Genomic DNA, 115,343 nt, shown 5'->3' on the forward strand with positions numbered 1-115,343 from the left:
TTTTAACACTTCTTCTCGATTATTATAAATAGCAAATGAAACTCTAACTGTAGTAGTAACATTAATAATATTTTTTAAAAATTTTGCGCAATGGTCACCAGATCTAACACAAATATTTTTATAACTTAAATAACTTGCAACATCTTGTGAAAATACTTTATCAACATTAAACAATACAATTGAACTACTAATATTTTTATTATAAATTTTAATGTTTTTAAGTTTTGAAAGTTTTAAAATAGCAAATTTCTGAAGAAATTTCTCATAATTTGAAATATTTTCAACACCAATATTATCAACAAATTTTATTGCTTGATGAAGTCCATATATTGCTTCAATATTTAATGTTCCGGATTCAAAATTTCAAGGGAATGGTTTTAATTTATAACTCACTTCATCATCACATCAAGAAATTGCTCCTCCTCCAAGTAAAATTGGATCAAAATTATATTTATTTAAAGTTTTATGATTAATATAGCCAACCCCAATTCCTGTAGGACCATAAATTTTATGACCAGAAAAAGCTAAAAAATCAATATCTAATTGTTTTAAATCAATTTTTGTATGAGAAACTGCTTGTGCTGCATCTAAGAGGATTAAAGGATTTTGTAATTTTTTTTTTAAAAAAGATTTTATTTTCAAGATATCTAATTCTTCGCCAGTATTATTATTGGTTAGCGCCAAAGAAATAACTTTTATATTATTTTTAGAAATAAGTTTTTCTAATTGTAAATAATCAACTGAGAAATCATTTTTATATGGAAGATAAAGAAACTTTAATTTTTTTTTATCTTTCATTTTTATTCATGGAAAAAAGTTTGATGAATGTTCGTAATATGATAATAAAATCTGATCACCTTCATTTAAAATTTTTTCCATGATTAGAACAAATTGATTTAAAATCAAAGTTGTTCCTGAAGAAAAAAATAATTCAAAATCATTACAATTTAAAAATTTTGCAATCGATTGTTTACAATTTTTATATTCATTTAAAGCATTAAGTGAAAGACTACAATCTGATGAATGAATGTTTGCACAGTCATTTAAATAATAATAATTTGACATTTCAATAACTTTAATATGTTTTTGAGTTGTGCCGGCATTATCAAAGTAAATTACATTGTTTTTATTAAAGAAAGGAAAAAATTTTTTTATTTTCAAAAATTTTTTTTCTAAATTATTTTCTATCATTATTAACCTGGAAAATGATTTAATGCAATAATAACTAACATTAAAGATATAATAATCATTAAAATTATAAAAATAAAAAAATAAACTAACTTTTTTAGCAATTTTTTGTCATTTCTAACTAGTCCAATAAACTTATCATTTTTTAAATTAGTTCGCAATAAAGAAATGCCTTTATTTTTAATTATATTTTCATTTTTTAATATTTTTTTTTCACTCTCTTTTAGGGAATAATAAAAAAAAATAAACAAAAAAGAAAGTATTAATAAAAAGACAAAAAACATATTATTTATTATTATTTTTTTTTAGTTAATTTTAAATATTATAGCAGATATTTTTTTTGAATTTTGATAAATTAATTTTTATAAAAATATGCTTTCTTTCTTTTATTTAATTGTTTTTTTTGATTTTTTAAATCTAAATTATTTAATTTAACAATTTTTTTCTTCTTTTCTTTCTCCAAAAAATTAAATTCTTTTGCTAATTGTTTATATGTAAGTAAATATATTTTATTGTTTCACTGCTCCACTAAGGTTATTTTTCTAATTTTCATCAATTGAATATATAAGTAAAAATTAAGCAATCCATAAAAAAAATAACTAAAAAATAAAAAAATAAAAGCTATGAAAAAAAAATTATATTTAATTTTTTCATCACGGTAATGATTTTTTACTTTTTTTCATTCATCAAAGTCGTTATTTAGATAATTTTTTGTTTCATCAAAAAATAAATTTAATGCCACTATTATTGAAATAATGGCAAAAAAACAAACTGAAACACCATTAAAAAAAATAATAACTCGATTACTTATTATATCTTTTTGTCGATAAAGAAAATAACAAGAAAAAATTGTAGATATTATAAAAAAAATATTTAAAAAAGAAAATAAAATCAGATTATTTTTATATTCATAAAAAGAAAAATTAGTTAAATAAAGTATCAAAATTAATAATATGCTTATAAATACTAAAAAAAATGAAAAAATTACAAAATATAAAATAAATTTTAGTCATTTTTTTGAAAGAATAATATATTTTTTAGTAAAATTTAATTTAATCATAAGTTTAAAAATTTAGTGATAAAAATTATAAATAAAAAATTAAAAGAATACAACTGCTTTTTATTCAACATTAAAATAGTTTTGTAGAATAAACTTTGAAATAATTTAAAATTTATTTTATAAAATTAGTTTTTTAAACTAATTTCATAATTTAAAATTTTTTTAATTAAAAAAATTGCATTTTCTAGTTTATCGTTACAAACAATATAATCAAATTTTTTTCTTTCTTCAATTTCTTTTAGCGACAAGTCAAATCTTTTTTTAATGTCTTCTTTACTATTAGTATTTCTATTTTCAAGTCTTTTTTTTAAATCTTCAATTTTTATCGGAACAATAAAAATTGAAACAATTTTTTGTTTATTATTTAAAAATTGTTTAAAAATATTGTTCGCACCAACTGTTTCAATCTCTAATAATACATTTTTATTTAAATTAATGATTCTTTCAATTTCTTTTTTACAGGTTCCATAATAGTTATCAACAAATTGAGCATATTCTAAAAATTCATTTTTTTTTATTTTTTCTAAAAACTCATTTTTATTAACAAAATAATAATCTTTACCATTAATTTCATTAAATCTTTTGTCTCTTGTAGTATAAGAAACAGATAAAGAAATATTTAATTTTTTATCTTTTTGTAATTCTTTAATAACTGAATTTTTTCCAATACCAGATGGACCAGAAATTAAAAATATCATAATAGTTTAAATAATAATTTTTTTTTTTTTTTAAATGTTTTTTATAAAAAAAATTAAAAAAAATACCATAGAATAATGGTATTTTACAAAAATTAATTTTTTTATTATTTTTAGTTATTATAAACCTTTACAAAAATTAATTATTTTTACTATTGTAACTAAATTAAAATAATTTTAAATTGTTTTTTTCACTAATCTCATAATTTTTAATTTATTACTTATTTAAAAACTAATTAAATGTTATTTATTTTAATTATTTAAATTTTTAAAATTGCATTTTTTATTTGGATTATTATTTTTTTTTTTTTTTAGTTTTCATAATAATTATTAATAAATCATTAAGTTTAAAAAAAACATAATGTTTTTATTTTAAAGATGTTGAAAATTAAAATGTCATAATTAATAAAAAAAATACCACAAAATATGTGGTATTTAAAAAAATAAAATTTTTTATTATCGTTATTTTTAAAAAAATGAGTTTTTTAAAGTTGGAAATTCAAGCATGAAATTATTATTTAAGTTTGCTATGCTACCACCATTTGTAAATTGAGAATATAAACTAGCTTGTGTAGTTAATGACATATTATTTTCCAGCAAGGAAAGAGATCATTTTCCAACTAAATTATCACAATTACTAAAATGAATTACAGATTTATCATCAATTTCTATAGTATTACTTTTTAGCGCGTCAAATAAAATAAAATTCCTCATTTGCTGCATTTTATCAGTGTCATCTCATTTCAACGGTTTTTCTTTACTTTCAAATTTTTTTTCAAAATTATCTTTATCTCCGTAGAAAAAATTATTTTTTTCACTAAGGCCTAAATTATATTCCTTAGCTAATAGTGAGTCTTTTCCTCCATCAATTTGTAGTTTATATCCTTCAGTAGATGGTGGAGTTAAAGCTAGATTGTCATCTCATTGTTTAAAAATTACATTTAAAGATTTTGGATCTTTTGTATCTTCTGTTAATTTAAAAAAAGCTGTTACATTAGTAAAAATTTTTTCTTTAGAAGCGTTTTTTGCAGTATCTTCAACATTTATGTCAAAATTTTCTGCAAAAAGAATGTTATCTAAACTAACTAATTTACCATCATCACCCATTTTTATAGTAATTTTATTATCATCTAAAATATTTATAAAACCATTATTAAGATCACTTAAGTGGTATAATTTATTTTTTTTATCTTCACTATTTAAATTAAAAAGACAAATATTATTTACATTTAAATTTTTGTCAGAAATTGAAAAATTTAAACTTTTATTATCTTTAAATTCGTTTTTCTTAAGTAAAGAAAAAGAAGAATTAGCAGAAACAAAATCTTTTAAGTCTAAGTTGTTAACTAAGTTGCTAAACTTCTTATAATTATCATCATCGCCATTATTATTAGTTCCACAGGCAACAACAGAAATTGATGAAGCAATTAAAGCTAATGCAGTGAAAAGTGAATTTTTTATTTTTTTATTTTTTATTAACATTAAAAAATAGTCCTTTATTTTAATTTTTTTAAATACTTTATTATTTTAACCCAAATTAAAAAAAATATTTATTTTTTTAAGATAAAAATAAAATTATATTTAATAATTTTTTTATTTTTAAGTTTTACTACTAAAACTTTAATTTTAATTATAAGAAAATAAAAAATTTAATTAATTATGATAAATTATGGTAGTGGTAACTTATTTATAAAGATAAAATAATTATTTTACATTTATTTAAATAAAAAAATAAATTTATTATTTTTATCAGCTGTTTTACCATTTCTAAATTAAGTAAATAATTCTGCAGCATCGTCAGATGGTAGGTCGGGGATAATTTGTAGTGTATTTTAAGTTTAAATTTTGCAACTAAATTTTATATTTATTAAAAGTAGCTTTATTTTTATCAAATTTCAAAATACTGCTATTTATTGCATTAAATAAAAAATAAAAAGAATTTATTAACAAATTGTCCTTCTTTTTTATTTTAATATTTTTGGGCATTTTTACAATTAAACTTTTCTTCAAAACTTTTTCATTTCCATAAAAAGCGTTAATATTATTATTTAGGCCAAAATTATATAACTTTGAATTAAGTGATTTATCACCTTTTTTCACTCATATCAAGACCATAACCTTTAGTTTGAAGGATAATTAAAGATTACACTTGCACAATCCAAATCTTAAAATTTTTATCAAAAAAGAAGAAGAAGAAGTATTTTGTGAAAATTTAAAAAACGCTATTACATTAGTAAAAATTTTTTCTTTAATAGTATTATTAAAATTTTTTTTGTAGTTTTTATAATAATTACTAATAAATTGTTAATAAATTATAAAAAAACATACTGTATTTATTTTTTCTAAAAATTTATTTTTTTTATTAAAAAAATAATAATTTTATTTTACTAAGTTATTTTTTGATTTGATTTCTGAAACTTAAAATAAAATATTAATTTTTTATTAGTTTTCAATGCTTTAATTAATAATTTTTTTATTTTAAAGATATAAAAATTAAAAAAATTAAAATATCATAATTAATAAAAAAAATACCACAATTTATGTGGTATTTTAAAAAAATAAATTTTTTAGTAGCATTTTTAACAAATAATTATATATAAAAACCTTATACTATTCGATGGCAATAGGGCACACAATAAATTTATTAGTTTTATTAGCTACTACTTTATCTTTTGTATACTGAGTATAAAGATAAAAAAAACCAGGGAAATTGACCCTATCAGAAGTGGTAAATGATGGATCAAATTTTGCAACCAAATTATCATATTTTTCAAAAATTATATTAGTAATTTTATTTTTTGAATCAAAATTAATTTCTTTAATCTTACTATTTAATGTGTCAAATAATAAAAAAGATTCTACAGTCGTGTTTTTATCATACATGCCCTTATTTTCTTCAAAAAATTTTTTATAACTTTCTACATTATTCTCACAAAAATAACTAATATTGTGATCAATTCCAAAATCATATTTGTCCGCTTCAAGCGAGTTTGCATTTCCTCCACCAATATCAAGCTTACATTCGTTAATATATTGCGTAGTTGGACTAGGTAATTTAACATTTGCTTTATCTCATTCTACAAAATTTAAACTAAAGGGATTAGAAATATCTTTTATATCTTGTGATAGTTTAAAAAAGGCTGTTACATTAGTAAAAAGATTTTCTTTAATATCTTTTGTTGTAATATCTTCAACATTTATGTCAAAATTTTCTGCAAAAAGAATGTTATCTAAAGTAACTTTTTTTTCACCCAATTTAAAATTTATTTTATTATCTATCAAACTTATAAAACCACTATTTAGTTTATTTAGTTTATAAGGAGTAAAATTATTATCTGCACTATTTATGTCAAAAAGATTTATATTATCTACATTTAATTTTTCATTAGAAATTGAAAAATTTATATCTGTGTCTATATCTACAAATTCGTTTTTAAATAATGAAAAAGAAGAATCATCAGAAACAAAATTTTTTAAACTTAAGCCATTAATTGCATCAGAAAAATGTTTATAATTAATATCTTCAGTATCAGATTTACTACTACTACAAGCTACAACAGAAATTGCTGAGGCAATCAAAGTCAACGAAGCAACTAATGATTTTTTAAGTTTTTTATTTTTTATTAGCATTTATAATTTTCTATCCTTGTTATTTAATTAAATATATTATAACAAATTACAACAAAGTTACAAAATCTTAAATTAAATTAAAAATATTTTTACCGTATTAATTTATTTACTAAAAATCTTTTAACTTTAAGAAAATCAATTTCTTATTCCTGAAAAAAAATCTTGAAAATAATCAAAACAGCCAAATGAACCCTCATCTAAATTTAGATTGTTGTTGCCAAGATTAAATTCATTTTCACTTTCCATAAAACTATTTCCACTATCAGAATTTAATGATCAACCATCATAATCTGACAAATTTGAAGAAACTTCGCTTTCCTCTAAACTTCCATATCCACTATCACCATCAAAATTACCCATAGCTTCTTCAAAATGAGCATCTCATCCCGCTTCCACTTCACCTTCTCCAACTAGTCCTTCGCCCTCAACTCCTAAAATAACGCCATCTTCTGCTCCAGCAGCACCAGCTCCAGCACCATCAGCGATAGCACCAGTAGTTACACCAAAGGCTCCAACCACTTCATACAAACCAAAAACTATCATTACAAGCGTTAAAATAGCAAAAACTATAATTCCAAAAATTTCCAACCACCCCAATTTTTTATGACTAAAATCAAAATAATCAACTTTAAAAATTATTAAATTTTTATCTTTTACAACCCCATTAAATTGTCTTTGAGAACTTTTGTCTTTTGAAACTACAGAACCATTAAATGCAAAAGAATTATCACTTTGATAAATAAAATTTTGAATATTTTCATCATAATTTTTAGTATCTTTTAGGTCTAAATTAGTGTTTAAAACATTAATTAAATATTTGTAATTATTTTCAATATTTTGATTTATTAAAAAATTATCATCTAAAAAATATAAAGAAAAAGATGATTTTGTGGTGTCATTAAAGACATTAACATAATTATTGTTTAAACTATTAAATAATAGATTTTCATTATTTTCACTTTTAAATAAGGCAACATTTTGTCATTTTGAAACATATTTATTTTTTTTTAAAAAATCAAAATACTTATTTAAAAATTTATTTTTATTATTAGAAAAATTAGTATTTAACTTTTTATCAACATTTTTACGAACAACGGCACTTGAATAATTATAATTATCAGTTTTATTGTTTTGAAAAAAATTTGTAAAAAAAATACTACCACCAAAAAACAATAGACTAAATAACTTTGATTTTTTCATTTAATAAACATAATTTATTTTTTATTTCTTAACTAAATAACTAAAAAATTTTATCTAAAAATTTATTTTACAAAAATAATGCCTTTTTTAGTTATATTTTAAAAATTTATTTAATACAAATTAATTTATAAAACAAGAAATCGACAAAAAAAATATTAAAATTATTTTAATTTTGTAACATTTTTTTTATTTTTTTTTTATTGTTTTATTTTATTAAAATTGGTAAATACAAAGATACTGCGATTAAATTTATGTTGATGAATATTGGATATAAAATATATAATAACGGAAAAAAAATATTTTTTTTAGGACTAATTAGTTTATCAACTTTTTTTGCTTTAACTAGTTGTAATAAAAATAAAAAAGAAAATAATTCAAGTTACACAACTTTTTTAACTTTAATTAAAAATATCAATAAAAATGACTTTTTTTTAAAGAATTATTTTACAAAAAAGGATATAGTTCACAATGAAAATTTAATTAATGTCGAACTATCAAATATTAATCCAACAAATGTTTTAATGTATGATGTATCAAATAATATTGAAGGTAATTCAATAGATATTAGTAGTTTTAATAACAATGATAATCTTATTACTTTTGATAACCAAAATAATAATATAAATTTTCACTTTAAAGAAAATAGTGTTGAAAAAAACTTAAATTTAAATGATGTAGTTTTTTCTTCTAATTTTAATTATTATATTAAAAGCAACAAAGATCAAACAATTGGTATTAATGACAATATAACAATAAATAATGTAACTGTCTTCTTTGCTTTATCATATCAAAACAACAAATTAAATGTAATTGAAAAAAGTGATTTATCTGCAAAATGTAAACAAATTAGTTATATGCCCGCCAAAGAATTTAAATTCAAAAAAGATGATTTTGATTTTTCTAATAAATTTTTTGGTTTCTCAAAAAATAGTACAAAAAAATTGTTAATTGGAAAAAATTTTAAAAATTTTTATAAGTGAGAAGAAGAGGATTATTTAGGTAATTTACAGATTGCTAATGTGATAGACAGACACTATAAGTTTGTTAATAATAGAAATTTAATTGTTAACTTTAATAAAGAGATTGAAAATGTTGAAATACATGGAAGAAGTACTAAAACTATTGATAAACTAGATTTAAATCTTGATATTTATGCTTGAATAAGTGTAAACCAAGATGAAATTAATAAAAATAATTCTGTTATAGCTGAATTTTTTTAGATCCTATCTTCTAATTTGATAAATAGTTATATTTATTTATTTTCAAAATTTTTATCGCTTTTTTTGATGTATATTAAATTTTTTAGATTATTAAGTAATATCTTGTTAATTACTTTTGATGATTTCTTTATTTTTTTATTAAATAATAATTACATTACAATAAAAAATTTTATTTTTTATTTATTTTTTTAAGTTTATCAAGCGTTTTTATCATTTCTAGCATATTTTACCATTATTTTTAGCCTATTCTACCCTAATTTTGTAACAAATTAATCAAGGTTTTTTTATTTTATATTTATTTTTATTTTTAATGGCTCAATTTCTGGTTATTAATTATTTTTTTAATGATATGTAAAACATACCGGAAAATAGTAAATATATTGGCATATAATTCAAATTTAAAAAATTATTCCCACTCATAAAAAAATGTTACTCTAGAAAAAGTAAAATAAAATAAAAAAACTATCAAAAAAACTTACAAAAGTCAAATATATTAAATAATTAGACAAAAAATTTTTTATTTAGAAAATGAAGTTAATAATTTAAAGTTAAAAGTTAGTAAAATTAAATTTTAGAAACATCAGTACCTAAAAAAACGGTAAATTTTTTGAAAAAAATAATATATGATCAAAAATAGTAAAAGTGGATCGTCTACAAAAACAGGTTTAATATTTGAAAATAGAACCGATTTTATAAAATCTTTAAAAAATATTTCTTGATTTACATTAATTAAAACTAATATTGGTAAAGAAATATATAAAATAATCAATAATAAAAACAATAAAAAAATAGGTTATATTTTTAAAAAGTATGAATTATATAGATTTATTAAATATTTAGATCTGAACGATAAGGAAAAGATTATCTAAAAAAATATTGCCCGATAACTGTATTTTTAAAAAACAATTTATTAAATATAGTAGAAGTTAAGTTTCAAAAAGTAGCAGATAGTGTTGATAAAAAATTGTAGACTTGCGGGTACAAGCTTTGATTATATAATAAACTTTTTCAAAGTTCAAACATCACTATTAGGTATATATATTATGTTGAATAATTGATTTAAAAATGAAAATTTCAAAGACACATTGGAATATGTTAAATTGGTGAATTGCTATTGTTTTTTTAATGAGATAACATTAGATTTTTTCGGAATAATAAGAGATGATAATTTAGAGTAATTTTTTTAATTAATTTTTATAGTATAATAATTTAGAACAAATTTAATATCCTTTTTATTTGTTCTACAATTAAATTATATAAAATAAACATCGATTTTACTATAATAATTGTTATTTTTTTATAAGTAATATAAAAAACTAATTATATTTTAACACAAAGTTAACATATAGTTAACTCATAAAAACACAACTAATAGTTGTGTTTTTTTTTATAAACAAAATATAATAATAATATAAATGGTTGAAATTTTAGAAAATTTACAAAATACAAAGAATTTAGAAAAATTAAATCAAAAAAAAACAAATAAAAATGATGTTAATTTTACATTAGAAAACTAATACCTTCTTTAATTATGTTAAATATTTATAAGGAAAGTTCTGTTCTAATAAATTTTTTTTAATAAAATAAGTGTTTAAATTAAAAAAAATTTGATCCTTTTTCATTAATTAATTTTAATTAATTAAAATTTTTATCAAAAAAAACTTTTAAATTATCAATTTTGTAAAAGAAATTTTTATTTTCTGCACATTCTTTTAAACTTTTATTATCAAAAAGGAAACTAAAATTTTTTTGATCATAAATTTTTAAATAATTAAATAGAAAATCGATAACTTCAGTTTTATTTTTTTCAATTCTTTTAATACAGTTAACCAAAAAAAATTTATAATAGTCCTCGTTTGAAAAAAATTTTTTTGGCAAAATTCCAGCAGTATCAATTAAATTTATTTTTTCATTAACTTTTATTAGTTGAATACTCTTAGTAATTGCAGGGCTTTTTCCAATATTAATTTTTTTTTGACTTAATCTCTTTATTAATGTAGATTTTCCGCAATTTGGGAAACCACAAACAAGAAAATGAGAAAAAAATATAAATTCAGAAAAAATGTGTTTTTCAAAAAAATTTTTTAAATTATGATAATTTTTAAAAGAAAAAAAATAAACTTTTTTAAAATTTCAAAACTTTTTTAAATGTTTTTTAATATATGTAATATCTTTTTCAGTTAACAAATCTTTTTTATTAATCAATAAATAAATAGGTTTGTCAAAAAAATTAAAAAAAGAATATTTTAAAGTAGTAAGGGCAATTCTTCCATCAACAATAAAAAAAACGGCTTGAATTTTCTTTTTTTCTTTTTGAAAAAAATTCAAGGTTTTTTTCATGTGCCCTGGAAATCAAGTAAAGTCATTTTTCATATTTAAATATTTAAAAAGAAAAAAATGATAAAAAATAAAACTTTAAGTTGTTTGAAGCATCATCTAAAAGAATTTTTTTTAATACTTCATAGTTTCATTCTTTTTTTAGTTGATATGAATTATTATTTTTGATTAACAATAATTCATTCATTAGAGGAAAAAGATATTTAATTTTGCGTCTTAAATTTAATTTTTTTGAAAATGGTTTGAATTTTTTAATACTTTTATAAGTTCCAAGTTCATTTATTAAAAATTTTTTTAATTTTTTATTTTCAAAAAGCAGTAATAATTTATCATTTAAACTAACAAATGGATATGAAAAATTAATAATATCATTTTTTATCAATTTAATACCTTTAGAAATTAAGGACATTTCTTTAATTTTTTCTGAAAAAATTATTAATTGATTATCAAAGTCTTTAAAAACTAAAAAATTTAAATTTTTATCTATACAACAATTAATTAAATAATCATCTAACTCTAATTTAATAATTTTTAAAAACTTAAAAGTTTTTAATTTTTCAAAATTTTCTTTCTTAATAATTACTTTTTTACAGAAACTATTTTTTGAAAATAAAACTAAATTTAAATCTTTAAATTCTAAAAGTTGAATTAAAGTAATAATTTTTAGGTTCTCGTTGACATTTTTTAAATAATTTTGTAAATTATTTAGTCCATCATTTTTTGTTTGATTTAAATTTTGAAAATAAAAATAAAATAACTCACCAGTATTTAATACAGCAACAAAAATATGATTATTTTTAAAATTACCTAAGGCAATTAGTTCATCTTTTTCTGATAAATTAATCGGAAATTCTAATAACTCACTTTCGTTTTTTTTAGTAATTTTTTGATAATAAAAAAATTTTGTCAATAAAAAGAAGTGCTCATTATCATTTAAATTTAAGCTTTCTTTTTTAATTTTTATATTTTGTACTATTGGTGGCTCAATATTTAAAATAACAGTTCTTCTCTGCTCATTTTCATATTTTTCTAATATTTTTCTAATATTTTTAATAATGTATGAAACAAGATTTTCTTGAGAAGACAAATAAAAACTAATTTCTTTCAACTCATTTTTTATTTTTTTTTTTTCAGCCTTTAATTCTAAAATATCTGTATTTGAAAGGCGATATAACTGCATTAATGCAATTGCTGAAGCCTGATTTTCTGTAAATTTAAAATGTTTTTGCAAATTTAAAATAACATCTTGTTTATTTTTAGATTTTTTAATTACAGCAATTACTTCATCCAAAATAGATATCATTTTTTCAAGACCAGAATAAATTTCTAATTTTTCATTTAATTTTTCTTGCTTTTTTGATAAAACTTGAAAAAAGAATTCTTTTTGAAAGTTTGTATAACAATTCAGGAAACGTAAAAAATTAAATAAAATAGGTTTTTTTTTGTAAATTGCTAAAAAATTACAGTTATAGTTATATCTTAAACTTGTATATTGAAACAAAATATTTCTTATTTCTTTAGCTTCTTTTGAATTTAAAGTATTTAGGTGTACTTCTATTAAAAGACCGTTTTTATCAGATAAATCTAATATTTCTTTAATTTCTAAATTGTATTTTACTCGAGCATCTTCAATTTCTTTAACAATATTTTGTTTTAATAAAGAATAAGGAATCTCTAAAATTTTTAAAACAAATTTATTATTAACAATTTCCCATTCAGTTTTAGCTTCAATAATAAATTTTCCAAAACCATTTTTATAAATGGTTGGGATGTCATTTTTATTAATAATAATTCCCCCAGTTGGAAAATCTGGACCTTGAAAAATTTCTAAAACATCATTTAACTCACAATCTGGATTGTTAAAATAATAAATAATAGCTTCAAATAACTCTTTAATATTATGAGAGGGAATTTCTGAGGCATAACCAGTTGCTATTCCACTACACCCATTTAAAAAAAGAATTGGATAAATTGAATAAATAAATAACGGTTCTTTTTCTGAATCATCAAAATTATTAACAAATGGATTAACTGATTTATCGAAATATGATAAAACATCATCTGCTAACGGAGTTAATCTAGTTTCTGTGTAACGCATAGCAGCAGCAACATCGCCATCAATTGAGCCATTATTTCCTTGTACAGAAACTAAAAGATATCTTTGCTTTCAAGGTTGAGAAAGTCTAATTAAAGCATCATAAATTGAAGTATCACCGTGAGGGTGATATTTTGATATTACTTCTCCAACAACTTTTGCACATTTTTTATACGAAGAAGTAGATTTTAAATTCAATTTATACATTGAATAAATAATTCTTCTTTGAACAGGTTTAAAACCATCAATAAATGAAGGGATTGCCCGATTTTGAATAATATATTTGGCATATTCTTTGTAATAATCAGAAATTAAATATTGAAATTTTTTTTCAATAATATTATCTACTTGAGCTAATATTTTATTTTTCATAAATTATTTTTTATTTTAACTAATAATTTAAATAATAACAAAATTTTATAACAAAAAATAATAGATATAAAAAAATATTTTATAAATTAAATCACGATACTTTTGCTTTAAATTTTTGATTTAACAATTACCAAAAAAAATTATAATTCATGGTTTTTAATTACTTAACAGTTTTTTAAATTTTGTACTGATACCTAATTTATTTAAAAACTTTGATTATGAATTAATTTTAGATGGTTTTTTTTGGTCTTTTAATTTAATGAAAAAAATGATGATTGCAATAAATGGTGCTTAAAATTGATGAAAATAATAAATATAAAATTGATCTTAGTACAATTTAATATTAGTAAAAATTATTTTGAAAAAAAAACATAAACTATAATATAAGCATTAAAAAACTATAAGAATTAAAAAACCAATATAGATTATTTATATTAAAAATGTTTATTAAAATTTTAAAATGAAAAAAGGTTGCCTTATGAAAATAGAAAAAAAAATTAAAACTTTTTTATTGGCTTCATTAACTATATTTGCTTCTACAATTTCTGTTGTAGGATGTGAAAAAGAAAAAAATGAGGAAAATCAAAATTACAGAAATTTTGTTTCTAAATTAAGTAATATTGATCCAAACTATGACAATCAATTTTTAAAATACACTAATTTAAAACTTTTTACAGGTGAAACCGAAATTGAAGATTCGGGTCTTAATTTTTCTGTTAATAGTTTTAATATTTCTAATATTAAATTAATTGGTCTTAAAAAAGACGAAGTTAATAAAGTAGTTCCTACTAGTTTAACTAATTTAAAAAATCAAAAAATTAAAATTGATAAAGATAATAAAAATATACTTTTTAAATTAGATTATGGTACTTTTGACTTAAATAATATAATTTTTATCTCAAATTTTAATCTAAAAATTTCTAAGAATGACAATGAATCTATGGTATTTAATAATATAACAGTTTTTTTTCAGCTTTCACCCAACTTTTCTTGTCCTAAAAAATCTGATTATAATCTAGATTTATACGATTGTTCTAATATTTCTAATTTAATTAATTATGGTATATCACCTGAGCAATCTCAAAAAATGACTTTTACATTCGATAATGAAGATGATATGAATAAACCTGATATTGGGTACAATCCTAAAGTTTCTAAAAATAGTATTTTAACTGGTGACCTAATTGATGAAGATTTATATTATGATATTAATTGACACCCCCATAAATTTAAAATTATTGAAATGCCTTTACTTTTTAACATGGATTTAAACAAACAAATTACAATTGATGGAACAAATCATGAATTTATTATTGAATGTAATAAAATTGTTAGACAAATTAATATAGAGGGTGTAGCTCTTGATAAAGAGTATTCAGAAAATGAAGAATTATATGCTTCATTTTTTTCAGAGTTTGATGTAAAAAACCCTGAACCAGCCAGTTTTAAAAAAGGTAACTTTATTATTGTATTTAAGCATGATTAAAAATTTAAAAAATATTATTTTTTCTTTAATTTAATTAAGTATCTAAGTTTTTTTCTTTATTAATTATTTCTTTATAATCGCAATCTTTACAACTAATATATTCACTTAAATAGTTTGAATTTCATTTTGTTACTAATGTTCCACCACATTTTGGACATTTTCTCTCTAAAGTTTTTGAAAAAAATATTTTATTTTCTAAAAAATTATATGAAGTTGTAAATTTACATTTAGGAAAATTACTACATCCAACAAAATCACTAAATTTTGAGGATTTTAGTAATAATTTACCGGTTTTACATTCTGGACAATCATGATTTAAAGGGATGTTTTTTTCAGTTGAGACACTTTTATAGTCTAATAAATTTTTATCAATTAGTAAAAAAATTTCGTTAACTACCTGAAAATATTCAATTTTTTTTTCACTAATTTCATCAAACTTTAATTCTAAGTTTGAGGTATATTTGTAATCAATAATAAAGGGAAAAAATTTATTTATTTTTTCAATTAGGTACTTCCCTCTTATTGTTGGAAAAAAAAGATTTTTTTGAAAAATAATGTATTGAGACTTTTTAACTTTGTTAATAATTTCAGAATAAGTAGAAGGTCTTCCAATTCCTAGATTTTCTAAGATACTAATAATTTTCCCTTCAGATAATCTACTTGGCGGCTTTGTTTCATATTCTTTAATTTCAGAATTAGCCACAAAATATTTTTTATTTTTCAAAAAATCGTAATTTGCCAACGGATCATTAATTTCTTGATTTAAGACAATATTTTGTCCAGGAAATAAATTTTTTGTAATTTTTACTTGAAAAAAGTAATTATTATTTTTAAAAGTTAAAGTTTTTATTAAATTTTTTGTTGGAGTTATAAAAGGAATAACTGTATGCTCAAAAATTAATCTATAAATATTTAATTGTTCTTTAGATAAAAAATTTGCAATTTTTTCTGGTTCTTTAGATAAATCAGTTGCCCTAATTGCTTCATGAGCACCCTGAACATTTTTTTTTATTTTTTTAACATTTTTATTATCTTTTCAAAAATAATTTTGTCCATATTTATTCTCAATGTATAATTTTATTTTTTGAGCAAATTCATCTGAAATTACATTTAAATCTGTTCTTGGGTAAGTTATTAAGCCAATTTGTTCATTTTCTAAACTTACTCCTTCAAATAATGACTGTAAAATAAAAGTAGTTTTTTTTGTGGGATAACCAAATTTTTGGAAGGATAAAATTAAAATTTTTGCTGTTGTTAGTGGTAAATATTTATTTGATGAAATAATATTTTCTTTTATGTCTTCTAAAGTTGCAAAATCACTTAAATTACTAGCAACTTCATTTATTTCATCTTTTGATGAAAAACTATCTTCTGTTTTTGAAGATTTATTTAAATAATTTAAAATTAAACCATTTTTTAAGTGCAAAAATAGCTTAAATGTAATTATTTTAACAAAAGACTCAATTTTTTCTTCGTTTTCACAAATTAATCTTAATATTACCGATTGTACTCTTCCAACACTTTTACAAGCAAATTTTTTTCAAAAAAAATTACTTAAGCGAAAACCAATAATTCTATCAATTGCTCTTCTGCAATTTTGAGCTTTAACTAAATATTCATTGACAGAAGTTGGTGCTTCAATTGCCTTTATAATTGATTTTTTATTAATTTCATGAAACACTACTCTTTTACACTTTTTTTCGCATTCTTCTTTATTTTTTACAATAAAATTTAGGATATGATATGATATTGCTTCACCTTCTCGATCAGGATCAGTTCCAAGAAAAATATCTGTTGAATCTTTTAAACTTTTTTTAATTAAACTAATTGTTTTTTTTTGCCCTTGAATAGGAACCCAATTTAAACTATAGTCATTTAAATTAATCCCTAGATTATACTTATTATTTTTAGCTAATTCAAAAAGATGACCTTTTGTACTTAAAACTAAAAAATCATTAGACAAAAATTTTGAAATTGTTTTTGCTTTAATCGGTGATTCACAAATTAGTAGTTTCATAATTATTTTAATAAATCCAATATATCAGTTGAAGATTCAATAAGAAAGGCGCCATTTTTTATTAAAGTATTGTTTGATTGATCATCAAAAATAGGAAAAGGTACAACACCAATATCAATATTTTGATCGATTGCGTGCATAACTGTGTTTAAAGTACCACTTTTTCTTTTGGATTCAATAACAATTAGAAGTTGTGAAAATCCAGAAATTAACCGATTTCTTTGTTTAAAATATTCTTTTTTTGAGGCAATATTTGGTTCAAACTCAGAAATCACTAGACCATTTTTAGCAATTTCTAAAAATAAATTTTTATTAATTTTTGGATAAATATGCTTGAAACCAAAAGCTGTAATTGCCACAGTTTTAATATTATTTTTCAGGCATTCTTGATGTACTAAGCTGTCAATCCCTAAAGCAAATCCAGAAATTACCACAATATTTTTATTTTTAAGCCCAGAAATTAACTTTTTAGTTGCATTAATCCCATATAATGATGGTTTTCTGGTACCAATAATCGAAACTATTTTATTTTTGGAATCCAAAAGGTTAATATCTCCAATTGAATATAAATTTTTTGGTGGTTTTTGAATATTTAAAATTTTACTAAAAATTTTATTTTCATTAACTTCAAATTTTTGAATTTTAAACATTTACTATATCCACTTAAAGGTGTAAGAAAAACCGATAAAAAAAACTGAAAAAAACCCTATTAGCATTATAAGGTAAAAAATTAAAGTAATTGAAAGATTGAAATTTGCTGTGTAATTTATTAAAAGTGCAGGATTATGAAATAAAATTAAAATTAAAATTTCTCCAATATAAAAGGCTGGTGATAAATAATAAAGCCCAAAAGGAACTGTAGAATGCCCTGGCGATGAATAAAAAATTCCACTTAAATACAACATTGAAAAATAACAAGATGTACCAATTCCTTGAACTGATCTAATTTCACGAAAAAAACCACCAATAAATCCTCCAATCGCAAAAACTGCTGGAGAAGTTACGAGAATAAACAAAATTCCCATAACAATATTTGTTCCATTAACATATAATCCTGTGGCTAATGGAAAAATAATACAGATAATTGTTCAAGTAATAATATTTATAAAAAGATATAAAAGTGATTGAATATATATAATTGTAAAAGGACTATAACCATTAATATAATATCTTAAATATATTTTTCGAACTCTATTTGTAGCAATTGCAATTGGAAGCCCAACAAAAGAAGCACTTAAAACAGGCAACAACATAATTCTTGAAAGAATTGATTGCCAATAATGAATTTTATCAATTCCGGGTTTAATCATGGCAGCCATTGATGAATATACTAAAAACATCATCAACGGCATGAATAAAGGAAATAAAAATGCCAACGGCTGGCGATAAAAAGTTTTTATTTCAATTTTCAATATTTTAAAAAAACGACTAATTGAAACCAAGAAAAACGGAAGGTTTTTTTTCTTTTTTTCAGTTAATTTTTTATTTGAAAACAAAAGATTTTTAACTAACTTTATTTTTTTATTCATTTTCTAAAAAACTTTTTTCAATTTCATTAAAAAGTTGCTTATTGGCAAAAAAATTAGTTCTTATTTCAATTTCATCTCGATAAATTATTTCATATAAAGTTTCTAAAGAAATATTTTTGTTTTGATGTTCTTTTGGAATAATTAAGTTGCGCAATTTATCTAATGTTCCGTCAAAAATTATTTTACCTTTTTTTAAAAAAATGTATCGATTACAAATTTTTTGGAGTTCTTCTAAGTAATGAGACACAACAATCATTGAATTTTTTTGAATTTTTCGATAAAAAGATAAAAACTCTAAAATATCCTGTCTAGATAATGGATCGACATTTGAAGTAATTTCATCTAAAACTAAAAGTTTTGGTTTGTTAATAAGAGCTAAAATTAAACCTAATTTTTGTCTTTCACCACCACTCAATTTACCAGCAATAAACCTAAGTCTCGAAGTTAATTTCATAAATCTTACAAGTTTTAAAACAAAATTAAAATCAACATCAAACCGATAAGAAAAAATTTTTAAAACATCAATTACTTTCATGTTTGGATTAAAAAAATTTTCTTGAAATTGCACCCCAACATCTTTGAAGATGTTTTTTTTGTCGATTGAATGAAAAATAACAGATTTTTTTGATTGTTTATAAATATTTAAAATTGAATAAATTAAAGTTGTTTTTCCACTTCCATTGGGACCAATAAGCCCCAAACAATCATTTTCATAAAGTTTGAAGGAAATATCGTTTAAAACAAAAGTTTTAAAACTTTTTGATAAATTATTAACTTCAAGAACAATTTTTTTTTCTTTGTTATCTTCCATCTTTTATCTTAACTAATAAGATTTAATCTTTTAAAAATTAGGTCAATATTTTTTGTATAATATTGTAAACTAAATGCTTCTTTTAACAAATTTTTATTTAATTTCAATTCTTTTTCTAAAAGTTTTTCAAAATCAATGTTTTCTTTAATTGCTTTTATGCTTAATTCTTCACAAACTTTATGAGCTTTTTCTCGAGATCAATTTAGTTTTTCAATTAATAATAACAGTACTCTTTGAGAAAATATTGTTTTGTTAGTCAAATAAATGTTACTTAACATTCTTTCTTTATTTACCGTAAAGTTTTCTAAAATATAGTTAATTCTTAACATCATAAAATGCAATAAAGTACAACAATCAGGAATAATTACTCTTTCAACTGATGAATGAGAAATATCTCTTTCATGTCAAAGACAATTATTTTCAAATGCAGGATTAATATAGCCCCGAATTGCTCTTGAAAGTCCACAAATATTTTCGGAAAGAATTGGATTTTTTTTATGAGGCATCGAACTTGAACCAATTTGATCTTTGTCAAATGGTTCTTGAACTTCTCCAATTTCTGTTTGTTGCAAAAGACGAATTTCAAGAGCAATTTGCTCAATTCCTGAGGCAATTAGGGCAAGGGTTGCGATGTATTCTGAGTGTCTATCTCGTTCTAAAATTTGGGTTGAAATTTGTGAGGAAGATAAAAGTAAATTATCACAAACAAAATCTTGAATGAAAGGATCTACATTACAATAATTTCCAACTGATCCAGAAATTATTCCAATTTCAATCCTCGATCTAGATGACAAAAAACGAATAAAATTTCTTTGCATGACATTATATCAAACCGCCACCTTATAGCCGAATGTGGTAACTTCTGCATGAATTCCGTGAGTTCTTCCCACAGTATAAGTCATTTTATGTTCCAGAGCTAATTTTTTTAAGTTATCTAAAATAACTAAAAATTCTTCTTGCAAAATATTGTTTGCTTGCATAATCATATAACTTCACCCAGTGTCTACCAAATCAGATGAAGTTAGTCCATAATGAAATCAGCGCCCTTCACTGCCCATATTTTTAGAAACTGCTCTAATAAAGGCAACCACATCATGTTTATAAATTTTTTCTAAATTTTTAATATCTTTAAGGTTGTATTTTGCAGTTTTTTTTGCCAAAATAAAATCTTTTTCTTTAATAGTTCCAATTTTTGTAAATGCCTCGTAAGTTAAAAGTTCAATTTTTAATCAAGTTTTATATTTAAACTCTTCAGATCAAACTTTTTCCATTTTTTTTGTTCTGTAACGTTCAATCATGTTATTTTCCTTTAAATAATTCTTTTGTTTTTAAGTAATTATGATATTTTATTGCAAATCTGTGCCCTTCTTCTTGAATGTTTTGAAAAAAGTAAAATTCACTTTTTTTAGGATCAAAAAGATATTCAGTATTTTCATCAATTATTAAAGAACTTGTTTTGTGAAAAAAGTTTTTTTTTAAAGCAATGGGTAAGACTGGTATAAAATGGTTGAAACTTTTAAAGGCACTTTTAATTGCGTTTAATTGAGCAATTGCTCCATCAACAATTAAAATAAAAGGATCTTGAATTTTTTTTTCAAAAAAATACTTATGGATTGCCATTGATAAGGCATCCAAGTCATTATTGACAGTAGTTTTGGTTAAATTTATTTTTCGGTAATTATTTTTAATAAATCCTTTTTGATAAGCATAATAAATAAAAGCAGCACAATAACTATCAGTGTGATGATGTGAGGCATCTAAAAAATAAATGTCTAGATTATTTTTTATTGACAAATATTTTTTTAAAAGATCATATCCTTTTTCTTCAACTCTTTTAAAAAAAAGTTTTTTTGAATAATTTATTTCAAAAGATTCTTTGGCATTTTGGTAAACTAATTGAAAAATTTCCTTTTTTTTACCAATTTTGGGAAATTTTAAAGTTGATTTATTAATAAGAAATCATTCATCAAAGTCAATTAACTCTTGAGGACAATAAATAATTTCTGGAAAAAGATTTTTTTGATAAATTTTTTCTAAATAATTAGATAATTCTTGCAAATAGTTCGTAAAAAATTGAAATATGTGATTATCTTTTCGCATTAAAATACCATTTCGATAAAAAAAGATTGTTAAAGAAATATAATTTTCAAAAATAAAGTAATTAATAAAATCAAAATTTAAATTATTTTTAAATTCAATAATTTGGGTTGTTTTAATGTTGTTGTTAATATCATCCAAAATTTCTTGATATTTTTTACATAATTCATAATTTTCTTCTTTAATAAATTGTTTAATTTTATCTTTAATAAACTTTTCTACCAAAAAAGTTTTACCTTTAAAAAAAGAAATAATTTTTTCTTTTATTTTTTCATATTCTTCTAAATTTACTTTATTGATACATGGTGCTAAACATTGTCCTAAAGAATAATAAAGGCAAGGTTTATTGGGAAGTTTATTGCATTTTCTTAAAGGAAATAAATAATTTAAAAAATCATATATTTTTCTTGGTGAATATGCATCAGGGAAGGGACCAAAGTAAATACCTTGATCTTTTTTAATATTCCTAACATATAAAAGTCTTGGAAACTTTTCATTTGTTAGCAAAATATATGGATATTTTTTATCATCTGCTAATAAAATATTGTATTTTGGTAAATATTTTTTGATTAGTGATTGTTCTAAAAGAAAGGCATCTTTTTCTGTAGAAACTAAAAGAAAATCAACATCAAAAATTTTATCAATAAATAAAATTGTTTTGTAAGCTCTTTTTTTATTTTGAAAATATTGATTTACTCTTTTATAAATATTTTTTGCTTTTCCAATATAAATAATTTTATTTTCATTATTCTTAAAAAGATAGCAACCAGGTTTTTTTGGAAGTTCTGATAATTTTTTAAAAATTATTTTTTCTTTTAACACTAATATTTTTGTTTATTTAATTACTTTTCTGGGTCTTGATCCTGTAGATTCTTCAACAATATTATCTTTTGCTAGTTGATCTAGGATACTTGCCGCTCTATTAAAGCCAATTCGATATTTTCTTTGAAGATATGAAGCAGAGATAAAGTCTTTTGTGAGCACAAATTCTTTAATTTCTTCGTATAAAGAATCTAATTTTCCATCAAAACTATTATTTGATGAAAAATCATTAATTGATTTTGTTTCTTTAAGTTCTAAAGTAAAAATTTTTTGTTTAATTTTTTTTGCTTTATTCAAAATTAACTCTAAATTAACATCGTTTACAAGTGGTCCTTGAATTCTATGAATTTCTGAGTTTATTAAAAATAACATGTCGCCATGACCTAATAATTCCTCAGCCCCACCTTGATCTAAAATAATTCTAGAATCAATTTGGGAACCAACTTTGAAAGAAATTCTAGAAACAATATTTGCTTTTATTGTGCCAGTAATAACATTAACTGAAGGTCTTTGAGTTGCAAGAATTAAATGAATTGCTGCAGCTCTTCCAAGTTGTGCTAATTTTTGAATTTTTTCTTCAACTTTTTTGGAAACATCTAACATAATATCTGCTAATTCATCAATAATTAAAACAATGGCTGATAATTTTTTGCTTTTTTCTAGGGTTTTTTTGTTGTATTGAGAAACATTTTTAAAACCTTTTTCTGAAAGAAAATGATATCTTTCATTCATAATTTCAATAAGATCATCCAAGACTGTAACTACTAATTCAGATTCTTTAATAATTGGAAATAAAAGATGAGGTACATGTTGAAAGAAAGTAAGTTCAACTTTTTTTGGATCTACCAAAATTAATTGAACTTCATTAGGACTATATCAATAAATAATATTGGTAATTAAAGAATTTAAAAAAACTGATTTTCCAGCACCAGTCGCCCCAGCAACTAAAAGATGAGGTAGTTCTTTTAAATTGTAAAGAGCAATACTTCCATCAGTTTTTTTACCATAAATTAATACTAATGGATGGTAATCTGTTACTTGATTTAAACAATTTTCTAAATGAACAACATCTTTAGTTTTTCTTTCAATTTCAATTCCAATCAAATTTTTGCCTGGAATTGGGGCTAAAATTCTTAAAGTTCTTGAAGCTAAGTTCAATTTTAAGTTATCTTTTAAAGATAATATTCTGTTAATTTTTACTGTTGAAGGAGTCTGAATTTCAAATAATAGAGTTGATGGTCCAGTAACTATTGTATCGCAAAACGCTTCAATGTTAAAATCTGCAAAAGTGCTAATAATTGTTTCTTTCTGAATGTTTGTGTAAGAAGATTCGGTTGGATTTGGTTTTTCAAACCACTTTAGTTTAATATTTTTCATGTTTTCATGATAGTTATCATCATCAAAACGATAAAAAACTAAATTTTTGCTAATATTTTGAACAGGTTCATCAACTTCATCAAAAGATTCAATTTTTTCTTCAAAAAAATTCTCTGGTAAGTTGTTGCTTTCTAAATCTTTATCATTAAAGTTGCTTTTAAGATCAAAATCTTCAGTTCTTGGATCTAATAGTTCGGCATTTTCATATTTTATTGAAGATAATGCTTTTACTTCAATCGTATTATCCTCTATTGAAGTATTTTTCTGTGAAAAATCTTTTATTTCTTGTTCTGTAAGAACTTTAAATGGAGTTACAAACCTATCTGCTTGAAAAGCAGTTTTTTTAATTTTTTGATTGTTTTCTTTAATTTCTTGAGGAATTTTAAAAAGTTTTTTTCTTTCGTTTGGATCAGAACTTACATTTTGAAAGTAGGAAAAAGTGCTTGTTTTATTTAAATTTTGTTCAACAGTTTTCGTTGCAAATTCGTCAATTTGATTGTTATCTATAGCAATACTAGCATTTTTTTTAAAAGCTTTTCGATAAATTTCTTCATCATCTTGAAGTTGTTTTAAAATTAATTTTTGTTTTTCAATTCTGTTTTTTCCATAGAAGTTTGAGTTATTATTATATTGAACTGGCAAATTTTGATAATCATTTTGATAATTTAGATCATCTGTTATTAATTCATCAATATTGTCATTTTCTTCCAAAATAGACTTTTTTACTTCTTTTTTTAACTGATTTTTTTTTGAGTAATACAATAATTTATTTCAAAGTCAATAATATAAGTATCAACTATGATTAGTAACAACAATTGAAAGAGAAACAAAAAATATAAATAATGCCACAATATAACCAAAAAATAACGTCACAATTAAATTTGAAAGTAAAGAAAAAATAGCAAAATAAAAAGCTCCGATAAAACCAATATTAATATTGTTAAAAAATTGAGAGGAACCATTGTTTTTATAACTATTGGTAAAATCACTTAAAATTTTTGAAAAACTTGGTAGCTGTGAATCTTTAAATGAAGCAAGACAAATTAAAAAAGAAAGTGAAAAAATAAAAAAAATTGATCCAAAAAATTTTCTTGTTATAAATGGATGAGGTCTTAAATTAAACATAATAACTAATAAAAAACCAAAAACAATTAAATAAAAAAAGTATTTAAGTTCTCCAAAAAAATAACCAAAAGTTCATTTATCAATATATTTAAAAAAACTTAGTTGAATCAATGAAAAAAATAAAATAACTAAAGAAACGCCGCAAAAAATTAAAAAAAGATAGTGTTTATTTTTCGTAGAAATTTTACCAAGATTATTTTGCATAACAATTTTCCTTGTTTTTTTTAATTATTAATATTATCTTTCTTAACTTTTAGGTGATCATATAAAAAAATTACAGATAATGGCCTTTTATTAAATTTTTTTACAAAATAATTATTTATTTTATTAGAAATTTGTTTTTTAATTCCAATCGAAAGATCTTTAAAATTATTTTTAACTTTATTTTCTTTTAAGAGTTCATTTCAATTATTTAAAATGTTTTTAATAATTGAAAATAATTGTTTTTTTTGTTCTGCTTCATCTTTTTCAGATACTACTCCAAACAAAATCAAATTCATTGATTTTAAATTAATTTCTGAATCAATTAAAAGATTGACTGTAATTAAACCATCATATAAAAGTTGTTTCCTAATTTCTAAAATTTTTTCAACATTTGATGTTTCAGATGATGAAAGGGTTAAGTATGATAGAGAAATATTTAATCTAGATGTTTTTGTTAATAGAGATTTATTTGCATTAAATTGCAAAATATCACCATTTACTCAAAAAAAAGTTTTAATCTTGTTGGCAAAATGCTCTTTCAAAATTTGTTCTAAAAATTTTTGATTTTGAAAATTCCCAGAAATTGATAAAACATAAATAGGTTTTATTACTGATAATAAATTAATTAAATCGTAATATAAAGGAGCAGTAAAAACTAAATCTGCAGGAATAAATTGACAATTAATTTCTAAAGAATAAAGACAGTTGATAACATTTGTTGCCATAATTTCAAAACCAGGAACTGGTTTTGTTAAAGAAACAAAGGTATCTGATGGCAAAAATTTTAAAAAATTATCGTTTTCAGTCAATATTTTTTCAATTTTTAGAAATATTTCTTCATTATCATCAGTTAAAACAATAACAGCATTGCTATCATTTTGCAAGTTTTTAAAATTACCTAAAATCACATTTTTACTATCAATAATATTAGAACTTGCAGCATATTTAAAAACTTCAAAAAAATTTTTACCATGAATATAAAGTTTTTTTTTATATTTTAAAACAAGATCAATAATTTCTGAGAAACGGTAAAAATCACTGTTGTAAAGCGAAAAGATAATTCTTCCTTTGGCATTTTTAATAATATTTTCTGCAAATCCTTTAATTGAAATTAACTGGTTTGCATAATATTTCTTATCAATATTGTCAGTATTAATTAAAAGAATTGTCTTTTCATTTTTCAAATTTGAAAGAAAAAACAAAGTATTTACAGTATCAGTGTTGTAAAATTTGGATTCTAAAAAATTAATAAAAATATCGCACAATATTAAGACGTTAATATTGTTGTTAAAAATTAACATAAATTGATAATTTTCAGGAAATATTGAACAAAAAATAAAAGAAACGACACTAAATGTGGCAAATTTAAAACTTTTTTGATTTTCTAAAATAATAAAATTATTAAAATTTTTAGAAACTAAATTGTATTTATCTAAAATTGTTTTCGTAAACGAGGAACAATAAACAGGGCATTTTAGGGTTTCAACAACAGTGTTTATTCCCCCACAATTTCTAAATTCCCCGTTACTTATAAATAAACCTTTGACTTTTTTGCTATTATTTGCCAAATAATTAATATCAAAAGATTCAATTTTCAAACCAATATTATTTTCTGGTTGAATTTTTATTCCACAATTAAAAATAACAATTTCGGTGGTTGTTTCAATAAAGAAAATTCTTTTATCGTTTTCTTTTAAACCAGAAAGGCAACAAAACTTTAACATTTTTTTGTTTGCGATAAATTAAATTAATTTTGATTTATAAATAAATTTTTCAAAAAATTATTTTTCAATGTTTATTAATTTAAACACATAACCTTTTTCGTTTTTGCCAATAATTTGAACATTTACAAAATTATTTAGTTTTAAGTATTCATGATCTGCTTCATTCAATGAATCTTTAGATAATAAACCAGTTCAGTTTTTTTCTTCTAGGCGAACAATAATATTATCAATATCTTTAATAATTTTTCCGCGATAGTTTTTTACTGTGAAAGTACCATTTTTTTCATCTGTAGCAATTTTTTTAATTCTTTCGATCACATCTTCAATGACATTTTCTTTTGTGTGATAAACAAAAATTGATCCATCATCTTTAATGTTTATTTTTGCATCATCATTTTGTCTTATAATTTCTTTAATTGTTTTTCCACTAGTTCCAATAATAAGACCCAGCTTTGATTTATCAACATTGATTTTTTTAAACTTTAAATTTTTCATTTCTTTTTTATTTTCAATCATATCAGCTTTAAATTTTGTAAAATTTGACTCCATTAAGTTAATTATTTTTAAATTAGTATTAAATCCTAGGTTTAAGGATTCAATAATTTGTTTTCTAGAAAGACCGTTTGTCTTTGTATCTAGTTGAATAGCATAAAAACCAGTTTTTGATGAAGATATCTTAAAATCCATGTCACCAAAATGATCCTCCACTCCTTCAATATCTACTAGCAATTGATAGTTATCATTTTCAGATATCAAACCAATTGAAATTCCAGAAATTATTTCTAAAACTGGAACATCTGCGCATAAAAGCGCAAGACAGCTAGCACATATTGAAGCTTGTGAAGTGCTTCCATTACTTGAAAGAACATCAGTTACCACCCTTATTGTAAATGGATAATCCAAAACATCAGGAATAATTCATTTTAAAGCTTTTTCTGCTAAATTTCCATGTCCGATTTCTCTTCTTGAAATAAAATTACTTTTTCGAACTTCATTTACAGAAAATGGCAAGAAATTATAATGGTGAAAAAAATATTTTTCTCCAATTGCAAAAAAATCATCAACAATTTTAAAATTTTCCATATCATTTAAGGTTACAACAGAAATAACTTGTGTCTCACCTCTTTCAAAAACACAACTACCATAAGAATTAAAATATGGAAGAATTTCAATGTTTATATTACGAGTTTCATAAACATTTCTGTTACTAAACCTGATTTTTTTTTCAATAATATATTTTCTTGCGTAATGTTTAATATCTAAGGCAATTAGTTCATGTAAATGAGTTAAATGATGCTCTTCTGGTTCTTTGTTAAAATGATTTTGATATAAATTTGACAAATGTTTAATTGTGTTGTTTGTTCAATTTTTTTTTTCTTCTTTTGTAGTTAAAACAAAAAAATCTTTGACGTTTAAAGGAAATTTTTGATAAAACTTTTTAGTTTCTGGATCGATTTCTCGATAATTTCATTCAAAAAATGAAAGTTTTTTAATAAAATCAAAATTTTTATAAAAAAAAGCATTTAATTCATGAGATTTTTGATAAAAAATATCAAGGCTTTTTTCAATTTCTTTTATAGAAATTTTTGGTCCATCAAATTCAATCATATTTATTTTATTTTCGGGACCTGAAAATAAAATTGACGAAGTATTATCAAAGGTAAAATTAATGTCTTTTTGATCATTTTTTGCTTCAATTAGTAAATTACCTGAAAAATGATTAAAAAACAGTTCAAAAGCAAAAATTAAAGGAAAATCCTTTGAGACTGATAATTTCAAAACAATTGAAGAAAAAAAAATTAAAAGTCATTTTAAATAACTTTTTTCTCCAATTGCAAAAACAATAATATTGATTTGAATTTCATGATTGAAATTATCTTTAAATAAAGGTCGAATCGTTCTATCAATAAGTCTTGCAAACAAAACTGCATTATCTGAAGGTTTTAATTCTCTTCTAGAAAAATTTCCAGGGATCCGATCTGAAGAATACATTCTTTCAATTACATTAACTTGAAGTGGTAAAAAATCAACTTTAGAGGGTTCTTTGTTGATTGTTACCGTAATAAGAAAAGCATTTTTTTCATATTCTACAAATAAAGAAGCGTCAGTTAAGAAGGCTAAAGAGTTAATCTTTATTGTAATTGGTTTATTAAATAAATTGTCTTTAATTAAAATTTTATTTTTAACAGCTTCACTAACCACGAATTTTTAGCTCTTTTTTAACTTTTAAAAACAATTCCTGATTGGTTCTTTTTAAATAAGCTAAATGGTGATTTCTTTTTGAAATAAGTTTTAATAATCCTCTTTTACATTGAAAGTCTTTTTTATTGTCTTTCAAATGTAAAGTTAAATTCATAATTCTTTGGGTAAATAAAGCAACTTGTATGGCACTACTACCACAATCTTTTGCAGAAATTCCAAAAGTTTTAATTAAATCTTGTTTTTTTTGGTTAATAATATTTTCCAAAACTACCTCTTTTTTTTATAAAAATTTATATTTTTTAATAAAATAAAAACATTTAAGTTTACATATCTATTTTACTTAAATTTCATTTTTTTTCTAATAAATTAAAGTTTTTTATTATACTGTTTTTTTTTAAAATTTCTTGAAGATTATATTTTAAAACACATCTAAAACCCAATGTTAAATCTTTTTCAACAATTTTTCTAAAAATTTTTTTTTCAAAAAATTGTCTGTCATCTGATAATTTGTCAGCACAATATAAAATCATATCTAGTTTTGACATTTTAACTGATGCTGTTGTGTGTTTTCAAATGGCGTTTAAAACATTTAGATTGTTATATTTTAGTTGATAATATAAGTAAAAACAGGCAACTCTTGAATGTTTTACAGAAAATGGTTCTTTTAACAAATGTTTTCCGTACTTTCTTAAATAATCATCCATTAGTGAAACTTTAAAAGACTTACAAATATCATGCAACATACAAGCAGCATAAGTGTCGCTTTCAGATACTTGATGTATTTTTGCCAGCTTTAATCCGTATTTAGTAACATTTTTAGTATGAGTAATTTTATATTCTGATAATAAAAAATTAATTTTATCTTCAATGTATAAATTATTTTTATTAATATAATTTAAAACTTCATTGCTTAATCAGTTAATTTTTTTACCAATTCTAATTTGTGAAGAGCTAATATTAAATTGATAATTATTTAAAAAAATAAAATTTTTTAATAAACCGTTTTTTTCTTCATTTCTTAGAGATTTATGATTAATATTTCTTAAAAGAACATAAAAATTTTTAATTTTATTTTGAATGTTTTGGTAATTTTTTCATTGAAAAAAATTTAAATAATTATCATATCCGATTGCTAAATCAAACTCATGTAGAGGAAAATTTTCAGTCAATTTATCAATTAAATCAGAAAAAAAATCATATTCACAATAATTTAAATTCTCGATTATTTTAACTTTTTTAAAATTTAAAAAAAGTAACTTTAGCATTTGAATTCTTTTTTTAATGCTTACGATGGAAATTGGTTTTAATGGATTGTTTTTTTGACAAATAATCCACATTTCGTCAAAAAAGACACATTCTTTTAAGTATTTTGCTAAAAGAAGGTGTCCTAAATGACAAGGATTAAAGGTACCAGAAAAAATCAAAATTGATTTTTTAGTATTCATTAATTTTTACTTTTTATTAAAGAAAAATTTTAAATTATGAGCAAATTTAATGTTTTTATCTTTTAAAAGAATAAAACTTGTAATTCCAGAAACTGCCATTAAAATAAAGAAGAATTTATATCAGTGAACTTTAAAATCATTTCATTGCATAACAAGATCATGATTTCAATTTGAATAAATATATAAAAATAATGGGTTTAAGATAACACCTGCTAAAATTAAAAATTGGGTGTAAATACCTTTGATAAAAAAAGTTCCAAAATAAAGTCCAAAACGAACTAAATAAAGAACAAGAGAAGCAATTGCTACATTTATAATAAATAATTTTTTTCTAAAAACATTGATTTTAAGTAATAATATCCTAAATCATAGTTTGTACTTGAAGAAACATCTAATAATGGAATAACTAATAGTGCTGTTAGAACCGAAGTAGTAAATTTAATATTTAATGCTACTGGTTGTGAAACAGGTTTAATTTTACCTGCTCCTTTTCTGTAAACAAAATCTAAAATAGTTACCTCTAAACCTCAAAAAAAACAGTTTAAAAATCCAAAAATTACTCCAATAAGAATTTTGTCAGTATTTATATTTAAAGAATTTGCATCAAAAAGATCAAAACAACTATACCCAACAACTCCTGCTAAAGTCAAAAAAATTGAAAATCATGCCATTGTAGTAATACGATCTTTTAAAAAAATTCGATTAAAAATTGTTGTTGCTAGAGCTGGCAATAAAGAAAAAAGAATTCCTATGATTGGACCTGCATAAAATACACAAAGAAGGTTGCAAGCAGCACCAAGTGGACCTCCAATTATGCCACAACAAAAAAGAAAAAAGCCATCGTATGTGAACATAGTTTTAATTGAATCTAAAAATTTGGTACCACCAAAAGCAAAAATATTGAAAACCAAATTAAAAAATTCAATCACGATAAAAAGACAAAAGGGAAAAATAAACTTTGAATCTCCATTATTTGAAACAATTGCTGCAGAGAGAACCAATACTTTTAAAACAAAAAAATATTGAGAATTTGCAACAGCACCAATTAAAGAACACGAATACCCTTTAAGGGCGTTTGATTTTTTTTGCGTCATTTTTTATTAAAAATTTTTATAAATTTTTTTAATTAAGACTGGTCTTTCTTGAGATTTTTCTTCAATAATAAAAGAATTATACAAAATATTCAAAATATTTTGAGAAATTTCTTTATTTGAATAAAGTTCAAAAATTGGTTCTTCAAAATTAACAAAATTACCGTTTTTTTTTAAAATAATAATTCCAGCATTCATATCAATAACATCGTTTTTTTTAATTCTTCCAGCACCAAGGTAGCATGAGGCTCAGCCAATATTTTCACAATTTACAACCCTAAAATAACCTTTTTTTGGAGCCTTGATGGTAAAATGATATTTTGTGTCTCAATTTTTTTGATTACTTAATAATTTTTTGCAATAATCAACATCACCCTCTTGATTTTTCACAAATAAATAAAAATTATTTAAACATTCTTTATTAGAAATTTTTTTTTGAAGCATTTTTTCAACTTCATTTTTATTTGAAGCTAATTTTAAAGTAATTAAAAGCTCTGAAATTGTTGAAAGAATTAATTGATATAAATCGGTTGATCAGTTCCCATTTAAGCAATTCAAGACTTCTTTAATTTCTAAAGCATTACCAATGTAATTGCCAAGAGGTTGATTCATATCAGTGACCTCAATAATTACTTTTCTGTTAAAGTGATTAGCAATTTTTAACATTTTTTTGGCAAGATCTTTGGCTGTTTCTAGTTCTTTGCAAAAACTTCCAGATCCACATTTTACATCCAAAACAATAATATCGTTATTAAAAGCTAATTTTTTGCTCATAATTGAAGCTGCAATCAAATCAATTGAATCAACGGTAGCTGTTACATCTCTTAAAGCATAAATGACTTTATCCCCAGGAACTAAATTTAAGGTTGCACTAGATATGGCAAATTTATCAACTTCAACAATTTCTTTAAGTTTTTCTAGTGATAAATCGGTCTTTAGGTTTGGAATACTTTCCATTTTATCAATTGTTCCGCCAGTTTGAGCTAATCCTCTACCACTCATTTTAGCAACATAAAAACCAAAACTTGCAAGAATAGGACCAATTATTAAAGAAACTTTATCACCAACGCCTCCAGATGAATGTTTATCAACTGAAGTTCCTGGAAATTTAAAGTTAACTGTATCCCCGCTTTCAACCAAACATTTTGTGTAATCTAAAAGTTCTGATTCTTGAAGTTTATTAAATCAGATTGCCATTAACATAGCGCTTATTTGATAGTCTGGTAATTCTTTACTAACAGATTTATCAACAAAATATTTTAATTCTTGATAACTTAAAGCTTTACAATGTTTTTTCTTTTCAATTAATTCAATGATATTCATTTTTTTCTTCTTTCAAAAATAAAAATTATTGTCAATTTTTTTATTTCAATTTATTATAAATAAAAAAAACTTATCGTTTAAATTGTTTAATAAATTTAAATAATAGATGTATACTTTAATAGACAAGATTTTATTTGATAAGGTAATAAATTACCTAAAATTGTAAAATTTTTTAGCTTTTATAAAAATTTATCAAAAAAATAAAAGGATAAAAGATGGTTACACTTCAAACGCTTTTTTGATTAATTATTGTTGCAGGATTGGTTACTTTTCTAATTTTTTTAACAATACTTTTTAAAAAAGTAAATAAATTGAAAGAAAAATTTTAAAAAATTGAAGATAAAATGAGGGAAAAAAACCATGACTAATAAATGTTAAAGTCACCCTTATTTTAAAAGTAATTTTACATAATTAATATAATAATGAAAACAAAAGTTAATCAATGAAATAAAATTTATGAAACTTTAGATCAAGAAAAAAGTTTCAAAATAAAAGAAGAGCTTTTAAAATCTCTGATTGATACAAAGATTATTGAAGAAAAAAGAGAAACTAGTGATTTTGCTTTTGAACCATTGCAAAAAGATAAAAAAATAAAAACCTATTATGTTGTTTATTCTTTTTGTAAAAAAGATACCGATTTTCTAAAAATTTTAGAAATTATTTGAAAAAACGGATAATAAAATTAAAAAAGTCTTTCATAAAAAAACTGAAATGACACTTGCTCTTTGTTATTGTTAATATAATTTAAAATTGTTTTAAAATCAATTAATAAAAAAATATCAAAATTAATATTTGCCTCATTACAAATTAAGATTCAAATAAAGATTACTAATAAGTAAACCTGAAAATAAAAAATATCTGAGATTTCTTTAAAAATTATAAAAAAATTATCTCTTTTTAAAATTTTTTTTCAAAACTCAGTCACAAGTTCAATATTTTTATTATTAAAATTTTTGTAATAAGATTGAAAATTTTTAATTGCGGAATTACAGAAAAATGAAAAACTTTTAAAATTTTTTGAAAAATCATCAAAGTGTACAATTAAATTACGAATACTTTTTGATCAAAAATATCAAATTATTAAATTTTCTTTAAAGTTTGAAGTTATAGAGATTTCTGATAAAAAACTTTTAAAAAGAAAAAAAGCCTTATTTTCAATGTTAAATTTAGCATTGTTAATCAACTCGTATTTTATTTTTAATTTAGTTCAATAATAAAGATAAAAAAATGCAATTAAGGTGGTGCTTCTTCTAAAATATTTTTTGCTATTTTTTAACAAAAAAGAATTGATCAAATCAATTTCTGAAAATGTTGACATTGATTTAAAATTTACTAAATAATTTGATAGATTAATAAAATTTTTTTCAAAGTCTTTTTGGTTAAAATAAAAATTTTTATTTTCAATATTTTTTTTGAATAAAATAAAATTTCAAAGAGAAATAAAAAAATTTTCCACTTCCTTGTCACTTAAATAATAGATATATCCTTTTTTTGTGCTTGATGTAAAAAAATTTTTTAATTTAATTTTATTGTAAAAAATTAGGTTATAAATAATAAAAATATTTTCTAAAAAATTAAAAAAATCGCAAGATCTTTGAACAAAATAATACTCTTTAAAATTAGTATTGAAAAAAGCAAAAGATAAAGTATTTTTATTAATTTTGTGAAAAAATGAATAAATATTTACATTCTTAAAAAAATATATTGAATTTTTTATATTTAAATCTGAATTAAAACTACAATAAAAATTATCAATACCTAAGTGATAATAAAAAAAATAAAACTTTGTTTTTTGAAAATTTTCGATAGTATTAAAAAATAATTCTTTTTTTTCTTTGTTTAAAAATCTTATGCATGACAAATCTACAGCTTCATAACAAAAAACTAAATTAGATTCAATTTTTTCTGGAAGATCAATTAAATTATTACTAAAAATATAATCTGAAGAAAAAATTTTTAAAACTCAAAAGAGATCTGTTGATTGGGGAATTTTTTTTTTTTTCAATAAATTAAGAAAAAATGTCTCTTTTTCAAAAAGTTCAAAGGGTGCAAAAAAAATATCGCTAGATAAATTAATTTTAAAAATATTATCTGAAAAAAAACTCAATTTCGCTTCAATAAAGAGTTTGTTTGTTTTCTTACAAAAATAAAAATTTTGGTTATTTCATGTAAATTTTAAATATTCATCGATATTTTCAATTTTTCATAAAATATTGTGTATTTTTTCCATTTAAATTATATTTTTTTTGCTATTTTTAATAAAAAAATATAAATTTCTACCATTGCCAAGGTATCAAGTTCACAATATTTTAATAAGTCATTTTTGTGCTTTACTCAATCTTCACTTGTAAGTGATTTTTTAACATCATTATAATATGGTAAAAATTTTCGATAAGTATTCATAGCTTCCATGCCATTTTGAATATTTAAATTTTTATAAGAAAAATTTTTATTAACTGAAGGCAAAACATATTTTATTGAAGTTTTACCATAAAAATCCCTAGCAAAATAGCCAATTTTGGTTTTTTTTTGAATATTTGGATGAAAAAAGTCAATCAAATCAAAAAACTTATCAATAATATTTTTTAAAATATTTATTTCTTTTTCATATTTATTTTTAGATTTTGATTTTAAATATTTAAGCATAAAATTACAAATACCTTGTTCAAAACTTTTTCAATAGGCAACATAAGTATTGTCATTTGAAAATTCAAGAGAATCAACAAATTTTTTAATAAAATTTGTTAAAGAAAAGTTTTTTGGATCTTCAATGTGTGTTTTATGAACAATAATATTACCATTTTTATCAATTACATGAATACTATACAAAAATGGAACTTGTTCGTGGGGCTTTGTTGATTTAAATTGGGGAACAACTAAATTAATAGTTTCAAAATCAATCATAAAAATTTTGTTTTGATACTGATTTAAAATGTTTTCTAAAACATTTAAGTCAATATATTCTTTTATATTATCAACAATTAGTTTGTATTGTAGAAAAGCAATATTTACCCTTTTGTCAATTTTATTAATAGTCTTTTCAGTTTTTTTTTGATTATTTTTTTCAAATATTTTTTCTGGTACATCTTTTATATATCTATAACCAGAATTAAATCATAATAATTTATCTTTAATTTTAAATTTTGATAACTTGAAAATATTCTCTTTATCATCATTTAAATATCTTTTTTGACAAAAAGAAAAAAAATTACAATTGCTACAATGATTACAAAAATATGGTTTATTTAAATCTAGATTTTGAGGTTTAAAATCATCAAAAAGATACAATTTTTCATTAATTTTTTTTTCTGAAGATTTATTCAAAAAAATTCCATCATTATTTAAATAACCATTGAACAAAGAAATAAATTCATTATTTTTGCCTTTTAATGGAATTTTATCTATCAAGGAAACTAAATTTTTTGATAATTTATTTTTAAAAATATATTCTTTATTTGGAAGATAAAAACCAAAGTAAATAACTTTGTATTTAGTTGCATTTTCTAAAACAAATTTTTGAAATAATAAATCTATTTGATATTTTCAAATATTATTTTTCTTGCTTTTTCCATCATATTCATCAAAAGAAAAAGATTTTATTTCAAAAATTTTAATAGTTTTGTTTTGGTGTGATACTTCAATATAATCTGGTTCTGTAATAAAGTTTTTATACTTAAAAACCGGATTGATAAAGTTGTTTTTTTGTGATTTAAAATAAAAATTTGTTAAAAGAATTTTTTCTTGGTAATTTTTTGTTTTGAATTTTCGAAAATCAATAATATTTTTTTTATTTGATAATAAAAAATCTTTTACAAAACTATCAAAACAAATCCCCTCATCTGCAAGAATACTATCATTAGACTTATCAACATTGATATCATCTTTTAAAAGCTCTTGATGCTTTATAAGGTTATTTTTGATTAATTTTAATAAAAGTTTTAATTCACAATGAAAAAAATCAGCAAAATAGCTCTTTGTAAAAAAGTTATTTTCTAACAATTTTTCAGACATTTTTTTTTGTTAAAAAATATTTATTAATTGACTTTTTTTTAATAAAAACATATTTGTTTGCCTTTTTTGAGTAAAAAACCCCAAAATAATCCATTTTTACACACAAAATATCATTTTGTTCACGCAAAAGGTAATTTAAACACATAGAAATACTAACCCTGTAATTTTATTTTATATATTATAAAATATTTTTTTTAATAAAAAAATTAATAAAAAAATAAAGAAAAATATTATCGAAAATGAAAAAAGTAATTCAACATATCGGGAATTAAAGCAACCTGAATTCTGTTGTAATCGTCGCCAGAATGTGGTCAGCCAAGAATGATGATGTTTAATAAAGTTGAAAAAACAAATAAACAAGTTAGGGGAATAGAAATGATTCTAATTCTTAACGGAATAATCAAGTTAATAACTCCATAAATAATAATAACAAATCCAAGCATATAGTTAACAAAAACTAAAATGTTTTCTCATTTCTCACCACTTGCCAAGAGATTACTTAAAAAAAGATGCATACTACTCCAATTATGTTTTTATAAACATTATTATTATAAAAAAAAATATAAAATTTTTAAATAAACTTTTTTTTAAGAAATGAATTAAAAAAACTAAAAAAAAATTATAATGTTTTGATGAAAAAAAAATATTTAAAAAAAAAACATTTAATAAAAAGTCGTAAAAAACAAATAATAAATAAAAGTTTAAAAAACGAATTAAAAACTTTAACAAAAAAATTTTTTAAGAATCTTTCTAATGTTAATATTGTTGAGACTGATTTAATTAAAGAAAAAAATTATTTAACTAAAAAAATTGATAAAGCTGTAAGCAAAAATTTATTCCACAAAAATAAAGGATCAAATATTAAATCAAAAATTGATTTAGCTCTTAATAAATATAAAAATAAAGATAATAAATAAAAAAAAACCAAAGCGTAAGTCTTTGGTTTTTTTTAAATCTAAAAGTAAGTTTTTTTATAATTAAAGTTTAAATTTTGATTCTTGGTTGTCGCTGTTCTTATTTTGAATATTTTCAAGTTTTTCTCTAACTTTTTGAACATCAACAGTTGGATTGTTAAAAATACCAATTACTGCAAGAATAAATATTGCAATGTGTAAAAGAGAAATTAAAGTAATTATTGTAATAACTAAATATCTAAGTGATGGCAAAAGATTAGAAAAATTTTGATCATTGCTTATTAATGGTTTTAAAAATAAGCCAAAAAAATTGGTAAAATTTAAAAATAAAACAATAAAAAATAAGATTGTGGACCATACTGGAAAACGATATTTTAATACTTCTCTATTTGGCAAAAGTAAAAAGTTATAAAGACCTCGAAATAAAATTATTCCGGTAAAAAAAATAAAACTTCCCGTAATTGTTTGAATAAATTCATTGTAATTGGCAAAACTTTTAATAGTTTTGATAAAGTAATAAGAATCTTTACCATAATCAGAAATAATTAAAATACCTAGAAATATTAAAGTTAAAACGGTTAAAGCAATTGATAGGATTCCAATTCATTGTTTCATTTTAACAACTATTTTTGGTTTTGTTGTAAATGGATAAAAGTTTTCTAATTCTTTTGATCTTTGATTATAAATTGGTCCAAAAGGTGATGTTGTAGGTTTTGGATTTGAAAGATCATTTCCACTACTTTCTTTTTTAACAATTGATTTATGTGGTGGAAATTCATTGGATCTTTCAGATTTTTGTTCATTTTCTAAATTTTCTTTGATACTTAAATTAGAAATTTTATTACTTACTAAATTTAATGCAGTATCTAAAGATACTTTTGACTTTTCCAATAAAATTTTTCTTTCAACTTCTAAAACATTGATGCAATAATTTATTAATGACTTTGTAGTTAAATTTACAAAATAATCTTTTAAAGTACCAATTTGATATTTTTGTAATTTAATGTCTGTTCCAAAAAATTTTTCCAAATATGGTTCAATTTGCAAAAAATATTTTTTTTCAGAAAAATTACAATTATCTTCAAAATATTTTAAAATCGAAACTAATTGAAAAAAATAATTGCAAAATTTTTTATCTTTTCTACCAGTTTCTAAAATTTTGCTATTAGAAAAAAAAATCGATAGCAAGTCAATTACTTTATCGTAACTTGTTTTATTCAAAAACAATTCATTATTAATCATATACTTTTATTTTAGCATAAAATTTTATTTTAGGACAAAAAATAAAATTCCATTGCCCTCAATTGTTAAACTATTAAGATCATCATGGCAAATAACTCCAGAATCAGTTTCACTAACATCATTTTCATTTATTTTTAATTTTCCTTTTGAACAGAAAAAATAAATAAAATTTTTTTCAAATGACAAATTAATATAGGCGTTGTCTTTTAAAACAATTTTTTTAATATCAAAAAAATCATTTTTTAAAAGGGTGTGCATTTCAATGTTTTTAGTTAGAGGAAAAAAACTATTTTTTTCTTTTTCTAGATGATTTTGAGGATAATAAATAGCTTCAAGAGCTTTTTCGGTATGTAATGCTCTGGGCTTTTTATTTTTAGGGTCCACTCTGTTGTAATCAAAGATTCGATAAGTTATATCACAATTATTTTGAATTTCAAAGACAAATGAATCTTTTAAAATAGCGTGAACTGTTCCTGCAGGAATAAAAACAAAATCATCTTTGTTAATAATAATTTTTCTAAATAATTGATAATATTTCTTGTTTTCAAATAATGATAAAAAATCATCTTTATTGCGGGCATAGTGACCTAAAACCAGTGAATGATCCTTTGGACAATCTAGAAAATATCAACACTCATTTTTAATACATTGACAGTCATTTGATAAATTTGAAGGGTGAACTTGAACACTTAGGTCGTCGTTTGCATCAATTAATTTGATTAAAAGAGGAAAATTTGCTGAAGGATAGTTATTAAAAAATTCTTTATGGTAATTTCAAATTCAACTTAAAGTTTTACCTTTAAACTTACCTTTTTTAATTAAAGAATCAAAATTTTTACTATCTGATGCAATATATGCTTCACCTATTTTTTGATTAGCTAAATCATTTTTTGAAAAAAATTGAGATAGCCTATTGCCACCTCAAATTTTTTTAACAAATATTGGGTAAAAAAATAACATATGTTATTTTAATTTATTTTTATGTTTTTAGATATTTTCTCTGTTTTCTAAAGATATTTGCAAAATAGTTTGGAAGACTTTATTTTTTTTGATCTTTTTTTAATTTACTATATATTTTTTTTCCTCCAAATAATAATAAAGAAGTTAATCCAATGGCACCAACACCATAAAGATATGGTAAATATTTAAATAAAGAATTATTACCACTACTTGTACTTGGAGTTTTTGTGGCTTCATCCACTTTAAAGGCAAAAGTAGTTGTGTCAAAATCAAGTCTTTTATTATTTTTTAAGTTGTTAAATAAAACTATAATATCATTTTCATTTAAAGATAAGAAAGAAACGTTACGAGATACTTCATCATCGTTTGTTTTTTGATAATAAATTGACAGTACTTCATGATAATTATTATTATTTAATGGTATTTCAATTTTATTAGAATTTTTAGCAACATCATGTTGAACATCTTTACCATCTAATTTAAAAATAATTTTTACATAATTATCATTTTCTGTTAAATAAAAACTTGATAGATTTGAATAGTCAATATTTTTAGTTTCTTTTATTGTAGAAAAATTATAAGAAATTTCTGATAAATTTTTACTATCATTAGGAACATCATTTTTAATAATGACTCTTTTTTGTTCAATAATATTATCTTTTTCGGTAATTTCATCTAAATCAATTGTTATTTTAGAATTATTGGATAATTCATAAGTCTTATCGTTTGCTAAGTCAACAACTTTAATATCTAAAAATTTAATTGTATTATCGAATATGTTTTTATTTAAATCTTTGGTTTTCAAAATTGTTAAAATTCCATAATCTGCTCCAATAATGAAAATTTTTTCATTATTTTTGTTAATAAATGAATGTAGAAAGTTGTTTTCTTTTTTAATTGATTTATTTGGCATTTTATCAGACTTAAGAGCGCGAATATTATTAAAATTTTCAAAAATTATCTTTTCGAAGTTCTTTTTAATTTCTTCTTGCTCTGCTACAATTTGTTTTAGATTTTTAGCGAATCGTTTGAAAATGTCAAAAAAATCAAAATTTTCTTTTTCTATGAATAAGGCAGTTTTTTTGTAATCAATTGGAAAATTTTCAATTGATTTAAAATTGCTTTTATGTCAGTATCCATAAAAAATTGAACTATGAACTGCTGCAATTGTGTCCAAATCTCTATGTGCAAAATTATTTTTTATAAAATTTCTATATCTTGTAATTTGATCTGAAACTAAAAAAGTATTTTTAAAAATTTCTGAAACATTTCTGTCGTTTTCAAATTTAAATCCTAAAATTTCATCAATAATTGAAGGGCATATTAAAGAGGTAAGTTTTACTCCAAAATTGTACCCATAATAATTAAAGTTTTCGTTTAAAATTTTTATTTTATAACTATTTAAATTTGTTTCTTGTCCTTTTAAGAATGAAGCAAAATATTTGCCCTCTTGGCTTAAATGATATAAGTTGAAAAAAAGAGAAAATCTTAAATTTTTGTCTGTTGTTAAATTGCTTTTCAATCAATTTTTTATTTCTGAGTAGTTAAAATTTGAGGGTATAAAATTATTTGAAGATGTAAAATTTTGATCAAAAAAATAACCTTTAAAGTTAGTATTTTGCAAATCATCTAGATAAAATAAAGAAATTTCATCAAGTTTTTGTTCAATAATTAAATTTTCCTTTGAAAGATATAAGTTTTCAAGTTCTAATAATTTTTTATTTAAGTCATCTAAAGAATATGATTCAAAATCTTGATTGATAGGATTAATATTAAATAAAATTTTACCAACATTTTTAATATTTGTAAGACTTTTTAAATCATTTAACTCAAAATGTAATTTAGAAAAATCAAGATTGTTTAAAGGTTTGATTTCTTGATATCCTAAATTAAAAAATCAAGAATTGTTGTAAATAATTGACTTATTTTTAAGATCGTTTAAAAATGTAATAACATGATTTTTTATGTAGTTTTCTAGAGCTAAATTTTTACTTTCTAAATAAAAATTAAAAAAATTAAAGATTTCTTGAATATTTTTGTCTTCAAGCTCTTTTTCAATTGATGCTAAAAATTCAACAAAATTGTTATTTTGTTTATAAGTATCGCAAAAATTAAAAAAGTTTTCGACAATTTCTTTTGATTCACTTTGAAATAATAGGTTGTTTTTTTCAAAAAAACCAGGAAAATTATTTTCAATTAATTTTGATTGGTCATAATACAACAAAATGATTTTTGAAAAAATCTGTTCTAAAAAATATTTATTAATTTTAGTTTCAAAATCATTACTAGATAAATCAATGTTCCCGCCTAAATTAATTGTGTATTGAATGCTTAAAGTGTTATTATTTTTAATTTTTTGAAAAATTTTAGTGATTTCTTGATCTAATTTTGAAACTATTGTTTTATTGTTGTTGTCAACTAAAAAAATATCTGGATAATAAATTGAACTAGTTTTTTTGATTAAATAAGTCAAATGTCTTAATAATTTACCCTCATCACTAGGAGAATTTTGATAAATTGTTTCAATTTGTTCTAATATTTTATCAACTTTATCATCTGAAAATGGATTTTCTGATCCTGGATAATTTTGACTAAATTGTTGGTAATTTCACTCTATTTCTGTTGGAGAAAAATTATCTTTTAAAAATAAATCTACAATTTCTTGTTCTTTGTTGGTTAATTTATTTTTTAATGCAAAAATTTCGTTTAAAAAATTTTGATCTTTAGTTAATAGAAAAATTATTTTTGATCTAAGTTTTAGATTTTCATTAGTAATATTTTTTTCTGAATTCACAAAAAATCTTTCTAATTCTTCTTTAAATTTTTCTTTATAATCATCAAAACTTTTATATTGGGTTAGTAAATCTTCAATTAGGGTAACATATTCGCCGTAATCTTTAAATACGTATTCAGATTCATGTGAATTTTTATATTTTTCATACAATTCTGAATGATTTAAATTTAAATCAACTTCTGATAAAAAATATAACTTAAAAATTGCTGGCAAAAAAGATTTAAGTTCTTTTAACTGCTTTTTATTTATTTTTTTTAAAAAATTAAAGTTTTTATCATTATCTAGGTCTTTTTTTAGATTTAAAATAACTTGTTTTTGGAAATTAGCAATATACATGACAGTATCGCTAAGATTGTAACCATCCGTTGCGATACTTTCAACTTCATTTAAAAAATTTTTAATATCTAAATTTTCAAAATTAAAACTTTGAAAAATATTTTCAGTTAAAAAAATATTTTTTGCAATAAAATATTTTTTTTTATTTTCAAAATTATAAGCATCTAAGAGCTTTAAGTTACTGTTACTTTTATAAAATTTAATTGTAGAGTTTTTGTAGTATTCTAAATAATTTTGTTTAAATATTTTATTGTATTTATCTAATTGATTAATAAAGTTGTCAGAGTTAACTTTATTTGAAAATACAAAAAATTTTTTTCCTTTGTCAAAAAAAGTTGATAAATTATCTTTAATGGCAAATAAATCTTTAAATAAATTTTTTAGTTCTTTAATGTTTCAAGATGAATTTATACCATTCAAATAGATATCATAATCTTCTTCAGTAAAATCAAAATATACTTCTTCTAATTTTTCATTTATTAATAAATTATTTAAAGGATCTTGCTCGTTTACAAACTGAACAACACTTTTATTTTGTTTAATAATATTATTGTTTAGGTAAAGATAAGCTTTTGCAGAAGTTAAAAAATATTTTTCAATATCTGAGGAAATTTTAAATAATGTTAATATTTCTTCATTTGTTGTTTTAATTTTATCTTTTGAATAAATTTTTCAGTAAGAGTATTTTATATAATTTGTATAAAATAAAAGATTGTTAATAATTTTTAAATTATCATAATTTAAGTTACTATTTTTTTTAAAAAAATTAAATAAAAGTTTATAATCTTCATTTTTACTTGATGTTAAAATAATATTTATAAAATTATTTTCATCAATTTTATTCAAATTTGTTTGAAAAATTTTAATAAAATTATTCATAATTTTATTTGTTAGCAGAAGATCATTTTGATATATGTCCTTAAATATAATACTTAGAAGTATTTTGAATTCTTCTAAAGTTTCAAAACTTTTAAGACTGTCTTTATCTGTTTTTAAAATTTTTTTCAAAACATCCAAATCATTGTTAAGGATGGCTTTTTTAAGTTCATTTCTAAATTCTTTTATAAACAAAAAATCACCAAGTTCAATATTTGTTAAAAGTTCTTCATTATATGAATAAAGATCATCTACAGAAAAATGAAAAAATTTATGATTAATATCTTCTAGTGATTCATCAAGAAACTGATCTATTGTTATTTTTTTAAAATTATTTAATAAATTATCTTTAATATTAAATAAATTTTTTAAGTTATTGTCATCATCAATTACATTAAAAGTTTTTTCATCATCTATGCTAGCTAATAATTTTTGAAATTCTGGACTTTCTTTAATAATTTTATCCCAAACAAGTGAATAAAATATATTATGATTTTTTTTTGTAAATTGTAAAAAATAGTTTAAAAAAGAAGAAATAAAAAATTTATTAATAGTATCTTTTAAATTATCTAACTTCTCTAAAAAAGCATCTTTAGATTCATTTAAAGAAATATTTATATCAATTAATTTTTCATTAATTTTTAGATTTAATCTAACGGTACTGTTTTCTAATAGTTCAAGAAGAACATAAAAAATTTGAAAAAATTTTTCTCGATCATCACTGTTAAGCAAAATTTTTTCGCAAAAAAAATCAAATTTTTCTAAAAATGTATCTCTTAATGTATAAACCAAATCTCTATTATCAGTATTATTTTTAGTTATTTTATTAACAATAATTTTTTCATCATATTTTTTAAATTCTTCTAAAATATCTAATTTTTTTTGATAAAAAAAATTTTTTTTATCCAATTTTTTTTGTTCATTATTTAATTTATTATGAAAATCAACTTTTCCAATTTCTTTTTTTAAATTTAATAAATCAGATAAAAAATTATTAATATCTAAAAAATTGTTGTAATAATCTAAAAAAGTTTTTTTTTCATTAATAATTTTTTCAAAAAAGTCTTTTACTTTGTTTGTAATTAAAAAATTATTGACATCGTTTTCAACTTCTTTTAAAATCGAAAAATTATATATATCTGGAATAAAAGAGTTTATTTCCACAACTGAATTAATATTTAATATTTTTTCAAATTCGTCTGATGCATTAAAAGGATTTTTGGTTTGTTTTTTAATATTTTCAAAAAAATCTTGATACGCTTTTATAGTTAAATTTTCTGAAAAATAACCATTTTTTAACATATTTTTTGTCTTTATTAAATTGAAATATGAAAAATCTGGATGATCTTTGTAAAAATATAAATCATGACTAGAAGATTCGGTTGTAGATATCATTTTTTCAATATCATCAAAATTTTTCATATTGTTAGAAAAAAATGGCGTTAAAAATAGGGGTGAAAAAAAATTACTATTTTTAAAATATAATATTTTTGCTTTTTCTTTTTGATGTAAAATACGTATTTCTTTTAAAATTTTGTCAATATTTTGTTTTTTCTGAAACAAGAGATCGTATTCATATTTGTCTCAATCATAAAATATATCTTGATAATTTTCAAATAAATTGTCAATATATGAAATTGCGTCAAAATAAGAATCATTACACATTGATATAAAGTAATCTATTTTTGCAATAAAATTTTTATCATTTTCATCAGCTAAGTTAATATTATTTTTAAATATTATGTCAAAATTATTTTTTCACTTAATAAAAATTTCTCTTGCGATTTCAATAAAAAAATTATTTATTTTAAATTGGTTTTCTTCATAATTTCTGACATTAAAAAAAATACCTTGAATATAATTTGTAAAAATGTGAAGATCTTTAATTTCAGAATTAAAATGATTAAAAATATTTTTCAAGTTTTCTATAATAATAATTGGAAAATTTAAAAAATTGTCAATATCATCCATTTTAATCATTGGATAACTTGATAAATCAAATTTTGCTTTAAATAGGTCTTTTAAATGCTTTAAGTTTGCGTATTTTGTTATTTCTGATGAAAAATAATTTTCTAATTCAGAAGTTTCTTGTGAAATTGAAGAAAAAAATAATTTATTTAATTGGTTTTTAATTTCTAGATAATTTTTGCTAAGTAAAAAACTATCAAAATTAATACGATCTTGACTTTCTTTATTTTTTTCTAAAATATAAAGTTTCGTAAAATTTAAAATTTGTTTATTATCTACTTCATAAATTAAGTTATTTAAGACACTGTAAAGATTTTTTAAACTATTTTTTAAAATAACATTAGAACTGAATTCAAAAGAATTGTTTGTATGTTTTACTTGTTCTATAAAAAAATTCAATTTTTCATGTTCTTCGTCAAAATAAAATTTTATAATTGTGTTATTGCTTAGATAATAATTTATTTGATCTAAATATTTTTGAATTTTTCATGGAGAAAAAATTTTATTAATTTCATTTTTTGATAGAGTTATTTTTATTGAAAAATCTTGATAATTAACCTGTCCTTTAATAAAATTACTTATTAAGTCATTTGGTAAATTTTCAATGTCATTTGCCAAAGTTTCTAAAATTGAAAAATCATCAATATTTTCTTTTAACTTGTCATAAGTACTATTTAATTTAAAAAAATCTACTATGTTGGTAGGTGGTAAGTCCTCAATAATATTTTTTTGAGTTTCAGAAAAATTTTTTGCAAAATTAAAATTTAATCCTAGGTAAATTAAAGCAAAAGATTTAATTTCATTGGTTAGTTTTTCAAAATATAAGTCAAATTGATCTTTAATTGCAGTAAAATTTTCTGAAAAATTGAAAGTTACTAAGTTTTTTTCTGAATTTTCAAAAAATCAAAAACTTCTTGAAAAATTTATTTCTTTTAAAAGATCTTTTTCAATGTTATTTTTTAAAATATCATGATAGAAAACTTTAAAGCTTAATAAGTTTTTATTATTATCAATATTTATAACTTTTGCAATCTCAAATAATAAAAATATTTCTTCTTCTTTAGTATTTAAATAATCCTTAAATTCACGGTAATTATTTAAATTATTAGCAAAATTTTCTGCAACTAAGTCCGTTTCATTTTCCTCATCATTTAATATTTCTTGAGGATTGTTGTTTGTTACATTTTTAAAGGCTAAATAATCATCTAATGAAAAATAATTTTTATTTATTTTTTTTAATTTTTCTGATAATTGTGAATTATTAGCAGACAATTCCAAAATTTCTTTGTACAAATTATTTGCTATTTTTTTTTCAATTTTATTGAATTCTTTAACTTTACTAAAAAAAGACGAAAAACTTAGTTCGATATCATTATTAAAAAAGTTTAGTTCTTCAATAATTTTTTCAACATCACTTATTTTTTGATGTCCCAATCAAATAATTGCTGGAGTTTTTAACTTTTGATTTTCTAAAAAATTAATAACTTCATCAATTATTTGATTATTTATAATTTTTTTTTCATTAGAATCTAATTTATTTAGATTTTCTAAAAAATGTTTTTTTTTTATAAATGAAAAATTATTAAAGTATTTAATATTTTCGCTAAATTTTAAAGGTATTTCAGAGTTATTTGTAATTTTCCTAATTCTTAAACTTTTATAGTATTCTTCAAACTTTGAAATTAATTTTTCATTAACTTGATAAATATTTTTAAATTTTGTTTCTGCTATTATTTTATTGTTATTTAAGTTTTTAACAAGTTCTATAATATTTGTTTCTAATTTGTCTATATCAAACATATTTTTTTCCAGCTTTTTTGTAATTTAAATAATTTGTATATTTTAATTATTTTTTTTTTGAAAAAAAATATTAATAATTTTTACTTTAATTTTTTAGCTTTTTAATTATTTTGGTAATTAAAACTACTGTTTTTTTTAATATATTTGCAAAAAAATAAAAAAAAAGAGATAGTTAATACTATCTCAAATTTTTCAAAAAAAATGTTATGGAAAAATTTATTAATTCATTTTTGATTTTTTAAAAATTTTTGTAAAAAAAGGTACTGTAACAACACTTTTTGTTTTTTTAATTTCAAAATGTCTAAAACCAATGTTTATTCCAGCAGTTATAAGGGAAGCAACCAGGATTATTGCTAAATGAAAGGCGCCTCATGCATAATTTGATACAGGTTTTGAATTTGAATCAACTTTTCCAATTGCACCAAGAATATAAACAATAACTCCTCCATGGCCTGCGGCATCAGAAATTTGAAATACACCACTAAGGGAAGCAGCAATCATTCCTCCAATAACATTTGAAATAATAAATTTTGGATATTTTACTGCAAATGGAATTGCACCTTCAGTAATTCCCATAATTCCTAGTGGTAGGGCATTTTTACCAGCAGCAGCATCCTCTTCATCAAAATATTTTCTTCCAAGAAATCAAGCAAAGAAGGCACCAAGTGGTGGAACAGAAATCGCTGATGCATCCATACCCATTATGGCACCATCTTTAGTGATGCTTTGAACCCCAAAAAAGAAGGCAATTTTATTTAATGGACCACCCATATCAATAGCAATTAAGAAACCAAGTAAAATTCCTAAAATAAAGACTAAATTATGAGCTTGTAAATAACTAATTGAATTATTAATTCCCTCTTGTAAGTAAAAAATTGGGGCAGAAACAATAAATGCTAATAAAATTCACCCTACTGTTGTTACCAAAATTGGTACAATCATAATTGGGATAAGAGGAAGAATAAATTCAGGTCAATGAACTTTTTTTAATTGTAAACATACATAACCTACTGCTAAACCAATAAAAATTGCACCTAAATAACCTAATTGTCCACGATTAAGTCCAAAATTTAAACTACTTCAGTCAAACAACAAAGTGTTTGTACTATTTTTGGAACTAGGATCTGCATAATTTGCAATAAAAGCTAAAATCATTGCTGGTGCGATAGCAATTCTATCAGCAATTGCTGCAGCAATAAACCCAGCAAGAACTGGAATCATAATCGTAAATGCAAGACCACCAATTGTTGAAAGTGAATTTAAAATTTGATATAAAACATAAGCGTTATCAATAAGTCATTGTTTGTTAGTATTAAGAAATGGTGCAGAAATTGCAATTAAAAGTCCCCCAACAATAACAATTGGTAACATATAACTAACACCATTCATAAGATAACCCATGATTCCAGTTTTTGTTTTTTGTTTTCTTTTAACAAAAACGTTATCAGATTTATCATCTTCTGTTAAACGATAAATTTTACCGTCTTCAAATGATTTCTGAATTTGTAAAACTGGGTCTTGAAGCACTTCATTCATTGAAACTTCATAAACTTTTTTACCAACAAATTTTTTTTTATCAACAAATTTTGTTGCAGAAATAATAACAACATCGGCGTTTTGAATATCTTCAAAAGATAACTCGTTAATTGTACCTTCTGCAGCCTGTTTTTCAACTTTAATTTGATAGTTTAATTTTTTGGCAGCATTTTCTAAGGTTTTTGCAACCATATGGGTATGTGCAATTCCAGCAATACAACTAGTAACAGCAACAATCTTTAAGTCTTTATTTTTTTTTGTTTCTTTAAAAGTTTTTGGTGCTGAATTGCCTTGTAACTCAGGTTTATCATCAAAAATACCATTAATTTTTTTTAAAAGAAAGTTGTAATTTTTTTCTTTTAAATTTTTAATGAATTTTTCTTCCAATAAAAATTCTGCGACTTTAGAAATTAAAGAAAGATGAGAACTTTCCTCTTTTGTTGGAACCAAAAGACAAAAAATATATGAAACTTTGTTTTCTGTATCATCATATTTTATTGGCTCATTTAAATAAACAATAATAACTTTTGATTCTAAAATTTTATCATTTCTACAATGGGGAATTGCAACTCCATTTCCCATGTTTGTAGACGCTTCTTGTTCTCTTTTTATTAATTCATCAGCTAAGATATTATCTTTAATAATCTTATTTTTAAAAGCACAATTTTCAATTTCTTTAAAAACATCCAATAAATTATTTTTACTACTAGTAAAAATTAATTCAGACGAAATGAGATAATTTTTTTTCATAATTGATTTTATGAAAAAATTTGTAGTTAGGATTTTATACTATTAATTTTTAGGAAAATGAATGTTACGTTCTTTAATTAACTTTGCCAATTTCTCCATTTTTGTAAAAGAAATTGGATTTTTAAAAGAATTATTTTCTCTTACTGCTTTTCCAAGATGTGCAATTTTAAAATTATTTTTTAAAATTATTTTTATGTTTTCTAGGTCAACTCCCCCGCCAATGATAAGGTTTGGAAAAATTTTTCTAATAGTTAAGAGATTTTTTAGATTTTTTTCTAAAAATTTTTCATTACTATCACAAACTGTAAGACAATAATTGATATTTAAATTTTTAAGAATATTAATGCTTTTTTGATAATCTTTAACATGATCAAAAGCCTTGTGAAAAGTTACTTCTAAAGGGTGTGATATTTTTTTTATTTTTTCTATATTTAATTGATCAATTGTTAAATCTTTAGTAATAAGCCCAATTACAACTCCATAAATATTTAAAGATTTACAATATTCAATGTCTTTAATCATTGAAAAATAGGAATTTTCATCAAAAAAATAACTTTCACTTCTTCTTATGAGAGCAAAAATTTTTAAATTTGTTTGATATTTTGAAATTTCTTCAATTGTTTCATAATTTGCTGTAAAACCATTTTTTTCTAAATCTTTGCAAAGCTCTACTCTGGTAAAAATATCGGGGTATTTTTGATTAAAAAAATTTACAATTTTTAAATCATCTAATGAAGTGACAATAATTTCGATTTCCATTTTATTCTTCAAACAATTGGTAAAGATGTTTGATAATACTTTCGTTATTTGTTTTATCGATAATAATTTTTGCATTATTTTTGGCGATATCTGCAGCACTCTTTAACGTTGCAGAAAGACCAGTTACTTGAAACATTGAAATATCATTACCATTATCTCCAATAGATATTGTGTGTTCTAGAGGAATATTTAATTTATCGCAAATAAATTTAACTCCATAACCTTTGTTAATTCCTTTATTTGTAATTTCTAAAACTGCATCTGAAGATAAAGAAATATCTACATTATTATTAGATAAAAGATATAAATCGTTAATAATTTTTTGGTGATTATTTAAATAATTAATGATGTGTATTTTATTTAAAAGATAATGGTTGCTTTTAAAATCATTTGAAGAAACTACTTTTGGAATGCATAAAAATTCTTCACAATGGTAAAGAACATGTTTGGCAGTATCTTGAAAAAATTTTTCAAAAGTATTTATCAAAAAAAAATTTTTTTTATGATTGAAAAAAGCAAAAATAAAAAGTTGTTTAGCTTCGCAATATTTCCATATTTTAGCAACAAGATTTAATGGAATAACACTTTCATTCAAAATTTTATTTTGCGAATAATCAAATATTTCTGCCCCGTTACTTGCAACAATAAAAATATTTTTTTCATTTTTTTCAAAAATAATTGTTTCACATTTATCAATAACGTTATTTAATGGTCTTCCAGTGCAAATGACAATAAAAATATTTTTTTCTCTAAATTTTTTTAAGTATTTAATGTTCTCATCAGAAATACAACTTTTATCATTCAATAAAGTTCCATCTAAATCGATAAACAAAATTTTATAATCATTAAAAGAAGGTTTTAATTGCATGAGCTACCCCACTATTATTATTTGATAATGTGACAAATGAAGCAATTTTTTTAACTTCTTTTGATGCATTTTTGGTAACAATCGAAGTGCCAGCATATTTTAGCATTTCAAGATCATTTTTTCCATTACCGCAAGCAAATACATGTTTTTTTTCAATTTTATAAAAATCACAATATATTGATAGTGGAACCTTTTTATTAACATTTAAATTATTAATTTCACAAGAAAAATAATTATTAAAAATAAAAGTTAAATTATTATTTTTTGAAAATTCTTTTAAAATATTTTTTTTTTTCTTTGACAAATGTGGTGAAAGAATTAAAATTTTCATTAAATTAGAAAAATTTTTTTGATTTTTTAATTTTTTAAATGAAAAAAAAAGATTATTTGTTTTTCAAGATAAAAATTTTTTTAAAAAAAAATTATTGCTAGAAAAAAATGCTTTATCTTCAAAATATAAGATTAAATAGAAATTTTTTTTTAACTTGTTTATTTGATCTCAAAAATTATTTAAATTTATATAACTTTTATATGATGCTTGAAAATTATTATAATCTAAAAGCTTTGCACCATTAAAGCAAATTAATCCGCCCAAAAACTTTTTCAAGCAAAGCAAATCAACATATTTTTGAGCTGATAATTCACTTTTACCAGTACAAATTAAAACTTTAGTGCCGTTTTGTTGAACTGTTATTAAAGCATTTAAATCTTTTTTTGAAATTTTTTTTCTTCAAGATAAAAGTGTTCCATCCAAATCAACACAAAAAATTTTACACATTTAAATGTTCTTTAATAAGATCAAAAATTTCAGATTTTGGTCTAAAACCGACAAAATGAAAGACAATTTCTTGATTTTTTAAGAAAAATACATCAGGAATTGAAGCAACATTGTATTGTTTTGCTAAATCTCTAAAGTCGTCAACATTTACTTTTACAAAACAAATTTCAGGTTTTTCTTTAGAAACTTCTTCTAATACAGGCAATAACATTTTACAAGGTCCACATCAATCGGCATAGAAATCAACTATAACCAATTTATTTTCATTTAAAATATTTTTAAATTCATCAATTGAATGAGCTATTTTCATATATTGTTTTCCCGTTTTTAACTTTTTTTATTTTAAATTATTTTAAAAATAATTAAAAAATATTATACGTTTATAAAAATAAAGTTGTTTTTAAAAAAAATTTAAAAATTTTTAATTAATTAAAAAGAACGTTAAAACATAAAAAATTTTAAAGATTAAATTGATTTTTTAATTTTTAAAATGGTGTGGGTAAAGGGACTCGAACCCTTACGAAAAAATTCGCTAGTTTCTAAGTCTAGTGCGTCTACCATTCCGCCATACCCACAAATACTTAGTGTTTTTATTTTATTATATATTTACAAAATTTTACTGTTTTAAAAAAAAATAAATAGATTTTTTAATTTTGTAAAATTTTTTTTTTGTTTATTCTGTTTATATAATAATGTAGTTTTAATTGTTAAGATTTTATTTTTAAAACTTATTTTTATTTTTATTATTTTTCATTGTAGTGGGAAAACATAAGATTGAATGAAAAATTAGTTTTATTAAATACATTTTAGCCTTTTTTTCTGTTCTAAAAACAAAAATTGTTATTTTTTTATTTAATTTTTTTCTATTTTTTTGTTAAAATATAAGATATAAGAGTAGCTTAAAGCTTTGCATGGGTTTTTTTTATTCTTTGTTTGAGGTTTGGTTGTGTAAATGTTATTTTTATGTAAAAATATTTTAAAAATTGCTTTAAAAAAGATTTTTATAACAGGTTTCTTTGCTGTTATTGGTTGTGAACTTACTGTTGCATTTATTTATAATAGTAAAAGTAAAGGCACAGTTCCTTGAACTGAAATTCAAAGATTTCCAGATGAAAATGAAATAAATGTATTAAAGCAAGATATTGTTAATAAATTAAATACTCAATACCAAATTTTATTTAATTTACAACCTAAATTACGTGTTGATAATTTTATTCATTTATCTTTTCCGGTAGGTGCTAGATTTGGTGGTGCATATATAGATTTTCTTGATCGTTTTGTTAATCCTGCATTAGAATGAAGTCGTTTTTATCATGTACATTTTCTTCCATGGCAACAAGGATATGAACCATTAGCTTGTTATCCTGGCGGTGTGTATTGTGATACAATAGATACTAAATTTGTTATTGATGGTGATTTTTGATCAATTCATGATTTAATTGATTTTGTGACAAAATTAAAAACGGACATCGATGGTCATATTTTTTATTTCTATTATTATAAAATAAATGTGTGAAATGATTTTATAAAAGGTGCTTTAACAAATTTTCTTAATAATACGATTGTTTCTTTACCAATTTCAGATTCATTAAAAAAAGCTTTGAAGGACAAGGTTGAATACTATTCTAATCCTGATCATTTAATTGATCTTTTAAAAAATTTTGATCCTGATAGCTTATATAATTTTTCAGTTAAAGATTGAAATACTTTTGCCAATAAAGGTAAAAATATTTCTACAAATGATATCCAAAATATAAAATATCGATCTATTGGTAATAATAACTATCTTTTAACTTTTAATTTAAACTTAATTCCTCAAGGATTTTTAAGTTTAAATAATAAAGATATAGCAAATTTTGACAATCAAGTTACCTATTCTTTTGAATATAAAAACAATAAATTTATTTTAAAAGATGGGATGGTTGCAAAAAACTTTTTTTACAATATTTTTTTGCAAGCACTAAACTTCGTTTAATTTATCAAAAAATATTAGTTTGTAAATTTTTTTATTAATTTTTTCAATTTAATGATCTTTTAACAGATTTTTTTCAGTTTTGATAACATTTTTTTTTAATAATTAAATTTTGCTTTGTAGGTAAAAATATTTTGTCAACTTTAATATTATTTTTTAATTCATTTAAATTATTTCAAAATTTTACATAAAGTCCGGAAAGAAAGGCACACCCAAGCCCAGACAATTCAATATTTTGCATTTTTTTTACAATAATATTTGATATTTCTGCCTGAAATTTTAATAGATAATCAGTTTTTGCAATTCCGCCATTAGCAATAATTTCTTTTATTTCAAAGTTTACATCACTTTTAATGGCATTAATAATATCCAAACACTGAAAAGCAATTGAGTTGTATCCTGCAAGCAAAAAATCTTCTTTTCTTGTGGTTAATGATAAATTAAAAATTGTTGCTGTAGCTAAATCATCCCAGTGTGGTGCTCCAATTCCATTAAAACCGGGAACTAAATAAATAAAATTATTAATATTTTTCCAATTGATGTCTTTAGAACTTATTTCATAATTTTCTAAAAGTTTTAATTTGTCAACAATTCATTCAAGAGTTAATCCAGCAAAAAAAATGCTTCCTTCCAAAACATAATTTATTTCATCGTTAAATTTTGCAGCAACTGAGGTTAATAAATTGTGTTTTGAATAAATTAAATTATGTTTTAAATTTACAAGAATAAAAGCTCCGGTTCCATAGGTTATTTTTACTTCCCCCATTTCAAAACAACAAGCACCAAATAATGCAGCTTGTTGATCACCAACCATAGCTGTAATCGGAATTTCTCTTTCTTGTTTTGAAAATAACAAACTGTTGCAAGTTCCAAAAAAATCACTAGAATTTAAAACTTTTGGAAAAGAAATGTTTTTAATTGAAAAAATTTCCATTAATTTATCATCTCAACTCAATTTTTTAATGTCAAATAACATGGTTCTTGAAGCATTTGTAACATCGGTAAAATAACTTTTTTTGTTCGTTAAATTGTAAAGAATTCATGTGTCAATGGTGCCAAACAAAAAAGTTTTGTTGGAGTTTTTTTCTTTTGAAATAACATTGTCTAAAAGTCATTTAACTTTTGTAGCAGAAAAATAAGAGTTTAATATTAACCCGGTTTTGTTTTGAATTAATTTGATAAGTCTTTGATTTTTTTTTAAGATTTGGCAATATTTATTGGTTCTTTGATCTTGTCAAAGAATGACATTGTAAATTGGGTAACCAGTGTTTTTATCTCAAATAACGACGCTTTCGCGCTGATTTGTGATACCAATTGATAAAATATTTTCAACATCAATATTGTTTTTATTAACAATGTTTAAAAGTAAGGTTTTTATCGTGTTTCAAATTTCAATTGGATCTTGTTCAACTCAATTATTATTTAAATAATATTGATTTATTTTTAATTTTTCTTCAAAAACAAGCTCTTTTTGATGATTAAAAATAATTGCCTTGCAATATGTTGTGCCGCAATCAATGACTAAAATAAATTTTTTTTGCTTCATTAAATTTATTTATTTTATAAAATTTTTAAAAGTTTAATGAATCTTTTAAGTTAGTTAATAAAAAATTTTTAAATTTAAAATTTATTGTAATAATAAAAATACCATATTTATGGAAATTTACTAAATATTTGGAGATTTTATATTTACTCTAACTTTGTAATTAAACAAGCATTTAAATAACTGTAAAAAAATTTAAAAATATAATAGTATGATTGACATTTTAGAAAAAAAGACTTAAAATTTTGTTGAAGCTGAATAAAAATAAAAAAAGGATTGAAATATTTTTATGCTTCTATACTTACAAAAACTTGGTAAATCTTTGATTTATCCAATTGCAATTCTGCCACTTGCAGCGATTATTAATCGTGTTGGTGCGTTAGGTGTAGGTTTTACTGATGATGGTACTACTTGGCACCACATTTGAACTTTAATTCAAATGCCAGGGCTTGCAGTATTTAATAACTTAGGTATTATCTTTGCTATTGGTGTTGCATTTGGATTGTCAAAAGATTATCGTGGTGAGATTGCCCTTGTTGGTGGTCTTGCTTATATGATTTTAACACTTATAACATCAGAGAGCGGCCTTCCTTTATGATTATTTGGAAGTTATATGCCGTGAACTAATGCTGATTTAAAAGACTTTGTTAATGAAGGTTACAATGTTAGTGGAATTTTAGGTCATTCTAAATTATTTTATGTTGGTACTCCAGATACAGTAAATCATGTTTTAAACCCAACATATATTTTAGATGTTGGAGTTTTTGGTGGTGTTTTTCTTGGTATTTTTTGTTCTTGATTGTACAATAGATATTCAAATATTCAAATTCACCCTTATCTTTCATTCTTTGGTGGAAGAAGATTTATGCCTATTTTAATACTTTCAACTGCTATTCCTATAGGTATTTTGTTTTCTGTTTCTTGACCTTGAATTCAATATGGTATGCTTTCTGCTGGTGAATGAATTGGTAAAGGTGCTACAGGTGGAAAAGGTTCTACATTTGCTGATTCCTTAAAAGCTGGTGGGTTTGCAGGAATTTATGGAGTTATAAATCGTATTTTGCAACCCTTTGGATTGCACCATATTATTAATACATTTCTTTGATTTCAATTACCAATTCAGGGAGATGAGGTAATTGGTACAAAAACTCAAAACGCAGTTGTTTTTGGAGATATTACTGCTTTTAACAAAGGAGTTACTGGTAGTGGTATATTTCAAAGTGGCTTTTTCCCTATGTTTCTTGGAGGGTTGCCAGCAACTGGACTTGCAATGTATTATGCTTCCGAAAAAAATAATAGAAAACAAGTGTTTTCACTGTTGTTTGGTGTGGCAGCAATTGCATTTCTTACAGGAATAGATGAACCGCTTGCCTTTTCATTTATTTTTGTTTCTCCCCTTCTTTGAGTTATTCATGCATTATTTACAGGGATACTTGCATTTATAACTGTATCTTTAAAAATTAGACTTGGCTTTGGTTTTTCTGCTGGATTTATCGATTATTGTATTTCTCAACCTGTTTCTTGAATTTTTTCTGGAAATTACTCTGGAATTTGAAAAGTACTTGGTAATCCATTAATGGTTATTCCATTGTCAATGTTAGCATTTGCAATTTACTACCCAACTTTCTACTTTACTATCATGAAAATGAATGTTATGACTCCTGGAAGAGGTGATGACGTCCAACTAACTCATTTATCTGGTGGTGGTGATAAGAGTGATTCTTCTACTTCTTCTGTTTCAACAGCAGATGCAAAATATGAAAGATTGGCTAATGCAATTATTGAAGGTGTTGGTAAAGATAATATTTTAAATTTTGATAACTGTGCTACAAGACTTAGAATTGAAGTTAAAGATAATACAAAAATTAATGAATCTTTAATTAAATCTGCTGGAGCGTACACTGTCGTTAAAATGTCAACAAATGCCTTACAAATAGTAATTGGGACAGATGTTGAAAATGTAACCAACGCTTTAAACAAAAAACTTAAGAAATAATTTTTTTATGAAAAAAGTCATTAAGAACATCAATATTGTTTTATTAGATAAAATAATATTTGGGTGAATCTTATTTGACGAAAAAATTATTAATATTTGTGAAGGAACCTTTGATGAAAAAACGCTAATAGATAAAAATATTAGCGTTTTTGAGGGTTCTGATTGTTATTTATATCCTGGTTTCATAGATATCCACATAAATGGTTGTAATGGTATTGACTTTAATGATTTATCTAATAGTGATATTGATAATGCATTAAATTTTTTACCATCTACTGGTGTTACTTCATTTTTAGCAACTTTAATTACAGATGCTGAAAAAATGATTGAAGAAAAAGTTTCTTCGTATAAAAAGTATCAAAATAATTCAAGTTTTCTTGGGGTTTATCTAGAGGGTCCTTTTATATCAAAAGAAAAAAAAGGAGCTCATAACGAAAAATACATCAAAAAGTTTGATGAAAATTTAATTAATTCGTTAAATAAAAACAAATTAATAAAAATTGTTGCGTATGCTATAGAAAACGCAACAATTAATAATCAATTATTTTTAGAAAAAAATAATATTATTGGCGCTATTGGACATAGCAATGGAACTTTTGAAGAAGTTACAAATTTTGTTAAAGATACCAAAATAAATTTGGCAACACATTTATACAATGCAATGAGTTCTTTTGATCATAGAAAACCAGGAATAGTCCCGGCGCTTCTCTATTACGATAACTTTTATTGTGAATTAATAACTGATTTGTATCATGTGGATGAAAATATCTTGAAATTAACCTATAAGATTAAGGGAAAAGAAAAAATTATTATTATCACTGATGGCACTAAAGGCATTGGTTTAAATGACGGAGATTACAATTTAGCTTCACTAAAGACAGTAAAAAAAGGTTATGCAATGTATCTAAAAAATAATTTACAAATGTTGGCTGGTAGTGCTAGCCCATTTATTAGAAATTTTAAAATTGCTAAAAAGGTCTTTAATTGTACTCTTTCAGATTTAGTTTATATGACTAGTTTTAATGCTGCGAAACTATTAAAAATTAATCATTTAAAGGGTGAAATTAAGACTAAAAAAGAAGCTAGTTTTTTAGTATTGAAAAAAGAAACTCTAGATATAAAAATGGTTTTTTGTTGTGGAAAATTAGTATATAAAAACGTTAATTAATTTTTTTTAGAGTTTTTAAATTTTTTTTTAATTTTTTGATTTTTTATAAATTTTTTTATAAGAATAACAAAAGCAGAAAATATTCCTAAGGTAGCAACACTTATAACAATGTATGGTGTAATTTTTGCAGTTTTTTTTAAATTTTCACTAAGTTCTTTTTCGAGATATTCGATGTTATGATTATTAAAAAACTTTATTGCTTCTTCTGGATATCAAATAGATTTATCTAGTTCAATTTTATAAATAAATTCTTTTTCTTTTTTGCTTGAATTAGCATCAAAATTGTTAAATAATATTACCAAAACATTGTTTTTGTTGTATACATCATACAAAACAAAGTTTTTTACAGGCCATATATTGTCTTCTCTGTAATAAAAATTCTGGATTTTTCATAAAAGATTTTTTGAATCAGAGTCAAAGTCTAAAGTAGAATAAAAAGTTTCTTTTATTTTGTTTGGATAAAGATTGTTTTCGATAATAATTTTTTGATTTTTTAAAGTTTTGTAAAAATTTTGAATATTTTCAAAGTCATTTGCTTCAAAATTTAAAAGATCTTCTTTAATATTTTCAATTAAATCTTCATATTCAATTGATACAAGAACTTTTTGGTTTTTTTTATCTTCTAAAACAATTTTTTTATCACTAATAAAAATATTTGCATCATTTAAACTTGTTTTTTTTAAACGATGTAAGTCAAAAACAGTTTTTTCAGTAAAAATACAATCTTTTAATTTATTTTGAAAATCAGTTGTTTTTAAGACAATTAAGAAGCCATAATTTATTCCAATAATAAAGTATTTTTCTTTTTTGTTTTCAATTGAATAGACATTTTCTTGTTCTTTTTTTAATAAGGCACCACTAGCAGTTTTTTCAACATTTTGAACTTTAATAATTTGATTGCTGTGTTTAAAGACAAGGCTTTTTTTCTCAAGTTCTTGATATTTATTAAAAATTGTTACCTGCTCCTTTTGCATTTCTTTAATTTGATTAAAAAATTGTTTTGCAATTTTATAAAAATTAAAAGAATAATTTTCTAATAAGTACTCGGTTTTCTCCAAATTGATAGAAAAATTTTCAATAACTTTATTTTGATCTTGATATCAAAAATTCAAAAAAATTTTTTCTTGTTCTTTAAATAAATTTTTTAAGTCTTTTAATACAATATTGTTTTTTATTAGTTGTTTTAAATCAGAAATTATACTTTGATTTAAAAATTTGTCTTTTAATATTTGTGACGCATTATGTCCTAATTTAATTTTTTCTTCTAAGACTTCATCAATATATGCTGGTTTTTTTGAATACCATCATTCGTTTGCCTGATCTAAATCAAAATTATAACCATAAAAATTTTGTTCTTTTACTTCTTTTATGATTGATAATTTTTCACTTAGTAATTTATCGCTTTGCTCTTTTAAAAAATTTTGATATTCTGTTCCATTTTCACTAAAATTAAAAAGATAATAAATTTTTTCTTCTTTTTTAAAATTTTTAAAAATGTCTAAAATTTTTTGTTCATTTAAGTTAAATTTATCACTTGAAAGATAATGAAATCCTTTGTAATTTTGGTTTAATTTGTCATATAAAGACACAATATTTAAAATTTTCTTTTGAATAATTTTGTTTTCAGAAGATAAATATAAATTTTCTAAATTTTTCAATGTAGCTTTTAAAGTACTAAAATTATAATTTATGTTATCAACCTCTGTGTGATTTTTTAATAATAAGTTATAGATATTTTTTAAGTTTATATAACTATCAAAATCGCCTATATCAAAATTTAACTCATCTAAATTAATGTTTTTTAGAGACTTAATATTAATATTTTCTAAATCAAAAAAATTATTAGTGTTTGCAGTAATAGCATCATCAAAAACAATTGAATTTTTTTTAATGTTTTCTAAAAAATTAACAATGTATTCTTTAAATGAAAATCTAGATTTTTTTTCAATTTTTGTTAAATAATTATCAAAAATATTAAATTTATTTTCAATGTTTCTATTTTCAACATTGGTCAAAATTCAGTTTAATTTATCATCTTCTGATAATTCAGAAAAATTTGCAGAAAAATAATCAAAAAATAATTTAATTGTTTTTTCGTCATCATCATTTTCATTAAAATCTGCAAATTCTTCGTAATATTGAAAAAAATTTTGATATTTATTAAAGTAGTTTAAAATTATTTCTTTAAAAATTAAACTTTTTTGTTTGTTAAAAAATATTGCTGCAATATTTTGAAAATCTCGTGGATTAACTGAAGACAGTAAATGTTCTGTTCCATCTAAAACAATTTTATAAGTTTGTTTTAAATTAGGATCAATGGCAATTTTTTGATATAAATTGTTAATATCGTCAGATAAAGATTTAAAAATATTTGGTTGTTTTAAAAAATTTGTATATAAATCTGTGTAGTAGGACTGTTTGGTAATTTTTTGAACTTCTGTGTCTAAATACTCTAGGCTTGTCAAAATATTGTTCTTTGTACCAAAATTAATATAATCAGATATTTTTTTGTAAATATTTGTTTTAGAAAATGGATTAGATGAGGCTAAATTCTTGTTTTCTTGGTATTTTGTAATTAACAAATCAATATTTTCATCAAAAAAAATTATTTTAATTGATTTATCATCTTCAGTAGCTGAAAAATTTTGATCAATTTTTTTTAAAAAGTTTAAATCATTTTTAAAAAACTTAATGGGTTGTAATTTATTTTTTATTAAATCAGAAAATAATTTTAAAAAAAGTTTTTGATCAACTTTTTCATTAATGTATTCGATTAAAACTTTTTTTTCATTAGCGCCAATTGTTTGATCGTTTGTGTATTTTTCTAAAAGTTTTGCTTCATAATCAAGAACAAAGTCAAAATCAGAAAAATTATCACTTACAATTTTACTTCAATCAATATAGTAATCAATATAAATTTTAGGTCTATGAAAAATAATATTTCTGAATTCGCTAAAAGAGAGATATTTTTTAAAATTTTCAAAAAATTTTTGTTTTTTAGAAAAATCATTAAATATAAATTTTGACGGGGAAGTTGATGAATATTTTTGTTTTAGTTCTTCTTCTGTTAAATACAAGTCATTAATATCTAAAATACATATGTTTAGTTCAAAATCTGATGGTAATCTGTTTCTTAAATGATAAAAATTTAAATAATTTTCGTTTGACTTTTCAGAGTAGAGATTTTTAATTTCTTTATCCAGTAATAATTTTTGTTTTAAATTAATAACTGATTTATTTAATAATTCATTTTTCTCTTTGTCTTCTGATAATGATAACTCTCCTATTTTTATACTAATTTTATCAATAAATTCTTGCCTATTTAAATTAGAAAAATTTTCAATTTTTAGTTCGTTTTTTATTTTATTAAATTTTTCATCTTTTAAACTATTTAATACATTATTGTAATTAAATACCGGATATTCATTAAAAAATTTATCAAAAAAGTCATTTCAAGTTTTATTTAATTCATCAACTTCATTTTTTAAAAAATTTATTTTAAAAATTAAGTTGTTTTCTTCAAGTTTTTCAGAAAAATTTAAAGAAGTGTCATCATTTGATAATTTTGTTATTATTTTTAAATTATTGTAAAATTTTTGAAAGTTATCGGTTTGCAAAAATAATTCATCATGAATATTTATTATTGATTTTAGATTTCACTTTGTATCAACATTATCTAAATGATTTTTGTATAAAGGATCATCGAAATCAAAATAATTGTTTTTATATTCGTCTTTGATCTCATAATTATTTTTATTACTTTGTAAAAAATTATTGAATTTGTTTTGATCAATTAGTTCACTATTAAAAAATAAGTAACCTTTGGCACAAATTAAAAAATATTTTTCAAGATCTAAGGAGTTGTCAAATAATGCCAAAATATTATTTTTATTATTAAAAATTTCATCTTCATTAAAATTGTCAAAATAACTTTTATATAAAGAAATATTGTTAATAATTTCTAAGTTTTTATATTCCAAATTGGAATTTTTTTTAAAATAATTAAATATCTGTTCTAGTCTGTTTTTTTCATGACTAGTTAAAAAATAATTTACAAAATTAAAGTTTTTTGAAATACTTAAAAATTTTTCATAATCTTTAATTGCATTATTAAAAATATTTTTTGCTAACAAAATATTTTTTTCTAATAATCAAGAAAAAACTTCTTTTATTTTATCTTTTAAAGTCTCAAAGTTGTTTGTATTTTCAATACTAAAGTTGTTGTATTTTTTTAAAGAATCAAAATTCTTAAGGTTAAAAGAATTTTGAAAGTCTTTTTGAAAATTCTCAAAGAAAAAATAATCATTTAATTTAATGTTGTCAAGTAATTTTGAATTTACTTTTATTTCATTTTTTGATAAATAAAAAAATAAATTTTTTTTATCTTTAATTAATTCTTCAAAAAGAATATTAAAGTTAGTATTTTTTTTATATTCTGCTTCTAAAGTTCTTAAAATACTTGAAAAGTTTACAAAATTTTGAGTGTTAAAGTCATCAAAATTATTTTTTTGTAAAAAATCTTTTGTAAAATTGTCACTTTTTCAAGTTGCATAAAATTGTTTCAAGTAATTATTTTCTTGAATAACTTTATCTCAAATAATTGCATCAAAAGAATTAATATTTACTTTAGTAAATTCAACAATTTTTTCTGCAAATAAATAGTCAAAATAATTTTTTACAATTTTTTTTAAAACTTTTAGATCATTATTTTCAAAATCAATTTCGCTTTTATTAAAATTAATTTTTTGGGAAGTATTTGTGTATTTTGTGACAAAATTTAAATCATATTCATTTTCTTGTATGTTAATAATTTCATTAAAAAGATCTGAAAGATTATTAAATTCTGGATCATCTAAATTAAGTTCATTTGACACAAAAAAGCTGCTAGAAAACATGTTATTAAAAAATTCATATTTTTCTAAAAATAAATTTTTAAATTGTAAAATATTTTTTTTATTCCCAGCTAAATTTTTTATAATATTTTCAAGATCTGATTTTTTACTTAATAAAAAATCAAGTGAGTCTACTTCGTCGTTGGTATAATTAAATCTATCTTGAAATGTTTTCTTAGATATTCCGTTTTTTTCATAGATTAGATTAAGTTGATATTTTTTTAAAGATAAAATAATTTTTTCTTTTTGGTGAAAAAAATCATCATTTTTATCAAGATTAAAATTTATTAAATCTTCATTATAGACATTTGTATCAATGTTTTCTTTAATTTTTGTTATTTTATTAACAAATTCATTGACATTTATATAATTTTTTTTATAATCAGAATAGTCTTTGATGTTTTTTGTTTTTAATAAATCAAAAATTTTATTTGCTAGATTTAATTTTTTAAGATCATTATTTTCAAAAACATTACTTGCAACAAGATCTTCTAAAATATCTAAATTATAAATTTCTGAAAAAACTTCATAAAGATCTTCAATTGCAGAAAATTTATTAATGTTATTTTCATTAAAATAATTAGTAAAGTTTTCTTTTTGAATTTTTTCTAATAATTTTTCAAAAAAAATTTTTTTAAAATTGTTTTTTGTTTCAGTAACAATTTCTTCTATATTGCTTGAGGTATTCTCTAAAAAAATTAAAAAATTATTATCTGATTCCAGTTTTTTTGAGTATGTTTTTAAATCATCATTAGGAAATTCGCTTAACAATAAATCAATTTCATTGATTTTTTGAAAAACATCGTCTTTTATTTTATCTGTGAAAAGTGACATAGCAAAACTGTTTTGTTTTAAATCATTAATAATGTTTTTTACTAAGTCGTAAGATTCTTTAAGATTATTAATTTCTTTATCTATTGTTTCTTTTTGAGAAATAGAAATAGTTTTTGATAAAAAATCACTAATATCAAAAAATTTGTCTTCGTATTTTGATAATAAAATGTTTATTTTATCAATTTCTTTATCATCATAATCATAACTATTTAAATTATTTGTGGATAGCAAAACATTTTTTATTTCATCAACCATTTGAATCTGATTATTCTTAGTTGTGACATCAACGGTTAATGTAATTTTTTTTTCAAAATTTTCAATAAAAATACTAAGAAATAGTTTTGCAACGTGGGAATATGAAAATACTGAAGTAGTTGAATCAGATTATTTGTTGCCCTGCGAAAAAAATCAGTGCGGGCTGGACGAAATTCTGAAGAAAAAGTTGTAAAACTTAATGCAGTAAAATTATTTAAAATATGATCTAATTTTTCTTTAGTAAAAAAGTAGATTTTAATAAACCAAAAATATTTACTGCACCATAAGGTAAACTATTATAGTCTTTCATAATTTTAGACAAATTTTTGTTAGTTCTAATTTCTTCTTCAATTTCTGAATCTGCAAAAAAATTTTTAATTTTATTAAAGTATTTGTATTTATTTTCAGTTAAATTTGCATAATAGTCTTTGAATCAATTAAAAATTTTAACTATTTTTTGATTATTTAGATTAATAATAAGATCTTTAATTTCTTGAAAAGATTTTTTTTCTAAAAATTCTTTTGCAATTTCTTTGTCAAATTTGTTATTATTAAAAATTAAACTAAAAAAATTTATAAAACTTTTGCCATCTCATTCAAAGAAACTATTTTTTGATTCTTGGACTGATTTTTTAATAATATCTAAAAAATGTTTCCCAGGTTCAACTTTATTAAAATTTTTTTTAGATCCTTCGCTATAAGTATTTTTAAGTGAACTATTTATAAGCTCTAATTTTTCAAATGAATCGGAAGGAAGACTTTTTATTTCTGTTTTTTCAAAAAGTCTTGCTCTTAAAAGATTAAAATTTTTTCTAAATTCTTCGGAATCAAAAAAAGTATTATTGTCTAATCCATTTTGAACTAAAAATGTCTCAATACCTGAATCAAATCAAACATTATCATACAGTTTTACACCCTGTAAATTTTTTAGGTATTCCAACTTTAAAAAGTCTTTGTCTGAAGTTTTCTTAAAATTAATTAGATTTGATTTAGCAAGATTGGAAAATTTATTATTAACTTCAATAAATTTAGTAGTAAAAATATAAACATCTCTTAAATTTTTTAAAGCATATCTTCTGACATAGTTTGTCATTTTATTAAAATAAAGATGAAATTTATCTTCAATTGATTGTCAATTATCTGAAAAATTAAAAATAATTTTTTCATGTTCATCTGATTCTGAGTTTTTAAAAAAGATTATTTCAAAAGTTTCGTTAGATTTTAAAATTTCTCTTATATTAATATTTTTTAATGCATCTAATAGATCAGAAAAATTAACAAGGTTTTTGTCATCGTAAATTTCTGAAGCTTCAGCAAGTTGGTTTAATTCATTTTTTAAATTTTCCATTTCTAATTTGATCTTTGGAAAATTATTAAATAATTCAACTTCTTTTATGTTAACCGCAGAATCAGCACTATTAGCATCACTTTGTATGTTTTCATCTAATCTAAAGTCTATTTCTTTTTTTAAAGATAAGTATTCGTCGTGGAAAAAAAATTTTTTATTAATTTTTTTTAACTTTTCTTGAACAAAGTTATTTTTAGAAGAATTTTTAGAGATTTCTGTGTAAAAATTTATAGAATTATTTTTTTCTAAGTTATTAAAGTTTTGAATATTTTTATTAAATATTTCAAAATTACTTTCAATATTTTCATTTAAAAAATCTATTTCATCAACTAATTTATCAACTTTTTCAATTTTTTGATATCCTAAGTAAATAATTGCATTAATTTCATACTTTTTTTGATTAAAATATAAAATTATTTCATCTAAAAATTGGTTATTTAATTTTTTTTTCTTCTCAATTGATAAATTATTAAGAACAATTAAATTAATTTTTTTTTGAATAAAAGAAAAATTTTTAAAATATTTTAAATTTTCATTAAATTTTATTTTTACTTCATCTAAATTTTTTATTTTTCGAAATTTTAAACTATCTAAAAAATAATTAAAATTTGAACTAATTTTTTCATTAATTTGATATATATTTTTAAATTTTTCCTGTTTTAATAGTTCATTATCACTTAGTATGTTTATTATTTCAAAGACATTTGTTTCTAGTTTTTCTAAATCAATCATTTTTTTTCCCTATTTTTTTTTATCTTTTTTATCTTTTACCGTAACTTCTTTTTGTAACTTTTTATAGTTCATGTATTTTTTTAAAACAAAAAATACAATAAATGATAATCCAAGAGTAATAACCCCGCCAATTATGTACGGAAGTGCTTTTGCAGTTTTTTTTAAACCAACATTATCAAATTCTTTGGCGACATAATCAATATTTTTGTTGATTAAATATTGAGTAATATCTCATGTTTTAGGTTTACTCATTTCTTTTAAATTAATGGTGTAGATAAATTCTTTTTGCAAAGAAGATTCAGTGTTAACATTATTAAAAATTATTAACAAATTATTATCTTTATTGTAAAGATCAAACGCAACAACATTTTTAGTCAATTTATTGGAAGGAATATTTTTTTTATCTTTGTAAAAAAAAGTTTGAATTTTTCATAGAGGTGAATTGAAATTAGAAGGTAAAATTCAATTTGAATAAAATGTTTCTTTAACTACCCTTCTAAGTAAAAATTGTGTTCAATTTCAACTTTTTTATTTTTTGGAAACTGATAAAAGTTTTTAATTACTTTTAAATCTTCTGGTTCGATATCTGAAATATCTTTGATGTCATCAAAGAAGTTGTTATATGTAATATTTAAAAATTTTCCAGTTTTAGTATCTGAAAAAACAATTTTGTTGTCTAAAAATTGAATTTCTGTATTATCTAATGAAGTGCTTCTGTTATTGTTTAAATCATAAAAAACTTTTTTAGAAAAGGTACAATTTTCTAAATCTTTTGTTAAATCATTTGTTTTTAAAACTAATAAAAAGCCATAGTCAATTCCAATAATAAAATATTTTTCTAATAATGTACTATTAGTAATTGAATAAATATTTTCTTTTTCTCTTACCAATAACAAAGAATTTCTAGTTTTTTCAACATTTTCAACATTAATAATGCTATTACTTTTATGAAAACCAAGACTTTTGTTGACAATTAATTTATATTTTTTAAAACTTTCATTTTGTTCTGCTTCCAATTTATTAATTTTGTCATAAAAATTTTTAGCAATTGCGTAAAAATTAAAATAATGATTATTAATTAATTCAATCGTTTTATCTTCATCAATTGGAGGGTTATCAATAACTTTATTAAAGTCTTGATATCAATAATTAAAAAAATATTTGCTTTGTTCTTTTACTAATTTATTTAAATCTACAAGGACAATATTAGTTTTTACTAGTTCTTTTAAATCAGAAATCCTAACTGGATCTAAAAATTTTTTATTTAAAATATCTGATGCATTAGCACCCCTTTGAATTTTTTCATCCATAATTTCATTAATGTATGCGGGTTTTTTTGAATATCATCATTCCCCTGCCTGATTTTTTTCAAAATCATAACCATAAAAATTTTCACTGATTATTTTTTTAGCAATGCTTGATTTTTGATCTAGTAATTGCTTGTCTTGGTCATCAATAAATTCCCTAAAGGCACTTCCCTTTTCTGAGTAAGATGTAAGAAAATAAATTTTTTCTTTTTTGTTTGACAAATTATTAAATTCATCTTCAAATTTTTGATAATTTAAATTAAATTTTTCTTTTGTAGGATAATGATATCCTTTGTAATGTTGATCTAATGTATCATAAAATGCAACAATATCTTTCAATATAATTTCAATAATTTCTTTTTCATAGTCAAAATAAGTGTTTTTTAAATCATTTAACTCATTTGTAAAATGTGTGTAAGAATAAGCGGATCTGTTAACTATTAGATGGTTTGTAAGTAAAAGATCGTAAACTTTTTTTAAATTTACATAACTTTCATTACTTCACAATTCAAAATTTAGTGATAATGGAATATTTAACTTAAATCACTTTAATGATTTTATGGTGTAATTTTTAATATTAAAATTACTACCTAAATCAAAAATAATTGAATTTTCTTTAATTTCTTTTAAAAGATTATAAATTGAACCTTTAATAACATTTATAATTTTAATTTCAATGCTTTTTAAATAATTTTCAAAAATAGAAAGGTTTTCTTCAAGATTTTTGTTTTCAATAATTTGTAAAATGGTTTTTTTATCAAAAGTTGATCTACCATAATTATTATCAAAATATTCAAACAATATTTTTACATTTTTGTGATTATCATTTTCTTCAATGTTTATATCAAAGCCTTGATAATCACGAATAATTTTTTGATATTTTTTGTAAAAATGATCAGCGATTTCATAAAAAACAGTAACTTTTTTTTCAGACAAAAAAGTTTCTGTTTCCTCTTTTAATTTTTTATGTTCAATTGACAACAAGTCAATTGCTTTATTATCAAAAAAAATTTTGTAATTATTTCCTAGAGAATTTGCTGCTTGATTTTTTTGATATAAATCGTCTAGATCATTAATTATTTTTGAAAATAAATTTGTTTTATTTAATTGAGCTAAATAAATGTCTTTATAGTATTGTTTTTTAATGAAATTGTTAATTTCATCTCTTAAATAGTCTAAATTTGATATTAATACAGTTTTTTTTCCAATTTCTTTGTATTCTTCAATTTTTTTAAAAATATTGTCTTTTGAAAAAGGATTATCTTTTAGATTTTGATTTTCTTTATATTTTTCAATTAATAAATCAGATTTTTTGTTCAAAAAAATGTCTTTAATAATTTTTTCTTCTGCAGATATTGCAAGATTATTATCAATTTCTGTAATAAGGGATGGATTTTTGTTGAAAATATAAAAAGAAGAAGTTTTTTGTTCGATTAATAATTTTAAATTATCAATAAATAATTCATCTTTACCATTATCTTCAATAATTTTTTTGATAATTTCTTCTTCATCTAAAGGAATATTATTAGTTATGTACTTTTTCTTTAAGGTATTTTTATATTCTATTACTTCGTTAAAATCTAAAAAATTTCCTTCTAATACTTTTTTTGAATATTCTTTAAGATCTTTAAGGATTAATAATTTATAATAAAAATTTTTTTTATAAGTATCAAAATTTGCATAAATTTTTAAATTTTCATAAAATTGATTTCTATTTTTTTCATTATTAAAAACATAATTTGACCCATCTTTAGCTAAATATTTAGTTTGTAATTCATGATCTGTTAATTTTAAATCTTCAATATCTAAAAAATAAAGTTTAAAGTAGTCCTCAAGTTCTAATTTAATTTCTTTTAATATCGAATCGGGAATTTTGTTAATTAGTTGCGTAATTTTTTGATCATTTTTTAAATTAGCATGTAGTTCATTGATAAAAATAAAAAGTCACTTGTCTTTTTCTTGTTGACTATTTAAAGCTAGTTTTTGCTCTTTTTCTTGAATTTCTTTAAGAAAAGTATCTGGAGCTAAATTACGAGAAATGCTATTTAGTTTGTCAGATATTTCTAATTGTTTTTTAGTTTTTTCTGAATTTACTTTGTCTAAATAATTAAATATTGGATAATCTTTAATTATTTCTTCAAAAAATTTATTTCAGTCGCTTTCTAATTTATTTATCGCTGCTGTAATAAGATTATTTTTAAAGTTATTGTTATTTAAATTAAGATTGTCAGTAAAACTTGAAGAACTATTGTCATTTTTAATTTTTATTAAATTCTTCATTTTGTCATAAAATAGTAAAAAATCATCGGATTGTAAAAATAGCTCGGTGTGCATTTTTTCAATTGATCAAACATTTCATTCTTTAATAACATTATTCAATAAATGTTTGGGGTATGAAGGATCATTAAAATCAAAATAATTATTTTTATATTCATCTTTTGTATCAAAATCATTTCCATTATTTTGTAAAAAATTATTAAATTTATTTTGATCAATTAATTCACTATTAAAAAATAAATAACCTTTCCCGCAAATTAAAAAATATGCTTCAAAGTCTGGAAAAATATTAATTAATGTGGTAATATTTTTTTTATTATCTAAATTTTTTGCTTTATTTGTATTGTCTAATGGGTATGTCTCTAATTCTTCTTGGTAATGAGTAGTGTTTTGAAGAATTTTTAAGTTATCATATGATAACTTAGAATTAAGATTGAAAACATTAAATAATTCTTTTAATTTATCCTTATTTGCACTTGTTAAAAAATTATTTATAAAATCTACTTTAGGATTAATTGAATTAAATTCAAGAAATTTGTCATTAACAATATTAAAGATATTTTTTGTTAATAAAATATTGTTATCTAATAAAAAATTGATGACGTCATTAATTTTATTTTTTAATTCATCAAAACTATTAAGATTATTAAGATCAAAGTTGTTGTATTTTTTTAATTTATTAAAATCTTTACTTTCAATGGCATCTTTTAAATCTTTTTTAAATTCATCAAGAAAAAAATAATTATCAAGATCAATATTTTCTAATAAAGTTTTATCAATTGTTAAATTTTCTTTTGCTAAATAAAAAAACTTTTCTTCTTCCTCTTTAAATTCATCAAAAACAGAAGTTAATTTTTTTGTTTCATTAAATTCTGATTTTATTTTATTTATTTCATCATAAAAAGATAGTTTGTTGGTTTGGGGATTTATTTGAGTAAAAAAGTCAATATTATTTTTTGAAACAAATGATTTTTCAAAATTATTATTTTTTCAGTCTTCATAATATGTTTCAAAAAAAGAACTATCTTCAATGGTTTTGTCTCAAATAATTAAAGAAAAATTGTCAGTTTTTTCTTTAGTAATGTTAATAAAAACTTTTGAAAATAAAAAATTAAAGAAGTTTTTAATAATACTTCTTGTTTTTAACATTTCATTTATGTTAAATTCATTTTCATCTTTAGTAAAATCAATTTTAAAAGAACTATTTGCATAAGTTGTTTTTATTGAAAAATTATGTGAAAGATCAAAAGTAACTGAAGAAGTTGCTTTGTCAATATTTGATTTTAAGTTGTTAAAGTGGGTGTCTAATTCATTTATAAAAGCGGTGTCTTTTGGAAAATCAATTTTAATTTGTTCGTATTTATCGCTTAATTCGCTACTAAGATTGATAAAATTTAATTTGTTGTTATTAAATTGTGATTTAATACGTTTAACTTCATCCTCGTTTTTTAATAAGAAATCTAAAGTAATGTCATTCTCATTTGTTAATTTAAAATACTTTTTTAAGATTTTTGGATTTAAACTATGTGTTTTATAAATACTTTGAATTTGATATTTTTTTAATAAATCTATAACTTCTTCTTTTTCTTGAGAGAAAGGATCATTATTTAATAAAGTAATATCTTCTAAACTTTTACTAAATATATTTTGTTCAATATCTTTTTTAGCAATTAATACTTCTCGCAAAAATTCATTTATAATCGAAAAATTATAATTATAATTATCAAAATCTGAAAAATTTTTTGATTTAAAGATATTAATTAATTTATTTGCAAGTCCTAGTCTATTGGAATCTATATTTCCAATTTTAAAAGGATTGTTGACTTTTAGGTCTTTTAAAATGTCTAAATTATAAATTTCTCCAAAAATTTTATTAATATCTGCAATCTGAGCAAAATTTTCAACATTAAAATTGGTAAAATTATTGGCGGAATATAAATTTTTAGATGTTAACTTTTGATCAAATTTTTCAAAAAATTTTTCATATATTTTTTCGTTTGTTTTTTTAATTGTGTTTTTTAATTTAGAATTTGTATTTGATAAAAAACTAGAAAAATTTGAATAAGTATTTAAATATTTTAAATATGTATTTTTATCAGTACTTGGTAGTTCTTTTATTAAAGACTCAACTTCAGAAATAGAAATAAAAATTTGTTTTTTTTCAGAATCTGAAAAAAATGATCCAATAAAATCATTTTCTTCTCATTTAAAAATATCATTTTTTAAAGTTTCATATGAAAGTTTAATTTTACTAATTTTTGCATCAATTTCTTTTTTTTGTGAAAGAAAAAATGAATCAACAGTTCCATCAAGATCGTAAATATGCTTTTTAAATTTATCAAATAATTTGTTTCCTTTTTCAATAATTTTTCATGAGGTAAATTATTTTTTGGAATGTTTAAAAAATTCACAATTTCATTACGAATATTTATTTCATTAGAAATTACTCCAAAAAATGTTTTATTTATTTCAATCGTAAAAACAGATGCAATTAATTTTTGAAATTTAATATAAGCCATATCAAAATTTCAGTCCTTAATTAATTTATATTTTGTTAATATTAAAAAAAGAGTGTCTAATTTATTTTTAAAATCAACTGGTGGCAATAATTGTTTTTGATCTAAATAATTATTAATAAAAATTTTGTTAATTTTTTCAATTTCTTTTAAATCTTTTCAAATTTGAAATTGAAACCTGTTAAGCTTATTTCATTCATAAGGATCTTTATTGTTATTAACAAAATTATTAATCCGATCTTGATTTTTTTGATCATTTCAAAATTTTTCAATATTATCTAAGTGCCTGTATTTATTAATTTCAAAATTTGAATAATTTAATACTTCTGTGAAAATATTATTGATTTTTTTAGCAATTAATTTATCAATTGCAGTACTTATACTTAAAAAGGTAAAATTATTATTTAAAGTATTAAAATCATCTTCTTCAACACCATTATTAGAAAATAGTCTAAAAAAATTTAAAATATCTTCATTATTTAAATTTTTATAAACTAAATCACTTGAGGTGTTTTTTAAATGTTCGACAGGCTTTTTTAAATTATCATCAATATTTTCACTAAAATTATCTCTTACTTGAGTGTTTATTTCATATATTAAACTAGAAAATTTTTCTTTTTGTTCATTATTGTAATATTTAATAATTGTGTTATGGTTTAAATGGTCATTTATACCAGAAATAATTGTTCTAAAAGTTTCTGCAGTAAAAAAATTATCAAAATCAATATTATTATTATAATTTTCAAAAATTTCGCTGTAAATATCCTCTTTTTTATCAGTACTGTTATAATTAAATGATTCTAATAAATGATAATATGGTGTTTTTTCTAAAAGTTTCTGAATCGTTGCATTTTCTTTTAGGAACTCTTTAATATTGTCTACATCTTTTAATGTTCCAAAGTCATTAATATTTTTTTGTAAGGTTGTAAATTGTTTTGAAAAATTAAAAAAATTGGCCATTTTTTCTAATGCCGTTATTTTTATATTTGTTTCTGCTTTGTTAAAATATTGGTTAATTTTCTTGATGGTATCTTCAATATCATCTGTGATATAAAAAGAAAAATCTTCAAAATTCTTGGTTGATTTTGAATCTGGATAATAATGTAAAATAATTTTTTCATTAATATTATTATTAGTTTCTTTTATAAATTTATTTGTAAAAATTGTTAATTGTTTTAAATTTTCATCAGGTAAAATTTCTGAAACAGACGCAAGTTCTTCTAAATTAATTTTTTTTACAATTAATTCTTCTACTAAATCTTTTATTGCGATTGAATTATTTATTAAAGTTAATTCAGTTTCATTAGATGATTGATCACTTAACATTGATTCATCAAAATTATCATCAAGATTGTCTTTAAATAATAAATATTCATCGAAAGAAAAAAAATTTTTATTAATTTTTAATAATTTATTTTTAATTAAATCGTTATCAGAAAATTTATTTAAAGTTTTTTGATAAAAATTTATAGCATTAGTTTTTTCAATATTATTAAATTTTTGAATTTTATTAAAAAATATTTCAAAATTATTTTCAATATTATTACTAAAAAAATCTATTTCTTGAACTAAATTATTGCACTTTTTCTCATCTTGGTAACCTAATCAAATAACTGAAGGAATTTCATACTTTTTTTTGTTAAAATATGAAATTAATTCTTTTAAAATTTTATTATTTAATTTTTTTTGTTCTTCAAAAGATAATTCAAATATTTCGTTTAAATTGTATTTTTCTTTTATAAAAGAAAAATTTTTAAAATAATTTAAGTTTAAATTAATTTTTACTTTTACTTCGGATAAATTTTTTATTTTTCTAAGATTTAGTCCAGACAAAAAATTATTTAGGTTATTATTAATTTTCTTGTTAATTTGATAAATATTTTTAAATTTATCTAGTTTTAATAATTCTCTGTCATTTAAAATTTCAACTAAATCTACGATATTATTTTCTAATTTTTCAATTTCAAACATTTTTACATTTTCTTTACTTATATTTTTTATATATAAAACCTATGGAAAATTTTAAATTATTTTGTTTTTTATAAAAATATTAAAAAAATTATGTAAAAATTTAAAAGTTTTTTTATCTTTTTTATTATTTATTTTTATTTGCAAAAATAAAAAAAATTTATTTGACTTGTTAAAACAAAATTGTTAAAAAATACAAATAAAATATAAAAAAATTTTATAATAATAAAAATTAAGGAAGTCTTAAAAAATGGAAAGCAAAGATATTAATATTGAGGCTGCAAAAAAAATTTCATTAGAAGGTAATGATAATAAACATTATCGTCTAAATGACTTTAAGGGAAAAAAAATTGTTTTGTATTTTTATCCAAAAGATGATACTCCGGGTTGTACCATTCAATCAAAGGATTATAGCAACTTATATGATCAATTTTTAGAAAATAATGCGATTGTTATTGGTTGTTCTAAGGGAGATGCTAATGAAAAAGAAAAATTTAAAAATAAATACAGTTTAAAACAATTATTATTAGCAGATACAAATTTAGAATTATGCAAAGCAATGAATGTTTTAAAAGAAAAAAAATTTTTTGGCAAAAACATTGTTTCAATCAGTAGATCTTCTTTTATTTTTAATGAAAATGGTGATTTATGTTGTAGCCAATACAATGTAAAACATTCAGAAGATGCATCTAATAATCTTGAAATAATTAAAAATATGTAAGTATTTTTGGGTTTTTAAGTTGAATATTTTTCATAATATTTATTTTTGCTACACTTTTTTAATTATATTATTTTTATTAATAGGTTACTTATTAGGGTCGCTAAATTTTTCAATAATATTATCTAAATTTTTTTTCAAAAATGATATAAGAAAATTTGGAAGTTATAACGCGGGTGCTACCAACGCAAATAGAGTCTATGGAAAATATTTTTCCCTACTGGTTGGTTTGTGTGATGTTACTAAAACATTTTTTGCTCTTTCAATTGCTGTTTTTATTGAACACATTATTGCAAATTATGGCGCTGATAATACTTTTACAATTCCTTCATTATTTTTGGTAGCTGGTCTAGGATCTGGCTTGGGACATTGTTTCCCTTTATATTACAATTTTAAAGGTGGAAAAGGAGTTGTAACTTTCTTTACAACAATTGGTTTTTTTAATATTTATTTTTGTATTTTTTTATTATTATTTCTTATATTATTTTACTTTTTAACAAAATATATGGGGATAAGTAGCGTTCTTGGCTGCTCTTGTGCAATTTATAACATTGCTTTTAATTTAAAAAACAATGAATTTTTTCCAGAGTATAGTTTTTTTGGTAGTGATAGCCCAATAGTTGAAAATTTAATTGTCTTTTTATTTATTTTTTTAATTATTATAAGACATCAAAAAAATATAAGATTTTATTTTTCTTGATTAATGTCAAATGAATTTAGTTTTTTTTATAAACCAATTAAATTCAAAAAATTGTATTTATCTACTGATAAATTAATAGACACTTTAAAGAAAAAAATAAATGCTCCAATAAAAAAAAATGAATATATTGACCCCTTTGTAAATGTAAATCAAAATATTGAAAAAAATATAATAAACAAAGAAAAATATATTACTAAGTTTACTTTTAAAATTAAGAAAGCAATTAATTATATTTTTAAATTAATAAATACTTTTTTAATAGTCGCCTTTTATAAAGTAAAAAAAAGCGTATTTTGACTAAAAAAAAGAAACTTTTTTAAAAATATTTTAATAAAAAAAGAAAAGAAAAATATTAAAAAAGTTTCTGAAACTAACAATGAATTTGACAAAAAAGAAGTTGAAGATATTGAAAAAAAAGCTGAATTAAATGAATCAGAGTCAACAAAAGTTGATGAGTCTTTAGAAATAAATCCAGAAAAAGAAGTTGAAGATATTGAAAAAGTAAGTGAAGGTAAAGTTGATGATGAACAAAAACAAGTTGTAGAAACTAAAAAAGTTGCTGAAGTTGATGAAAAAATTAAAACTTATAATGAAGTTGATGATTTAAAAGATAAAAAATTGAATGAAGGAGGAACAGAAACTGAGAATTATCAAAAAGGTTTTCAAAGAGAACAAGAGTTTTTTACACCATGGGAGAAATTTAAAAAAACAATAAAAGAAATTTTTAATAATTAAAATAAGTTAGAGGTAATTTACTTGTGGGAAAAAAAATTAATATTGAGTTAGCTAAAAATATAAAACTTGAGGGTGATGATAATAATATATATTCTTTAAATGATTTTAAAGCCCAAAAATTAATTTTATACTTTTATACTATAGATGAAGCGCCGGGATGTGCAATTATCTGTCAAGATTTTAGTAGTATGTATGAAAGATTTAAAGAATATAATACTGTTGTTATTGCATGCTCTACAAGCCATGTAGGTTCAAAACAAAACTTTAAAAAAGAATACAATTTTAAACAACTTTTTTTATCAGATATAAAATTAGAACTTTCAAAAGCATTAAATGTATATGAAGAAAAAGTAAATGAGGATGGAACTAAAAAAACATATATTGTTCCATCAACATTTATATTTGAAGAATCTGGTAAACTTCTTTTTTCTAGATATGATATTAATTATCAAGATGAAGCATTAACTTGTTTTAACATCATAAAAGAACAATCAAAAAAAGAAACAAACTAAAAAGCAACTAATTTAATTGTCATAATAATTGTTGAAATAAGTTAAATACTTTGAAATATTTAATTCATTTATTGATAAAATTTTTGTTAGAGTTTTGTTTTCAGTAGTTTTTGAACTTTTTTTCAAGTAAAAAAATATGTATGATAGTGCAAAGTTTTTTATTTCATTTTCATTAATAACGTTTGGATAAAAATCATATAAAAAAACTAAGTATTGATTTTTTAAGAAAATATATTTTTTTTTGTCAATATTGTAAAAACAATCATAAAATGTTTCTTTTCCCTTTAAATAAATTAAGGAATTTTTAATAATTTTTATTTCTTGGGGATTAATCAAGTATTTTTTTTTATAATTTTTTACAATAAAAAAATAATTGACCTTTTGTTGTTTTAAAATTTCTAGAATAAAATATTTATTTTTAAAATTTATTTTTTCGTCCAAAAAAAATTTTATTAAAAATTTTTTATATTTATAAAGTTTAATATTACTAAAAAAGCAATTATATTTATAAAAATTAATCAATTCATTAAAATTTTTACGAGCAATAAAATTTAAAAATTTTTTGTCAAAATCTGAATAGTAATTTTTTTTTGCAAAATAATACTTATTAAATGAGGCAAAAGTTTTTGATAAAATTTCTTTTTCCTGAATTTTTAAATTTGTATTATTTATTTCCTTAAATAACATTGAATATGCATCAAAAAAATTATTATTTTTGACTTTTTTTAAAAACTGATTAAAAAATGAAACAATATTTTTATTCACTGTTCAAAATTTTAATCAACAATAAAGAAAATAAAAAAATTAAAAAAATTGTGTTTTTAAAGTAACAATTTTAAAGATTTTTGTTAAAAAACTAATTGTCTACAAGAAGTTTTTTTAAATATGATTTGTAAAGTTCTACTCCTGGTTGATCAAAGGGATTAACATCCATAATAATACAAGAATAAACACATGATCAAAAGAAAAATTGAATTAATTCTCCAAAAGATTTTAAAGAATAATCATTTAATAAAATTTTTGTATTAAAAATTCCCCTATCTTCGTGGCTTTGTAAAACTGATTGGTATAACTTTTTATTAATAATAAATAAATTTTTATTATCAATATTCTTTAAATTATTTGCAATTAAATCCATATCTTCTACTTTAATATCGTTTATTTCTTTTGAAAAAAAAATAAATGTCTCAAAAAAATTTAATTTTCCTTGTTGAATAAATTGTCCAAAAGAATGTAAATCTTTTGAGAATATTAAAGAAGCTGGAAATATTCCTAGATTATTTTTCCCCTGAGACTCAGAAAATAACTGAATTCATCATTGATTAAAAGAATCTAAGGAATTATGAAAATTTATAAGGATTTCGATATCTAACCCATTATTAAATAAGTGATTTCGATATATTGCATATCTTAGGGCATCATTGCATTTTTCATTTGTTAGATTACTTTTAATTAAATCATTAAACTCTTTTGCACTATCAACTAATTCTTTAACATCTAAATTTAAAAAAAACATTGGCAAAACATTTGCAGCAGAAAATATTGAATATCTGCCACCAATTGTTTTTTCAAGTTCAAAAAAATTACAATTGTTGTTTTTATAAAAATTATATAAAAAACCTTCATTTTTTTCTGAAACAATTGTAATATTTTTTTGTAAGTCTAAGTTTCTTTTTTTTAAAATTGTTAATATTTTGCTAAAGCCAATTAATGTTTCGAGTGTTGTCCCACTCTTAGAAATACAAAGACAATGAAAATTTTTATCTTTAATTTTTTCAATATTATTTTGAAAATCAATTTCTGATAAGGTGTTTGCAAATCAAATAATGGTTTTTTTGTTTGATTTGTGAAAAAATGCTTCACATATTGATTTAGCACCTAAAAAACTTCCTCCAATACCAATAACTATCAAAATATCTTCAGAAATTTTTTCAGCCCAATTTTGATAATTTTTTAGATTATTATTAAATCCAATAAATACTTCACTGTTTCATCCTAAAAAATTTTTAGTTCAATTTTGAGAAAAAAAATTGTTAATTTTATTTTTTTCAATATTAAAATTTTTATTTTTAAATATATCTTTAGAAAAAGTTAATTTCATAATTTTTATTATAAATTAATTATCAATTTAAATTTTTATTCTTTGTGTATTTTTATCAAATAAAAATTTTAATTAATTAAAATTAATTAATGAAAAACAACCAAAATGTTTTTGATTTAAGCACTTATTTTATTGATAAATTAAATTTAAATAATTTATCAATTGAAGAATTACAATACAAAAGAAAATTTTGCTTAAACGCTTTGTATTTATCATATTTAGATGAACTTTTAAAATCTAATGTTTTTGGATTTCAAAAAAATGATTGTAAAAATGTCTATTGAAAAGAATATTACTTTTGAAAAAATTTTTTTTTTCCAACTTTTGACTATACATTGGTTTATGCTAGAGACATTTTTAAATATAAAAAAGGCAATATTTCCTTTACTGCAAAAGAAAGTTGAAAAAGAAACAAACGCGAAGATAAAAAAGAATGAAAAAATAAGTATCTTTTAAAAAGTTGATGGTCGAAAAATGACGATAAATTATATATTGAAGAAAATGACAAATTTTCTTATCTTCCAGATGATGTTATTAAAAATAAATTTGTTAAAGACAATTATGATGATTTTGTATTTACAGATACATTGCCTTTTGGCAAAATAAGTTTTTTAAAAACTAATGATATTTATGTATATGAGGGAATATTTATTTTTAAAAACAATAAAAAAGTTTGTTTAAATTTGTTTTTTTATTACTTTTTTAAAGGTAATTCGTACTTATTTGAAAATAATGTTCGAAATGCGTTAGGATCTGCTGGTTTTACAAAATGAGGATTTAATGCCAGTTGAATGATTATACCTACCAACTTATATCAACAAGCAAATTACATAAAAATGTTTTATGAACTTGAAAAACAAATTAGTTTGTTAATAAAAATTAGAAGAAAATCAAGAAATATTTTACATTTTTTGGGAAAAAATTGCCTTGATGATAAAATGTATAAATTAAGCGATTTAGTAGAGAAAAGACGTCCTTTAACAATAACTACCACTGATTTTTTTGATTGATTAAAATATCCAAGAGCCGATTATTTAAGACATACAGTTTATCCTTGAAGGACAATAACTGCTGGCTATCAATGAACAAAAATTAATAAAATTTTGTATTCTGATCTTGCAGAAGAAATAATTTTAAAAAGATCGTGTTATAAAGAAAAAATTGGAGATATTATTATTTCAAAATTTTACGGAAAAACTTACAATCCTTATTTAGTTGATAGAATCAACTTGTACGCTTTTTCATCTGTTAATCCACCTTATTTTTCAAAATTACCAAAAATTTCAACTCATGTAATTTTATGATCTATGCTTGGACAAAACTTTTATCAAAGATATGGAAATAAATGAAAAAAAGGCTCTGTAATAAATAGAATTCATCAAAAAAGATTTTTTAATGAAAATTTGCAACTAATAAAATCTAAATATTATCACCTAACAGAACATTTATCAAATGTTTATAACTTTTGTGCCAAAAATATTTCAAAATATACTAAATTACGTGAAGAGATTTCTAGATTATTGCAAGTTCCTGCAGTAATTGAGGATGAAACTTATGAAAAACATTTGCAAGATATGTTTTTATTAAGCCAAGAAGCTAAAGAAACAAATATTTCTTTATTAAATCAAAAAGTTAAACACGAAAACATGTCTTTTTTAGCACAAGAAAACAAAGAAAATATAGTAAATAATCAGCAAGAAATTATTGAAAAGTCTGAAAAAGATAAATCATCTAAAAAAAGGTGATGAAAATTTTGAAAATAAATTAAATTTTAAAAAATATTATTAGAAAAATTATGAAAGAAAATATAAATTTTGGCCAATCATTTGACTTAAATATTGAAAAAATATTAGAAAACTGAGAGACTTTTCATGCAATCAGAGAAATTATTGCAAATGCAATTGATGAAAAAATTTTAACAAATACTAAAGATATAGAAATTAATAAATTAGATGTAGATACTTGAATAATTAAAGATTATGGCAGAGGCATAGAATATAAGCACTTAACTCAAAAAGAAAATAATGAAAAATTAACAAATCCAAATTTAATTGGTAAATTTGGAATAGGTTTAAAAGATGCTCTTGCAACATTTGATCGAAAAAATATCAAAATTTTAATAAAATCTAAACATGGAAATATTGAGGTTAAAACTCAAAAAAAGCATGGATTTGATGATATTAAAACACTACATGCAGTAATTAACAGTCCAACAGAAAAAGAATTGATTGGCACAGAATTTATTTTAAGTGGTATCACTTTGGAGGATATGAATCTTGCCAAAAAGCAATTTATAGTTTTTTCTAATGCAAAAATTTTGGAAAAAACATTGTATGGAGAAATTGTAGAAAAACAAGAGGATAAAGCCTTTATCTATTTAAATGGGATTAAAGTTGCTGAAGAAGAAAATTTTTTATTCAGTTATAACATAACTTCACTTGATAGTAAAATAAAAAAATCTCTTAATAGAGAGCGAACAAATGTTGGTAGAAATGCGTATTCTGAAAGAGTTAAAAAAATTTTAAAATCAACAGTTAAAGAAGACATTATTAAGGCAATTGGTCATGATTTAATTAATATAAGCCAAGGAACTCATCATGATGAACTCTCTTGAATTGATATCCAAGAACACGCAATTAAAAATTTAAATGCTACTGGCAAATTTGTATTTTTTACTCCAGAAGAAGCAAGTATTTATCCAGATATTGTTGATGAGGTGATGTCACAAGGAAAAGAAATTATATATATTACCAGCTCATTAAAACAAAAAATTAGAAATTTAATTGATATTTCTGGGAATAAAATTTTAGAATTTGATACTTTTATTGATGAATATAATAATAGTTTTGAATATAAAATCATTGATTATTCACAACTATCTTCAAAAGAGAAAGAAATTTTTGATCAAACAAACGAAATAATTAATTTAATTGGTGGTTTGCCAAGAATTGTAAAACAAGTTGTTATTTCTGAAACAATTCAAAAAAATTTATTGTCTTCTAGAGAAGAAATTGGCCATTGAGATAGTGTAAATAGAAGGATTATTGTTAAAAGAAATCAATTAAAAAATTTATCTAGTTATGCAGGAACTTTAATCCATGAAGTTATACATGCAAAAACTGGAGCTTTTGATTGTACTAGAGAATTTGAAAGCGAATTAACATATGTAATTGGAAAATTAACAGAAAGGCAATTAAAAAGTAAAGATAATTCAAAAAAATCATGATTTTTTTGAAAATAAACTTTTATGGTCGCTATTTAATCAAAAAAAATAATTTAAAAAATGTTTTTTTATCGATATTCTCTTCTACTATAAATTAATTTTTATTTGTGAAAATAATTTAAAATTTTTCTTTTAGTTTATTTACTAATCAAACAAGAATTGAGTATATTTGTTCATATTCCATTCTATTTGGACCAATTACAATAATATCACCTTTTGTACTTTTAATGTCATATGATGACATTATTAAGGCTAAATTTTTTAATTCTTTCTGATTAACAAAAGAATAAGAAAGATTTTTTTTAGAGATGTGTGATATATCTTCAATAATTTTTAAAATCGAATTTTCTTCAATAATTTTTAAAAAATTATCAATTTGTTTTTTGTTATCTTTAAATTCATCATAATAAAATAAGTTATGAAGGCCATATGAAAGAGTTTTTGTAACATTAATTTCAAAAAATTTTTTAATTACTTTAGTAATAAAGTCATTTATTTCTAAAAATTTTTTTTTAATTAAAGGAATAATAAAGTTTAATTGTTTATCAATGTCTTTAATATAACATCCATAAAGTCGTTCAGAAATAGTCTTTAAGCAATAAATAAAATCTTTTTTGCTTACATTTTTGGGAATTTCAATAATTTTATGAATAATTTTTGAATGATTTGAAACAATAATTCCCATAATTTTATCAGAATCAATTTCAAAAAACTCAATTTTTTTTATATATTCATCAATAAAATCGTGTTTTAGATGGGTGATATATAATCTACTAACCTCACCTAGTGTTTTACAACAATTATCAATAATTTCTTCTAAAGTAAACTTTTTATTTTCTAAAATTTTTGAAAGCTTTTTTTTTCATTCAATATTAGTTTTTTCTTGCATTAAATTATTAATGTAATATTCATAACCTAATGTTGTAGGAGTACTTCCAGAGGTTTGAAAATCTTTTTTAATAAAATTTTTTTTCTCTAGATTATTCATTTCGTTTCTAACAGTTGCGCTACTTCAAGGAAGAGAATAATTTTTTATTAATTTATTGCTAGAAACAGGTTCCGAAACATTAATAAAATAATTAACAATATAGTAAAAAATTTTACTTTCTCTATCAGTTAGCTTAGAAAAATCTTTTTTTTTAATTTCTTTTTTTACTAATTTTTCTTTTTTTACTAAATTATTTTTCATTTCTTAAAACAGAAAAAAGTATCAAAAAAAATTAGTCTTTTAATGAGATGTTATTAAAAGAACAACCACAAATTCCCAAATATTTTTTTTCTTGATTTTGATAATATATTTTTAAAAGGCGATTGTATTTTGCAACTCGATCGCTTCGAGCACAAGATCCAGTTTTAATTTGTTTTGCTGAAGTTCCAACAGCTAGATCTGCAATGAAGGTATCTTCAGTTTCTCCAGATCTATGACTAATTATTGTTGCTCATTTATTAGATTTTGCAAGATCAATAACTTTTAAAGTTTCTGTAACAGTACCAATTTGATTTAATTTAATTAAAATTGCATTTGCTGAATGATTAATAATACCTTTTTCTAAATATTCAATATTTGTAACAAAAAGATCATCTCCAACAATTTGAACTTTTTTACCAATTTCTTTAGTTATTTTTGCAAAACCATTTCAATCATTTTCATCTAAGGGATCTTCAATTGAAATAATTGGATAATTTTTAATTAAAGTTTCATAATATTTAATTAGTTCATCAGTGGTAAATGAAATATCTTTATTTAAAAAATTACCTAATTTTTTAAAGTAATACTTTTGATCATCTTTGTTATATAATTCGCTTGCTGCAACATCTAATGCAATAGCTACGGCATTTTTACCAGTTTTTGATGGATAATAACCAGCAGTTTTTATTGCTTCAACCAAATAATCTAAAACTGTTTCAATTTTTTCAATATTTGGTGCAAAACCACCTTCATCACCAACATTTGTAGAAAAGTTATTTTTTTTTAATAAATCTTTTAAACAATAGTAAACTTCACAAGCACATCTCATTGCTTCTTTAAAGTCTGAAAATCCAATTGGTACAATCATAAATTCTTGAAAATCAATGCAATTTAAAGCATGTGCTCCACCATTGATAATATTTAACATTGGAACAGGTAAAATACTTTTATTTACTCCCCCAATATATTGATATAAGGGGACTTTTAATTCTTTTGCTGCGGCTTTACAAACAGCCATTGAAACTGCCAAAATTGCATTGGCGCCAAGATTCATTTTTGTTTTGGAACCATCTAATTCAATCATAAAATTATCAATTGCTTCTTGTTCAAAAACAGAAAAATTATTAATAATTTTTGGAGCAATTATTTTATTTATATTGTTAATTGCCTTTAAAACACCTTTGCCGTGAAAATAATTTTTATCATTGTCACGTAACTCAATTGCTTCTTTTTCACCAGTTGAAGCCCCAGATGGAACCATTGCACAAGCACAAACATTATTTTCGGTAATAACTTCAACCTCAACAGTTGGAATTCCTCTAGAGTCTAATACTTCATACCCTTTTATACTTATTATTTTTGCCATTTTTTCTTTCTAAATTAATTTTTTTATTAATTATTTTTTTAATTATAATAAAAATTTCCTTAATTTAACAAAAAAATAAATTAAATTTTTAAAAAAAACGGTACTTTTTAAAAAGTACCATTATTTAAATATTAAAAAAAGGAAAAAAGAAAATTATTCTATCTCTACAACTTTATGTTCTAATTTTACTTCAGTATCTAAAAATTCTTCTTCAGTAATTTCAGCTTTTGCCTTGTCTTTTCAATTAGCTTTTTTTGAGTAAAAGTAAAAGAAATTTGCAGCAGCAAAAACAAAGCAGTAAAAACAAAACGCTAAAATATTTAAGCTATCTGAATTAACAATTAATATTCTTATTGAATCAATTAAAAAGAAAAAAGTTAAAAATAATAAAAATCCAGCCATAATAAGAAAAGTAATTTTTCAAAATTTATTTAAAATAATTTCTTTTTTTTTTGCTAGTTTAACTGCAGCAAGTAAAGTAAGAATGTATTGGGTAAATGCAGTTAAAGTGTAAACCTGTAGTGTTCTATCCAAATAATCAGCATATGATGGTGTGTGTTGATTATTAGGATCATTGTCCTTGTAGGGTATGGAAAAATATAATAAAACACAGTAAGCCAAAACCGCAATAAATGAAATTACAAAATCTAAGTACAAAGCATTTCTAAATTGCCCATGTTTATCTCTTTTTGCAAAATGATGAGGAATTATTCCATCAAATGCAAGAGGTGAAATTAATCTTGTATTAACTCAAGCAGACTGAACTCTTCCACTTAATTTATTTGCCATTTGTGATAAAACAGCAGTTATAATAATACCTGTAACAACACCACCGGCAAGTTTAAAGTGATCTTTAAATACTTTGTTAATTAAATTATTAATAATATTAGCGTTTCCTTCACTATTAATTGTATAATCATGATTCCCACTACCAAGTGCTCCAACCATGCAGACAAAATATATTAAATAAAATACTGTAGCAAATAAAATTAGTCCAGCAATTATTTTTGGCATAACCTTAGATGGATTTTTAACATCGTGAGATATTGCTGCTAAATTTTCAAAGCCTCCAAAGGCAAAGAAAAATAAAATAATACTGCTGATAACATCAGAAATACCTAAGCTGTGAAAGGGCTTGTAAGTTTTATTAGAAGGATCTAATTGACTAGTATCTGAAAAATTTTGACCGAATTTAGAAATTAAAGTCAAAGAAATAACTAAAGAAAATAATAACACAGCTCATTTTAAAATTCATAAAATTAGAACTGTATATTTTGTCATTTTTAATCCAAAAAATAAAATAGATGAAAAAATAACAAATAAAATAAATGCTCCAAGAACTAATCAATTTTTATTATCTACGTAAAAATCTTCATTTATAGCTTTAAAAGATCATAAAATTCCAGAAATTATTCCAATGCAAATTGCTGGAACTTGTGCATACTGAAAAAAGCCTGTAATTGTTGCAGCATACCTTCCAAATGCTTTTTTTACATATAAGTAACTACCCCCATATCCTTCAATTTGTAGGGTAAGTTTAGAAAAACAAATTCCAACAACAAAAGAAATTAATCCACATAATGGTAAAAAAAATAAAAATCAATTACCAACAGAATTATAAAATGAACTTATACCAATAATAAAAGCGTATCCGACACATGTATTTATTCCAAAAAGAATAGCGATAGTGGCGGACTGCTTCCGAGAATTACCCATATTTTTACCATACTTTCCAATAAAATTTTTAATATAAAAGTATTATAAATAATTTTTAAAATTTTTTTGAAAAATTTTTTGACAAATATGAAAAAAAATAAATAATGTTTGCAATAATAAAAACTGTAAAAAGACTTCCAAGTTGAAAAACGAAGTCATAATTAGCAGAAAAAATATCAATAAAATTGGAAATAAGTCAAAAAAGTGATAAAAATATTAAAATAATCAATACAAAAGAAAATCAAATATTTTCAAAAATTGACAACTTTATTAAATTAAATTTTTTTGATTGAAATTTTAAAATTGCTAAAAAAGTAAAAATATATTGAAAAAAAACCACTAAAGTATAAATACTGAAAGTCGCATCTAATTCTTTTTTGTAATGTGAATTTAAAAAAATAGCAACTCAATAAAAAATTAACACAATAATGGTAATTATAGAATCTAAATAAATTGCATTCGAAAATTGATCGTGCTTGTTCTTTTTTGCAAAAACAACAGGTAAAAAACCATCAAGTGCTAATGGTGCGATTAGTTTTGCATTTACTCAACCATTTTGAAGTTTTGCATTAAGTTTTGTTGCAACTTGAGAAACAATGGAAAAAAAATATAAAACAGTAGCAAATACTCCACTTCCAAGCACTGAACTAATGGTAATATTTATAGAATTTGTTGTATTAGAAGTGTTTAAGTTTTTACCATTGGCACCAACAATCAAAAGATAATAAATAATATAAAATAAAGTGCTAAAAATAACAATCATCATTAAAATAAAATTAATTTTCTTTTTTGATGATGCATCTTCAGAAATTGCAGTAATTCCCTCTATTCCACCGTATGCAAAGAAAAAAGTAATGACAACATTTACAATATCTTTAAAAGAAGGATTGATCTTTTCAGAATTAATAAAATTGCTTGAAAAATTTTTTAGATTAAATAGTGCTAAAATCATGACAAAAAAAATAATTAGTCATTTAAAAAATCATAATAAATTCATAAAAATATATGAAAGTTTAATGCCAAAATTTAAAATAATGATAATAGCAAAAAAAGCTAAAAATGAACCAATTATGATATATGTTTGATGCTCTTCAAAAAAATTATTGCTTCCAAATATACTAACATTCTGAAAGGTTCATACAATTCCTGCAACTGCTGCAGTGGCTGCCAACGGGGCTTGTATATATTGAAGTCAACCAGTTAAAAATCCTAAGTAATTTCCAAAGGCTTTTCTAACATATAAGTAACTACCCCCATATCCTTCAATTTTTTGTGATAATTTGCCAAAAACAACACCAACAGTAAATGCAAGAAAAGCACAAAATAAAATTAAAACAATAAAATAATTACCAATATCCTTATATGCATTAGATATTGCCATAATAAAGGCATAACCTACAAGAAAGTTAACCCCAAAAAGAAAAAATTGAATGTTTGAAAATTTTTTTATGATAAAAAATTATATTTTTTTTATTAAAATTATATTTTTTTTAAATATCTTCAGTAAAAAATTGGGTTTCTGCAACTTCTAAATCTAGATGTTCTAAGCTATTTTCTAAATCTGCATCTTTTATTGTAGCAACATCTTTTCTTCAATTTCTTTTATTGCCAACATAAAATAAAATTAATCCAACAATAATTGAACTAAAATATAAAATAAATGGAATTAATTCATAAAAATTTTTAGAAATGTTAGAAACATTACCATCGTAGCCAACATTGTCAAAAATAATGTTTGCAACATAACCAATTTGAATTATAGCAATTGATACAAGACCAACATAGTAAAAAAGTACTTCAATTTTTTTAATATTTAAAACTTTTTTTTTGGCAAGAACAATAGCACTCAAACAAGTCATAAAGTACTGAAAAAACATTATTAAAGAATACATATCCATTGGTTTATCAAGATTATCTTGTAAAGATTTAAAAGTAAAAACAAAAATTGTATAAATTAATATAATCGAGATAGAAATTGCAGAGTCTAAATATAAAGCATATTTAAATTGATTGTGTTTGTTTCTTTTTGCAAATAAAACTGGCAAAAAACCATCTGCAGCTAATGGTGCAATTAATCTTGTATTTACTCAACCATTTTGCAATCTGCTTGTCAATTTATTAGCAACTTGACTAGAAATTGCAAGATATAAAAAGATACTTCCTAAAACTACTCCCAAAAATGTATTACTAATAAGCCAATTAACAGGATTTGGATTATCTACACCGGAAAGTGTTTTACTTTCAACAGCTCCAGTAATTAAAAGATAAAAAATAATGTAAAAAATTGTTGTAAATACCAAAGTTCATAAAATAATTCTTGGCATATTTTTTTTACTATTTTCAACATCTTTAGAGATTGCAGCAATTCCTTCAACTCCACCATAAGCAAAAAAGAAAAGAACAAGTGCTTGAAATATTGATAAAATGCTATTGGGCTTATTTGTAAAAATATTTTTATTTCAATTCACTTTAAAATCATTTAGATGATAAATACACATTCCAAGTGCCAAAATAATAATAAATCATTTCAAAGTTCAAAATATTCTTAAAGAATTATGAGTTGACACAAAACCAAAATTTAAAATAATAATGATAAGACAAAAAATAATTACAGCAGCTAAATAAATTCATCCTTTATAATTATCAAAGTCAAAATATTTAAAATTATACGTGTCGCTTGAAGCTAGTTTAAAAGATCAAGCAATTCCAGTTATTGTAGAGACAGCAACAAATGGTGCTTGAATGTATTGAGCTCATCCTGTTAAAAAATACAAAAATCTTTTCTTTGGGAAGGCTCTTTTAGCGTATAAGTAACTTCCTCCAAAACCATCAACGATTGAAGAAAGTCTTGCAAATGCAAGTCCAGCAGAAAAAGCAATAGTTCCACAAATCAAAACTACTAAAAAAAATAAGTAGCCAGAATCCTTTACTACAGAACCAAGTCCGACAAGAAAGGCATAACCAACAATAAAGTTCAACCCAAAAAACATCATTTGAATTTTTGTATATTTTTTGTTCATTTTTGTAAAAGAGCTAAAATTTTTCTAAAAAATTAAAGTATTTTAACAAATAAAAAAAAATTTTTTAAAAATTTTATTTTTTAGTAGCCTCTTTTGAGGCTTTTTCTTCAAGTTTAAAAGAAAGCGCAAAAGCCTTTTCAAAATTTTGAGAAATTTTTTCTAAATCTTTGTTGCTTTTTTCAAGATTTGTAAGGCTTTTTTGAAACATATCAAGACATTTTTTTTGAGAATCTTTGTATGAAAGAAATATTTTTTCTAAGTTTTTTAAAGAATTAATAATTTCTTTAGCATTTTTTTTTAAAAGAATGTCTTTTGTATACTCTTTTACATAAATTAGCGTGATAAATAAAAGTGATGGAGAAACAATAACAACATTTTTTTGAAATCCTCGTTTAAGAATTGTTTTAGAATTTGAAAGAATGCTGTAAATTGAATCTGATGGAACAAACATTAAAACATATTTGACTTTAAAATTATCAACTTTTTTGTAGGTTGCGGAAATATTATCAATTGTTTTAATAATATTGTTTAAATATTTTTTATTAAATTCTGGATCATCATCCAAATTTTCTTGATAATAAAAATTTTCACTTAAATTTTCTGTTGGTAATTTTGAATCAATAACAATAATATTTTTATCATCTAAAAAAATTACGGCATCAGCAATTATTTTTGAATTTTCTTTTGAATTTAAAGTGTATTGCGTTTTTCAAAAAGAAATATCTTCATTTTCACCAAAATAATTTTTTAAAATTTCTTCTAACTGAAATTCCCCAAAAATACCTTTAATTTTGTTTTTTAAAAAAATTTCATTTATTTTTTCAAAATTTTTTGATAAATAATCAAATTTATCAACTGTTGGTAGTTTTTGAATGCTGTTTATCAAGGTGTTGCTTGAAACAATAACTTTTTCATTTATTTTTTCTAGTGATTCACTTAATAATTTATTATGTTTTTCAAGGTCTTCTAAAGAAGCCGTTGGTTTTTCATTTTTTTTAATATTTTTTGTTTTTCATCAATTTAAAAAGAAAAAAAATATTAAAAATAAACTTGAAATAAAAACTAAAAATAATAAAATATTATTCATTTAAATTAAAAAAGAAAAAGAAAAAAAATTTTTTCATTGCTGGTTTGTTTATTTAATAAATTATAACAATAACAAAAATTTATTACAATTTTTGATTTAAAAATTGGAAGGATCGTACCTCTTTTGATAATAAAAGGATTGAATGGAAACCAATCAAGGTTTTCTTGAGGATCAAAATAAAAATATAAGTTGCTTGGTATTGGTAAGTTAACACTGTTAGTTATTTCATAAGAATTGTCAAAAATATCTGATATTTTTGAGTCGTAAAACAAGGTAAGACTATTTAAGTTAGCTTCAATATCTTCAAAAAGATCTTTTTCTGAAGTAAGTGTAACTCTTATTGCATCTTTACCGTTTGCAAATTTTTTTAATTGATTTATGTAATAATTTGTTAATTCTAAAGAAAAATTTAAAAAAATAGTTTTTAAATCATTTGGAACAAAAAACAATGAATCAATTAAAAAACCAAAAAAATCTTGTGAATATTTTTTAAAATCATCACTATCAAGTTTATTAATAAATTCATCTATTGAAATTGTCTTATTGGCAAAAAAGTTATTATTTAAGTAATTGTTAAAATCATCAATTTTATCTTTATAATCAACTAATTTTTTTTGAAAAAATTCTCCTTGTTTTGCATTTTCTAAATACAAAATTCGTTTTTTACTATTATCTATAAGAGTATTTTGATAGTTATAAATATTTACAAAATAACTTAAAAATCCACTGAATAATAAAGAAAAAGAAAAGAAAATAAAAAGAAGAAATAATAAAAGTTTTTCTTTTATGCAAAATAAATAAAATTTTTGAAGTAAAACTCTAAAACGACTCAAAACAAAAACTATTTAGTTTGATTGTAGCGATTGATAGAGTTCAACATCATATTAATATCTTGCTCTTTGGGAATTTTTCCTAATTGTTTGTAAAGTTCTTTTATCATTTTTTTATTTAACGGTGGATTTTTTAAAATTCATTTTTCAAATTTTTTTTTGGCAAGAAAAAATCCAACTCCTAAACTAATAACAAAAATAATAATAACAATAAAGATCCCACCAATTACCATCTGAAATTAAACTAAAACTCCATAATTAATTTTATTTATATTATAAATGTTATTTGAAAAATTAAAGTTCAAATCTGCAGAAAACTTAAAATATTTTGATAAAAAAAGTTGAATAACAATATTAGAAACAGAATAAATTTTTTGATTAAAACCAATGATTAATTTTGGTAAAGGAACCAAAAAAAATAATGATTCATCAAAATTATCAAGATTATTTTGATGGTAAGTTAACGTAGTGTAAAAATTTGGATCATCAAATTGTTTCTCAATGGCGTTAAAAATATCATCATTTCAAATTTTTTTACCATTATCGTCTGTGACAGAAAATTTTGTAGCTTCTAAGGGGTCTTTTGGATCTGGAAAATACTTATTTAACTTCTGATCTGCTAGATTTATAAGTCCTGTAAAAGTTACTGGAAGATCAAATTGAGATGGTATTTTTAAAAAAAAGCTTTTATATCAGTTTTCTGCTCTTTCTTTTGCTTCAGGAACCGTTAAAAGTTTTTGAATAAAGTTAAAAAGATTGTTTAAACTATAATTAGCTGAGAAGTGATCGTCGTTGAAAAGTTGAAAGTGATGGTGCAAATCTTTAGTAGTATCAACTGGCAGAAAAACACTAACATGAGGACTATATTGTCCGACAATATCATCAACTTTTTTAACACAATCATCACTTTTGCATAAAACTTTTTCTAAAGAATAGTCTTCTTCAGTTTTTTCGTCATTTTCATTTGAAGCTAAGAATTTAAAAATATCAATAAGTTGCTTTTGAAAATTATTTTTAAAAAAATCTGAGGTTTCTTTAGCAACCAAAGTTTTACTTCCATAAATAATTTTTTCGACAGAGTCTGGAACAAAATAATTTCAGTTGTAAAAATAGTTGTAAATTTTGTAAAAAAGAATTCCAGTAACAAATCCAATTGCTGTAAAACCAATAATTAAAAAAAATAGCAGAAAACTTTTGCAAAAAAGTCAAATTTTTTTGGACTTTTGATAAAGAAAAAGTAAAAAAGAAACTAAAGGTCTCATCTAAAAACTATTTTTTTTTATAATGGGACATCACTTTTGCGTAAATGTCATCAACCTGTTTTTTAGATAATTTTTTATTAGCTTGAAGAAAAGTTGCTCTAATCATTTCCTTGCTAATTGGTGGATTTTTCTTTAACTGCCACTTAAAAAAGTATCAGCTAGCAATAAAACCAATAATAACTCCAAAAATAATTACAACAACACTAGCAATAAAAATTATTAATCAAGTTGACACATTTACCTCTTTCCAAAAGAAAAATTAAATCTTATACTATTGTAATCAATTTTTAATCCATCAATATAAAAATTGTAAGAAAAAAATGATGTAATTAGGGTTTTAAAAAATTCGTTTAAGATAATTTTTTTCCCGTTATTTGATAAATTAATTGTAGATGGAAAAAAATTAAAAAAATCATCAACTTTAATCATTAAATTATCATTCATATAAGTAATTTGATAAATAAAGTTTGTATGAAGCAAGTTATTATAATCTTCATATAAATTATTTGATTTTTCATAATTTAAGACATAATCTCCGGGAAATGAAGTTGCTAAATCATTTAGAAAAACTAAAATATTATCATATGTTAAAAGAGAACGAAATTGTACTGGTAGTAATTGTGAAAAAATTTGAATCGCAATATTTGCCACAGATTTATTATTTTGAAAAATATCTTCAATTTCTTTAAAATTTCAAGTTCCATTAAAGTTAAAATAAACATCGGTATCGGTTACAACAAAATGCTTGTCAAATTTATAATTTTTTAAAAGTCATTTAAGAGAATAAAAGATAAATTTTTCTTTATTATCATAAACATAATAGTATGGAAAATAATTATTACTAATGTTATTAATTTCTGTCTGAAAACCTTTGTTGTTAGCAAAATAATCAACAACTTTTTTATTTGCCAAGGTTACCTTGTCTTTTAAGTAATTATTATTATTAATGGTTTTATTTTTAAGAAAAATATCTTTAAAAAATCAACCAAAAAAAATACTAAATAAACATAAAAAAATAAAAAATAATACTTTAAAATAAGAAAAAAAATGTTTTTTTAAATTTTTTATGAAACTTACGATCATTATTGTTTTTTCAATTGTTGTTTTATCTTTATCAATTTTTTTGTTAATTTATTTTTTTTATCAATATCTTAAAGAAAAAAATAAAAATAATAAAGATTAAAATTTTTTTACAAATTCAAATCCTTCACTATGTGGGACTTTTTTTACAATTTTTAAATTTAAATCAAAATAAAACCCAACAAATAAAGTAAAAGAAAATACTCTATCATCAATAATTTTTGGATAATCAATCGGATTTTGATTTTTATCCAAAATATTAATAAAATTTTTAAAGGATGCAAAATTAAAAGTATGACTTACCTGAATTGAATTATCTGTGTGAGTGAACTGAGTGTTTTCTAAGGTTTTATTTTTTTTAATATTATCTAACAAAATATTTTGTAAGTTAAATTCTGAAGATTGTTCCTTAAATTTCAAATAAAAATCATCTGGAAATACTGATGAAAGATATTTTAAAAAATTATCAAGATTTTGAAATTGTAGAAAATTTTTAAAATCTTCTTTTATTGGTTGAGGCAATAAAGAAATTTTGTCAATTTCATTGTCAATAAAAGGTTTAACGAAACTCAACTGTATATATTTTTAATTTTTAAATTTGGAAAAAATTTACTTTCAAACTTTGAAAAATTATATAACCCGTTTAAATTAAAAACATCTGTTCTTCAAAATGAGAATCATCAAAAAATCAGTCAAGAGCAAAAAAAATGTATCGATTTGAAATTGTTATTTTTGGTAAGGGAGATAATTTATTACTAATATTTGTAATAAATTGTGAATGTAAAGTTTCATTTTGCAAATAATCAAGTTCGGTACTAAGAGCGCTTTCTGCTAATAATTCTCATTCTTTGTTGTCAAAGTCAGTTCGCTTCTTAGCACTATTTGATCAAAATTGCACATATGCAAAACCAAATAAACCACCAATTGATAAAGAAATTAAAGATACTAATGAAAAGATAATTGAATTAGCTTTTTTATTAAACATAATAAGTTTTTATTTTAAATTAAATAAGCTTTTAAAACAAAAAATTAAAATAAAGTTGTTTAAAATAATTTATTTTATTTATCTAATTTTAACAAAAAAAAAAAATTAAATTTTGCCAAAAAATTATTTAAAAATTTATTTGTAAAAATGTTTTAAAACTTAAAAATAATTTAAGGCAATCAAAAATATTTCAAAAAAAATATTTGGGGAGTTAAACCTATCCCCTAAAGAAAATTTATCATTTATATAATTTATATTATAAGTAACTTGATTTTTAAATTTTGAAAGGTCATTTCCATTAAAAAACATAAAGTTTTCAGGAATTAAATCTAAATTAAATTTCATGTAAAACTGTTTTGATTTAAAAATATAGCTTGGATTGACTAAATTTTGTTCTGAATAATTTTGATAATAGTTTCAAAAATTGTTTCAATTTTTAATTTCTAGATGAGTTGAGTTATATTTTGATAAATAACCTACTAAATTTTTAGCATCAGAATAAAAAGTTACTTTTTCTTTAAGTGTTTTTTTTAGATAATCTGGAAAACTTAAGGGATCAATAAAACCATCTAACTTTGCTTCAATTTGTGGTTTAATTAATTCATCTCAAAGGTTATATTCTTTTACAATAAAATTAATTGGTGTGTCTAAGACATTAATAAAGTCACATATTTCTTTAACTGAATAATTACCATTTAATCAAAAATCAGTTTCAATTGTTTTACAATCATTATCCTGACAAACAATAGGAGTAAAATGATCACTAAAAAATTTACTTTTTTCAAGGGCTGGATTAACAAAATGTTTTAAAGCAAAATCTAAAACTAATGGTTTAATCTTTATTGATGAACCAGAAAATAATAAATGTAATTTTTCATCCTTAATTTCTGGCAGCTTTGAAAACAAATTTTTAAACTTATTGGAAATATTTGTAATTACTTGATTTTCTAAGGCTTTTTTTTCAGCGTTGTTTGGGAATCTTTGTCCGATGGGAATTACGTTAAATGATTTTTTTTTAAATACAAAAAAAATCAAAAAATTTGTAAGAATAACTAAAAATAAAGTTAAGATAGTAAATTTTTTACGATGATTTTTTATATAACTTCAGATTTGAACAAAAATTATCATATTTAAATAATAATAATTTTATTATTATTTTAAAATTTTGACAAAAAAAACTTTTTTGTTAAATTAAAATAGAATTTAAGTTTGTTGACTTACTTTTAAATTTAATGCTTTTTCAATGTCATTTGCATACCCTAGAGCATATTTTCCAACAACAATTTGAATAAAGTTATCTTCTCTTTCAATTACCGAAATAACATTTTCAAGCGTTTTTAACTGATTAATATCAACAATTGTTCGATCTTTTACAAATACTCTAAGAGAAGCGCTACAACTGTAAATATTGGAAATATTTTTTTCACCGCCCAAGCCTTCAATAATATTTATGACTTCATTATTTGAAATTGTTTTTTTTGAAGTTGAAAATAATGAAGCAGATTTTGAATAATGTAATCATCCGTAAAATAATCCAAAAAATAAAGGAATATAACAAATTCCAACAACTATCGCCAATCAGCAACGATTGTCCATCCCGCTAGCTTGGGGAATAATTCCAAAAATAATAAAGTCTAATAATCCTCCGCTATAAGCGGTAGCCATGTGAGCGCCAAATAATTTCATTGGCATGCCGCAAGTTGCTACAAGAATGCTGTAAGGACCTCAATAAAGAAGCGGTTTTTTGAAAAGAAAGGCAAATTCAATTGGTTGGGTAGTTCCAGTAATGAAACAAGTAGCCATACCACTTCCAAGAATTCCAGATGCCGCTTTTCTTTCAGTTTTTGGTTGAGTTTTAAAAATTGCAATGGCTCCAGCAATTAATCCAAACATCATAAATGGAAATCTTCCAATCATATATTTTCCTGGATATATCCCAAGATGTGAAAATAAGTCGCCATTATTATTAAAAGGAATCTTGGTTTTCTGTCAGAATCTAAAAATATTAAAGTCACCAACAATTGGTTTAAAAGTATTTGCATCAATTACATGAGTGATATTTGTTAAATAATTTCAAAGGGTCGTATTTTCATAATTAACTTTTTCTAAGACTTCTTTGGTAATAATTCCACCAGCTTGAGTGAAAAATAATGAAGAAAAAACAATTGTATGAAGTCCAAAAGGCACTAACAAACGTTCCAAATAGTTACCAAAAAAGACATCAAGTCCACCTGGTCAATTACTAGAAGAAGTTGCAAATCAATCAAATGCTAACCCAATTCCAGGTCATGTTGATAAAGTAATTAAGGCTGCTGGAATAATTGCTAAAAAAATTACAAAAGGAACAAATCTAGGACCTTCAAAAAATGAAAGCATTCAATATAATTTAATATTTTTATATTTATTAAAACAATATGCAGTAATACATCCAATAATAATTCCCCCAAAAATACTTTGATTTAAGTATTTAAAGACTAACCCATCTTGAGTTAGGGAGCTAAATTGATAATCTTTTAAATTAGTTCAAAAGAAAATTTTATTATTGTTAATAAAAACGGTTTGAAAACCACAATAAAGAATAAAAGCATAAACAGCAATAAAGCCACTAGTTCCATCATTATCTGTAAAAGCAAGCGTTGCAGAAATTGCAAATAATAAAGGTAGGAATGTGAAAGCAACACTACCCAAATCAACAAATAATGGTCCAATACCATCTTTAAAAAAACCTAAATCAATTTGACCAAATGCTGAACCAAGCCCGTTTAAAAGCCCAGCTAATGGTAGCAAGGCAATTGGGAACATGAAACTATTTGCTAGTTTTTCAACTTTAATTTTAATTTTTGATTTAAATTTTAATGAAGCGGGTTTTTCTGTTTTTGTAACTGATTTCATAATTTAAATATTTTATTTATGAAAAATTTTTTGAAAATTCTTTTTCATATCCTTTAATTGCTGTGTAACAAGCACCATAAATTCCAGCATCATTTTCTAAACTACAAATTTTAATGGGAATTTGTTTTCAACAAAATTCATTAGTTAATTGTTTAACTCAATAATAAATTATTTCTAAAAGATCATCTTTTAAGTTCGAAGGTCCCCCACCAATTAAAACCACATCTGGATCAATTGCATACATCATTGTGGCAATATGAGAGGCTAAAGGTTTAAAACAAAAACGTAATAAATCTATTGTTTCTGGATCCTTTTTGGCAATGTGTTGTGATAAATCCTTAAGTTTTAGAAATGGTTTGTTAATTCTTAATTCATTTAAAGGACTATTTGGATTTTTATCTAAATATTGATTGATGTATTTTTCGGTTGCAAGGGCGCTACTCAATCCTTCCATACAATGTGGAAGTCCACAAGAAAAACATCTAAAAGTATTTTGAAAGTCACCACCATGACCAAATTCACCGGCTCAATTATGAGAACCATAATAAATGTCACCATTTAAAATAATTCCCCCTCCAACTCCAGTTCCAATTGTATAACCAATGACATTTTTATAACCTTTGGCACTACCTTTTCAAAATTCTCCAACAATAGCACTTCTGCTATCATTTGTAAGATAAACTGGTTTTTTAAAAATTTCTTTAACAACTTTTAAGATTGGATAATTTACCCAATTAATTTTTTTTGCCATAATTGCAATTCCATTTACTGGATCTACTGGACCTACACAAGCAAATCCAATTGCTTGAACATCTTTTTCAAAATCATAATTTAATTTTTTTAAATGATTATTAATTTCAAAAAAAATATGTTCCACAACAGAACCAATCTTAGTTTCACAAATAAATTTATAAAATAATTCCCCACTTGGCTCAAAAAAGCCAATTTTCGTTGTTTGACCTCCAAGATCAATGGCAATTATCATAATATTTTTTAATGATACCTTCTTTTTTAATAGTTAATTTTAACATTTTTTTGATGGTGAAAACAAATTTTTATGATGAAACCATGACAAGGAATAAAAATTTTTAAATATTTTTTAATAATTTTTTAAATATTTTTGACAAAAAAAATGAAACTATAATCAAACTGTAAAAATAAGGTAATAAAAAGTTGAATAGATAGAAAATAATAATTTTATTGTCTTTTTTTTCAAAAGAAAAATTGATTATATAAATGAAGGAAAAAATATATGAAAAAAAGCAAAAAGTTTTTTGTATCTGCGCTTTTTAGTGTATTAGGAACAATCGGTATTGCTGGATGTGATATGGGTGGTAATAACCCTACAGGCCAAAATGGTAATGGTTCACAAGCAACATTCAATACTGCAGTCCACTCTAGTAATTTTCTAAGAGAACTTAGAGGAGATAATACTACTGGTGGCAAAGCTTTTGAAGCAACACTTGAGTACTTTTCACTTACAAGCGGCAAAAAACCATTTATTGCGCCAAAAGAATACGATAGAACCAACGTTAACTGAGAAAGTGTTTCTATTAATGGTGCTACATATTTAAAAGATTTAGATGGTTATATGGTAGGACTTGTAAGCGTTAGTGTTAGTGGTGTTTTTGATAATGCTGGAGTTGTTTATTATTTGTACACAGTACAAGTTGCAGATGATGGGGCAATTATCCAATGCAAAATTAACAGTGATGTAAGTGATGGAGTTTGAAACTTTATGAGCGACCGTAGTTCAATCGCTAGATATAATGACTTTGGAGCAAAGATTACTGATTTAACTCATAGAGTTATTGGCATAACTCCAAATGATAATGGCAAACTAAATGTTGGCGAAACTTCAAAAGAAGCTCAAAAAGCTGGATTTGCAGCAATTTGAGTAATGAATGCAAAAATTACAGTTAATGCTGATGATGACAAAATCATTAATATTGTTGTAAGTGATGGACAAATTGATTCAGTTCAATAAGGCGGAAGGAAAAAATGAAAAATAGATATAAAAAATTATTTGTTACAGGTTTGACGTTTACAGGAACTTGTCTTTCTCTTGTTGCTTGCAACATGGGATCAAATGATAATGGCGTGAGTCCAAAAAATGATTCAAGCAATGCTAAAAAATTTGAAGAAGCAGTTATTACCGAAAATAAAGCAATTTTAGCAGACATTGTAGCAAAATTAACAACACAAAAAAATCAATTTATTACATCTTATAAGTCAGACATTAGTTATTGAACTCCTAGATGCACCATTGATCAAAATCCAGGAAAATGAAATATCGTAAATGCTACCTACTGAGGTGAAAAAGACAATCTAATTTATGGAATTGGATATGCACACTTTGGTTATGTGCAATGATATAATGGTTTACATTGAGAATATACAATGCCAATTTTTTTAGCTTTTGATGAAAGCAAAAACATGCTTTACTCTAGTGAAAATAGTGGTTTTAATAATCCAAATAGTGAACTTTTAAATGGATCATATGGGGCAGCTTTTGAATTTGATTTTAGTCCTACAGGATTTTTGATGCCTTATTTAAAAGATTCTTCTCTTTCAGATGGACATATTTTCTTTAACAACGATAAAGAATCAAATGTTTGAGGTAGTCCCCAACTTTGAGCTGCAGGATATCCAGACATTATTCAAATTTTGCCAAATGTTGATAATGGAAAATTAAGTATTGGTAAATATCAAAATAGAACTTCATTCCTAAATGCATCAATTAGAATCAGTGCTTACAGATATGGTGATAGCAGTTCTGCAATTGGTTCACTAGAAGGTAAAAGACATTTTGAAAGTTTCTTAATAACTCTTACACACAATGACAAAACTGGTGCAATAGACGTAAAAATTAATGGACAAATTTGATAGTATAATTAAACTAAAAAAATCTTTTTATTATTAAAAAATAGGTACCAAAAGTGCCTATTTTTTTTATTCAAAATAAATAAAATAATTAATAATCTTGTTAATTTCTAAGTAAAAAAAGTAAGTTACATAGGAAACACAAAAAAGAAAGAAAATTTCAACTTTATTGTGTAAAAGGAAATTGTGAAATAAAATTGATGATAAAATAAAAACAAATAAAGATCCAAAAATAAATTGATTTTTTTCTAAATTTATTTGATTTACTTTTTCAAATCGAAAATTAAAAATTAAAAAATATTTGTAGCTTAAAAAAATTAAAATTGAAATCGTAAATAATAGCAAAAAAAAACAAAAAAGATAAAATGATGTTGCAAATAATAATAAGAAAAGAAACAATACTTTTATTAAAGAAAAAATATTTTTTTGAAACTTAGATTTTGATAAAAATTCTAATTTTAAAATTTTTCTTTCACAATAAAACTTTGAAAAATAAATTAAAAATGAAAGTAAAAAATAAAAACATAAATTGGTAATTTCATAACTTGATAGAAAAAAAACATGAAAGACAACTGCAAAAGATAAGTAATTAAAAATTAAAAATAAGTCTAAGAATAAGTATTTTAATCCACTTTTTGAAGTGCTTTTAAAGCTTTCTAAAAAATAATAATGTCTTTCTTTTGTTTTTTTGGGAATCACTAAAATTGGTGCCATGGCAATTGAAGAAAGTTTTTTGATTGAGGTAAAAGAAACTTTGAAAAAAGGATCGTAAAAAATTACAAAATTTTTAAAAATTTTTAAAATTTTTATTAAATGTAATTGATCTTTTAATTTTATAAATAAAAAATAATGGAATTGATTGTTGTTGGTAATTTTTGAAGAAAAAAAATAATTTATTTCTCATTTTTTTAAAAGATGAAAAAAAGTTGCTTTTTTCATTCCATTATTGGTTAATTTGTGCTGATAAAGGAAATAAAAAGAAAAATAATTAACAAATAAGTTTTTATTATTTGTTTTTATTAATTTATATAAAATTTTTAAGGCACAATCATTGGTTAACATGGAAAAAATTTAATTAGTAGTATTTTTCATGATAATTATTAACAATAATTCTAACTTTTTTATAAATTAAAAGAAAAAAAATAAAAGTCACTGCATTATAAGTAGAATTTAGCAATAAAGATTTTAATCAGCTGACCTGAAAAAATAAGTGCCCGGATGCAGTATTACAGCCCCATTTGAAGAGAAAAATTACCAATATTAATCAAAAATAATTAAAAAAACTTTTTAAAGATATTGTTTGTAATTTAATCTTGAAGAAAAGATTGTAAAAAAAAAATCAAATAACTACTCCATATGTTGGTAAAACATAATCTAGTAAAAAACTTCAAGCAGAAACAATATTTGAAGGAATAAAAAAGAAATTAAAAGTTAGCAAAATTGTTGCTAATAAAATCCCATAATATTCATTGAATAAATAATTTATCACAAATAAGGGTATCAAATGAAGTTCTAAAGTTCCAGTTCCTGGAAATTTAATAAAATAATAGGCTTCAATAAAAGAAAAAATTGTTGAAATTGCTAAGCTTAGTCCTAAAATAGCAATTTTTAAAATAGTTTTTTTCTTTTGCATAAAAAAATTTAAGTTGTTAGTTTAATCTTTTGATTGAACTAAAAAAATATAACCTTTTTTCACTTCAACATGTAAGATATCTGATGTAAATTCATTACTAATTGATGAAAGATAATTTTTAGAAATTTTTTGATCTTTTAAAGGTCATTTGCAATTTTTACAACTAATAATTGCAGATGAGAAAGTAAAAATTGAAAAATAAAAAAATTTTTTTTCAATTTTATGTGTTCCTTGAGGCAAAAGATAAAAAATATTATTGATGCAAAAATAAGTAATTTTTTGCTTTATTTTTAAGGCATACTTTTTTGCAATTAAAAATAAAGCAAAAATTAAATGATCTTCTCTTCTACCATCAGCAAAAATTTTAATTTGAGAACAATTTAAGTGTTTATTGCAATAATCAAGAGCTAAATGTAAATCGGTTTTGTTTTTTTCTTTTGATTTAATAATAATTTTTTGAAAATAGTTTTTTAACTGTTTTTGATATTTTGAAGTAATGCTATCAAAATCACCAATGGCTAAAAAATTATTTGTTAAATTTTTGTTGTTTTCAATAATGTATTCACACCCTGCATCAACCCCGACAAAAAAATCACTTTTATCAAAAATAATTTTTTTTTTTATTTTGTTGGTGGTAATGATAAATAAATTGTTCATTAAGACAAATTAAATTGACAACTCTTTTAAGAAAGAAATTCTTTTTTTAATTTCTTTTCCCTTATTTTCAAATATATAACTGCCAGCGATTAAAATATCACAACCCTCTTTTGCAACCATTGCCCCAGTTTCATCATTGATACCGCCATCAACTGCAATTTTAAAATTTAAGTTTTTAAGGGCTCTGAAATGAACTAGTTTTTTAATTTTTAAAATACTTGAAGGATCAAATAATTGGCCTGAGAAGCCGCATTTTACACTCATAATTAAAACTTCATCAACTAAATGTAAATATTCAAAAATTTGTTCAACATTTGTTTTTGTTTCAATGGAAATTCCAACTTTTTTTCGAACATTACCAGTTTTTAATTCCAAAATAAATTTTGGAATTTCATAGTAATTTAAAGATTCAAAATGAAAAATTATTGTTTCAACAGATGGTAAAAGAAACCATCTGTAAACAATAACCGGATCAATAACCATTAAATGAACTTTGAATTTTAAGGGTGTTAAAGTAGCTAAATCTTTCAATATTTTTGGTCCAAAAGAAATGTTTGGAGCAAATCTTCCATCCATAACATCATAATGAATAAAATCTGCAACTTTCGAAATTTCATTCATTTCCTCTTTTGCTTTGGTAAAATCCAAAGATAAAACAGAAACACTAACTTTCATTTTTTTTTCTCTTTCAAAAAATAATTTTTGATCAAAAATTATTTTTACTTTTGGTAATGGCAAATATTAAAGGGGTTTTACGTTCAATGCAATTAATATCTACTAATATTTCTTCGCAATTATTATATCTTTTATTAACATCTAAGTGAATACATTTCCTGATAATAGCGTCAATTTCTTTGGGAATTTTGAAATTTATTTGGGATACATCTAAAATATCTGAATTTTTTACGTTAAAAAAGTGATTGTAAATATTATTTTTTCCTCGATAAGGTAAAGTATTGGTAAAAAGTTCATATAAAATAATTCCAAGGCTGTAAATATCTAATTTTTTAGAAATTTTTTTTTCTAAGTTTTCTGGTGCCATATATTGAAGACTACCAACAATATTTTGCGATTTTGTATAATGTTTTTCACCTTCAATTAAGGCAATTCCAAAGTCAGTTATTTTTACTAATCCAGAATTAGTTATTAAAATATTTTGGGGTTTTAAATCACGATGAATGATATTTTTTTTATGAACCTCAATCATTCCCGACAAAATTTGTTTAAAAATATCAATTCCTTCACTAAATAAAAGACCATTCTTATCAGAAATAACTTTTTTTAAGTTTGTGCCATTTACATATTCCATAACAATACAAATAAAATCTTTGTAGTTAAAAACATCATAAAAATGAATGATGTTTTGGTTTCTAATTTTTGATAAAATAATAATTTCTCTTTGAATTCTGTTAATAATTGTTTTGTAATTATTATCATCCTCGTTTGGTCAAGAAATTGACTTAATACAAATGGTTTCATTTAAAATCTTATCAAATGCCAAGTAGACATGACTCATGCCACCTTCAGCCAAATATTTTTTAATACAATATCTTTGATCTAAGATTTCTCCATTAAAGAACATATTATTTTTTTAAAAAATCAAATTCAATTAACACTGCAGAAACATTGTCGTTTGATCGAAATTTTATTGCATTTTCTAGTAAAAGCTCGCACTTATAACTTAATGGCAGGGGTCTTATAATTGTGGCAATAATGGTTTTTTCATCAATAACACTGTAAATACCATCACTGCATAAAAGAATTCAGCCGCTTGTTGGACTTATTAAATAAGTATCTATTTTAAAATTTTTTAAAGGACCAACAGCAGAATACAAAATTGACTTATTTGCCTTATTGTTTTCTTGTAAGGAGTTTTCGTCTCTCTTAATTTTATTATACAAATTTTGATCAATTGTAATTTGTTTAATGCTACTTTTAGAAACATAATAACATCGACTATCGCCAACATTGGCAACATAAATATTATTTTTAAAAAAATATGCAATGACAATTGTTGTCCCCATATCCAAAAGATTTTGGTTTTCAGAGGACAATTGCTTTAAATAACGAATGATATCTTTAATTAAAAAAATTAAAAAATTATTAATTTCTAATTCTGTTGGATAAAAATTTTTAAATTCTAAGAAAGATTTAATGGCAAAATTACAGCTTTTTTTGGCAGCAACCTTTCCCCCATAATGTCCTCCCATACCATCACATAATACTGCAAAAGCGTGCCCTACCTTATTAAAAGCAAAGTCAACTCAGTCTTGATTATCTAATCTAACATTGCCTTTTTTTACATAAGAAGAAATATTAATCATAAATTTTTAAAAAAAAATACTAACCCTGAAATAATTTATAGATTCGTAACTTTGATGATTTTTAATTGATAAATAAATTGTTAAGGCTAAAGTTGCAGTGAAAACAATAATCGCAAAAATTAAATTTATAAGCGTATGAGAAAAGTTTTGAAGCTTAACTTTGTCAAATTTTATTTTTAAAACTCAAAAAATTAAGTATAAAAATGAAATTATTAGTAAAAAAACTGAAATAATCAAAAAAATTATCATATTAAATTATTTTAATAAATTTTTTAATAAAATAAAAATTTTTAACTTAAACTATAAAAAAGTGTTTTTCAAATAATTAATTTATTTTTTTTAAATTTATTCGGTTTCTTAAAATAATTTTTTTAAAAAAGTGCTAAAATAAACTAATAAAAATTTGTTCTATTATTTGACTTAAATATAAAAAAATAAATAATCATTAAAAAAACTTATTATATTGATCAAAATTTATAAAGATACTGACCCTATTTTAAGAGAAAGCTCAGAAGATGTTGCTTTGCCTTTACAAGAAAAAGACTTAAAACTTTTTCAAAAAATGAGATCTTTTGTCTTAAAAACTCAAAAAAAAAATTACCAAGAAGGTAAGATTGCAGTTGGAATTAGTGCGGTCCAACTTGGTAAATTAAAAAAAATAATTTACATTAAGTTTTCAGAACATGAAGAATATGGGATTATAAATCCAAAAATAATAAGACATTCAACTCATAAATGTTATCTTGGTGGCGGTGAGTCTTGTTTAAGTGTTGATAATGATTATTTTGGTTTTGTACCTAGATACTTATTTATTGAAATTAAATATTTTGATATTTTTTCAAATAAATGAGTTCAGAAAACTTTTCATGAATATCAATCAATTGTGATTCAACATGAATTAGATCATTTAAATGGTATTTTATACATAGACAAGTTAGAAAAAAAAATAGAAAGCGAATGACATGAAATATAAATGAATGATTCTATCGACTTAAATGAATTAGAAAATAACAATTTACCAAAAAATATTTTTTCTTTAGAGGAAAATGAATCTTTTGATCAGGCAAAAAGGGAAAAGTATAGTGATGTCACAAAAGTTTTTTTTCTTAGTGGCTTGTATGAAGTTGGAAGAAATTGTTATTGTATTGAGCATGAAAATGAAATATTAGTTTTTGATGTTGGAATTAGATTACCCGATGCAACAATTGCTGTTGATGCGATAATTCCTAACTTTTCTTACTTAAAAGAGACCAAAAAAGATGTTTATTTGGTGATAACGCATGGACATGAAGATCATATTGGTGCCATTAATTATTTTTTAAAAGATATCAGACCAAAAACAATATATGCTCCAAAATTTGCTTTAGAATTAATAAATTTAAAAGTAAAAGATGTTTATCACAAAACATTAAATACCTTTTGTGATAAAGTCATTGAAATTATTCATGGCTTAACTTATAAAACAAATCATTTTAGTTTTAAATATTTCAGAGTAAATCACTCTATTCCAGATGCTCATGGAATTGTCATAAAAACTGTTAATGGGACAATTGTAACTACTGGAGACTTTAAATTTGATTTTTCACCTGTTACTAATTTTGCAGACTATTATGATATTGCCAAAGCTGGTAAAGAAAAAGTTGATTTGCTTTTAAGTGATTCAACCAATGCCATGGTTCAAGGATTTACAAAAAGTGAAAAAGATATATCACAAACGATTGAAAAAATTTTCACTCAAATTAAAAACAGAATTATTATTAGTACTTTTGCCAGTAATATTTGAAGAATCAATGAAATCTTAAAAGTTGCTGAAAAATATAAAAAAAAAGTAATTATTTTGGGTAGAAGCATTGAAAAAATGATTAATGTTGCCATTAAATTAAAAATCATTACTGTGAGCAAAAACTTAATTGTCCCGGTGACAAATATTAATTTAATTGATAAAAGTACTCAAGTTATTATTTGTACTGGAAGTCAAGGAGAGCCTTTAAGTGCCTTAAAAAGAATCTCTGAAGATGAACATCGCCAAATTATTCTTGATAAAACAGACACTGTGATTTTTAGTAGTAATCCAATTCCTGGTAACTTTCTTTCAGTCCAAGAAATTATTAATGATTTGGTTCAAAGAGGGATTAATGTGATTACTAATAGTAGTATAAGTGGTGGGGTTTCATTGCATACTAGCGGACATGCTTCAAAAGAAGAGCAAAAGTTAATGTTAAATTTAATTCAACCAAATTATTTTGTTCCAATGCATGGAGAATATTTTATGTTATGCAAACACAGGGATACTGCTATTGAATGTAAGGTGAAAAAAGAAAATATTTTTGTTGTTAAAAATGGTGTCGTTGTTGGCTTAAAAAATAAAAAATGTATGGTGCTACCCGATATTTCGATTGATACCGAAGCAAATTTTGTTTACAATGGTGAAATCATTAGTGTTAATGATAGTTCGATCAACAAAAGAAAAAAAATTGGTAGTTCTGGGGTAATAATTAACTCGATCCTAATTGATATTGAGAAAAAAAAAGTTAATGAAAATTATTTAAATATTATTTTTTTAGGAATTATTAAAAATAATATTAAAAAAATAAAAAATAATCTTCTTTATACCATTAATGAATTGCTAAAAAATGAAGAAAATTGAAAAAATATTGATAAATTAACCAATTTAATTAAAAAATATGCAAAAATTGCTACCAAAAAAGCATTTTATCAAATTGAAACAATTGATCCATATATTTTAACGGATGTTATCTTCTATTAAAAATTGTTTTTGTTTGTTAATTATTTAAATTATTAACCAAAAATCTTTTGAAAAAAAGTATAATCTAAATCAATATTTTTTTCAACAACAAAATTAAAATATTTAGTTTTATCAAAATATACTTGATATTTTTGATTTTCTAAAAACTCAACATTAACTTCAGCATTATCATGAAAAAATTTAGCATTTTTAATATTTTTGGTAATTTTAAAAAAAATAATATCGCTCTCTTCAAATAAAATTGAAAAATCATATGATTTATTAATTTTATTATTACAAGGAAAAATCTCTGAAATTTGAAAATAGTTTTTTTTATGATAAATAATTGAAGTATTGTTGTTTGATTTAGCAATTCCAGTAGATCCAAACGAAGTTGAAAATAAAATTCCAGATCCGACATGGGTAAATAATTTTTTATCATTTAAAAAAATATCAATGGTAATTGAAGTCGTTAGACTAATAATTTTAAATTCATTTATAGCAAAAAAAAGGTTGTTTTGAAGTTCTAAGTTTGGTAAGCCTTTAATTAATAAAGGATAAACTTTTTTTGTATCAATTTTTTCCAATAAAAAATTTTTACAATTTAGAAAATCGTTTACAGAAAAAGAATAAAATAAACCTAAACTTCCAGAAAATAAGGGAAAAAAAGTTATTTTATCTCAAAGATTAATATGTTTTTTGAGAACTCTTAAAAAATAACCATCCCCTCCAATTACAAAAAAAAAATTATTTTTTTGCGAAAAAGAGTTAAATTTTTTTAGAAATTTATTAATTAATTCTTGATCTAAAATTTTATTTGATATTGAATAATTAGGTTTTTTTTGCTTCAATTTTTATAAATCTTCTTTAATAATAATATCATCATCTAAAAAAATTTCAAATTCAGCTTCAGAAAAACCAATTACTTTAATATTTTTTTCGTCATCAATTACAACTGGTCTTCTCAAAATGTTTGGATATTTTTGAATAAATTTTACTGCTTCATCAAATGACATCTTATCGAGATTTTTTTTGGCGTAATCAAAATATTTTGACTTTTTGCTAATAACTTCAGCAAAACCATTTTTAGAAAGTTCTAAAAGTTTTTTAATATCATCAGTTTCTAATTTATTTTTTAAAACATTTTTTTCTTTAAAGGGAAAATTATTCTTTTTCATTCATTCCCTTATTTTTTTTGAAGAATTGCAACAATAAGCAGAATAAAAAATAAACATAATTCCTCTTTTTAATAAAATAAAGATTTTTTTATTTTTTTTATTATAACAAAATAAATTTTAAAGTATTAAATACTATTATTCTTAAAAATGTTTTTGAAAATTTAATTTATTTTCAAAATTTTCATCACTTTTTATGAAATAAATTGACTTCTTTTTCTTCGGATTTTACAGAAATTTTTTGTTGAGTAATTTCAACATTTTCTTTGTTTTCTTGTTCTAAAAAAGACATATTTTCATGTTTAACTTTTTGATTTAATGAAGAAATATTTGTTTCTTTAGCTGCTTGACTTAATAAAAACATATCTTGCAAATGTTTTTCATAAGTTTCATCCTCAATTACTGCAGGATCTTGCAATAATCTAGAAATCTCTTCACGTAATTTAGTATATTTTGAAATATTTTTGGCACAAAAATTGTAAACATTAGACAAATGTTCTGTTAGGTGATAATATTTTGGTTTTATTAGTTGCAAATTTTCATTAAAAAATCTTTTTTGATGAATTGTATTTATTGCAGAACCTTTTTTTCATTTATTTCCAAATCTTTGATAAAAGTTTTGTCCAAGCATAGATCATAAAATTACATGAGTTGAAATTTCTGGTAATTTTGAAAAATAGGGTGGATTAACAGATGAAAAAGCATATAAGTTAATTCTATCAACTAAATAAGGGTTATAAGTTTTTCCATAAAATTTTGAAATAATAATGTCACCAATTTTTTCTTTATAACATGACCTTTCTAAATTTATTTCTTTTGCAGGTTCAGAATATAAAATTTTATTAATTTTTGTTCATTGATAACCAGCAGTTATTGTCCTTCAAGGATAAACTGTATGTCTTAAATGATCGGCTCTTGGATATTTTAATCAATCAAAAAAATCAGTGATAGTTATTGTTAAAGGACGTCTTTTTTCTACTAAATCACTTAATTTATAAGTTTTATCATCAAGACAATTTTTCCCCAAAAAATGTAAAATGTTTCTTGATTTTCTTCTAATTTTTATTAACAAACTAATTTGTTTTTCAAGTTCATAAAACATTTTTATATAATTTGCTTGTTGATATAAGTTTGCGGGAATAATCATTCAACTGGCATCAAAACCTCACTTGGTAAATTGTGGAGATCCAAGCCCATTATAAATATTATGTTCAAATAAATAAGAGTTTCCATTAAAAAAATAATAATAATATAATTCAAAACATATTTTTTGATTGCCTTTAAAAATCACAATATGATTATCAATAAAAATATTGTTAGTTCTTGCAAAACTTATTTTGCCAAAAGGTAATGAATCTGTAAATATAAAGTCGCCATATTTTGCCTTTATAAATTTATCTTCAATAACATCATCTGGTAAGTAAGAAAATTTATCATTTTCTTCAATATATAATTTATCATCATTTTTATTTCATCAACTTTTTAAGAGATACTTGTTTTTTCATTCTTTCTTATCTTCGCGTTTGTTTCTTTTTCAACTTTCTTTTGCAGTAAAGGAAATATTACCTTTTTTATATGTAAAAATATCTCTTGCATAAACTAACATGTAATCAAAAGTTGGAAAGTAAAAATTTTTTCAAAAATAATATTCTTTTCAATAGACATTTTTACAGTTATTTTTTTGAAATCCAAAAACATTAGATTTTAAAAGCTCATCTAAATATGATAAATATAAAGCGTTTAAACAAAATTTTCTTTTGTATTGTAATTCTTCAATTGATAAATTATTTAAATTTAATTTATCAATAAAATAAGTACTTAAATCAAAAAAATCTTGATTTTTTTTCATTAATTAATTATAAATTAAATAAAGCAATTAATTATCAAGAATTGCTACTGCAATCGCATAATCTTTAACGTGTGAAATAGATAAGCTTATATGATTGTTGTTAAAATAAATTTTTGGTAAATGATTACTATTTTCATCAATTAGATTAATTGATGAAAAATCAAATATCTGATTAAAAATTTTAAATATTGCTTCTTTACCTGCTATTATTCCAGCAATATAATGTCTTTTTTTTTGGCGATTCTTAATTTTTTTTAGTTTTTCGTTTTCAAAAAAAGACAAAAATTTTTCTAGATTATGTTTTTTTAAAGAAATATCTTTAATGTAAACAATGTCACAAGCAATTTTTTGCATTATTTTTTATTATTTTTTTGATTTTTTAAATAAGTTAATCGTTTATTGACTTCTTTTCAAATTTTATTTCCAGAAATCAAAAATACAGAAGACATAATTATTATAAGAAAAAAAATCGTTGCATAAAAAAGTTTTTTATTTTTATCTTTTTCTAAAAAACTACTGTTAGCAAAGTAATCAACTGGATCTAAAAAGTTATAACTGAAAAAATTATTTTGCTCAAAAAAATTTTTTCAAGAACCAACAAATAATTTTTCATCTATATTTTCTAATTTCAAAGCATTTTTATTAAAGGTATGATTTGATGCTATAAATATGTTTTTTTTATTATTTAATAAATCAAATAAAATAAAATTTTTAACTTTATCAGGATTGTTTTTATCCTCAACAATTCCAAAAGAATCTACAATAACTTTTTTATCATCCAAACTTGTAGAATACTTAAGATTTTTTACTAAATATGTGTTAGTTGTTTGATCTTGTAAGTTTTTAATTTGTAAATTTAAATTTTTAATGTCTGGAAGTTCAATAACTTTTTTTAATTCTTGGTTTTCTAAATCATCTCTTTTAAATGGTACAAAATTTAGAGTTATTTGATATTTTTGATCATTTGTGATAAATTCTATTTTATTATTTCTATCAGAAAATAAAATATCATCGGAAAGAAAAGTTTTATGAAGAAAAGAAAAATAAAATAATCCTTTGTTTTGATTATTGTTTGCACTGTAAATAAGTCCTTTGATCCCAAATAAAGAAAGACCAAAATATGAATCTATTTGTTGATTTTTTTCTTTTATTCTAAAATATGAACTGTGATAATTTTTAAGATTTCTTGGAACAAAATTAGATCATGGAAATTCTATGTCTTCGATAACACTATTTTCTGTAGCAATAATTTGATCAGAAATTTTCATTAACTCGCTATTGTTTTTAGTGCTTTTAATTTCTTCTAAAATTTCTTCTTGTTCTTTTTTAAAATTTGAAAAATTATTTGTAAAAACTTTAACTATTTTGCCTTTAATATTATTTTTTAAATTTTTAAGTTGGTCAATATTTGGAAAAAAGTTTTTAATTATTTGGCCAGTTGTTTTAAAAAAATGAACAACATTTTTCTTATTTCATTCATAATAGGTTTCATCAATTTCATCAAAAAATATATCGTTTAGCTTTTCTTGCTGAAGAGAAAATTTTTGATAAATTTCTTGATTTATATTGTACTTTTCTAATTCAAAAAATAAATTTTTGTCGCTCATCTTTTTAATATTGTGAATTTCTGATAAAATTTCTGTTTCATCTAAAAATTCTTCGTTTAAGACTTTCATTTCTTCTAAAGAAGTGTTTTCTTTGGTATATCCATAACCAATGTATGAAACACCATGATCGTTATAGTATTTTTCTACCAAAGATACATGTTTATTTAAAAATTTTTGTTGATGGTTATTAAACTCATTAATAAAATTATTCTCAAAATATTTTTCTAAATTATTAAAGGTTACATCACTGATTTTTTTAATTATTAAAGACTTATCATATTGCAAAAGTTCTGAAAGATTTTCATCATAGTCAAGAGGTAAAAAAGTTGAAAGATGATTAAAATCTTCATAACCAAGATATTTAATTCCAAATTTCCTTGAATTATGGTCAAAATATTCGTTTTTTAAAAAATTTTTAAGTTTTTGATTTAAATATTTTTCAAACGTTAAATATTTTTCCTTTAGCCCATTTAAATAGTCTAGGTTTTTAAATTTATTATTTAAAAACAAATAATTTAAATAATTTTTTAAATTATTTTTAAATAAATAATAATTATTTTGAGAAAATTCTTTATTTTCTATAAAATAATAATCGTCAAAAAATTCTTGATCATCAATTAAATATTTATCAAATTCATCATCTTTTAAATAATTGAAAATATTTAGTTTTTTGTTTCAATCAAAAGATATGGAATTAAATAATGAAGAATGTCTTGTAAGTTCTATAAAATTTCTTGATCGTTTTTCTTGATCATTAATGAAAGATGTTAAATTATTTTTTGATAAAAAAAATGTTACTGCATTAAAAAAATTAGTTTTTTCAGATAATGATAAGGTTTTTTTTTCTTTTATTTTTGGAAAAATTATTGAAAGATCTTGATAGTATTTTTCAATATCCGTAAAACTGTAAAAATTATTTGGATTATGGGCATCATTATTTTCAAAAAATAAGTTGCTATCTTGATATTCATTAAAAATTTTTTGAATTTTTTTTTCTAAATAAGAAAAAAAATTAAATTTTTTATTTGGATCTGATGAATCTGTATCTTTTAAAAAATTTAAGTTAGAAAAATTTAAATAATTTTGAAACATATTTATTAAAGAAAAATCAAATTTTTCAATTTCTTCATTTTGCAAAATATCTTTTAAAATGATTAATAAGTAATCATAAAAATTATCAATTATTTTTCCATTAGAATCCAAAAAAATATTTTTTTCATAATCATTTGAAAAAATTTCAATATTTTTTGTGGTAATTCAATATATTAGAGATTTTTTTTTTAAATTTAAAAATTTACTTTCTAATCTTTTTCAAGTTTCAAAAATACAATTTTTTAATTCACTGTTAAATAAAAAATAACTTTCAATAAAAAAATTTTTATTATATAAAAAATTTTCATGAGAGATTGTTTGAATCGATGATCTTATTCTTTTTATTGAATCGGCTTTATTAGAAAAAGTGGTTGTAAATAAGTTATAAAAGTATTGATCATTTTTTATATCATTATCAAAAAAATCTAAGTTGTGGCTAATTATTTTGGATGTATATGATGAAGTGTGAAAAAAGTTTTTTTCAATTTCTTTTTCTAATGAAGTTAAGATT

86 protein-coding genes and 1 tRNA gene (2 of these 87 cut by a window edge) are annotated in these 115,343 nt (G+C 21.9%); 16 read left to right on the forward strand and 71 right to left on the reverse strand.

Annotated elements, in window-relative coordinates:
• The 7 genes from JTY60_RS01810 to JTY60_RS01840 all read right to left on the reverse strand — a co-directional run.
• Window positions 1–1,191, reverse strand: partial view of an aminotransferase class V-fold PLP-dependent enzyme gene (locus JTY60_RS01810; protein WP_434414408.1) — the 5' portion only. It extends 54 nt beyond the left edge of the window; the window shows 1,191 of its 1,245 coding nt (coding positions 1–1,191); the start codon lies at window positions 1,189–1,191; its stop codon lies beyond the left edge, outside the window.
• Between the two features lie 352 nt (window positions 1,192–1,543).
• Entirely contained in the window at window positions 1,544–2,248 is a 705-nt protein-coding gene (locus JTY60_RS01815; RefSeq protein ID WP_434414409.1) for a hypothetical protein, read from the reverse strand.
• A 125-nt stretch (window positions 2,249–2,373) separates the two neighbouring features.
• Entirely contained in the window at window positions 2,374–2,946 is a 573-nt protein-coding gene (gmk, locus tag JTY60_RS01820) for a guanylate kinase (protein WP_434414410.1), read from the reverse strand.
• Window positions 2,947–3,411: 465 nt separating this feature from the next.
• Window positions 3,412–4,425, reverse strand: coding sequence for a hypothetical protein (locus tag JTY60_RS01825; protein ID WP_434414411.1), 1,014 nt, complete (start codon window positions 4,423–4,425; stop codon window positions 3,412–3,414).
• A 369-nt stretch (window positions 4,426–4,794) separates the two neighbouring features.
• A complete protein-coding gene (locus tag JTY60_RS01830) occupies window positions 4,795–5,043 on the reverse strand; it encodes a hypothetical protein (RefSeq protein WP_434414412.1) in 249 nt (82 codons plus the stop codon).
• A 510-nt stretch (window positions 5,044–5,553) separates the two neighbouring features.
• Window positions 5,554–6,573, reverse strand: coding sequence for a hypothetical protein (locus tag JTY60_RS01835; RefSeq protein ID WP_434414413.1), 1,020 nt, complete (start codon window positions 6,571–6,573; stop codon window positions 5,554–5,556).
• A 126-nt stretch (window positions 6,574–6,699) separates the two neighbouring features.
• Complete coding sequence (locus JTY60_RS01840; protein ID WP_434414414.1) at window positions 6,700–7,773, reverse strand: hypothetical protein; 1,074 nt, start codon at window positions 7,771–7,773, stop codon at window positions 6,700–6,702.
• A gap of 257 nt (window positions 7,774–8,030) precedes the next feature.
• On the opposite strand from JTY60_RS01840, the gene JTY60_RS01845 reads away from it, so the two are divergent.
• Window positions 8,031–8,993 carry a hypothetical protein gene (locus JTY60_RS01845; protein WP_434414415.1) on the forward strand — a complete coding sequence of 321 codons (963 nt, stop codon included), beginning with the start codon at window positions 8,031–8,033 and terminating at the stop codon, window positions 8,991–8,993.
• Window positions 8,994–10,628: 1,635 nt separating this feature from the next.
• On the opposite strand, the gene JTY60_RS01850 is transcribed toward JTY60_RS01845, so the two are convergent.
• Together JTY60_RS01850 and JTY60_RS01855 are read right to left on the reverse strand one after the other, a co-directional pair.
• Window positions 10,629–11,366 (reverse strand): GTPase, encoded by a 738-nt coding sequence (locus JTY60_RS01850; protein ID WP_434414416.1) that lies wholly within the window; start codon window positions 11,364–11,366, stop codon window positions 10,629–10,631.
• 10 nt (window positions 11,367–11,376) lie between these two features.
• Window positions 11,377–13,797, reverse strand: a complete 2,421-nt coding sequence (locus tag JTY60_RS01855; protein WP_434414417.1) for a DNA gyrase subunit A — start codon at window positions 13,795–13,797, stop codon at window positions 11,377–11,379.
• Window positions 13,798–14,275: 478 nt separating this feature from the next.
• On the opposite strand from JTY60_RS01855, the gene JTY60_RS01860 reads away from it, so the two are divergent.
• The gene (locus JTY60_RS01860) at window positions 14,276–15,283 is read left to right on the forward strand and encodes a hypothetical protein (RefSeq protein WP_434414418.1); all 1,008 of its coding nucleotides are present in this window, start codon (window positions 14,276–14,278) and stop codon (window positions 15,281–15,283) included.
• A gap of 34 nt (window positions 15,284–15,317) precedes the next feature.
• Here the strand turns inward: JTY60_RS01860 and topA are convergent, their stop codons facing one another.
• The 14 genes from topA to JTY60_RS01930 all read right to left on the reverse strand — a co-directional run bounded on the left by topA (window position 15,318) and on the right by JTY60_RS01930 (window position 33,050).
• Window positions 15,318–17,300 (reverse strand): type I DNA topoisomerase, encoded by a 1,983-nt coding sequence (topA, locus tag JTY60_RS01865; RefSeq protein ID WP_434414419.1) that lies wholly within the window; start codon window positions 17,298–17,300, stop codon window positions 15,318–15,320.
• A 2-nt stretch (window positions 17,301–17,302) separates the two neighbouring features.
• Window positions 17,303–17,950 carry a DNA-processing protein DprA gene (locus JTY60_RS01870; RefSeq protein ID WP_434414420.1) on the reverse strand — a complete coding sequence of 216 codons (648 nt, stop codon included), beginning with the start codon at window positions 17,948–17,950 and terminating at the stop codon, window positions 17,303–17,305.
• Between the two features lie 3 nt (window positions 17,951–17,953).
• On the reverse strand, window positions 17,954–18,829 hold the full coding sequence (locus tag JTY60_RS01875) for an ABC transporter permease (RefSeq protein ID WP_434414421.1): 876 nt from the start codon (window positions 18,827–18,829) through the stop codon (window positions 17,954–17,956).
• Window positions 18,822–19,640: an ABC transporter ATP-binding protein gene (locus JTY60_RS01880; RefSeq protein ID WP_434414422.1), complete on the reverse strand. Its 819-nt coding sequence runs from the start codon at window positions 19,638–19,640 to the stop codon at window positions 18,822–18,824. Before JTY60_RS01880 ends, JTY60_RS01875 begins: the two co-directional genes overlap by 8 nt.
• A gap of 8 nt (window positions 19,641–19,648) precedes the next feature.
• Window positions 19,649–20,938, reverse strand: coding sequence for an adenylosuccinate lyase (gene purB, locus JTY60_RS01885; protein WP_434414423.1), 1,290 nt, complete (start codon window positions 20,936–20,938; stop codon window positions 19,649–19,651).
• Between the two features lies 1 nt (window position 20,939).
• The gene (gene uvrC, locus JTY60_RS01890; protein ID WP_434414424.1) at window positions 20,940–22,559 is read right to left on the reverse strand and encodes an excinuclease ABC subunit UvrC; all 1,620 of its coding nucleotides are present in this window, start codon (window positions 22,557–22,559) and stop codon (window positions 20,940–20,942) included.
• Between the two features lie 12 nt (window positions 22,560–22,571).
• Window positions 22,572–25,265, reverse strand: coding sequence for a DNA translocase FtsK (locus JTY60_RS01895; RefSeq protein ID WP_434414425.1), 2,694 nt, complete (start codon window positions 25,263–25,265; stop codon window positions 22,572–22,574).
• A 20-nt stretch (window positions 25,266–25,285) separates the two neighbouring features.
• Entirely contained in the window at window positions 25,286–26,989 is a 1,704-nt protein-coding gene (locus tag JTY60_RS01900; RefSeq protein ID WP_434414426.1) for a hypothetical protein, read from the reverse strand.
• A 57-nt stretch (window positions 26,990–27,046) separates the two neighbouring features.
• A complete protein-coding gene (locus JTY60_RS01905) occupies window positions 27,047–29,191 on the reverse strand; it encodes a polyribonucleotide nucleotidyltransferase (RefSeq protein WP_434414427.1) in 2,145 nt (714 codons plus the stop codon).
• Window positions 29,184–29,456: a 30S ribosomal protein S15 gene (rpsO, locus tag JTY60_RS01910; protein WP_434414428.1), complete on the reverse strand. Its 273-nt coding sequence runs from the start codon at window positions 29,454–29,456 to the stop codon at window positions 29,184–29,186. Before rpsO ends, JTY60_RS01905 begins: the two co-directional genes overlap by 8 nt.
• A 58-nt stretch (window positions 29,457–29,514) precedes the next feature.
• On the reverse strand, window positions 29,515–30,636 hold the full coding sequence (yqeK, locus tag JTY60_RS01915) for a bis(5'-nucleosyl)-tetraphosphatase (symmetrical) YqeK (protein WP_434414429.1): 1,122 nt from the start codon (window positions 30,634–30,636) through the stop codon (window positions 29,515–29,517).
• A gap of 6 nt (window positions 30,637–30,642) precedes the next feature.
• Entirely contained in the window at window positions 30,643–30,786 is a 144-nt protein-coding gene (locus JTY60_RS01920) for a hypothetical protein (protein ID WP_434414430.1), read from the reverse strand.
• Between the two features lie 161 nt (window positions 30,787–30,947).
• Window positions 30,948–31,730, reverse strand: a complete 783-nt coding sequence (locus tag JTY60_RS01925) for a hypothetical protein (protein ID WP_434414431.1) — start codon at window positions 31,728–31,730, stop codon at window positions 30,948–30,950.
• Window positions 31,731–31,736: 6 nt separating this feature from the next.
• Complete coding sequence (locus JTY60_RS01930) at window positions 31,737–33,050, reverse strand: thymidine phosphorylase (RefSeq protein WP_434414432.1); 1,314 nt, start codon at window positions 33,048–33,050, stop codon at window positions 31,737–31,739.
• Window positions 33,051–33,472: 422 nt separating this feature from the next.
• Between JTY60_RS01930 and JTY60_RS01935 the strand changes: the two genes are divergently transcribed.
• Entirely contained in the window at window positions 33,473–33,727 is a 255-nt protein-coding gene (locus tag JTY60_RS01935; RefSeq protein WP_434414433.1) for a hypothetical protein, read from the forward strand.
• A 5-nt stretch (window positions 33,728–33,732) separates the two neighbouring features.
• Here JTY60_RS01935 and JTY60_RS01940 read toward each other — a convergent pair whose 3' ends face one another.
• The 3 genes from JTY60_RS01940 to JTY60_RS01950 all read right to left on the reverse strand — a co-directional run bounded on the left by JTY60_RS01940 (window position 33,733) and on the right by JTY60_RS01950 (window position 37,576).
• Window positions 33,733–35,280 carry a hypothetical protein gene (locus tag JTY60_RS01940; protein WP_434414434.1) on the reverse strand — a complete coding sequence of 516 codons (1,548 nt, stop codon included), beginning with the start codon at window positions 35,278–35,280 and terminating at the stop codon, window positions 33,733–33,735.
• Between the two features lie 5 nt (window positions 35,281–35,285).
• Complete coding sequence (locus tag JTY60_RS01945) at window positions 35,286–37,061, reverse strand: DUF2779 domain-containing protein (RefSeq protein ID WP_434414435.1); 1,776 nt, start codon at window positions 37,059–37,061, stop codon at window positions 35,286–35,288.
• A 230-nt stretch (window positions 37,062–37,291) separates the two neighbouring features.
• The gene (locus JTY60_RS01950) at window positions 37,292–37,576 is read right to left on the reverse strand and encodes a hypothetical protein (RefSeq protein ID WP_434414436.1); all 285 of its coding nucleotides are present in this window, start codon (window positions 37,574–37,576) and stop codon (window positions 37,292–37,294) included.
• Window positions 37,577–37,693: 117 nt separating this feature from the next.
• Here JTY60_RS01950 and rpsT point away from each other — a divergent pair, with 117 nt between their 5' ends.
• Window positions 37,694–37,978, forward strand: coding sequence for a 30S ribosomal protein S20 (rpsT, locus tag JTY60_RS01955; RefSeq protein ID WP_434414437.1), 285 nt, complete (start codon window positions 37,694–37,696; stop codon window positions 37,976–37,978).
• A gap of 60 nt (window positions 37,979–38,038) precedes the next feature.
• Here the strand turns inward: rpsT and JTY60_RS01960 are convergent, their stop codons facing one another.
• The 9 genes from JTY60_RS01960 to JTY60_RS02000 all read right to left on the reverse strand — a co-directional run bounded on the left by JTY60_RS01960 (window position 38,039) and on the right by JTY60_RS02000 (window position 53,217).
• Window positions 38,039–39,217, reverse strand: coding sequence for a hypothetical protein (locus JTY60_RS01960; protein WP_434414438.1), 1,179 nt, complete (start codon window positions 39,215–39,217; stop codon window positions 38,039–38,041).
• Between the two features lie 24 nt (window positions 39,218–39,241).
• On the reverse strand, window positions 39,242–40,177 hold the full coding sequence (locus JTY60_RS01965; RefSeq protein WP_434414439.1) for a type I phosphomannose isomerase catalytic subunit: 936 nt from the start codon (window positions 40,175–40,177) through the stop codon (window positions 39,242–39,244).
• A gap of 79 nt (window positions 40,178–40,256) precedes the next feature.
• Entirely contained in the window at window positions 40,257–47,951 is a 7,695-nt protein-coding gene (locus JTY60_RS01970) for a hypothetical protein (RefSeq protein WP_434414440.1), read from the reverse strand.
• A 219-nt stretch (window positions 47,952–48,170) separates the two neighbouring features.
• Window positions 48,171–50,237, reverse strand: coding sequence for a PTS fructose transporter subunit IIABC (locus JTY60_RS01975; protein WP_434414441.1), 2,067 nt, complete (start codon window positions 50,235–50,237; stop codon window positions 48,171–48,173).
• 42 nt (window positions 50,238–50,279) lie between these two features.
• Window positions 50,280–50,996 carry a copper homeostasis protein CutC gene (locus JTY60_RS01980; protein ID WP_434414443.1) on the reverse strand — a complete coding sequence of 239 codons (717 nt, stop codon included), beginning with the start codon at window positions 50,994–50,996 and terminating at the stop codon, window positions 50,280–50,282.
• 1 nt (window position 50,997) lies between these two features.
• On the reverse strand, window positions 50,998–51,864 hold the full coding sequence (locus JTY60_RS01985; RefSeq protein ID WP_434414444.1) for a Cof-type HAD-IIB family hydrolase: 867 nt from the start codon (window positions 51,862–51,864) through the stop codon (window positions 50,998–51,000).
• Window positions 51,842–52,642, reverse strand: coding sequence for an HAD family hydrolase (locus JTY60_RS01990; RefSeq protein WP_434414445.1), 801 nt, complete (start codon window positions 52,640–52,642; stop codon window positions 51,842–51,844). The genes JTY60_RS01985 and JTY60_RS01990 overlap by 23 nt, the downstream gene beginning before the upstream one ends.
• Window positions 52,635–52,952, reverse strand: a complete 318-nt coding sequence (trxA, locus tag JTY60_RS01995) for a thioredoxin (protein WP_434414446.1) — start codon at window positions 52,950–52,952, stop codon at window positions 52,635–52,637. The genes JTY60_RS01990 and trxA overlap by 8 nt, the downstream gene beginning before the upstream one ends.
• A 181-nt stretch (window positions 52,953–53,133) precedes the next feature.
• Window positions 53,134–53,217, reverse strand: a tRNA-Leu gene (locus JTY60_RS02000).
• A gap of 377 nt (window positions 53,218–53,594) precedes the next feature.
• Between JTY60_RS02000 and JTY60_RS02005 the strand changes: the two genes are divergently transcribed.
• Entirely contained in the window at window positions 53,595–54,617 is a 1,023-nt protein-coding gene (locus tag JTY60_RS02005; protein WP_434414447.1) for a hypothetical protein, read from the forward strand.
• Window positions 54,618–54,651: 34 nt separating this feature from the next.
• On the opposite strand, the gene JTY60_RS02010 is transcribed toward JTY60_RS02005, so the two are convergent.
• Window positions 54,652–56,160, reverse strand: a complete 1,509-nt coding sequence (locus JTY60_RS02010) for an FGGY-family carbohydrate kinase (RefSeq protein WP_434414448.1) — start codon at window positions 56,158–56,160, stop codon at window positions 54,652–54,654.
• A gap of 286 nt (window positions 56,161–56,446) precedes the next feature.
• Here JTY60_RS02010 and JTY60_RS02015 point away from each other — a divergent pair, with 286 nt between their 5' ends.
• Window positions 56,447–58,153, forward strand: a complete 1,707-nt coding sequence (locus tag JTY60_RS02015; protein WP_434414449.1) for a PTS transporter subunit EIIC — start codon at window positions 56,447–56,449, stop codon at window positions 58,151–58,153.
• Between the two features lie 7 nt (window positions 58,154–58,160).
• Window positions 58,161–59,321: an N-acetylglucosamine-6-phosphate deacetylase gene (gene nagA, locus JTY60_RS02020; protein WP_434414450.1), complete on the forward strand. Its 1,161-nt coding sequence runs from the start codon at window positions 58,161–58,163 to the stop codon at window positions 59,319–59,321.
• Here the strand turns inward: nagA and JTY60_RS02025 are convergent.
• The 5 genes from JTY60_RS02025 to JTY60_RS02045 all read right to left on the reverse strand — a co-directional run bounded on the left by JTY60_RS02025 (window position 59,318) and on the right by JTY60_RS02045 (window position 75,453).
• Entirely contained in the window at window positions 59,318–65,302 is a 5,985-nt protein-coding gene (locus tag JTY60_RS02025; RefSeq protein WP_434414451.1) for a hypothetical protein, read from the reverse strand. The two genes, nagA and JTY60_RS02025, sit on opposite strands and share 4 nt — an antisense overlap.
• 226 nt (window positions 65,303–65,528) lie before the next feature.
• Window positions 65,529–67,382 (reverse strand): hypothetical protein, encoded by a 1,854-nt coding sequence (locus tag JTY60_RS02030; protein ID WP_434414452.1) that lies wholly within the window; start codon window positions 67,380–67,382, stop codon window positions 65,529–65,531.
• Between the two features lie 9 nt (window positions 67,383–67,391).
• Window positions 67,392–67,760 carry a hypothetical protein gene (locus JTY60_RS02035; RefSeq protein WP_434414453.1) on the reverse strand — a complete coding sequence of 123 codons (369 nt, stop codon included), beginning with the start codon at window positions 67,758–67,760 and terminating at the stop codon, window positions 67,392–67,394.
• A 110-nt stretch (window positions 67,761–67,870) separates the two neighbouring features.
• Complete coding sequence (locus JTY60_RS02040; protein ID WP_434414454.1) at window positions 67,871–72,652, reverse strand: hypothetical protein; 4,782 nt, start codon at window positions 72,650–72,652, stop codon at window positions 67,871–67,873.
• Window positions 72,653–73,188: 536 nt separating this feature from the next.
• Window positions 73,189–75,453, reverse strand: coding sequence for a hypothetical protein (locus JTY60_RS02045; RefSeq protein WP_434414455.1), 2,265 nt, complete (start codon window positions 75,451–75,453; stop codon window positions 73,189–73,191).
• A gap of 247 nt (window positions 75,454–75,700) precedes the next feature.
• Here JTY60_RS02045 and JTY60_RS02050 point away from each other — a divergent pair, with 247 nt between their 5' ends.
• Genes JTY60_RS02050 through JTY60_RS02060 form a run of 3 tightly spaced genes read left to right on the forward strand, consistent with a single transcriptional unit; the run spans window position 75,701 to window position 78,115 of the window.
• Entirely contained in the window at window positions 75,701–76,171 is a 471-nt protein-coding gene (locus tag JTY60_RS02050; protein WP_434414456.1) for a peroxiredoxin, read from the forward strand.
• A gap of 19 nt (window positions 76,172–76,190) precedes the next feature.
• Window positions 76,191–77,603 carry a glycerol-3-phosphate acyltransferase gene (locus JTY60_RS02055; RefSeq protein ID WP_434414457.1) on the forward strand — a complete coding sequence of 471 codons (1,413 nt, stop codon included), beginning with the start codon at window positions 76,191–76,193 and terminating at the stop codon, window positions 77,601–77,603.
• 23 nt (window positions 77,604–77,626) lie between these two features.
• The gene (locus JTY60_RS02060) at window positions 77,627–78,115 is read left to right on the forward strand and encodes a redoxin domain-containing protein (protein WP_434414458.1); all 489 of its coding nucleotides are present in this window, start codon (window positions 77,627–77,629) and stop codon (window positions 78,113–78,115) included.
• Window positions 78,116–78,127: 12 nt separating this feature from the next.
• Here the strand turns inward: JTY60_RS02060 and JTY60_RS02065 are convergent, their stop codons facing one another.
• Together JTY60_RS02065 and JTY60_RS02070 are read right to left on the reverse strand one after the other, a co-directional pair.
• Window positions 78,128–78,880 carry a hypothetical protein gene (locus tag JTY60_RS02065; RefSeq protein WP_434414459.1) on the reverse strand — a complete coding sequence of 251 codons (753 nt, stop codon included), beginning with the start codon at window positions 78,878–78,880 and terminating at the stop codon, window positions 78,128–78,130.
• 91 nt (window positions 78,881–78,971) lie between these two features.
• Entirely contained in the window at window positions 78,972–80,216 is a 1,245-nt protein-coding gene (locus tag JTY60_RS02070; RefSeq protein ID WP_434414460.1) for a hypothetical protein, read from the reverse strand.
• Between the two features lie 89 nt (window positions 80,217–80,305).
• On the opposite strand from JTY60_RS02070, the gene JTY60_RS02075 reads away from it, so the two are divergent.
• Together JTY60_RS02075 and JTY60_RS02080 are read left to right on the forward strand one after the other, a co-directional pair.
• A complete protein-coding gene (locus JTY60_RS02075; RefSeq protein WP_434414461.1) occupies window positions 80,306–81,979 on the forward strand; it encodes a hypothetical protein in 1,674 nt (557 codons plus the stop codon).
• A 32-nt stretch (window positions 81,980–82,011) separates the two neighbouring features.
• Window positions 82,012–83,457, forward strand: a complete 1,446-nt coding sequence (locus JTY60_RS02080) for an ATP-binding protein (RefSeq protein WP_434414462.1) — start codon at window positions 82,012–82,014, stop codon at window positions 83,455–83,457.
• 100 nt (window positions 83,458–83,557) lie between these two features.
• Here JTY60_RS02080 and hrcA read toward each other — a convergent pair whose 3' ends face one another.
• The 16 genes from hrcA to JTY60_RS02160 all read right to left on the reverse strand — a co-directional run bounded on the left by hrcA (window position 83,558) and on the right by JTY60_RS02160 (window position 99,851).
• Window positions 83,558–84,628 carry a heat-inducible transcriptional repressor HrcA gene (gene hrcA, locus JTY60_RS02085; RefSeq protein ID WP_434414463.1) on the reverse strand — a complete coding sequence of 357 codons (1,071 nt, stop codon included), beginning with the start codon at window positions 84,626–84,628 and terminating at the stop codon, window positions 83,558–83,560.
• Window positions 84,629–84,659: 31 nt separating this feature from the next.
• Window positions 84,660–85,994, reverse strand: coding sequence for a phosphopyruvate hydratase (gene eno, locus JTY60_RS02090; protein ID WP_434414464.1), 1,335 nt, complete (start codon window positions 85,992–85,994; stop codon window positions 84,660–84,662).
• A 153-nt stretch (window positions 85,995–86,147) separates the two neighbouring features.
• Window positions 86,148–87,710: an APC family permease gene (locus JTY60_RS02095; protein ID WP_434414465.1), complete on the reverse strand. Its 1,563-nt coding sequence runs from the start codon at window positions 87,708–87,710 to the stop codon at window positions 86,148–86,150.
• Window positions 87,711–87,765: 55 nt separating this feature from the next.
• The gene (locus tag JTY60_RS02100) at window positions 87,766–89,163 is read right to left on the reverse strand and encodes an APC family permease (protein ID WP_434414887.1); all 1,398 of its coding nucleotides are present in this window, start codon (window positions 89,161–89,163) and stop codon (window positions 87,766–87,768) included.
• Window positions 89,164–89,200: 37 nt separating this feature from the next.
• Complete coding sequence (locus JTY60_RS02105; protein ID WP_434414466.1) at window positions 89,201–90,730, reverse strand: APC family permease; 1,530 nt, start codon at window positions 90,728–90,730, stop codon at window positions 89,201–89,203.
• 73 nt (window positions 90,731–90,803) lie between these two features.
• A complete protein-coding gene (gene rmuC / locus JTY60_RS02110) occupies window positions 90,804–91,817 on the reverse strand; it encodes a DNA recombination protein RmuC (protein WP_434414467.1) in 1,014 nt (337 codons plus the stop codon).
• A 5-nt stretch (window positions 91,818–91,822) separates the two neighbouring features.
• On the reverse strand, window positions 91,823–92,650 hold the full coding sequence (locus JTY60_RS02115; RefSeq protein WP_434414468.1) for a hypothetical protein: 828 nt from the start codon (window positions 92,648–92,650) through the stop codon (window positions 91,823–91,825).
• 8 nt (window positions 92,651–92,658) lie between these two features.
• Complete coding sequence (locus JTY60_RS02120; RefSeq protein ID WP_434414469.1) at window positions 92,659–92,880, reverse strand: YneF family protein; 222 nt, start codon at window positions 92,878–92,880, stop codon at window positions 92,659–92,661.
• Window positions 92,881–92,886: 6 nt separating this feature from the next.
• On the reverse strand, window positions 92,887–93,909 hold the full coding sequence (locus JTY60_RS02125) for a hypothetical protein (RefSeq protein ID WP_434414470.1): 1,023 nt from the start codon (window positions 93,907–93,909) through the stop codon (window positions 92,887–92,889).
• A 7-nt stretch (window positions 93,910–93,916) separates the two neighbouring features.
• Window positions 93,917–94,144: a YneF family protein gene (locus JTY60_RS02130; RefSeq protein ID WP_434414472.1), complete on the reverse strand. Its 228-nt coding sequence runs from the start codon at window positions 94,142–94,144 to the stop codon at window positions 93,917–93,919.
• 2 nt (window positions 94,145–94,146) lie between these two features.
• The gene (locus JTY60_RS02135; RefSeq protein WP_434414473.1) at window positions 94,147–94,992 is read right to left on the reverse strand and encodes a hypothetical protein; all 846 of its coding nucleotides are present in this window, start codon (window positions 94,990–94,992) and stop codon (window positions 94,147–94,149) included.
• Between the two features lie 96 nt (window positions 94,993–95,088).
• Entirely contained in the window at window positions 95,089–95,562 is a 474-nt protein-coding gene (locus JTY60_RS02140; protein ID WP_434414474.1) for a hypothetical protein, read from the reverse strand.
• A gap of 70 nt (window positions 95,563–95,632) precedes the next feature.
• On the reverse strand, window positions 95,633–95,974 hold the full coding sequence (locus JTY60_RS02145; protein WP_434414475.1) for a hypothetical protein: 342 nt from the start codon (window positions 95,972–95,974) through the stop codon (window positions 95,633–95,635).
• 159 nt (window positions 95,975–96,133) lie between these two features.
• Window positions 96,134–97,102 carry a hypothetical protein gene (locus JTY60_RS02150; RefSeq protein WP_434414476.1) on the reverse strand — a complete coding sequence of 323 codons (969 nt, stop codon included), beginning with the start codon at window positions 97,100–97,102 and terminating at the stop codon, window positions 96,134–96,136.
• Between the two features lie 75 nt (window positions 97,103–97,177).
• Window positions 97,178–98,866 carry a PTS transporter subunit EIIC gene (locus tag JTY60_RS02155; protein ID WP_434414477.1) on the reverse strand — a complete coding sequence of 563 codons (1,689 nt, stop codon included), beginning with the start codon at window positions 98,864–98,866 and terminating at the stop codon, window positions 97,178–97,180.
• Between the two features lie 16 nt (window positions 98,867–98,882).
• Window positions 98,883–99,851: an ROK family protein gene (locus JTY60_RS02160; protein ID WP_434414478.1), complete on the reverse strand. Its 969-nt coding sequence runs from the start codon at window positions 99,849–99,851 to the stop codon at window positions 98,883–98,885.
• A 267-nt stretch (window positions 99,852–100,118) separates the two neighbouring features.
• Here JTY60_RS02160 and JTY60_RS02165 point away from each other — a divergent pair, with 267 nt between their 5' ends.
• Both JTY60_RS02165 and JTY60_RS02170 read left to right on the forward strand, forming a co-directional pair.
• On the forward strand, window positions 100,119–100,853 hold the full coding sequence (locus tag JTY60_RS02165; protein WP_434414479.1) for a hypothetical protein: 735 nt from the start codon (window positions 100,119–100,121) through the stop codon (window positions 100,851–100,853).
• Window positions 100,854–100,867: 14 nt separating this feature from the next.
• On the forward strand, window positions 100,868–101,755 hold the full coding sequence (locus JTY60_RS02170) for a hypothetical protein (protein ID WP_434414480.1): 888 nt from the start codon (window positions 100,868–100,870) through the stop codon (window positions 101,753–101,755).
• 63 nt (window positions 101,756–101,818) lie between these two features.
• On the opposite strand, the gene JTY60_RS02175 is transcribed toward JTY60_RS02170, so the two are convergent.
• Genes JTY60_RS02175 through JTY60_RS02205 form a run of 7 tightly spaced genes read right to left on the reverse strand, consistent with a single transcriptional unit; the run spans window position 101,819 to window position 106,612 of the window.
• Window positions 101,819–102,811, reverse strand: a complete 993-nt coding sequence (locus JTY60_RS02175) for a hypothetical protein (RefSeq protein ID WP_434414482.1) — start codon at window positions 102,809–102,811, stop codon at window positions 101,819–101,821.
• Between the two features lie 13 nt (window positions 102,812–102,824).
• Window positions 102,825–103,382 carry an energy-coupled thiamine transporter ThiT gene (locus tag JTY60_RS02180; protein ID WP_434414483.1) on the reverse strand — a complete coding sequence of 186 codons (558 nt, stop codon included), beginning with the start codon at window positions 103,380–103,382 and terminating at the stop codon, window positions 102,825–102,827.
• A gap of 21 nt (window positions 103,383–103,403) precedes the next feature.
• Window positions 103,404–104,039 carry a thiamine diphosphokinase gene (locus JTY60_RS02185; protein ID WP_434414484.1) on the reverse strand — a complete coding sequence of 212 codons (636 nt, stop codon included), beginning with the start codon at window positions 104,037–104,039 and terminating at the stop codon, window positions 103,404–103,406.
• A 9-nt stretch (window positions 104,040–104,048) separates the two neighbouring features.
• Window positions 104,049–104,714: a ribulose-phosphate 3-epimerase gene (locus JTY60_RS02190; RefSeq protein ID WP_434414485.1), complete on the reverse strand. Its 666-nt coding sequence runs from the start codon at window positions 104,712–104,714 to the stop codon at window positions 104,049–104,051.
• Complete coding sequence (locus tag JTY60_RS02195; RefSeq protein ID WP_434414486.1) at window positions 104,704–105,621, reverse strand: serine/threonine-protein kinase; 918 nt, start codon at window positions 105,619–105,621, stop codon at window positions 104,704–104,706. Before JTY60_RS02195 ends, JTY60_RS02190 begins: the two co-directional genes overlap by 11 nt.
• Window position 105,622: 1 nt before the next feature.
• Complete coding sequence (locus tag JTY60_RS02200; RefSeq protein WP_434414487.1) at window positions 105,623–106,363, reverse strand: protein phosphatase 2C domain-containing protein; 741 nt, start codon at window positions 106,361–106,363, stop codon at window positions 105,623–105,625.
• A gap of 6 nt (window positions 106,364–106,369) precedes the next feature.
• Window positions 106,370–106,612: a hypothetical protein gene (locus JTY60_RS02205; protein ID WP_434414488.1), complete on the reverse strand. Its 243-nt coding sequence runs from the start codon at window positions 106,610–106,612 to the stop codon at window positions 106,370–106,372.
• Window positions 106,613–106,826: 214 nt separating this feature from the next.
• Here JTY60_RS02205 and def point away from each other — a divergent pair, with 214 nt between their 5' ends.
• Window positions 106,827–107,336 (forward strand): peptide deformylase, encoded by a 510-nt coding sequence (gene def / locus JTY60_RS02210; protein WP_434414489.1) that lies wholly within the window; start codon window positions 106,827–106,829, stop codon window positions 107,334–107,336.
• Window positions 107,337–109,130, forward strand: coding sequence for a ribonuclease J (locus JTY60_RS02215; protein ID WP_434414490.1), 1,794 nt, complete (start codon window positions 107,337–107,339; stop codon window positions 109,128–109,130).
• A gap of 32 nt (window positions 109,131–109,162) precedes the next feature.
• Here JTY60_RS02215 and JTY60_RS02220 read toward each other — a convergent pair whose 3' ends face one another.
• The 5 genes from JTY60_RS02220 to JTY60_RS02240 form a co-directional block, all read right to left on the reverse strand.
• A complete protein-coding gene (locus JTY60_RS02220) occupies window positions 109,163–109,960 on the reverse strand; it encodes a hypothetical protein (protein ID WP_434414491.1) in 798 nt (265 codons plus the stop codon).
• 3 nt (window positions 109,961–109,963) lie between these two features.
• The gene (locus JTY60_RS02225; RefSeq protein WP_434414492.1) at window positions 109,964–110,344 is read right to left on the reverse strand and encodes an ArsC/Spx/MgsR family protein; all 381 of its coding nucleotides are present in this window, start codon (window positions 110,342–110,344) and stop codon (window positions 109,964–109,966) included.
• 109 nt (window positions 110,345–110,453) lie between these two features.
• Window positions 110,454–112,133, reverse strand: a complete 1,680-nt coding sequence (locus JTY60_RS02230; protein ID WP_434414493.1) for a hypothetical protein — start codon at window positions 112,131–112,133, stop codon at window positions 110,454–110,456.
• Between the two features lie 27 nt (window positions 112,134–112,160).
• Window positions 112,161–112,487 (reverse strand): 4'-phosphopantetheinyl transferase superfamily protein, encoded by a 327-nt coding sequence (locus JTY60_RS02235; RefSeq protein WP_434414494.1) that lies wholly within the window; start codon window positions 112,485–112,487, stop codon window positions 112,161–112,163.
• A protein-coding gene (locus tag JTY60_RS02240) for a hypothetical protein (RefSeq protein ID WP_434414495.1) crosses the window boundary here: on the reverse strand, window positions 112,487–115,343 show its 3' portion. Its footprint extends 1,556 nt past the window's final position; the window shows 2,857 of its 4,413 coding nt (coding positions 1,557–4,413); the start codon falls outside the window, past its right edge — the gene reads right to left on this strand; its stop codon occupies window positions 112,487–112,489. Before JTY60_RS02240 ends, JTY60_RS02235 begins: the two co-directional genes overlap by 1 nt.

This window comes from symbiont of Argiope bruennichi, from assembly GCF_051094275.1.
Taxonomy (GTDB): domain Bacteria; phylum Bacillota_I; class Bacilli_A; order Mycoplasmatales; family SG1.